This is a genomic window from Microcoleus sp. PH2017_12_PCY_D_A, from assembly GCF_020738565.1.
Lineage (GTDB): Bacteria > Cyanobacteriota > Cyanobacteriia > Cyanobacteriales > Microcoleaceae > Microcoleus.
The window spans coordinates 1-115343 of the sequence record NZ_JAEQCI010000040.1 but is presented as its reverse complement, the minus strand read 5'-3'; the positions used below and the strand labels follow the sequence as shown (position 1 = coordinate 115343).

At 45.4% G+C, this 115343-nt stretch carries 114 protein-coding genes and 2 pseudogenes; 57 read left to right on the top strand and 59 right to left on the bottom strand.

The annotated features are described in order from the left end of the window. The first annotated feature begins 32 nt into the window (after positions 1 to 32). Complete coding sequence (gene tsaB / locus JGK39_RS12740) at positions 33 to 770, top strand: tRNA (adenosine(37)-N6)-threonylcarbamoyltransferase complex dimerization subunit type 1 TsaB (protein WP_293251699.1); 738 nt, start codon at positions 33 to 35, stop codon at positions 768 to 770. A 17-nt stretch (positions 771 to 787) separates the two neighbouring features. On the opposite strand, the gene JGK39_RS12735 is transcribed toward tsaB, so the two are convergent. Both JGK39_RS12735 and JGK39_RS12730 read right to left on the bottom strand, forming a co-directional pair. Next, on the bottom strand, positions 788 to 1615 hold the full coding sequence (locus JGK39_RS12735) for a hypothetical protein (RefSeq protein ID WP_293296490.1): 828 nt from the start codon (positions 1613 to 1615) through the stop codon (positions 788 to 790). 66 nt (positions 1616 to 1681) lie between these two features. Beyond that, entirely contained in the window at positions 1682 to 1945 is a 264-nt protein-coding gene (locus JGK39_RS12730; protein ID WP_293251695.1) for a hypothetical protein, read from the bottom strand. A 451-nt stretch (positions 1946 to 2396) separates the two neighbouring features. On the opposite strand from JGK39_RS12730, the gene JGK39_RS12725 reads away from it, so the two are divergent. The 4 genes from JGK39_RS12725 (at position 2397) to JGK39_RS12710 (ending at position 7748) form a co-directional block, all read left to right on the top strand. Beyond that, positions 2397 to 3020, top strand: a complete 624-nt coding sequence (locus tag JGK39_RS12725) for a DUF3859 domain-containing protein (protein ID WP_293296488.1) — start codon at positions 2397 to 2399, stop codon at positions 3018 to 3020. A gap of 234 nt (positions 3021 to 3254) precedes the next feature. Beyond that, positions 3255 to 5087 carry an asparagine synthetase B family protein gene (locus tag JGK39_RS12720; protein ID WP_293296487.1) on the top strand — a complete coding sequence of 611 codons (1833 nt, stop codon included), beginning with the start codon at positions 3255 to 3257 and terminating at the stop codon, positions 5085 to 5087. A 119-nt stretch (positions 5088 to 5206) separates the two neighbouring features. After that, positions 5207 to 6439, top strand: coding sequence for a decarboxylase (locus JGK39_RS12715; protein ID WP_293251689.1), 1233 nt, complete (start codon positions 5207 to 5209; stop codon positions 6437 to 6439). Positions 6440 to 6455: 16 nt separating this feature from the next. Then, a complete protein-coding gene (locus JGK39_RS12710; protein ID WP_293296486.1) occupies positions 6456 to 7748 on the top strand; it encodes a hypothetical protein in 1293 nt (430 codons plus the stop codon). A 232-nt stretch (positions 7749 to 7980) separates the two neighbouring features. Here the strand turns inward: JGK39_RS12710 and JGK39_RS12705 are convergent, their stop codons facing one another. The 3 genes from JGK39_RS12705 to JGK39_RS12695 form a co-directional block, all read right to left on the bottom strand. Then, on the bottom strand, positions 7981 to 9735 hold the full coding sequence (locus JGK39_RS12705; RefSeq protein WP_293251685.1) for an asparagine synthase-related protein: 1755 nt from the start codon (positions 9733 to 9735) through the stop codon (positions 7981 to 7983). A 197-nt stretch (positions 9736 to 9932) separates the two neighbouring features. Further along, positions 9933 to 10757 (bottom strand): SDR family NAD(P)-dependent oxidoreductase, encoded by an 825-nt coding sequence (locus JGK39_RS12700; RefSeq protein ID WP_293251683.1) that lies wholly within the window; start codon positions 10755 to 10757, stop codon positions 9933 to 9935. 527 nt (positions 10758 to 11284) lie between these two features. Next, positions 11285 to 12718 (bottom strand): carotenoid oxygenase family protein, encoded by a 1434-nt coding sequence (locus JGK39_RS12695; protein WP_293251681.1) that lies wholly within the window; start codon positions 12716 to 12718, stop codon positions 11285 to 11287. A 73-nt stretch (positions 12719 to 12791) separates the two neighbouring features. Here JGK39_RS12695 and JGK39_RS12690 point away from each other — a divergent pair, with 73 nt between their 5' ends. From JGK39_RS12690 to JGK39_RS12665, 6 genes are all read left to right on the top strand, one after another. Next, a complete protein-coding gene (locus tag JGK39_RS12690; protein ID WP_293251679.1) occupies positions 12792 to 13805 on the top strand; it encodes an LD-carboxypeptidase in 1014 nt (337 codons plus the stop codon). A gap of 263 nt (positions 13806 to 14068) precedes the next feature. Beyond that, complete coding sequence (locus tag JGK39_RS12685; protein WP_293251677.1) at positions 14069 to 14833, top strand: class I SAM-dependent methyltransferase; 765 nt, start codon at positions 14069 to 14071, stop codon at positions 14831 to 14833. Between the two features lie 220 nt (positions 14834 to 15053). After that, complete coding sequence (locus JGK39_RS12680) at positions 15054 to 16055, top strand: cytochrome c oxidase subunit II (protein WP_293251675.1); 1002 nt, start codon at positions 15054 to 15056, stop codon at positions 16053 to 16055. A gap of 406 nt (positions 16056 to 16461) precedes the next feature. After that, complete coding sequence (ctaD, locus tag JGK39_RS12675) at positions 16462 to 18267, top strand: cytochrome c oxidase subunit I (RefSeq protein ID WP_293251666.1); 1806 nt, start codon at positions 16462 to 16464, stop codon at positions 18265 to 18267. Between the two features lie 171 nt (positions 18268 to 18438). Beyond that, entirely contained in the window at positions 18439 to 19065 is a 627-nt protein-coding gene (locus tag JGK39_RS12670; protein ID WP_293251664.1) for a heme-copper oxidase subunit III, read from the top strand. A 230-nt stretch (positions 19066 to 19295) separates the two neighbouring features. Next, positions 19296 to 19577, top strand: a complete 282-nt coding sequence (locus JGK39_RS12665; protein ID WP_293251662.1) for an HNH endonuclease — start codon at positions 19296 to 19298, stop codon at positions 19575 to 19577. Here JGK39_RS12665 and JGK39_RS12660 read toward each other — a convergent pair. The 5 genes from JGK39_RS12660 to JGK39_RS12640 all read right to left on the bottom strand — a co-directional run bounded on the left by JGK39_RS12660 (position 19574) and on the right by JGK39_RS12640 (position 22792). Next, on the bottom strand, positions 19574 to 19906 hold the full coding sequence (locus JGK39_RS12660) for a (2Fe-2S) ferredoxin domain-containing protein (RefSeq protein WP_293251660.1): 333 nt from the start codon (positions 19904 to 19906) through the stop codon (positions 19574 to 19576). The genes JGK39_RS12665 and JGK39_RS12660 overlap by 4 nt on opposite strands. A gap of 246 nt (positions 19907 to 20152) precedes the next feature. Beyond that, entirely contained in the window at positions 20153 to 20329 is a 177-nt protein-coding gene (locus JGK39_RS12655; RefSeq protein WP_293251658.1) for a hypothetical protein, read from the bottom strand. 9 nt (positions 20330 to 20338) lie between these two features. Next, on the bottom strand, positions 20339 to 21313 hold the full coding sequence (locus tag JGK39_RS12650; RefSeq protein ID WP_293251656.1) for a cysteine synthase A: 975 nt from the start codon (positions 21311 to 21313) through the stop codon (positions 20339 to 20341). 62 nt (positions 21314 to 21375) lie between these two features. Continuing rightward, positions 21376 to 21957: a Uma2 family endonuclease gene (locus JGK39_RS12645; RefSeq protein ID WP_293296485.1), complete on the bottom strand. Its 582-nt coding sequence runs from the start codon at positions 21955 to 21957 to the stop codon at positions 21376 to 21378. Between the two features lie 196 nt (positions 21958 to 22153). Continuing rightward, positions 22154 to 22792 carry a peroxiredoxin gene (locus JGK39_RS12640; protein WP_293251652.1) on the bottom strand — a complete coding sequence of 213 codons (639 nt, stop codon included), beginning with the start codon at positions 22790 to 22792 and terminating at the stop codon, positions 22154 to 22156. A gap of 159 nt (positions 22793 to 22951) precedes the next feature. Here JGK39_RS12640 and JGK39_RS12635 point away from each other — a divergent pair, with 159 nt between their 5' ends. The 4 genes from JGK39_RS12635 to JGK39_RS12620 all read left to right on the top strand — a co-directional run bounded on the left by JGK39_RS12635 (position 22952) and on the right by JGK39_RS12620 (position 25848). Then, complete coding sequence (locus JGK39_RS12635) at positions 22952 to 23227, top strand: hypothetical protein (RefSeq protein ID WP_293251650.1); 276 nt, start codon at positions 22952 to 22954, stop codon at positions 23225 to 23227. Positions 23228 to 23322: 95 nt separating this feature from the next. After that, positions 23323 to 23685, top strand: a complete 363-nt coding sequence (locus tag JGK39_RS12630) for a cupin domain-containing protein (RefSeq protein WP_293251648.1) — start codon at positions 23323 to 23325, stop codon at positions 23683 to 23685. Between the two features lie 662 nt (positions 23686 to 24347). Continuing rightward, on the top strand, positions 24348 to 25229 hold the full coding sequence (locus JGK39_RS12625) for a ChaN family lipoprotein (RefSeq protein WP_293251646.1): 882 nt from the start codon (positions 24348 to 24350) through the stop codon (positions 25227 to 25229). Positions 25230 to 25266: 37 nt separating this feature from the next. Beyond that, the gene (locus JGK39_RS12620; protein ID WP_293251644.1) at positions 25267 to 25848 is read left to right on the top strand and encodes an NAD(P)H-dependent oxidoreductase; all 582 of its coding nucleotides are present in this window, start codon (positions 25267 to 25269) and stop codon (positions 25846 to 25848) included. Positions 25849 to 25992: 144 nt separating this feature from the next. Here JGK39_RS12620 and JGK39_RS12615 read toward each other — a convergent pair whose 3' ends face one another. Next, positions 25993 to 28122, bottom strand: coding sequence for a pentapeptide repeat-containing protein (locus tag JGK39_RS12615; RefSeq protein ID WP_293251642.1), 2130 nt, complete (start codon positions 28120 to 28122; stop codon positions 25993 to 25995). 320 nt (positions 28123 to 28442) lie between these two features. Further along, a complete protein-coding gene (locus tag JGK39_RS12610; protein WP_293251633.1) occupies positions 28443 to 29024 on the bottom strand; it encodes a hypothetical protein in 582 nt (193 codons plus the stop codon). A gap of 90 nt (positions 29025 to 29114) precedes the next feature. Here JGK39_RS12610 and JGK39_RS12605 point away from each other — a divergent pair, with 90 nt between their 5' ends. From JGK39_RS12605 to JGK39_RS12595, 3 genes are read left to right on the top strand one after another with little or no spacing between them, the layout of a single operon-like run. Then, positions 29115 to 29585: an excisionase family DNA-binding protein gene (locus JGK39_RS12605; RefSeq protein WP_293251631.1), complete on the top strand. Its 471-nt coding sequence runs from the start codon at positions 29115 to 29117 to the stop codon at positions 29583 to 29585. Further along, positions 29585 to 30154: a PIN domain-containing protein gene (locus tag JGK39_RS12600; RefSeq protein ID WP_293251629.1), complete on the top strand. Its 570-nt coding sequence runs from the start codon at positions 29585 to 29587 to the stop codon at positions 30152 to 30154. The genes JGK39_RS12605 and JGK39_RS12600 overlap by 1 nt, the downstream gene beginning before the upstream one ends. 24 nt (positions 30155 to 30178) lie before the next feature. After that, positions 30179 to 30445, top strand: coding sequence for a hypothetical protein (locus JGK39_RS12595; RefSeq protein ID WP_293251627.1), 267 nt, complete (start codon positions 30179 to 30181; stop codon positions 30443 to 30445). A 138-nt stretch (positions 30446 to 30583) separates the two neighbouring features. Here the strand turns inward: JGK39_RS12595 and JGK39_RS12590 are convergent, their stop codons facing one another. Next, on the bottom strand, positions 30584 to 31417 hold the full coding sequence (locus JGK39_RS12590) for an inositol monophosphatase family protein (RefSeq protein WP_293251625.1): 834 nt from the start codon (positions 31415 to 31417) through the stop codon (positions 30584 to 30586). A 203-nt stretch (positions 31418 to 31620) separates the two neighbouring features. Further along, complete coding sequence (locus tag JGK39_RS12585; RefSeq protein ID WP_293251623.1) at positions 31621 to 33054, bottom strand: BCD family MFS transporter; 1434 nt, start codon at positions 33052 to 33054, stop codon at positions 31621 to 31623. A 163-nt stretch (positions 33055 to 33217) separates the two neighbouring features. Between JGK39_RS12585 and JGK39_RS12580 the strand changes: the two genes are divergently transcribed. Then, positions 33218 to 34162, top strand: a complete 945-nt coding sequence (locus JGK39_RS12580; RefSeq protein ID WP_293251767.1) for an aldo/keto reductase — start codon at positions 33218 to 33220, stop codon at positions 34160 to 34162. Positions 34163 to 34538: 376 nt separating this feature from the next. Further along, on the top strand, positions 34539 to 35054 hold the full coding sequence (locus JGK39_RS12575) for an isoprenylcysteine carboxylmethyltransferase family protein (protein WP_293251621.1): 516 nt from the start codon (positions 34539 to 34541) through the stop codon (positions 35052 to 35054). Positions 35055 to 35059: 5 nt separating this feature from the next. Here the strand turns inward: JGK39_RS12575 and JGK39_RS12570 are convergent, their stop codons facing one another. After that, positions 35060 to 36352, bottom strand: a complete 1293-nt coding sequence (locus tag JGK39_RS12570) for an NB-ARC domain-containing protein (RefSeq protein ID WP_293251619.1) — start codon at positions 36350 to 36352, stop codon at positions 35060 to 35062. 371 nt (positions 36353 to 36723) lie between these two features. Here JGK39_RS12570 and JGK39_RS12565 point away from each other — a divergent pair, with 371 nt between their 5' ends. The 3 genes from JGK39_RS12565 (at position 36724) to JGK39_RS12555 (ending at position 39597) form a co-directional block, all read left to right on the top strand. Then, positions 36724 to 38091 (top strand): glycoside hydrolase family protein, encoded by a 1368-nt coding sequence (locus tag JGK39_RS12565; RefSeq protein WP_293251617.1) that lies wholly within the window; start codon positions 36724 to 36726, stop codon positions 38089 to 38091. A 223-nt stretch (positions 38092 to 38314) separates the two neighbouring features. Continuing rightward, entirely contained in the window at positions 38315 to 38782 is a 468-nt protein-coding gene (locus JGK39_RS12560) for a hypothetical protein (RefSeq protein ID WP_293251615.1), read from the top strand. Positions 38783 to 39384: 602 nt separating this feature from the next. Next, the gene (locus JGK39_RS12555; protein ID WP_293251613.1) at positions 39385 to 39597 is read left to right on the top strand and encodes a hypothetical protein; all 213 of its coding nucleotides are present in this window, start codon (positions 39385 to 39387) and stop codon (positions 39595 to 39597) included. A gap of 146 nt (positions 39598 to 39743) precedes the next feature. Here JGK39_RS12555 and JGK39_RS12550 read toward each other — a convergent pair whose 3' ends face one another. Continuing rightward, entirely contained in the window at positions 39744 to 40346 is a 603-nt protein-coding gene (locus JGK39_RS12550) for a pentapeptide repeat-containing protein (RefSeq protein ID WP_293251611.1), read from the bottom strand. Between the two features lie 83 nt (positions 40347 to 40429). Here JGK39_RS12550 and JGK39_RS12545 point away from each other — a divergent pair, with 83 nt between their 5' ends. From JGK39_RS12545 to JGK39_RS12520, 6 genes are all read left to right on the top strand, one after another. Further along, positions 40430 to 41866 carry a hypothetical protein gene (locus JGK39_RS12545; protein ID WP_293251609.1) on the top strand — a complete coding sequence of 479 codons (1437 nt, stop codon included), beginning with the start codon at positions 40430 to 40432 and terminating at the stop codon, positions 41864 to 41866. Between the two features lie 453 nt (positions 41867 to 42319). Then, on the top strand, positions 42320 to 43894 hold the full coding sequence (locus tag JGK39_RS12540) for a chloride channel protein (protein WP_293251607.1): 1575 nt from the start codon (positions 42320 to 42322) through the stop codon (positions 43892 to 43894). 71 nt (positions 43895 to 43965) lie between these two features. Beyond that, on the top strand, positions 43966 to 44829 hold the full coding sequence (locus JGK39_RS12535) for an Rpn family recombination-promoting nuclease/putative transposase (protein WP_293251598.1): 864 nt from the start codon (positions 43966 to 43968) through the stop codon (positions 44827 to 44829). 34 nt (positions 44830 to 44863) lie between these two features. Beyond that, on the top strand, positions 44864 to 45178 hold the full coding sequence (locus JGK39_RS12530; RefSeq protein WP_293251596.1) for a hypothetical protein: 315 nt from the start codon (positions 44864 to 44866) through the stop codon (positions 45176 to 45178). Between the two features lie 107 nt (positions 45179 to 45285). Further along, entirely contained in the window at positions 45286 to 45765 is a 480-nt protein-coding gene (locus JGK39_RS12525) for a J domain-containing protein (RefSeq protein WP_366048865.1), read from the top strand. 85 nt (positions 45766 to 45850) lie between these two features. Continuing rightward, a complete protein-coding gene (locus JGK39_RS12520; protein WP_293251594.1) occupies positions 45851 to 46123 on the top strand; it encodes a DUF3143 domain-containing protein in 273 nt (90 codons plus the stop codon). 205 nt (positions 46124 to 46328) lie between these two features. Here the strand turns inward: JGK39_RS12520 and JGK39_RS12515 are convergent, their stop codons facing one another. The 3 genes from JGK39_RS12515 to lysA form a co-directional block, all read right to left on the bottom strand. Then, a complete protein-coding gene (locus tag JGK39_RS12515) occupies positions 46329 to 47075 on the bottom strand; it encodes an isoprenyl transferase (protein ID WP_293251592.1) in 747 nt (248 codons plus the stop codon). A 19-nt stretch (positions 47076 to 47094) separates the two neighbouring features. Continuing rightward, positions 47095 to 47988: a diadenylate cyclase CdaA gene (gene cdaA, locus JGK39_RS12510; protein WP_293251590.1), complete on the bottom strand. Its 894-nt coding sequence runs from the start codon at positions 47986 to 47988 to the stop codon at positions 47095 to 47097. Positions 47989 to 48179: 191 nt separating this feature from the next. Next, positions 48180 to 49580, bottom strand: coding sequence for a diaminopimelate decarboxylase (gene lysA / locus JGK39_RS12505; protein ID WP_293251765.1), 1401 nt, complete (start codon positions 49578 to 49580; stop codon positions 48180 to 48182). A 174-nt stretch (positions 49581 to 49754) separates the two neighbouring features. Here lysA and rimI point away from each other — a divergent pair, with 174 nt between their 5' ends. Beyond that, complete coding sequence (rimI, locus tag JGK39_RS12500) at positions 49755 to 50414, top strand: ribosomal protein S18-alanine N-acetyltransferase (RefSeq protein ID WP_293296484.1); 660 nt, start codon at positions 49755 to 49757, stop codon at positions 50412 to 50414. A 268-nt stretch (positions 50415 to 50682) separates the two neighbouring features. Here the strand turns inward: rimI and JGK39_RS12495 are convergent, their stop codons facing one another. The 11 genes from JGK39_RS12495 to JGK39_RS12445 all read right to left on the bottom strand — a co-directional run bounded on the left by JGK39_RS12495 (position 50683) and on the right by JGK39_RS12445 (position 62985). After that, positions 50683 to 52134 carry a mechanosensitive ion channel family protein gene (locus JGK39_RS12495; RefSeq protein ID WP_293296482.1) on the bottom strand — a complete coding sequence of 484 codons (1452 nt, stop codon included), beginning with the start codon at positions 52132 to 52134 and terminating at the stop codon, positions 50683 to 50685. A gap of 4 nt (positions 52135 to 52138) precedes the next feature. Next, the gene (locus JGK39_RS12490; RefSeq protein ID WP_293251584.1) at positions 52139 to 54277 is read right to left on the bottom strand and encodes an adenylate/guanylate cyclase domain-containing protein; all 2139 of its coding nucleotides are present in this window, start codon (positions 54275 to 54277) and stop codon (positions 52139 to 52141) included. A gap of 200 nt (positions 54278 to 54477) precedes the next feature. Next, complete coding sequence (locus JGK39_RS12485; protein WP_293296481.1) at positions 54478 to 56397, bottom strand: globin domain-containing protein; 1920 nt, start codon at positions 56395 to 56397, stop codon at positions 54478 to 54480. Between the two features lie 133 nt (positions 56398 to 56530). Continuing rightward, positions 56531 to 56848 (bottom strand): hypothetical protein, encoded by a 318-nt coding sequence (locus JGK39_RS12480; RefSeq protein WP_293251580.1) that lies wholly within the window; start codon positions 56846 to 56848, stop codon positions 56531 to 56533. A gap of 214 nt (positions 56849 to 57062) precedes the next feature. Continuing rightward, positions 57063 to 57326, bottom strand: coding sequence for a bestrophin family ion channel (locus tag JGK39_RS12475; RefSeq protein WP_366048864.1), 264 nt, complete (start codon positions 57324 to 57326; stop codon positions 57063 to 57065). A 557-nt stretch (positions 57327 to 57883) separates the two neighbouring features. Next, a complete protein-coding gene (locus JGK39_RS12470) occupies positions 57884 to 58270 on the bottom strand; it encodes a mechanosensitive ion channel domain-containing protein (RefSeq protein ID WP_293251578.1) in 387 nt (128 codons plus the stop codon). Between the two features lie 21 nt (positions 58271 to 58291). Further along, a complete protein-coding gene (locus JGK39_RS12465; protein ID WP_293296479.1) occupies positions 58292 to 58735 on the bottom strand; it encodes a hypothetical protein in 444 nt (147 codons plus the stop codon). A 50-nt stretch (positions 58736 to 58785) separates the two neighbouring features. Then, entirely contained in the window at positions 58786 to 59775 is a 990-nt protein-coding gene (locus JGK39_RS12460) for a DMT family transporter (protein ID WP_293251574.1), read from the bottom strand. Between the two features lie 56 nt (positions 59776 to 59831). Beyond that, positions 59832 to 61229, bottom strand: coding sequence for a hypothetical protein (locus JGK39_RS12455; RefSeq protein ID WP_293251572.1), 1398 nt, complete (start codon positions 61227 to 61229; stop codon positions 59832 to 59834). A gap of 145 nt (positions 61230 to 61374) precedes the next feature. After that, on the bottom strand, positions 61375 to 61560 hold the full coding sequence (locus tag JGK39_RS12450; RefSeq protein ID WP_293251565.1) for a hypothetical protein: 186 nt from the start codon (positions 61558 to 61560) through the stop codon (positions 61375 to 61377). Between the two features lie 144 nt (positions 61561 to 61704). Then, complete coding sequence (locus tag JGK39_RS12445) at positions 61705 to 62985, bottom strand: EF-hand domain-containing protein (RefSeq protein WP_293251563.1); 1281 nt, start codon at positions 62983 to 62985, stop codon at positions 61705 to 61707. A 669-nt stretch (positions 62986 to 63654) separates the two neighbouring features. Between JGK39_RS12445 and JGK39_RS12440 the strand changes: the two genes are divergently transcribed. The 3 genes from JGK39_RS12440 (at position 63655) to JGK39_RS12430 (ending at position 67518) form a co-directional block, all read left to right on the top strand. Beyond that, the gene (locus tag JGK39_RS12440; protein WP_293251561.1) at positions 63655 to 66132 is read left to right on the top strand and encodes an ATP-dependent Clp protease ATP-binding subunit; all 2478 of its coding nucleotides are present in this window, start codon (positions 63655 to 63657) and stop codon (positions 66130 to 66132) included. 151 nt (positions 66133 to 66283) lie between these two features. Beyond that, on the top strand, positions 66284 to 66901 hold the full coding sequence (lepB, locus tag JGK39_RS12435; RefSeq protein WP_293176094.1) for a signal peptidase I: 618 nt from the start codon (positions 66284 to 66286) through the stop codon (positions 66899 to 66901). Positions 66902 to 67194: 293 nt separating this feature from the next. Then, entirely contained in the window at positions 67195 to 67518 is a 324-nt protein-coding gene (locus tag JGK39_RS12430) for a DUF1825 family protein (RefSeq protein ID WP_293176096.1), read from the top strand. Between the two features lie 191 nt (positions 67519 to 67709). Here the strand turns inward: JGK39_RS12430 and JGK39_RS12425 are convergent. After that, positions 67710 to 67835 (bottom strand): annotated as a pseudogene (locus tag JGK39_RS12425) (transposase); the annotation flags it as partial. Between the two features lie 51 nt (positions 67836 to 67886). On the opposite strand from JGK39_RS12425, the gene JGK39_RS12420 reads away from it, so the two are divergent. Further along, a complete protein-coding gene (locus JGK39_RS12420) occupies positions 67887 to 69320 on the top strand; it encodes a transposase (RefSeq protein ID WP_293296477.1) in 1434 nt (477 codons plus the stop codon). Between the two features lie 13 nt (positions 69321 to 69333). Here JGK39_RS12420 and JGK39_RS12415 read toward each other — a convergent pair whose 3' ends face one another. Then, positions 69334 to 71253, bottom strand: coding sequence for a transglycosylase domain-containing protein (locus tag JGK39_RS12415; RefSeq protein WP_293251557.1), 1920 nt, complete (start codon positions 71251 to 71253; stop codon positions 69334 to 69336). Between the two features lie 312 nt (positions 71254 to 71565). Between JGK39_RS12415 and tyrS the strand changes: the two genes are divergently transcribed. The 3 genes from tyrS (at position 71566) to JGK39_RS12400 (ending at position 74469) form a co-directional block, all read left to right on the top strand. Next, positions 71566 to 72798, top strand: coding sequence for a tyrosine--tRNA ligase (tyrS, locus tag JGK39_RS12410; protein ID WP_293251763.1), 1233 nt, complete (start codon positions 71566 to 71568; stop codon positions 72796 to 72798). Between the two features lie 351 nt (positions 72799 to 73149). Beyond that, positions 73150 to 73857, top strand: a complete 708-nt coding sequence (gene pyrF, locus JGK39_RS12405; protein WP_293296500.1) for an orotidine-5'-phosphate decarboxylase — start codon at positions 73150 to 73152, stop codon at positions 73855 to 73857. A 6-nt stretch (positions 73858 to 73863) separates the two neighbouring features. Beyond that, on the top strand, positions 73864 to 74469 hold the full coding sequence (locus JGK39_RS12400) for a hypothetical protein (protein ID WP_293296475.1): 606 nt from the start codon (positions 73864 to 73866) through the stop codon (positions 74467 to 74469). 23 nt (positions 74470 to 74492) lie between these two features. Here the strand turns inward: JGK39_RS12400 and JGK39_RS12395 are convergent, their stop codons facing one another. Together JGK39_RS12395 and JGK39_RS12390 are read right to left on the bottom strand one after the other, a co-directional pair. Beyond that, a complete protein-coding gene (locus JGK39_RS12395; RefSeq protein WP_293191182.1) occupies positions 74493 to 76304 on the bottom strand; it encodes a bifunctional serine/threonine-protein kinase/formylglycine-generating enzyme family protein in 1812 nt (603 codons plus the stop codon). 220 nt (positions 76305 to 76524) lie between these two features. Continuing rightward, positions 76525 to 77211: a uracil-DNA glycosylase gene (locus tag JGK39_RS12390; protein ID WP_293296473.1), complete on the bottom strand. Its 687-nt coding sequence runs from the start codon at positions 77209 to 77211 to the stop codon at positions 76525 to 76527. A 49-nt stretch (positions 77212 to 77260) separates the two neighbouring features. On the opposite strand from JGK39_RS12390, the gene JGK39_RS12385 reads away from it, so the two are divergent. From JGK39_RS12385 to JGK39_RS12375, 3 genes are all read left to right on the top strand, one after another. Further along, complete coding sequence (locus JGK39_RS12385) at positions 77261 to 77425, top strand: hypothetical protein (protein WP_293296471.1); 165 nt, start codon at positions 77261 to 77263, stop codon at positions 77423 to 77425. Between the two features lie 45 nt (positions 77426 to 77470). Further along, a complete protein-coding gene (locus tag JGK39_RS12380; RefSeq protein ID WP_293296469.1) occupies positions 77471 to 78142 on the top strand; it encodes a phosphoribosyltransferase family protein in 672 nt (223 codons plus the stop codon). A 72-nt stretch (positions 78143 to 78214) separates the two neighbouring features. After that, the gene (locus JGK39_RS12375) at positions 78215 to 78475 is read left to right on the top strand and encodes a hypothetical protein (RefSeq protein WP_366048869.1); all 261 of its coding nucleotides are present in this window, start codon (positions 78215 to 78217) and stop codon (positions 78473 to 78475) included. Positions 78476 to 78636: 161 nt separating this feature from the next. On the opposite strand, the gene JGK39_RS12370 is transcribed toward JGK39_RS12375, so the two are convergent. Continuing rightward, the gene (locus tag JGK39_RS12370) at positions 78637 to 79011 is read right to left on the bottom strand and encodes a VOC family protein (RefSeq protein WP_293296465.1); all 375 of its coding nucleotides are present in this window, start codon (positions 79009 to 79011) and stop codon (positions 78637 to 78639) included. A gap of 140 nt (positions 79012 to 79151) precedes the next feature. Between JGK39_RS12370 and JGK39_RS12365 the strand changes: the two genes are divergently transcribed. Both JGK39_RS12365 and JGK39_RS12360 read left to right on the top strand, forming a co-directional pair. Then, complete coding sequence (locus JGK39_RS12365) at positions 79152 to 79625, top strand: hypothetical protein (RefSeq protein ID WP_293296464.1); 474 nt, start codon at positions 79152 to 79154, stop codon at positions 79623 to 79625. Positions 79626 to 79628: 3 nt separating this feature from the next. After that, positions 79629 to 80534, top strand: a complete 906-nt coding sequence (locus tag JGK39_RS12360; RefSeq protein ID WP_293296462.1) for a pentapeptide repeat-containing protein — start codon at positions 79629 to 79631, stop codon at positions 80532 to 80534. A gap of 37 nt (positions 80535 to 80571) precedes the next feature. On the opposite strand, the gene JGK39_RS12355 is transcribed toward JGK39_RS12360, so the two are convergent. Then, positions 80572 to 81192 carry a histidine phosphatase family protein gene (locus JGK39_RS12355; protein ID WP_293296460.1) on the bottom strand — a complete coding sequence of 207 codons (621 nt, stop codon included), beginning with the start codon at positions 81190 to 81192 and terminating at the stop codon, positions 80572 to 80574. Positions 81193 to 81247: 55 nt separating this feature from the next. On the opposite strand from JGK39_RS12355, the gene JGK39_RS12350 reads away from it, so the two are divergent. Continuing rightward, positions 81248 to 81712: a hypothetical protein gene (locus tag JGK39_RS12350; RefSeq protein WP_293296458.1), complete on the top strand. Its 465-nt coding sequence runs from the start codon at positions 81248 to 81250 to the stop codon at positions 81710 to 81712. 159 nt (positions 81713 to 81871) lie between these two features. Here JGK39_RS12350 and JGK39_RS12345 read toward each other — a convergent pair whose 3' ends face one another. Next, positions 81872 to 82210, bottom strand: a complete 339-nt coding sequence (locus tag JGK39_RS12345) for a hypothetical protein (protein WP_293251543.1) — start codon at positions 82208 to 82210, stop codon at positions 81872 to 81874. 154 nt (positions 82211 to 82364) lie between these two features. Here JGK39_RS12345 and JGK39_RS12340 point away from each other — a divergent pair, with 154 nt between their 5' ends. From JGK39_RS12340 to JGK39_RS12320, 5 genes are all read left to right on the top strand, one after another. Then, on the top strand, positions 82365 to 82583 hold the full coding sequence (locus JGK39_RS12340) for a hypothetical protein (protein WP_293296456.1): 219 nt from the start codon (positions 82365 to 82367) through the stop codon (positions 82581 to 82583). A gap of 130 nt (positions 82584 to 82713) precedes the next feature. After that, positions 82714 to 83553: a PHP domain-containing protein gene (locus JGK39_RS12335; RefSeq protein ID WP_293296455.1), complete on the top strand. Its 840-nt coding sequence runs from the start codon at positions 82714 to 82716 to the stop codon at positions 83551 to 83553. A 279-nt stretch (positions 83554 to 83832) separates the two neighbouring features. Then, positions 83833 to 84042: a CsbD family protein gene (locus tag JGK39_RS12330; RefSeq protein WP_293251539.1), complete on the top strand. Its 210-nt coding sequence runs from the start codon at positions 83833 to 83835 to the stop codon at positions 84040 to 84042. A gap of 137 nt (positions 84043 to 84179) precedes the next feature. Then, positions 84180 to 85772 (top strand): AAA family ATPase, encoded by a 1593-nt coding sequence (locus tag JGK39_RS12325; RefSeq protein WP_293296454.1) that lies wholly within the window; start codon positions 84180 to 84182, stop codon positions 85770 to 85772. Beyond that, entirely contained in the window at positions 85773 to 86897 is a 1125-nt protein-coding gene (locus JGK39_RS12320) for a hypothetical protein (RefSeq protein ID WP_293251537.1), read from the top strand. It abuts the gene before it with no gap. Between the two features lie 51 nt (positions 86898 to 86948). On the opposite strand, the gene xseB is transcribed toward JGK39_RS12320, so the two are convergent. Both xseB and xseA read right to left on the bottom strand, forming a co-directional pair. After that, a complete protein-coding gene (gene xseB, locus JGK39_RS12315; protein WP_293296452.1) occupies positions 86949 to 87176 on the bottom strand; it encodes an exodeoxyribonuclease VII small subunit in 228 nt (75 codons plus the stop codon). Between the two features lie 5 nt (positions 87177 to 87181). Continuing rightward, on the bottom strand, positions 87182 to 88342 hold the full coding sequence (gene xseA, locus JGK39_RS12310) for an exodeoxyribonuclease VII large subunit (RefSeq protein WP_293251533.1): 1161 nt from the start codon (positions 88340 to 88342) through the stop codon (positions 87182 to 87184). 127 nt (positions 88343 to 88469) lie between these two features. Here xseA and JGK39_RS12305 point away from each other — a divergent pair, with 127 nt between their 5' ends. Then, positions 88470 to 89207 carry a hypothetical protein gene (locus JGK39_RS12305; protein WP_293251529.1) on the top strand — a complete coding sequence of 246 codons (738 nt, stop codon included), beginning with the start codon at positions 88470 to 88472 and terminating at the stop codon, positions 89205 to 89207. 32 nt (positions 89208 to 89239) lie between these two features. Here the strand turns inward: JGK39_RS12305 and gmk are convergent, their stop codons facing one another. The 4 genes from gmk to JGK39_RS12285 all read right to left on the bottom strand — a co-directional run bounded on the left by gmk (position 89240) and on the right by JGK39_RS12285 (position 94354). Further along, positions 89240 to 89803, bottom strand: coding sequence for a guanylate kinase (gene gmk, locus JGK39_RS12300; RefSeq protein WP_293251757.1), 564 nt, complete (start codon positions 89801 to 89803; stop codon positions 89240 to 89242). Positions 89804 to 89881: 78 nt separating this feature from the next. After that, the gene (remA, locus tag JGK39_RS12295; protein WP_293251527.1) at positions 89882 to 90148 is read right to left on the bottom strand and encodes an extracellular matrix/biofilm regulator RemA; all 267 of its coding nucleotides are present in this window, start codon (positions 90146 to 90148) and stop codon (positions 89882 to 89884) included. A 1032-nt stretch (positions 90149 to 91180) separates the two neighbouring features. Continuing rightward, positions 91181 to 93283 carry a M3 family metallopeptidase gene (locus JGK39_RS12290; protein ID WP_293296450.1) on the bottom strand — a complete coding sequence of 701 codons (2103 nt, stop codon included), beginning with the start codon at positions 93281 to 93283 and terminating at the stop codon, positions 91181 to 91183. Between the two features lie 234 nt (positions 93284 to 93517). Next, the gene (locus tag JGK39_RS12285) at positions 93518 to 94354 is read right to left on the bottom strand and encodes a hypothetical protein (RefSeq protein WP_293251523.1); all 837 of its coding nucleotides are present in this window, start codon (positions 94352 to 94354) and stop codon (positions 93518 to 93520) included. 127 nt (positions 94355 to 94481) lie between these two features. Between JGK39_RS12285 and JGK39_RS12280 the strand changes: the two genes are divergently transcribed. Together JGK39_RS12280 and JGK39_RS12275 are read left to right on the top strand one after the other, a co-directional pair. After that, a complete protein-coding gene (locus JGK39_RS12280; protein WP_293296448.1) occupies positions 94482 to 94640 on the top strand; it encodes a hypothetical protein in 159 nt (52 codons plus the stop codon). A 150-nt stretch (positions 94641 to 94790) separates the two neighbouring features. Next, positions 94791 to 94925: a hypothetical protein gene (locus JGK39_RS12275; RefSeq protein WP_293251521.1), complete on the top strand. Its 135-nt coding sequence runs from the start codon at positions 94791 to 94793 to the stop codon at positions 94923 to 94925. A 141-nt stretch (positions 94926 to 95066) separates the two neighbouring features. Here JGK39_RS12275 and JGK39_RS12270 read toward each other — a convergent pair. Continuing rightward, a pseudogene (locus JGK39_RS12270) lies at positions 95067 to 96026 on the bottom strand (NB-ARC domain-containing protein); the annotation flags it as partial. Positions 96027 to 96242: 216 nt separating this feature from the next. Here JGK39_RS12270 and JGK39_RS12265 point away from each other — a divergent pair. Beyond that, positions 96243 to 96995: a TSUP family transporter gene (locus tag JGK39_RS12265; protein ID WP_293296446.1), complete on the top strand. Its 753-nt coding sequence runs from the start codon at positions 96243 to 96245 to the stop codon at positions 96993 to 96995. 220 nt (positions 96996 to 97215) lie between these two features. Here JGK39_RS12265 and JGK39_RS12260 read toward each other — a convergent pair whose 3' ends face one another. Both JGK39_RS12260 and JGK39_RS12255 read right to left on the bottom strand, forming a co-directional pair. Further along, positions 97216 to 97569, bottom strand: a complete 354-nt coding sequence (locus tag JGK39_RS12260) for a hypothetical protein (RefSeq protein WP_293296444.1) — start codon at positions 97567 to 97569, stop codon at positions 97216 to 97218. Then, complete coding sequence (locus JGK39_RS12255) at positions 97566 to 97901, bottom strand: DUF5674 family protein (RefSeq protein WP_293296442.1); 336 nt, start codon at positions 97899 to 97901, stop codon at positions 97566 to 97568. The genes JGK39_RS12260 and JGK39_RS12255 overlap by 4 nt, the downstream gene beginning before the upstream one ends. Positions 97902 to 98044: 143 nt before the next feature. On the opposite strand from JGK39_RS12255, the gene JGK39_RS12250 reads away from it, so the two are divergent. Then, positions 98045 to 98287 carry a hypothetical protein gene (locus JGK39_RS12250; RefSeq protein WP_293296440.1) on the top strand — a complete coding sequence of 81 codons (243 nt, stop codon included), beginning with the start codon at positions 98045 to 98047 and terminating at the stop codon, positions 98285 to 98287. 77 nt (positions 98288 to 98364) lie between these two features. Here the strand turns inward: JGK39_RS12250 and JGK39_RS12245 are convergent, their stop codons facing one another. The 11 genes from JGK39_RS12245 to JGK39_RS12195 all read right to left on the bottom strand — a co-directional run bounded on the left by JGK39_RS12245 (position 98365) and on the right by JGK39_RS12195 (position 106828). Continuing rightward, a complete protein-coding gene (locus tag JGK39_RS12245; RefSeq protein ID WP_293296438.1) occupies positions 98365 to 98883 on the bottom strand; it encodes a helix-turn-helix transcriptional regulator in 519 nt (172 codons plus the stop codon). Beyond that, on the bottom strand, positions 98880 to 99221 hold the full coding sequence (locus JGK39_RS12240; RefSeq protein ID WP_293296436.1) for a hypothetical protein: 342 nt from the start codon (positions 99219 to 99221) through the stop codon (positions 98880 to 98882). Before JGK39_RS12240 ends, JGK39_RS12245 begins: the two co-directional genes overlap by 4 nt. Positions 99222 to 99384: 163 nt before the next feature. Beyond that, complete coding sequence (locus JGK39_RS12235; RefSeq protein WP_293296434.1) at positions 99385 to 99633, bottom strand: hypothetical protein; 249 nt, start codon at positions 99631 to 99633, stop codon at positions 99385 to 99387. Between the two features lie 15 nt (positions 99634 to 99648). Beyond that, positions 99649 to 99984, bottom strand: coding sequence for a XisI protein (locus JGK39_RS12230; RefSeq protein ID WP_293251495.1), 336 nt, complete (start codon positions 99982 to 99984; stop codon positions 99649 to 99651). Further along, the gene (locus JGK39_RS12225; RefSeq protein ID WP_293251494.1) at positions 99972 to 100388 is read right to left on the bottom strand and encodes a XisH family protein; all 417 of its coding nucleotides are present in this window, start codon (positions 100386 to 100388) and stop codon (positions 99972 to 99974) included. Before JGK39_RS12225 ends, JGK39_RS12230 begins: the two co-directional genes overlap by 13 nt. Positions 100389 to 100600: 212 nt before the next feature. Beyond that, positions 100601 to 100894 (bottom strand): TIGR03792 family protein, encoded by a 294-nt coding sequence (locus JGK39_RS12220; RefSeq protein ID WP_293251493.1) that lies wholly within the window; start codon positions 100892 to 100894, stop codon positions 100601 to 100603. Between the two features lie 256 nt (positions 100895 to 101150). Then, positions 101151 to 103343, bottom strand: a complete 2193-nt coding sequence (locus JGK39_RS12215) for a PAS domain S-box protein (protein ID WP_293251492.1) — start codon at positions 103341 to 103343, stop codon at positions 101151 to 101153. 288 nt (positions 103344 to 103631) lie between these two features. Then, positions 103632 to 104840, bottom strand: a complete 1209-nt coding sequence (locus JGK39_RS12210; protein WP_293251484.1) for an AAA family ATPase — start codon at positions 104838 to 104840, stop codon at positions 103632 to 103634. Between the two features lie 50 nt (positions 104841 to 104890). After that, positions 104891 to 105457 (bottom strand): RNA 2'-phosphotransferase, encoded by a 567-nt coding sequence (locus tag JGK39_RS12205; RefSeq protein ID WP_293251482.1) that lies wholly within the window; start codon positions 105455 to 105457, stop codon positions 104891 to 104893. Further along, a complete protein-coding gene (locus JGK39_RS12200) occupies positions 105457 to 106035 on the bottom strand; it encodes an SMI1/KNR4 family protein (RefSeq protein ID WP_293251480.1) in 579 nt (192 codons plus the stop codon). The genes JGK39_RS12205 and JGK39_RS12200 overlap by 1 nt, the downstream gene beginning before the upstream one ends. Before the next feature lie 100 nt (positions 106036 to 106135). Continuing rightward, on the bottom strand, positions 106136 to 106828 hold the full coding sequence (locus tag JGK39_RS12195) for a class I SAM-dependent methyltransferase (protein WP_293251478.1): 693 nt from the start codon (positions 106826 to 106828) through the stop codon (positions 106136 to 106138). A 222-nt stretch (positions 106829 to 107050) separates the two neighbouring features. On the opposite strand from JGK39_RS12195, the gene JGK39_RS12190 reads away from it, so the two are divergent. Beyond that, positions 107051 to 107176 (top strand): hypothetical protein, encoded by a 126-nt coding sequence (locus JGK39_RS12190; RefSeq protein WP_293251476.1) that lies wholly within the window; start codon positions 107051 to 107053, stop codon positions 107174 to 107176. A gap of 242 nt (positions 107177 to 107418) precedes the next feature. Then, positions 107419 to 110187 carry a diguanylate cyclase gene (locus JGK39_RS12185; protein ID WP_293251474.1) on the top strand — a complete coding sequence of 923 codons (2769 nt, stop codon included), beginning with the start codon at positions 107419 to 107421 and terminating at the stop codon, positions 110185 to 110187. Between the two features lie 65 nt (positions 110188 to 110252). Here JGK39_RS12185 and JGK39_RS12180 read toward each other — a convergent pair whose 3' ends face one another. Beyond that, positions 110253 to 113261 (bottom strand): FG-GAP-like repeat-containing protein, encoded by a 3009-nt coding sequence (locus tag JGK39_RS12180; protein WP_293251472.1) that lies wholly within the window; start codon positions 113259 to 113261, stop codon positions 110253 to 110255. Positions 113262 to 113635: 374 nt separating this feature from the next. Here JGK39_RS12180 and JGK39_RS12175 point away from each other — a divergent pair, with 374 nt between their 5' ends. Both JGK39_RS12175 and JGK39_RS12170 read left to right on the top strand, forming a co-directional pair. Beyond that, a complete protein-coding gene (locus JGK39_RS12175) occupies positions 113636 to 113929 on the top strand; it encodes a hypothetical protein (RefSeq protein ID WP_293251470.1) in 294 nt (97 codons plus the stop codon). Then, positions 113916 to 115073 carry a DUF6745 domain-containing protein gene (locus tag JGK39_RS12170; RefSeq protein ID WP_293251468.1) on the top strand — a complete coding sequence of 386 codons (1158 nt, stop codon included), beginning with the start codon at positions 113916 to 113918 and terminating at the stop codon, positions 115071 to 115073. Before JGK39_RS12175 ends, JGK39_RS12170 begins: the two co-directional genes overlap by 14 nt. A gap of 75 nt (positions 115074 to 115148) precedes the next feature. Here the strand turns inward: JGK39_RS12170 and JGK39_RS12165 are convergent. Further along, the coding region (locus JGK39_RS12165) for a hypothetical protein (protein ID WP_293302499.1) at positions 115149 to 115343 on the bottom strand (195 nt) is incomplete at its 5' end.

Here is a 115343-nt window from a genome sequence, read left to right as displayed (position 1 = left end):
CTGTTTTTTGTAAAGGAAAATTATCAGTAATCGTGAATAGCAATTCCCCCGACGGAACATCAGTTAAAAAATACGGTTTAGCCTTGCACACCTCAACACCCGAATTAGGTTTAGCAATCAGCAATTTTTCCGGCGATTCTCGCTGCCAAACTTGGAATTTGGGCCGCAGTTTAGCAACGGATTTGCACCAGCATTTAGTAGAGTTTATAGGGCCGCAAACTTGGGCGGATTTGGCTTTTATTGCAGTGGCGAAGGGGCCCGGAGGTTTTACGGGGACTCGCATGGGTATGGTGACGGCGCGGACTTTGGCTCAACAGTTGGATATTCCGGTTTTTACTATTTCAACTTTGGCGGCTGTGGCTTGGTTGGAACCCCCCCAGGCTTCGGGGCTTTTGGAATTAGAACCCCCCCAGGCTTCGGGGGGGCTTTTGAGTGAGGAAGTCCCCCAGGCTTCGGGGGGGCTTTTGAGAGATGATATTGCGCTGCAAATGCCTGCACAGCGGGGGCAATTGTTTGGCGCTGTTTATTCAGTTAACAGTAATTCTGGTGTAACTGAGTTGTTTTCCGATACGGTAATGACGGCGGAATCTTGGCAGGAAAAGTTGGGAAGTTGGGAAAATTCCTATCAGTTGATTGAAGTTGGCAGCGAGTTGGGTTCGTCGGTTTCTGGTGTGTTGGAATTGGCTTATTTGGAGTGGAAACAAGGAATTCGCCCTGATTGGTGGGATGCTTTGCCTTATTACGGGCAACATCCCGTGCAGGGAAAATGAATATTGGGAATTGGGAATTAGGGATAAGTGATGTTGACTTTTAGCCAATCCAATCCGAGATCCAAGTTGTACGTATCGTTAGTGACTTTTCCGACATTAGCCACCACAGCCTTTTGAAGGAGAGCTTTTTGCAATGGCATTATCAGCGGTTCAGCAAAGCTCTGATCGGCAACAATTTCTACCTCGAATCGATTGGCTTCATCATTAGGATATGTTGTGTCATATATACCAATCTTACCTGAGGCTTTATTAAGTTCCGAGATTAGGGCAATTGCCACTTTCCACCATTTGTAAGCTGCCTTGGTTGCCTTAGAATTGGTTCCATAAGCATTCCAAATCAGGATCGTTGTGATTGCTGACTGCCTAATATGACAACGCATAATCTTAGCTACGTGGCGATGTTCGTCGAGCGTGAAGCCATTACGTCGTCTGGATAGATTGTGCGGTGGATAAAGTCCTCCTGACGGTTGTTGATGAAATTCTTCTCTAAACCCCGCGAGCAACTCATTTTGCCACTTATCAGCTAACTCATTTTCCCCGTAGTAGCACTTTACTGGGTCAAGTTCAGCTTTGTAGCCGTCCTTGAAAAGAATGTAATTGGCTGGTACTTCACCACAAACGATGTTATCTAGGCTAAACTGGAGAGTTGACAATACACTATCAATATTGGTAGCAAGCCTGCCAACTTTTGAGGCTCTCCTGTAGCACCAACTAGATATAACACTCAGGTTTAGTGCTTCAGATCTCCGCTGTTTAATGTATTGCCCCAAATGTTTGTGCTGTTCAAAAGTAAAACTTTTATAAGTATTTTTTATTGATTGTTTTTGTCCTGCTGATTTTGTCATGCTCATCTCTCGGAAAATTTGGATTATTGATTTGATTCCATAAATCATAACATAAATTTTAGTTGTTTATTTAAGGGCGAGACAAAGTTCGAGGCAAAATGTTAATGTCAGCGGGTCTGGGTTTTCGGTTCGCAATTGGTCGATTTCATCGGGATTGCAGCCGCGAGATTCCATAAAATTGAGCATCCAGCTAGTTACTGCATCGATATCAATGTATTTTGCTCCGAGACATTCGGGGCAGGTTTCTCCGTTGACTGCGCCTGTGCCTTCGCACTCAGGGCAATCCCAGTGGGTGTTTATCGAATTGGACTCGATTAGGCTGTTGGTCATTTTAGGCAAAAGTACGTGCGTGCGTAGCTATCCCGCTCTTAATCGCGCTACAAGCTCATTTTAGCAATTTCTTGGTTGGGGGGAACTCCCAGCAAGACTCAACAGCATAAAAAGTAGATATTGCTCCGCTAAGCGGGCGAATGAGTAAAGATGGTGGATACGGTATCAGACACAACTGTTCGCGATTCTGTGATGCCCTCGGAGTCAAGGATATGCGGTTTGTTTATCACCACAAACTCAGGAGAGCCTTGGGTTTTCTTCCTCAATATTGGATGAATGTTTGGTTTCCTTCCTCAACCAAACTTACATTTCTGAGGGTGAAAAATGAATTATGACTTTTATGAACTCAAAATTATGATTTTTATGAATTGACTCTAAGCTCAGCTTGTTATACAATGTTAACCAACTAATGTTAGTATGTCGATTAAAAAAAACTAGGATCTTTTAAGATATGGAAAATCGACTGACTCAAACTCAACTAACGCAAATAGTAGCGGAAGTACAACGCCTTTCTAACCTCCGGGAAGCTGAACTTAGTTCCGCAGAAGTTACACAAATTTTGCAGGAATTGGGCTTGCCGACTGAGTTGCTAGATGAGGCTTTAATCCAGTTGCAGCGCCGGGAAGCACTGGCCCAGCAGGAACGCAGAAATCGGTGGATTGCTGGAGGAGTGGCTGCGGCTGCTGTGGGGGCGATCGCACTTACCGGATTTTTCATCCAACAAAGCCGACAGGCCCTGGATCGCATTTCAGTTCAACAAAACCGCATAACTTCCGTGCAGGATGATGGCGGCAATTTGACTGTTATTTCCCGCCAAAACAATCCAGAAATCTTTTACCGTACCACCTTAAAAGATGCACCTTTAGGCAAGAAACTGTCGGTAACTTGCGATTGGATTGACCCCAGCGGTCAAGTTGTCAAACAAAACCGCTATCAAACTCGCGAAATCGACAAACCAGTCTGGAATACTCAATGCCGCCACCAAATTGGTACTGCTGCTGCTAGCGGAAATTGGCAAGTTAAAATGTTTCTTGAAAGTCGGGCGATCGGCAGTACATCCTTCCAAGTTAAATAATTTTATATAATCGCGATCCTAAAATTTGTAAGGTGCGCAGTGCGCACCCTACATAGCTAAAGGTGCGCAGTGCGCTACATAGCTAAAAAACTCGCCTATAGATAGATATAACATGAAAATCACCAACAAACCGCGTCAGTAAGTATAACATGAAAATCACCAACAAACCGCGTCAGTAAGGTGCGCAGTGCGCACCCTACATAGCTAAAAAACTCGCCTATAGATAGATATAACATGAAAATTACCAACAAACCGCGTCAATTTGTAGGATACTGGGGCTGCGATTCTCACCACAAATTGGAAGCCCTACTAGCGACAACGATCGCCAAGTCTTTCAGCGAAATCCCAATTCAAAAAATCGAAGATTCTGCCAATTTCCCCACCGCAGTTGACGAAAATTATCCTATTTGGAACGTAGCCAGCACCGAATGCGATCGCCCGCCAAACCAGCCAATAAAAAAAAGCCGTACTTTGCAAATCGCCGCCCTCTCAGCCTCTGGAGTATCTACTTATCCATCAACCAACGGTTTGCTGTTACCTGATGCCTGGGCAAACGTCCGCGAAAATTGCCTGATTTTAGGACGAGAACCCTTCGGGCGAGTAACGCTTTACTGGACGCAAATTGAGCAGAGTATTTGGTTTGCATCGAGTTTGCAACTGCTGTTAAATATTTGCGAAAAACCCGATGTCAGCATTCCCGGTTTGTACGGTTATAGCTGTTTTTCCTACGTCCCAACTCCCTTAACTCCTGTAAAAAATGTGTTCGCAGTTCCCGCCGGAACCGAATTAACTTGGGAGTGCGATCGAGATAGCGGTGTCATTCTGAACAATCCATCAAAATGCTTGTTGCAATGGCGGGAAAGTTCAGAAGAAATACAAGACGAAGCAGAAGCAATAACACAATTGCAAAACTTACTTAAAGATGCCGTAGAACGTCAGATTTCCGATATCAATAGCAATGAAACTGTCGGAGTATTTCTATCAGGCGGTTTAGATTCCTCAGTAGTCGCAGCCTTATTAGTCAAAGCCGGAGTCAAAGTCCGCGCTTATACTCTCGACTTCGGCGATGCCGGAATTCCCGAATATCCTTGGGCCCAAAAAGTTGCCGATTCGCTGAAAATTCCTTTAGTAAAAGTAGATTCTAGGCCGCGCCGGATTAAACAAGTTTTGCATTCTGCTGTGAAAGCTTTAGATTTGCCCTTTGGCGACGGAGTTACAGTCCCGCTGTACCTGTTAAATGAGGCTGCGAGTCAAGAATGTGCGATCGTTTTTAACGGCGAAGGTGGCGATCAATTATTTGCAGGCTGGACGAATAAACCCCTGATTGCAGCGGCTGTTTATCAAGCAGCAAATCCCGCCGGAGACCAAACTTTTGCCTTGCAATATTTGCGAACTTTTCACCGCCTTTGGGGATACGAATCTAAAGTTTATCAGCCAGAATTTTACACGGAAATTCAGAATGTGCAGCCTCAAGATTGGCTGTTAGAGGCTCTTAATCCTGCGGTGGGCGCGTCTTTGCTGCATCGCCTCCGCCGCGCGGGTTTGATGCTGAAAGGGGCGCAGAACATCCATCCGCGCGCTGCTAATTTGGCTTTGGCTTTTGGTCTAAAAGTCCGATCGCCCTTTTGCGATTTTGCCCTCACAGACTGGACATTTAAACTATCGGGAGAACTGTGTTTGCGGGGCGCTTGCGAGAAATACATCCTCAAACGGGCGGTGGAAAATTGGCTGCCTGCGGACATAGTGTGGCGGGAAAAGCGCGGTATGGGTGTGCCCTTAACTTCGTGGTGTTTTAATGAATTTTGGCATGACATCGGCGACTGGTTGAATCCTGCCGTTTTGCTGTCAGAGAAACACTGGAAACCGGATTTAGCGGCTCAACTTATGTCCGGCAAATTCGCAGCCGGAATTCAAGGGCGGCGCATTGGCGAGATACTTTGGCTGTTGGTGATGTGGCAAAATTGGCGATCGCAAGTTTTAGGTGAGGAGGTGAAATATAAATCTTGGAATCATCCGTTTTGGTTGTCTCGATCGATTTGGAGTTATCGTCAGAGGTGGCAGGAATAAGAGGATCGAACCGCAGAGGGCGCAGAGGGCGCAGAGGGGAAAGAGGAGGGAGACGAGGAGTTTTCGATCGCAACGGTTTTGGGATAATTGTTAATTAAATAAACATCTACTTGATACTTATGCAAACAATTGATACTAGCAACTCGATTTTGAAAGAAGAGCCTTTTACTTTTGACTTAGCGAAAGAGTTATTAGCGACTTACGGTTCGCCGCTTTACGTTTATCAAAGCGATGTTTTGCAGCGGACGATCGCCCGCATTACTAACGCTATTTCTTATCCGCAAACTCAATTTTGTTTTGCCAGCGTCACCAACGGCAACATCGCCTTGCTGCAAATATTTCAAGCTTGCGGGTGGGGATTGCACGCGAATACACCGGGAGATATTTATTTGGGAATTAAGGCGGGTTTTGCGCCGGAAAACATTGTTTACAGCGGCAGTAATCTGCACCGAGATGAGATGGAACAAGTTCTCAAATGGGGTGTCAAAACTCTTAATTTCGACAGTCTCGCTCAATTGCAGTTGTGCTGCGAAGTGTACCAATCTCTTAGGGAAAACCAGCAGGTTTTAGAACCGCCCAGTCTGGGTTTGAGGCTGAATTTGCCCGAATTAACGGGGGAAAGTCGCATAGGAGTGCGATCGCCCGAATTTCCACAAGCAATTGCGATCGCAAAAACAGCCGGATTAAAGCTTAGGGGCTTGCATTTTTATCGCGGTACCGGCACCAATTCCACCGCAGCGTTTACTCAAGTAATTGATACGATAATTGCCGCAGCCCAGCAATTGCCAGATTGGGAGTATCTCGATTTTGGCGGGGGTTTTGGCTATCCTTACCACAGCGGAGGTACAGCCTTTGACTGGGAACTGTTTGGGGCAGAATTGACCAGCAGAATTTGTCAACTAGACCGCCCAATTGACTTAATAATTGAACCAGGGCGATCGGTTGTAGCGGGATGTGCTACTTTGCTCGCTCAAGTTGTTTCCACAAAATGGCAGGAAGCCAAACAAATTGTCGGTGTAGATACGACTGTTGCCAATCTTTCAGTACCGTCGGTTCACGGCGGTTATCGAGAGATTTATACCTGGAATTGCCGGGATGCTCTACATTTTACTGATGTTTGTGGCAATACGACTTATTCGCGGGATTATTTGGGGAAAAACTGTCAACTTCCGGCTTTGACAGTTGGAGAAATTCTCGGTATTTTAGATGTGGGAGCTTACGGATATGCGATGTCCTCGCACTTTTTGCACCGCCCCAAACCTGCGGAAGTGCTGTTAGAAAATGGCGGACATCGGCTAATTCGTGAGAGAGAAGATTACAGCGTTTTGTTAGCAAATCAAGTTTTTGAATAATCACTAGGAGATTTTTATGAAGTGCATCAAGTGCCAAACTGACAATAAGTTAAAAGAGCGCAGAGCCAATAGCTATCGCTGTAAAAAATGCAGCCATCAGTTTGCTTTTGAACCAACTCTAATGACAAATTTAAAAATAACTGACCCCATGTTTGCTAAGGCGATCGCCGATGTTTCTGTGAACCATACGCTGTTTTTTACTCCCCGACAGTTATTTTACTTTTTAGATCAGCGATCGAGAACCCAAAATGAGAATTTGTTTGGCTTGGTTTATCAGTGTATGTTTTATAATTTCTGGTGCTTTTTTATTGGTGGATTGTTTTTATTATCTGCGGGAATGACAAATGAACTTATTTACGCCATGTTGGCAGTAAATATTTTATTGTTAGCGATATTTTTTGTGAAGAGCCGTTCTCGCAAATATCCGTACAAACAACGGCAGACTTTTGCAAGAGCTTTGCAAATTTGGGGAGGAATATTTATGCTCTGCGGGATCGGCTTGAGTCAGTTGTTATATTCCTCCGAAGTGTTTTTCGCTAGTTTTGCGATCGGAATCCTATCTATCTATTTGGGAAGCCTAAAAATTCCTAAACTAACTCAAGAAGTTATTCTTACATTCAACCTGTTTCAATACTGGATTAATAAGTGGACAGAAATCAACTCCTCGATCGCAAAAATGCTACCGCCTCCCCGCGATACAAATAAAAATGCGGTCGTCAATCCCGATGTCAGCGCTTACAGTTTCGACAGATTGGTGGTGTGCGATCGCCCGGAAATTGCCCAATTTTTAATCGCCAACAATTTTCACTTTGAAAACAACTGTGCAGTCCTTAGTATTACCGGATATCCTCAAAGTATCTTCAACACAACTATGGAAATGCTGCGCCGCAATCCCGACTTAAGAGTGTACGCTTTGCACGATTGCAGTCCCAAAGGAATTGGTTTAGTTCACCACCTACGCACGAGTCCTAATTGGTTCCGAGATAACAGTGCGATCATTATTGATATCGGATTGTTACCAAAGCAAATTCTGGCGGGTGGCGGCAGTATGTTTGTTCTAAGTTCCGAGAAAAATGCACAAGATGCTAAACAATTATCAGCAGAGATTCGCCAAGATTTATCCGCTGAGGAATTGCAGTGGTTGGAATTTGGTAATTATGTGGAATTGGAATCGTTTAGTCCTCAGAAACTGATTCAAATTCTGAATCGAGGAATTGCTGGAAGTCGAGATATAGGTAGCGATGATAGTAGTTTAATTCTGCTAGGCGGTACGGATAGTTCTATCTATGTTGTTGACAGTTTTGGTTGAGGTTTGTGGGGGTATGTGGTATTGTCCATTTGTGTCAACGTCAACTTAATTTGTCAGCCCGCCAAGTCCTTTAGTAGACCCGCGAGTCCGCCAGGGGTTGAAACCCCTGTCTAATAGCGAAAGTCCTCTCAAAGAGGACTGAAGAACTCATTAGTCGTCTTCAGACGACTTTAGCTTTGAGGCAGGGGTTTTAACCCCTGCCGGACTCTGAGAAAGCGCGTGCGGAAAGATATTACTTATTACCTTGCAGCCAAAGTTCTAAACTCGTCAATAACCACAGCTTAACGCCATAACGGCCCCAAGTATCTCCCTCATAATCTAACCATTGTGCAATTAAAGCTTGATTACAATAAGGAGCAATAGCAGCTCTTCTTGACAATAGCAAACCCCTGGCTTCCCGCTGCCAAAACTTCTTAAACCCTAGCTGTACCGGGACTAGCATCCCACTTTTGGGCCTGTCCAAAATTTGAGCCGGCAGTAAATTTGCCACCGCTTGTTTGAGCACAGCTTTCTCCACAACCCCGGACAATTTGTACTCAGGCGGAATCGTCATACTCAAATCCACGATTCGCTGGTCAAACAAGGGCGATCGCCCGTGCAAGCCCGCAGCTTGAGTCAAGTTGTTCACTTTGGTCAAAATCTGGTCTGCCCCCTTAAACTTGATATTTAACGCCATTAATCGATTCAGATAATTGCCGCTAGCATTCAAATCCGCACTAAATACCGAAGGTTCTGCTTGCATCGCTGCCCAAATTTCCGGTTTTAAAAGTTGAGGTAAATCCGCCGCGCACTTTTGAAATGACAGCAAATATGCTGGCAGCGCATCCAAATTAGTGACAGAATTGTACAAGCTGTTCATTAACATTGGTTGATTTTTGGGGCCGCCAAAACAGGGATCGCCACCTTCGCCGTTGAGAATTACTTCGACGGATTCTCGCGCCATTCTTCCTAATAGCAAATTTGGCACTGTTAGCGGATCGCCGATCGGATCGTCTAAGTAACCCATAGTTTCTGGCAACTTTTTCCACATATCCCGAAAGCTAATTTCTAAAATGTGGTGTTCAGTTTGACAGTGTTCGGCGACTAGACTGGAAAATTCTAATTCGTTGGCGCATTCTTCCCCAAAATGAATTGAGTAACTGTGAATTGCCCGATCGCAAAATTGAGCAGCTAAAGCCGCGATGCAGCTAGAGTCTAACCCGCCGGAAAGAAACACGCCTACAGGTTGATTTTCCGGCAAATATTCTCGGACAATTTCATCTAAAAGAGAGCGCAATCTCGCGCCGTGCCATTCCAAAGATTGTTCGGCCTCGACAACTTGTTCTTGCAGTTCCCAGTAGGCCGAAATTGTCTCGTCAGGGAAGCTTAAAATGCTTCCTGGGCGCAGTTCTCGCACTTGCTGCCACAGGGTACGATCGCCCGGAACGAAGGAACAGCAGAGGTAATCTCGCAGGGCTACGAGGTCGATCGCCCTTGAGTGGTATTGTGCGATCGCCCGCAGTTGAGGCGCAATCCAGCGAATCGCGCCAACATTAGTGTAGTAGAGAGTGCGCGCCCCCGTGCGATCGCGCGCCAGCCGCAAAACCTGCGATTCCCTCTCCCAAACCGCAAACGCAAACATACCTGACAGCAGCGGCAAGCATTCAGCGCCCCAGCCTTCCCACAGTTGAGCGACTAATTGGCGATCGCACCCCTGCCAACTACTCGCAGAAATGCCCAATTTTTCCAGCAATTGCGATCGATTGCTCAGCCAAATATCGCCAACAATCACAAATTTTTCTGAGGGACTGAGAATGAGTTGAACGCTTGGATTAGAGCAAATAATCGCAACTTGACCTTCTCGCCACGCTGCATCATCTGCGATCGCATCTATTTTTCCCCAAGCTATTCGCCAACTTGAGGCAAATTCAACCAGAGGATTTGGAGGGAGAGAGGATTTTTTTTTCTGGCTACCTTTGAAAGTTAGAAATGATTTTTTATTGCTCATCTTTTAGGACTGATTATAATTCTAAATATTATCAATTATAACAGACCAAGGACTTAAATTAAATTGGTTTGTAGTGAGGAATGCGAGTCCCGATCAAAATCCTAGGACTCGCATTCCTCACTACAAACGAGTAAGGTGCGCAGTGCGCACCCTACTGTAGGGGCGGTGGATGGTGCGTGCCCGCCCTATTAGAGAGTTTATCGCCCGCTAGCCAAAGCCTCCCGCAATTTGCGATCGCCCCGCGATTTATCCCGAAGTTGTGGAGTCGCCATCCGCAACACCAAATCCAGCAACCAAGGCGCAATTCGGTGACACCAAACCGCTACATGACTTTGCCATCCTACCAAGATTTCCGGCGCATCTTTGTGCAATCCCGCAACAAGCGCTAGGGCAACTTTTTCGGGAGTTGTCGGTACTACCCACCGGAATTGCTCTAAGTCTCGTACCATGTCGGTATCTGTTAGAGATGGTAGCAAAGCTGTGACTCGAACATTGTAGGCTGTTAGCTCGCTGCGTAAAGCTTGAGTGAATCCCAAAATGGCAAATTTGGTAGCAGAATAAGTTGCCATTGTCGGAGCAGCAATTTTGCCCATCAAGCTCGAAACATTGACGATTGTGCCGTCTTTTTGCGCGGCCATTCGTCTCGCGACTAACCTGGTAATTGTGTAGGTTCCGAGCAAATTTAAGGCGATTTCTTCCTCAATTAACGGCAGCGGCGATCGCAAAAATGATGCTTGGTGCGCGACGCCGGCACAGTTGACTAGCAGGTGAATCGGGCCGCAATCTCGCCAAGCTTGGGCGATCGCAATATTCACCGCCACTGACTGAGTTAAATCCAATGCTAACGGCACCACTTCTGTACCAAAAACATCGATTTCCTCTGCCAATTCCATTAACTGATAGCGGTTGCGCGCTACAATCAGCAAGCGTTTGACTCCTTGTTTGGCCAATTCTAGGGCGATCGATCGCCCAATACCGCGCGAAGCCCCTGTAACAAGAGCTGTTTTTCCTTGAAGCTGCATAGATTAAACCCTCTGATTTTGATGCTCACCGTGTACGGAGTTATAAGTTGCGAGTTATGAATTTTGTGGAGTTAACTCAAGACTTTTGAATCGGCAACGTACACGTGAGTTGAACTAAACTTTGATTTGCCAGAAATTCATCAGGAATCTGGTAAGTCAACCTCATTCAAGCAGACAAACCTGAGATGGGAAAACAAGGTAAGAAATCACGCCAATGTTGGCTTAATTTCCTTCTTTCTTCAGTCTGCGGAGGCAGACTTTGCTTGTGTAGCCGCGAATTTATTCGCCGGATTGGTTATCCTTCTTCAGTCTGCGGAGGCAGACTTTGCTTGTGTAGCCGCGAATTTATTCGCCGAGGATATTCGCCAGGGACTCGTCCCAATTGGCCCAGAATATATGAGCAATATAGAGCATAATTCCATACCTCCTAGATATGAGTTTTTCATCTCTATACACACAGTAACAACGGGATCGATAAGCTGCAACAATTTTTAATAAATCTTCCGCAACACTTCTTTACAATCTCCTCAGACAGCCGATTTCCAAGTACCGTGAAAGCCCAAAGGTATGACACCAGGCAATTCTAGCTGACAAACAGGCGGGCGGGAAAGTCCGTCGCACTCATATATCCACACTTCGCTGCTATCAGAATTGCCGTCGTAAACAACTGTCAAAATCCAACCTTTCTCGGACGAAATATCTGGAACGTAGATGGGTTCTGCGGGATAGCGATTTTCGCCCATATCGGCAATTGTGAGATTTCGGGTTTGCGTGTCCAAACGGGCGATCGCCCCGTAAAGTTCCGCTACAATATCAATGTTCTCTTGATTCATTGCCAGATAAATATACCGCGAGTCTTGTCCTACTTCGGCTGGAGGTACGATGGGAAACTCGCAAGGTTTATCCAACAATTCTTCTATTCCTGTCACTTTCCCCGTCAGAGGATCGAGATGCACTCGGTACAGAGTACCCTCCGCATCAGTGCGAGTTTCACCAGTCGCTACTTCCTTCAGTCGTTGATTAGTTTGGAGGTCAACATAGCGCACAAAATCCACCGCTACCGAACCATCTTCGTTAACAAAACCGTTAGCAAAATGCCACTGAAACCAAGCATCAGTTTCGCCGCGACTCACTAAAGAAAGAGTATCAGCCTCAAAAACTAATATCTGAGTTCCTAACTCTGGTTTCCACTCAAACGAGTCGCTATAACTGCCAATTCCAGCTAACACCGACATCAGATTGAGTCGCACTGGTGGCACAAAAAATATTAGGTACTTTCCCGCTAAAACAAAATCGTGCAGCAAAGGTATTCCCTCTAAAGAAATAGTTGCTTTTTTAACAATTTTGCCTGTAAAATCACTTTTATACAGATTCAATTTTGTGGCGACACCAGGTGTGATTCCAAAATTAAAAATATTCCCAGTAATCGGGTCGCGCTTGCAGTGAGCGGAATAAGAAAATTTACTATCTAAATTGCCTAAATTGTCCGTTCCCTGAGTTTCCAGAGTTTGTAAATCGAGGCGGTGAGGCGGGCCACCTTCCCACAATGCTAAAAGGCGATCGGGTAAAGCTAACACAGAAGTATTCGCCGCATTCTTAACAGGCTTAGTCCACCGCAATAAAGCAGGGCCCGGTGCTGTCATGCCGTAATTACTGTAGAGAAATTTATTAGCTTTTTCTTCAGCTAGATAGCCCGCTGTTTGCACGTAGCGATAGACAGCCGTCGCGCCGACATCCGTAAAATCCACCGCCAAAATTGCACCGTCGCCATCAAACCAGTGTCCCGCAGCAACACCGCCGCGTTCCAAACGTGCCGGCCCGTTGCGGTAGAGAGTCCCGCGCAATCCCTCGGGAATATTGCCAGTTTTAACCGATAGCTGAGTCAGCGGAAACTCCGCAGCAGGACGGGCTAAAGATTTTGCCCAGGATTTTTTAGCTGAGATTTTACTGTCTGTTTTCATTGGCAACTGGCAATTTTTAGCTGAGCTAGCAGAACTTTTGCTATACAATTATAGCACAAATCACTTGACATCTATGACTGTCCCCCGCCGCTATCTGCTCAGAACTTTTGGGCTGACTGCTATTGGTACTCAGCTTTTACCGATCGCCCAAAACAACCTATTTCCCCGAACTATTATTCAACCGCGCCGCCTGCAAGTCGGCGATACCGTAGCCTTAATCAATCCTGCTGCCTTCAACTACGCAAAAGAAGTGCAGCAATTTTTTAAAGTTCTGGATAACCTAGGCTTAAAAGTTAAACTAGGAGAGCATTTTTACGACCGCTACGGCTACTTAGCAGGCAAAGATGCCGATCGCGCCGCCGATGTCAACGCAGCCTTTGCCGACGACTCAGTGCAAGCTATTTTTACCGGTATGGGCGGCTGGGGCTGCGCTCGAATCTTGCCGCTTTTGGATTACAACCTGATCCGCAACAAGCCCAAAATTATTATGGGATTCAGCGATATTACTGCCCTATTATTGGCAATTCATGCTAAAACTAATATAGTTACTTTTCACGGCCCTTTAGGTGTATCAAGTTGGAGTCCCTTTACCGTAGATTACGTCAAAAAAGTTTTGTTTGAAGGAGCTTCTGTGACCATGCAAAACTCCAAAAGTATGCCGATAGAAACCATCCGGCGCGGCACAGCTAGGGGAAAACTAATCGGTGGCAATTTATCCGTAATCTCAACACTAATCGGTTCAGCTTATTTGCCGGATTGGGAAAACAGTATTTTGTTTGTCGAGGAAGTTAGCGAAGAGGTTTATCGCATCGATCGAATGTTGACGCAGCTCCAATTAGCAGGCATTCTTGATAAAATATCCGGTTTTGTTTTCGGACAGTGCACCAAGTGCGAGGCCGAAAAACCGCAAGAGTCCCTCACCTTGTCTCAAGTCTTGACCGATCGCATCCGCCCCTTGAATATTCCCGCCTGGTACGGTTCCATGGTAGGGCACATTCGGGATAAGTTCACTTTGCCGATCGGCAAAGAAGTCGAAATCGACGCAAATTATGGTACAATCAAATTATTATCATCCGCAGTCAATTAAATTTTGTCACACTCCCGTTGACTTAGTAGTAAGGTGTGCACTGCGCACCAGTTGACTTCGTGTCCCATTCCCGCAGCGGTTGACTCTTTCGGTACTTTTCGACACACGCTACAAGATTAGCAGGTGCGCATTGCTCACCCTACAAACTACGATATTAGCCGGTGCGCATTGCGCACCATACGGTTAGATTCTATTGACAGATTTTTAGTCCGAGCCTGATAACGAGCAAACATTCAAATACAAAATACCAAATCAGAAATCTTATGAAAAAGACCGCACAATTAATTAAACCATTAACAGTAATAATCCTAACAATTCTTTGCCTGTTGCCACTCAACGCTTGCACAGCAGCACAAGCAACCGATCTAACCAACAGCGACACAATCTATCAGCAGCGAACAATCCACAATCCCGACGGCACCGGCAAATTTTACATGGGTAGAGAAATTGCCCAAGTTATGGGATATCAAGGCGCCAGTTGGCTGGAAAGACCCTCCCGCGGCATGGAAGAAAAATCAGCTAGATTAGTCAACAATCTCGATTTAAAACCAACAGACATTGTAGCAGATATTGGAGCCGGAACCGGATATTTTAGCTTTCGCATCGCTTCCCTAGTTCCCCAAGGAAAAGTGTTAGCCGTTGACGTGCAGCCGGAAATGCTCAATTATATTGAGTTGAACAAACAAGAAAAAAATATCTCTAACGTTGAGCCAGTTTTGGGAACTATCGACAATCCGAACTTGCCGGAAAACAGCGTCGATTTAGTTGTGATGGTGGATGCCTATCACGAGTTTGCCTATCCCAGAGAAATGATGCAAGGAATTGTCAAAGCCCTCAAACCCGGAGGCCGCACCGTATCGATCGAGTATCGGGGCGAAAATCCGCTGCTCCCCATCAAAGGCTTGCACAAAATGACGCAGAAGCAGGTTAAAAAAGAAATGGCCGCCGTCGGTTTAGTATGGAAAGAGACAAAAGATATGTTACCCCAGCAGCATTTAATGGTGTTTGAAAAACAATCTCAAATTTAGTAGCAAAAAAAACAAATTTCTTACCATTTTTTTTGATTTTTGTCAAGGGACATAAGCCGTATTAATGCGAACAAGCGATCGCCCAAAAATACTAAGCCTTAAGTAAGCCTTAAGATAGGGATTGCCCTCAAAATGTCAACCTACAATAAAAAATTGACAACCCAGAGGCGCTTCCCTAAATTGTTCAAGCGAAGAAGTGTCGCTACTAAAAGGTACCAGCGTGAACATTCCAAGTTCCATCCTCACCATGCTCGCCGGCATCGGAGTGACTCTGATCAGTCTCTGGTACGGGCAGAATCATGGATTAATGCCGATCGCCGCCTCGGCTCAAGCATCGCAGATAGACGGACTATTCAACACAATGATGACACTTTCCATAGGATTATTCATCCTAGTCCACGGAGTGATAATCGTTGCTGTAATTAAATACCGCCGTCGTGAAGGAGACAATACAGACGGGCCAGCTTGGCATGATAACTTTCCCTTAGAAATTCTTTGGACAGCCCTACCAGCGGTGATTATTTTAGGTATCGGAGTCTACAGTTTTGAGATTTACAACTCAATGGGCGGCCTCGATCCGATGGGTAATCACGACCACGGTACAATGCAATCGCACTCTAAAATGCGCGGAAGTGCGATCGCAGCCACCCTGTCAGATACACCCCAAAAAGCCCCGCAAATTTCGTCGGATCAACGGATTGCTCTAGGCGTCGGGGCTTCCCCAGAAAACGAAGACAAACCAGCAGACTTAGTTGTAAACGTCATGGGTTTGCAGTACGCCTGGATTTTTAGCTATCCAGAAAGCGGCGTTAGTTCCGGCGAACTGCATATGCCAGCCAACCGCGACGTACAGCTAAATATAGCAGCTCAAGACGTGCTGCACGCATTTTGGATGCCGGAATTTCGCCTCAAACAAGACGCAATTCCCGGGCGGCCGAGCGAACTGAGATTTACAGCAAATAAAGTCGGCGAATATCGAATTGTTTGTGCAGAATTGTGCGGCGGTTATCACGGAGCCATGAAAGCTGTAGCAGTCGTTCACACGCCCGAAGAATTCGACAGTTGGGTGAAAGAACAGCAAATTGCTAGCACTCAAAACCTAGAGCAAGCAGTTGCAGTAAATCCCGATAAGTTGTCAGACGGAGAGTTTTTAGCTCCCTACGTCAGGGAAATAAAAATTAATGCCGAAACCCTAGAACAACTTCACCCAACTCATCACTAAAAATAGTCCCTACCTTCATCTAAAAGGTTCGTAGTAAGGACTTTAGTCCGTCTCCCGAGGCTTTAAAGCAGTGAACTCCTTACTACTAAAAGGTTCGCAGCATCGGAATTTAGTCCGTCTCCCGAGACTTAAAAAGACTAAAATCATTACTACAAAAAGGTTCGTAGTAAGGACTTTAGTCCGTCTCCCGAGGATTGAAAGCAGTGAATTCATTACTACAAAAAGGTTCGCAGCATCGGAATTTAGTCCGTCTCCTGAGGCTTAAAAAGACTAAAATGATTACTACAAAAAGGTTCGCAGAATCGGACTTTAGTCCGTCTCCCAAGGATTGAAAGGACTAAAGTCCTCACTACAAACTAGGATTGAAGTTTTTACGGCGAAATTAGGAAGCCTTTATATTGTTGTTATGACACAAGCACAGTTCCAAGAAACCGCCAACATAGAGGCTCGCGGAACAGCGCCGGCCGACAGACATTGGCGAGACTACTTCACTTTTAATACCGACCACAAAGTCATAGGTATTCAATACCTAGTCACAACTTTTTGCTTCTATCTCATCGGCGGAGTGATGGCCACGATAGTGCGAACCGAACTCGCCACTCCCGACTCTGATTTGGTCGCACCCGAACTCTACAACAGTTTATTTACTGTTCACGCCACGGTAATGATCTTCCTGTGGATCGTACCAGCAGGTGCCGGATTTGCTAACTTTTTGATCCCCTTAATGATTGGGGCAAAAGATATGGCATTTCCCAGGCTGAATGCCGTTGCCTTTTGGTTGATTCCAGTAGGCGGCGTGTTACTGCTGAGCAGTTTTTTGGTGGGAGCACCGCAAGCCGGCTGGACTTCCTATCCGCCTTTGAGCTTAGTTACTGCTCAAGCCGGGGAAGAAATCTGGATTCTCAGCGTCTTGATCCTGGGAACTTCTTCGATTTTGGGAGCGGTAAATTTTGCCGTTACCATTTTCACCATGCGGGTTCCGAGCATGAGTCTCAATGAAATGCCCTTGTTTTGTTGGGCGATGATTGCGACTTCAGCGCTGACTTTAATTGCTACTCCAGTGTTGGCCGCAGCTTTGATTTTGCTGTCCTTTGACTTGTTAGCAGGAACGGCATTTTTTAACCCGACAGGTAACGGCGATCCCATCGTCTACCAGCATTTATTCTGGTTTTATTCGCACCCGGCAGTTTACATTATGATCATGCCCTTTTTTGGCGTGATTTCAGAAGTTTTGCCAGTGCATTCGCGCAAGCCAATTTTTGGTTATTTGGCGATCGCCTATTCCAGTCTCGCCATCAGCTTTTTAGGCTTGATTGTATGGGCACACCATATGTTTACCAGCGGCACACCAGGCTGGCTGCGGATGTTTTTCATGATCACAACTATGATCATCGCCGTGCCCACTGGGATCAAAATATTTAGCTGGTTGGCAACTATTTGGGGTGGCAAACTCCGACTCGTCAGTGCGATGCTATTTGGGATGGGCTTTATCTCAACATTCCTCCTCGGTGGCATCACCGGGATCATGGTAGCTTCCGTACCCTTCGACATTCACGTTCACGATACTTATTTTATCGTCGCTCACTTACACTACGTGCTGTTTGGCGGCTCAGTGTTTGGAATTTACGCTGCCTTTTACCACTGGTTCCCCAAAATGACGGGGCGGATGATTAACGAATTTTGGGGTAGAGTTCACTTTGTTTTAACCTATGTGGGCTTTACTGTAACTTTCTTGCCGATGCACGCTTTGGGGATGCAAGGAATGCCCCGGCGGGTGGCAATGTACGACCCGAAATTTACCACAATTAATGTCATTTGTACTGTGGGCGCTTATATGCTGGCAGTCTCGACAATCCCGTTTATCATTAACGTGATTTGGAGTTGGAGATACGGCCCGAAAGCAGGTGACAATCCTTGGCAAGCTTTAAGTTTGGAATGGATGACAACTTCGCCACCGCCGATCGAAAATTTTGAAGGAATACCAGTATTGGCAACCGGGCCTTACGATTACGGTATGGAAAAAATTCAAAATACTGGCGAACGTCTCAAGTTGAAATTGAGGGAAAATGCGACCCGCAACGCCGAGAAACGCGGTATTCCGATTGCGGAGGCTCAAGCTTCCACTTTCTTTGGCGGTACTGCAACTTTGGTCGAGCCTGAATCAGAGGTAAACGTTGATTCTCCTGGTGATGAAAGTCACGATGGCGATTAGTCATTAGTCATTAGTCATTAGTCATTAGTCATTAGTCATTAGTTATTGCTCGTTGCAATATCAAAATTTTGGACTAATGACTTTTGACAGCACAGCAGCGATGTACTGATAATTTTTTTCTGTCTCTTCCCTCTTCCTTCAACATCAATTACCAACTAGCAATTTTTTATTATGCAACAAATTCCAGCGATCGATCCAGAAAAAACGGCTCTAAATTACCACCACAGTGCCGAAATAGAAGCCCACGGCGAAGAACATCCCGACCATAGAATGCTAGGCGTACTTGTATTCTTGGGATCTGAAGGCATGATATTTATGGGTATGTTTGCCGCGTATTTGATTTATCGGGCGATGGCCCCGATGTGGCCGCCTGAAGGTACACCCGATCGCGAGTTATTGCTGCCGGGAATTAATACGGTAATTCTGATTGCTAGCAGTTTTGTGATTCACAATGCCGATACTGCCATCAAAAAGAATGATGCGAAGGGTATGCGAAATTGGTTGCTCGTGACTATCGCTATGGGCGTCGTTTTCTTGTACGGTCAAGTTTACGAGTACACTCATTTAGAGTTTGGCTTGACGACTAATTTGTATGCCAGTTGCTTTTACGTTTTGACTGCTTTTCACGGTTTGCACGTGACGTTTGGAGTGGTGCTGATGGCAGGGGTCGTTTGGCGATCGCGCTTACAAGATCACTATTCTAGCGAGCACCACTTCGGCATCGAAGCAACTGAGATTTATTGGCACTTTGTCGATGTGATCTGGATTGTTTTGTTTGTGCTGCTGTACATAATTTGAGCGTAGGCTTTTCTACTTAGTGGGCAGGCAAGATGCCTGTCCCACCTGAAATTAAGACCCCCGGTTGGGGGTTTTTTATTGTTTGGGAAGTGCGACAGTTTGATCGTTTGGACTTCAGTCCTCTGATTTATGCGGACTAAAGTCCAAACGATCAAACCAGGCGGCCGATCGCCATAAATGACGCTAAATTAAAAGAAGCAATTCTCCCATCCACCAGCATTGAGGAAATTATGCAGTGCGAATTGTGCGATCGACAAATGGAAGCATTAACCGCCCACCACCTCATCCCCAAACAAAACACCAAGCGCAAAAACGAAAATCCCAGCCAGACGATCGACATTTGTTCAGCTTGTCACCGCCAGATTCACTCTCTATTCGACAACAAACACCTCGCCCAAGAGCTCAACACCCTAGAAAAGCTCAAAAATGACCCCCAACTCCAGAAATTTGTGTCGTGGGTGAAGAAGCAAAAAACCGACAAACGCATTCAAGTACACGGCAAAAAAGCTTAAACACCGGCGGGCGGGTTCGGGGGTACTGCCCCTACAGAATGGCGGTGAAACTTACGATAAAGCATCGCCTCTATCGGCTTTCCACCCCGCAAATGTCTATCGGTAATTGCCGCAACTTCTTCAGCAGAAACACCGCTATACCAAACCTCTTCTGGTAGCACCAACACCATCGGCCCGTTACCGCACTGTCCCAAACAACTGCTAGCCACAACTTCAACTTCTGCACCGGACAATTTCTGAAAAGCAGCCAGTACCTTTGCCGAACCTTGCTTGCGACAAGTGCGGTTTTGACAGACCAGAACTCGCTTAGAAATTTCTGAATTTTCCACTTTTTTTACTTGCAAATTTACTAAATATATGCTATATTTTTATCATCGGAATAGGTGCGAGCATATAACATCTATTTTAAGCATAATTTTTTAATGATGTAAGGTTTGTAGTGCGGACTAAAGTCCGCAAAATTCTGCGGACTTTAGTCCGCACTACAAACTAATCGAACAGCCAGGAACCGGTTTTTTTGCACAATCTTTCGCACTTACCAACAAACTCCGACAAAAACCCGGTTTCTTTGCCACTCAACGATTCGCATCGAGGCAGAAACCGGGTTTTTTCCAAAATACTTCGGTTGCACCAACAAACTCTGCAAAAAACCCGGTTTCTTTGGTATTGATGTCGCGCCAGAAACCGGGTTTTTTTCCAAAATACTCCGGTTGCACCAACAAACCCTGCAAAAAACCCGGTTTCTTTGCCACTCAACGATATCAATCTGGAAATAGATTTTTTGCCGCCAACCACGCGCGATCGAACAACCTCGACTGATACCGCGCCCCCCCATCGCACAAAACAGTCACAATCCTATGTCCCGGCCCCATTTGCTTCGCCAAAGCCACAGCAGCCCCCACATTAATTCCCACCGAACCCCCCATAAATAACCCATCTTTTCTCAACAGTTGGTAAACCACCCGCACGGCTTCAGCATCGTCAATTTGCAAGGCATCATCTACCGGGGCATTTTCCATATTTCCAGTGATGCGACTCGTACCGATTCCCTCAGTAATCGAACTGCCTTGTGTCTTTATTTCCCCAGTTTTGAAATAACTGTAAAGCCCGCTGCCCATCGGATCTGCCAGCACCGTTTTAATCGCAGGATTCTGTTCTTTTAAAAACATGGCCACTCCCGCAAAAGTTCCACCCGTACCAGTTGCAGCCACCCAAGCATCAATTTTTCCATCGGTTTGCTGCCAGATTTCCGGGCCCGTTGTCTCGTAATGCGCGCGGCGGTTGGCTAAATTGTCAAACTGATTTGCCCAAACGGCATTTTTCATTTCGGCAGCCAATCTTCCCGACAGTTTGACATAATTATTCGGGTCTTTGTAGGGGACGGCGGGAACTGTCCGAACTTCCGCGCCCAAGGTTCTCAAAGCATCGATTTTTTCTTGAGATTGAGTGTCGGGAATTACTATCAAACATTTGTAACCTTTAGCGTTGCAAATGTGGGCTAAACCGATGCCCGTATTGCCCGCAGTGCCTTCAACAACGGTGCCCCCTGGCTTCAGCAAGCCTTTTTCTTCTGCGTCTTTGATGATGTAAAGGGCGGCCCTATCTTTGACGGAACCGCCGGGATTGAGAAACTCTGCTTTGCCGAGAATTTCGCAGCCTGTTTCATCGCTGAAGCTGTTTAATCGAATTAGTGGCGTGTTGCCGATTGTGCCTACAAAGCCGTTTTTGATATCCATATTTTTTGAGTATTTGTATGTTATATAATTATGACAATAATTTGATATTGATTGCGAGCAGCTTACCAAATTTTGCTCATGTTTAGCACAAATCCGGGCAAAACTGGGTCGCCGCTGACTGTCGCCGGATTCTCCAAACATTCTTCTGGTAAATCGGGACGGTAGATGTAAACTCTCCGATTTTTGCGGTCTATTAACCAACCCAGCCGCACTCCTGGTTCTTTCATATATTCTTGCATTTTTTCTTGCAAGGGCTTGAGATTGTCAGAAGCAGACCTTAGTTCTACTACAAAATCTGGGCAAATTGGGGCAAATTTATCTTGCTGTTCTTGTGATAAAGCGTTCCATCGTTCCAGTTTAATCCATGAGGCATCTGGAGACTTGTCACCCATTGAAAGCTTAAATCCCGTACTGGAGTCGAAACAAATACCGGTTCCATCTTGTCGAGACCAAATATACAACTCTCCAAAGACGCTACCGCTGCGATTTCCTGTTGTTCCGCCAGTAGGGGGCATAATTAGCAGTTCTCCCGATTTGTTGCGTTCAATGCGTAAATCCCGATTGATTTGACAGAACTCGAAAAACTCGTCGTCTGTCATTTGCAATTTTGGCGGTATTCGCAATACGATGGTTGATGACAGCATTTTGCCTTTCCTCCACTCTAAATTGTTCAGACAAGATTGCACAATTTCTTTGTTTGTAGTGAGGACTTGAGTCCTCAGAAATCAGGATTAACGACTCAAGTCCTGACTCCAAACTTGTTTGACGCGCGAATTATAGAGGTAAGGTGCGCAGTGCGCACCCTACATAATGGCGGTTCTGCGTCCAGGAATGTTAAATCTATTTATTCGGCTGAGGAGTCATCCGCAAATAAGGCTTAACTGGTGTGTAGCCTTTAGGAAATTTCTCGGCCAACTCTGCGGGGTCGGTAATCGAAGGTACGATGACGCAATCGTCGCCGTCTTTCCAATCAACTGGAGTCGCAACGCTGTATTTGTCCGTAAGTTGCAGCGAATCAATTACCCGCAAAATTTCATTAAAATTCCGACCGGTGCTCGCAGGATAAGTAATGCTCAAACGCAGTTTCTTGTCCGGATCAATTACAAAAACCGTGCGGATTGTTAAGTTGTTCAGCGAGTTGGGGTGAATCATGTCGTAAATGTCGGAGACTTTACGATCGCCATCTGCTAAAATCGGATAATTGAGCGTGACATTTTGAGTTTCCTCAATATCTTTAATCCAGCCCATGTGAGAATCCACATCATCGACGCTGAGGGCTATGGTTTTGACGCCCCGCTTGTCAAATTCAGACTTGAGACGGGCCACTGCACCGAGTTCGGTGGTGCACACTGGAGTATAGTCTTTTGGGTGGGAAAACAATACGACCCAGCTATCGCCTGCCCAGTCGTAGAAGTTGATTTCTCCTTCGGACGAGGCTTGGGTAAAGTTGGGAACTGTATCGCCTAATCGCAGTGACATAACTGGTTTCCTCTAATTTTATTTAACGACGGTTCTCTATCATCCCATAATTGCCGGGTTTCTCGATCGCGCTGTAAATGATTCTAAACTTTTTGGTCGATCGCCCGCCAATTCCATTACTGTAATGTATGTGCGAGTTTTACCCTAAATTTTGTTGCTATGCTTTACTTTTTGCTGAAGACAATACAGCCTGTTTTGGTGCCCGTGTGTTTTGTCTGCGCCTGGGGTTTAGTTTTGTTGGTGTGTTCGAGTATCGGGCGTACTGTCGGCGATTCAGTGCACAGAGCTCAGCGGATGCACCAAATTCCTTGTGCTAACTGCGTGTTTTTCACGGGCGACTACCACCTGAAGTGTCCCGTTCGGCCTACAATAGCTTTATCTGAAGATGCGATCGACTGTCCTGATTATCGATCGCACTCGGGAACTTACGGTTAAAAAATCCGGCCGATCCTTGACATATTTCTTAACATTTCTGGCTCTTTGAATTAAACTTAAGTTGTGGTAAAGAGATTTTCAGGAGTGTATAAAGAATGCTAGTTCAAAAGCTAAACGGCTGCGACGAGTTTATCGCGGGTGACGGTAGTCTACTGCGAGAATTGCTGCATCCAGACAAACAAGCTGTCGATTTGCGTTACAGTTTAGCCCATGCCGCTTTGCCACCGGGACAAACTTCGGCGCTGCACTGCCTGACAACTTCTGAAGTTTACTACATTATCAGCGGCGTTGGGGAAATGCACATCGACAGCGAAACTCAATTCGTGGAAGTCGGAGATGCAGTTTACATTCCGCCAAACGCCAAGCAGTTTATTTACAACTGCGGCACAGAACCGCTAATATTTATTTGTATCGTCGATCCGGCGTGGCGAAAGGAAGACGAGACAATTTTTCAGTAATTTTGCTGTTTCTAGTTACCAGGCTGTGCCTGGTAATGCCTGTCTAGAGGCTCTGCCTCCACCTCCCAAAACACCCTCAACCGCCCTAAATTACTGTTAACAACAACAGCACCCAGCCCTAGGTACCGAGTGATTTCCTCTTTTTTAAACTTCGATGCGGAGTTGCAATAAATCCTCAGATTCACTTGCATTGCTCCCCTCTTATTAGTTGGGGAAGTATCAGCTTTGTTGGTGGGTGCTGCTATTGGTTTTTGAGAGGACAGATGTGAGATTAAACAGCGTTTTACTCCTTAGATTCTATTGTGAACTTCGCTGCGGTATCTGGATATGGTATCTGTCAGAAGAAGCTTTTTGTTTGCTTCATATTATTAATCTACCACCTTCTTCTGGAAGCGCAAGTACCTGCAACTAAACTTTACAAAGGTCGCAAGAAGTCATTAGTCATTAGTCATTAGTCATTAGCGCTGTCCCCGAAGAGCGAACGTCATTAGTTATAAGTCATCAGTCATCAGGAAGACGGAAGAGGGAAGACAATCCTCTATGGGTAGAGATATTGACGATGAATTATGAAGTTAAATAAAGCATCGAGCTTTCTGGATGCTCAGCTAAAATAGTAGAGTTTGGCTATGGCTGCTGCTGCGAGAAACAGGCATAATATCTGTATGAAAACAACCAAACTCATCAAACTGTGCGCCTTATCGCTGAGCATTTTTCTGCTGTGTAGCAGTGTCGTGACAGCGGAACCGATGGCGAAGTCTCAACCGCAGCAGACTTACACCAACCAAGAGATTCTGCAACAGTTGGTGAAGGCGAAAGTCGTGTATCTGGGTGAAACCCACGATAGCGTTGCCGACCACCAAGCTCAACTAAAGATTGTTCGAGAAATGCAGCGGCAAAATCGTAAAATTGCGATCGCGATGGAGATGTTTCAGCGTCCGTTTCAAAGTGCGATCGACAACTACTTAGGTGGTAAACTGACAGAAGAGCAATTAGTCGAGCAAACAGAGTACGATCGCAGGTGGCGCTTTCCCTGGGAATATTACGCCCCATTTTTGCGGTTTGCCAAAGAAAACAAATTGCCAGTCCTCGCCTTAAATACACCGTCCGAAGTCACGAGAAAAGTTGCCTCTCAAGGCTTAGAAAGCCTCACAGCAGAGGACAAAAAATATATTCCGCCAATTTCGGAAATTCGTACCGACAACGCCGAATACCGGCAAATGCTGCTCGAAGTTTTCCAACAGCACCAAAAGGCAGCCCAGGGAAATAGTACCGCCTTTGAAAGATTTTTGCAAGCCCAAGTTTTGTGGGATGAAACTATGGCGGAAAGCATAGCCCAATTTGTCAAAGCCAACCCCGACTATCAAGTTGTAGTGTTGGCGGGGAAAGGGCATATTATTTACGGTTACGGCATTCCCAGCCGCGTCGAGAGGCGTTTGGGAGTCGGAAATGTAAAAATGCGATCGGTTTTATTCAATTCGCGCACAGATAGTCCTTTGTCAGCAGACAAACCCATGGCTGACTTTGTTTGGCAGCACTCGGAATAGTACAATTTTACTCGCAAGCAATTATCAGGAAAAGTCCATGACAAACAGACCAAAAATACTGGCATTTGCCGGAAGTACCAGGGAAGCATCCTACAACAAACTGCTGGTAAAAGTTGCGGCGGTTGGGGCTATGGCGGCGGGTGCAGAAGTTACTTATGTAGATTTGCGGGATTTGCCGATGCCGCTATTTGATGAAGATTTGGAAGCCAGAGAGGGAATGCCAGAAAATGCCCGGAAGTTGAAGGAATTGATGGTAGCTCATGACGGGTTTTTGATAGCTTCTCCCGAGTATAACAGTTCGGTTACGCCTGTGTTGAAAAATGCGATCGACTGGGTATCGCGCCCAGCAGCGGGCGAACCGGGATTGGTGGCATTTACTGACAAAGTAGCGGTAATTATGAGCGCTTCCCCCGGCGGATTGGGCGGTTTGCGGGGATTGGTGCATTTGCGATCGATCTTGGGTAATATTAACGTGTTCGTGCTCCCGGATCAGAAAGCAATTCCCAAAGCTTTTGAAGCATTTAATGCTGACGGTACGATGAAAGATCCCAAACAGCAGGAGTCTGTGGAGAATCTCGGCGCTAAGTTGTCTAATGTGCTGTCGAAATTAATCGCGTGAGGCGATAGATTTATTTTGGAGTTGGGACACAGCAATGTTGTGTCCTCATTCTAGCTATACATATACGTAAGTCATGTTGAAAGTGAAATTGTACAGACAAGCATCCTAGGGCGTGTTTTCCAACTACTCAACTCTACGCAATTCCTACTCTGGATGCTGCCATCCTTGATAAGCTGCCACCAAAATATTCACGTAGGGATTATCCATCAATTCCTTGAGCGCTTCGATGCCTCCCGATTTTAACGCGCCGACGACTCGTTCTTTAAGTTGCGGATCTTTATCAATTTCCTTCACCGCTACGTCGATAATTTCTTGTGTCTTTAGTGGGATGTCGGGGGGATAGGAGCGATCGATAATTTGCAGCAATTGTTGGATTTCGACGGCTGATTCGGCGAGGGTTTTGGGTTGGGTTTCGTGCAACTCGCCAGCTACTTTCGCGCCGCTTTGGATTTCTCCCCCGCTCATGTGTCCGACTCCTATTTTGCCACTTTGATTGTAGGTATCTCCTTGGCAGTTATTGTCTGTGTTGTTGTTCATAGTTTGACTGATATTTTTAATGTGAATGGTATTGGGATGGGATAATTTTTGAAGAAGAAGCTCTTTTAAATCTTGCGCGTGGCTCTGTTGGCCTTCCAAAATTCCGGCTAGCTTTTGTTCTTTTAATTTGGCTTCATGCGCCTCCACAAACCAGCGTTCGACTTGGCTTTTGTCGGCATTTTCCGGCACTTCTAGCGTAACTAATAAGTCCTCGCCTTTGCGTTCGGTCGCCTGCAATGTTGCTTCGGGATACTCCGCCATCAGTTGTTGCCATGCTTTCTGAAACGCTTCGGGCTCGAGGCCATGCCGCAATAGAATCTGCACCACATTCATCATCTCTGTGTAGAGCTTTTCAAAATCACCCGGCTGGAAAACCCGATCGGGGTCGTGGGGAAGACGTTCGCGGCTGCCTTTATCATTTTCTGTTTCTAGGAAAAAGACGTACTGACAATCGACACCCGCTAGTTGTGGGTTGCTGTCGATATTCCAGGCTTCCAGGCACGCACCTGTCAGGTAGGCGGCGGTAAAATCCGTACCGATGGCGAGGGTTTCAGTGAGGTTGGCATTTTTTAGGTTGGCTCCGTGTAATGTTGCTTGGCTTAAGTCGGCGCGTTTGAGGTTCGCGCCTTCTAGGTTGGCTCCCGTTAAGTTTGCACCGTTGAGGTTTGCTCCTTCGTAGGATTTCTGGTAGCCATTACTGGTGACGAGGAGTTCGCGCACCGCAGATTGTGCCAGGAGGGTGTTGCCGTGACGAGCGCGATCGAGTTTTTTAGTATGTTTCCAGCAAGTGCGGGTGAGAGTGGCATCGCGGAAGTTACAGTTTTTGAGTGTAGCAGCGGTGAAGTTAGCATCAGTGAGGGTAGCGGAGTAGAAGCAAGTGCCGCCGAGGGAACCAAAGGCGATGGCAAACAGGCCCACAATGGCAAATTTTTCGTCCCCTTTCATGGCTCGCGATGCCACGTAGAGGCTGAGAAGGATCACGGCTGCGGCGATGACGATGACGAGGGCTCCGCCTCCATCGACGAAGACGACGACGGCGATGACAACGACGACGGCTCCGCCTCCGACGACGGCGACGGCGACGGTGACGGCGATGGCGACGGCGACGACGACGGCTGCGGCGATGGCGACGGTGATGGATGCGACGATGGCTCCGACGAAGACTCCGATGACGACTCCGGTGAAGACTTCGGCGACGGCTCCGACGAAGACTCCGGTGACGGCTCCGGCGACGAGGGTTATGACTCCAGCGACGAAGACGGCGACGGCGATGACGAATGCGACAGCAACGGCGACGGAGATAGAAATAACTGCCTGAATGGTAAATCCCTGACGGACAATCGCAACAAATATAGTAATTAGGAATATCGCTAGAACAATTTCTACTACCAGTTTTTGTGGCAGGCTCTGAACAGACTCGATCGTAGCCGCTGCCAACAACCCTGGAAAGAACGCCAGTATTCCTGACAAACCCAACATCAGCAATGCTAGCAGCCACTGTAGCGCCACCCAGCGCCGTTGTAGTCCCGCCGTAGCTCCCGCGAAGTTCGTCCCCGTCAGAGTGGCGTGGCTGAAGTTCGCTCCTCGGATATCGGCCTGGCTGAAGTCCGCTCCCGACAAATCTTGCTGGACAAACGACTGTCCCCGCAGGCTCACGCGCTTAAAATCTCGCCTGCCTTCTTTGTATTTTTGTAAAACTTGACTCGATTTCATCGGTGTGCTGTTGTAATTTCCCATGCCCTCTCGATATTGCGACGCCCCCGATGTATTCCATTTTTCTATATCCGATTTTACCTCCGATCCGAAAAATAGAGTTTTTTAAGGGTTTTTGATGTTTTCTATCTTTGCGTATCTCTAACTGTATTTCCGCTCCTCACAAATCGAACAACTCATCTGGTTCATTTCCGATATATTGTGCTGTCGAAATTAATCGCACGAGGCGATAAATTCATTTTGCAGTAGGGACACCACATTGTTGTGTCCCAATTATGGTATTTATTATGTGGCTGGCTGCATCAAGTGCGATCCATAGAATAAAAGCCTTGAAAGGGCATTGTTTAAATGCCCAATATCCGACTAATTTCATTAACAAAAAAGTCTCGCTTGTCAATGAAAATTGTGCGGTCACTCAATTTAAGAAACTTCCAATCAGTACCCGCAGTCACAGCCCCATAAATGCTTTCAATTTGCTCTCCGCTGCGCTGATTAAATAATTGGGCAGCTACCATTTCTGCAATACACTGGCCCAAACCGGATTTAATACTTTCATTCTTAGCCTCTGTGAGAGTAATTACGGGGGCGCGAATTTCATAGGAATCCTTTGATGCAGTGAGAATATAATCGCAATACCCGTTCAAACCTGCTTCTACATCTACATTGAATTCTGAACCAGAGAAAAAACCAACTTGAAAATTAAATTGCCGCCTGACTTCCAATAATATTGGAGCAATAATTAACTCAGCGCGAGCCTTTTCGGTATTAATTGCCGTAGCTAAAGACAGGTTTTCAGTTAAAGTAGTTTGCAAATAGGAACTTGGCTGTACCTCCGGGATATCACCAAACAAATCTAAAGGTTCTTCTACGGTTAAATTAAAAGATTCTATAACTTTCGCTAAAGTTGTAAAATCGCTGTATGCCACAGGTTAACCTCCTTGCTCGATTTTGGCGATCGCATTCTCAAATTGCTACAATCATAATTGATTGCCTGTTATCCTCACCCCCAAATTAACATGACATTCACCGGAGATCCAAATTCAGCACCTGTTTTACCGACAGCCGCAGAAGCAGCGGTTGCCAAAACCAGCAGCCGCGCTTTAGCATCGCACTTAGAAAATCATCCGTCTGACGAATCCCTCAAATTGATCTTAAACGAAAAAGAGGGAAAGACAATTGAGATACCTGCCGCAGCGTTGCCGCTGCTGTTAGCGATTTTGCAACAGACAAGTAGCGGCAATACTGTCAAGCTGACTCCCATTACTAAAGAACTCGATATCTGGCAGGTTGAGGGTTTGCTGAATGTGTCCCGCGAGTATGTGTGGCAGTTACTAGATGATGGCAAAATTCCTTACAAAATGGTACAAAGCTGCCGTCGGATACGTTACGAAGATGTCATGAAATATAAAAAGCAGAGTTACGAAAAAAGTATGAAAGGGATGGATGAGCTTGTAGCTGAATCAGAAGCACTAGGTTTGTACGATTGATGGCTATTTTCACTGCTGTGTATGATGCTAACATTTTATATTCTGCACCGCTGCGGGACTTCTTCGTCCAGTTAGCAGCTAGCAAAATAGTTGATGCCCGTTGGACAGAAGAAATTCACAGCGAGTGGACGAGAAATGTAATTCTCAACCGTTCGGATATCGCGCCAGAACAGCTTGCAAGAACCAAAAACTTGATGAATGAAAATGTTGAAAATTGCTTGGTGCAAGGGTATGAGCCAATTATACCAGAGTTGGAACTTCCCGATCCGGGCGATCGCCATGTTCTAGCAGCAGCAATTCATTCTCGCGCGGATTTTATCGTTACTTTCAATCTCAGAGATTTTCCTGCTGATAATCTTGCACAATATAACATTCAGCCGCTGCATCCAGATGAATTTATTATGCGCTTGCTCAACTTAAACTGGCAAGGTGTATGTAAAGCAGCAGAAAAACAAAGAATCAGGCTCAAGAATCCGCCAAAAACGCCGGATGAGTATTTGGCAACGCTGATAGAATTGGGACTGCCGCTGTCAGCAGCTCGGATGCGAGAATTGTGCTATGCTGATTAGCCCGATCGCCTACTGAAATTTTATTTGATAGAGATAATAGCGGGTAAAAACTATACCACTAATTGTACCAGTACCGCATCACCCGATCGACCTAAAAGAAAACCACCCGATCGCACATTGGCATACATAGACCAGAGCAAGCATAATTTAACCATCGGTCATCGGTCGGTTATACTTGTTACAAACAGTATGGCAGGCGTGGGAGACTCCTCCGTCACACCTGCCATGCAGTTTTATTTAATAATTGTACAATTTGTGCGATCGCTCCACTACGATAAAATAGGTTCGTAATAGGTTCGTAATAGGTTCGTAATAGGTTCGTAGTCAGGACTTCAGTCCTTCTTTCTTGCGGACTAAAGTCCTCACTACAAACCAATTGCGGACTAAAGTCCTCACTACTAACCTATGGGGTTCGAGGCGGCATTAATATCAGCCCATTTTCTTCTTCTTCCAAGCTTCAACAAACGGCAAAAACACCGACACCAACTCCTGCCGGTTCATCACCAAAGTCGGAAAAGAAACCCTCCCGTAATTCTTCCCCACTTCCAGCGGAAAAATCGCCTGAGATTCCAGCGGCAGCCACACCGCACCCGCAGCCTTCACAATTACCCAACTCCCGGCAATATCCCAAATTTTCGGAGTCGCTTCTACTCCTCCCATCGCCACACCCGAAGCCACCATCAAAAAATTGTAACTAGCCATCCCCAACATCCGAATTTTACTCGGAAGATGAGCCCCAATTCCCACACTCCGGGAACACAAATTAAATATATGATTTCCGCTCAATTTATCAGCACTCGGCCGAATCGGGCGATCGTTCAAAAACGCACCTTGAGGCATATTTGTCAATACGTTATCGCCTGCCAAATTATCTGCATAAAAACCGTGGAAAGTTTGATTCAGAGGTGGCAAATGCACGCAGCCAAAAACCGGAGTTCCGCGATACAATAGACCTAAGGAAATCCCCCAAATCGGAATTCCGCGAGCAAAATTAGTCGTAGCATCCAAAGGATCGACAACCCAACACCATTCGGTATCGGGGAAAACGTGCTCTCCTTCCTCGCTCAAAATTCCGTGACTGGGAAATGCAAGTGCGATCGCATTTCTAATCTCTGCATCCGCCCAATTGTCAGACTTCGTTACTAAACTGCCATCATCTTTCTCATCCGCTTGTGCAGAACCGAAATCTTTCAAAAACTGCTGTCCGATTGTCTTGACAGTAGTCTGAGAAAAACTTAAAATATCATTCCAAAAATCTTGCATTTGTATTTTGTTCGTAGTAAGGACTTTAGTCCTTTCTCCACGATATCATGCGGACTGAAGTCCTCACTACGAACGTGAGTTTTTTTCCGAGATAATGCGGACTGAAGTCCTCACTACGAACCTGCGGACTGAAGTCCTCACTACCAACCTGCGGACTGAAGTCCTCACTACCAACCTGCGGACTGAAGTCCTCACTACCAACCTTAGTCTAGTTCGTTTTCAAGGATAGTTGCGATCGCACTTTTAGCATTATCCTGAAACTCGGCAACATCTACCCGACTCAACAGATACACAGCGAAAATCATACCCGCCGCCGGCACTGCAAAAACTAACCCGTAAGCCAACATCGGTACCCCAAACAAAGTCCTGCCAAAATCCAAAATAGCACCGCCACTAACCGTAGCAAAACCCCGCGCCATCGCTTGGGACAAACCCCAAGCGCCAATAAAAGTCCCCGCAGTTTCCGCAGCAGTCAAATCCAACATCAAACTCAGCGCGCCCGTCGTCGTAATTCCCGAAGCTAACCCGAAACACATTAAAGCCGACTTAAACACAATGGGATTACCAGTAAATCCCGATAAAATAATCAAGCCAAAACAAGCAGCCACTGACAAACAACCCAATCTAATCGTATTTTGCTTGCCAATTCGCGGCACAATTAAAAAACCAGTTGCGCTCAAACCGATGAGCACACCAGTACCGTAAATAGCATTCAACTGCGTACTTTCCGAAATCGGCATCTTAAAAATTTCCCCGCCGTAGGGTTCCAAAACTGCATCCTGCATAAACAAACAAATTGTCATCACCAGCAGGAAAGTAAAAAACAAACCGGTTTGGCGACTAGCAGTCAAAATCCGCAGCGCGCTTCCCAAAGTAATTTTATCTTCTCGATTAACTGCGATCGATCGCGATTTGTACCGCGAATACTTTTTTTCAACCCCAAAAGTTGCAATCCCCACCAACAGCAAAACCACCGCCGGCACCTTCACAAACAAACCGTTAATCGAAGCCTGCAATACTTCCCGCGGTACATCCCCATCAATCTGCTTCAGCAAACCGCTGCTGACAATCGCCCCGATAATAATACCAACCATCAGCATCGACCACACAACACCTACCAACTTCGATCGATCTTCCTCATCCGAAACATCCACCAACAAAGCAGCAAAAGGAGTCGAACTCGAACAAATCGCGATACCGTAAACTGCAAAAACCAAACCCAGCAAACCCACCCAGCCGTAAGTCGGAGTCGTCCACCCCACAGCCTCCAAACTAGCGCCCAAGCGCCACATCACCTGCACCGCCAAAAAAGCCGAAATTACAAACAACAGCCCTCCCAGCCACACGTAACCCGTGCGGTGATGCCCGAACAAAGGCTTAGCATCAGACATTTGCCCGAACCACACCCTCGCCGGCGCCACAAACTGGTGCATCGCCAGGGTACCCGCCACCACAGTAGCCGGAATCGCCAACTCCTTAATCATCACGCGATTGAGCACTCCCAGGGTCAAAATCGACATCATGCCCAGCCCCATCTGAAACAAGCCCAGGCGGAACATAGTCAGCAGGTTGACTCTTTTGATAGCAGCAGTCGCGGAATCTGTTAGTGTAGAATCTGGCAAACGGTCGATCGGCATAACTATTCAAATAAACACAGCACGACTCATTCATCGTAACTGAGATATCGCAACGGGCCACCATTATTCCTCCGGCTAGAAGCTCGTTAGCGAAGCCCTCGAAGAGGATCGCGATTATTTATATAAAAATAATAGACAATAAAGAATTGTGGATTTACCAACCGTGACAACCATTACCTTAGGACAAAATGGCCCAGCCGTCATTCCCCTGTGCGTCGGAACTTGGGCGTGGGGCGACAAACTATTTTGGAACTACGGCAGCAACTACGGCGCCGCCGAAGTAGAAGCAGCATTCAAAACATCCCTAGACGCCGGAGTCAACTTTTTCGACACAGCCGAAGTCTACGGTAACGGCTTGTCAGAAGAATTGCTGGGACAGTTTATCAAAAAAACCAGCCAACCCGTGCAAATAGCCACCAAATTCGGCCCCGTACCTTGGCGGATTACCGGAAAATCAGTTTCCGAAGCCTTAAGTGCCAGCTTAAAACGCTTGCAAGTAGAACAAATAGCCCTCTACCAAGTGCACTGGCCATTCACTTTTTTACTGAGTCAAGAAACCTTGATGAACGCCTTAGCAGATGAAGTCAAACAAGGCAGAATCCAAGCAGTAGGAGTCAGCAACTATTCAGCAGAACAGATGCGCGAAGCCCACAAAATACTAGCAGCAAGAGGAGTTCCCCTAGCAACAAATCAAGTCCGCTACTCCTTGCTGTCGCGGCAAGTAGAAAAACAAGGAATTGTACGTGCAGCCTCGGAATTGGGAGTAACAATTTTAGCATACAGCCCCTTAGCCCAAGGATTGCTCACGGGCAAATATACCGCCCAAGAACAACCTACAGGAGCCCGCAAAATGGACTCCCGCTTCAGCAAAGCCGGCATCGAAAAAATCGAATTAGTCATGTCTACCTTGCGGAAAATGGGCAGAAAGCGCGATCGTACCCCCGCCCAAGTTGCCCTAAACTGGTTGATAGCCCAAAACGGAGTCATCCCAATTCCCGGCGCCAAAACCGCAAAACAAGCCGAAGAAAATGCAGGCGCCCTAGGCTGGACTTTAAGCCAAGATGAAGTCAACCAATTAGAATTAATGACACGTCCCTGGCGAGACTAAATTTCTAATAGGTACGTAGTTGCGCTTGGGCGCTCTTTCCAAGGTACGTAGTTGCGCTTGGGCGCTCTTTCCAAGGTACGTAGTTGCGCTTGGGCGCTCTTTCCAAGGTACGTAGTTGCGCTTGAGCGCTCTTTCCAAGGTACGTAGTTGCGCTTGGGCGCTCTTTAAACGCAATCGCGCAACCACAAATAATGTACCAGATGCGCCCAATTACTACGCGTAAGGTGCGCAGTGCGCACCCTACTACAAACTCATTACCAGTACCAGATGCGCACTGCGCACCCTACTACAAACTCATTACCAGTACCAGATGCGCCCAATTACTACGCGTAAGGTGCGCAGTGCGCACCCTACTACAAACTCATTACCAATTACTATGAAACTATTAACTGACTGGGGTTTCACCCGCGAAGGCTTGCGTAACAACAGCCACGGCGAATATTTAGTATTGCTGCAAGTAGGATTGTTTGCAGCATTTACAATCTTGCCAGTTTATCAACTTCCAGGATTCAAAATCGAATCAACTCAACTACTTTATTTTAGCTGGACTATCGCAAGTATCCTCAGCTTAAGCGGATTAATTTTGATAGTCAAAGGACTAATAAATTTAGGGAAAAACCTCACACCTTTACCCTATCCCAAAGCAGGCGGAGAATTAGTCCAAACAGGAGTTTATGGAATAGTGCGGCATCCTCTGTATAGCGGCGGAATCTTTGCAGCCCTCGCCTGGACAATTTTTCAATTCAGCTTATCGCACTTAATAGCCACCGCAGTTTTATTGATATTTTTTGACATCAAAGCCAATCGCGAAGAAACCTGGTTAACCCAAAAATATCCCGACTATTCAGAATACCGCCAGCGAGTAAAAAAACTAATTCCAGGAATTTATTAATAGTTTTAGATTCCGGTTTGAATCAAGCGTTCTATGATATACTCAACGATCGCAGGCTGTAACGTTAAACTTGTTGATGCACCCTGATTGAGCGATCGCCGATTTTCGATAAGCGATCGCCCGGCCAGCGCCTCTAACGCTTCCATCAGTTCGCGTCCAGAAACTTTGGGCAAAATTTCAGCTTTTAACTTCTCAGGAGTCGCTGCTTCTTGATGAATAGCCAACCAGTACATGATTTGTTGTTGCAGGGGAGACAGGCGATCGAACTGGCGATCGAGCAAATCCCACAAATCGCTAAAAACAGTATTTCCTTGCGCTAAAAATGCCTGAATATCACCGCCAAAAATATTTTTAATCGTGGTGGCTGCAATTTTGATCGCCAGCGGATTACCGCCAAAGTAGTTGACAATATCTCTACTTTGTAGTAGTGTTGCCTTTAATCCTTTAGCCGCCAGGATTTGCTGGCATACAGGCGGTGAAAGGCCGCAGAGTTTGAGCGATCGCACCGGCAAATTTTCGCCCGATCGCACAGCAAACCCGCCCGGTTGTTCTCGTCCTGTTAAAATCAGACAACTTTGGTGTGGTTCGTCAGCCATGCGCCCAAATAACAGTCCGTAATCTTCATAACCTTGTTGATATTGTCCGCCGCGATTTCCCCCTTGCAAAATCGACTCCAGATTGTCAAAAATTAACAAACAGCGTTTTTGCCGCAACTGTTCTATGAGAGCGTGAATAGAGTTATTTTTGGTGGCTGAATTAGTTAAAATTGGTAAAATATTGCTGAGAATTACATCTAAGGTTGGTGCTTGCTGCAAACTGCGCCAGATCGCGAATTCAAATTGAGATTGAATTTGCTGGGCGAGTTTGACAGACAGAGAAGTTTTGCCGATACCGCCAATTCCAAAAATACCGATCGCGCGGGTAGAATTGCTGCTAATCCAAGTTTCTAAAGTTTCCAGTTCCTGTTGGCGGTTGTAAAAGTGGGAAATATCGATCGCTTCTCCCCAATCTTGGATGCAGTTATCTGGTGCGCTGCTGTGCTGGTAGCGGCGCAAGACAGCTTGAAGATTTTGTTTTGAGACTTTTTCACCAATAATTTTAGAGAGAGTTCGCCACAAATGCGAACCGACTTGTTTAATATAATCGTGTTCGTACAGTAAGCGATCGGCTATCTCTTGATAAGAATGTCCTTCCCAAGTTTCCAGAAAGACGAGGGATTGAATGTCATTGAGTTTTTGCTTTTTGTTTGCGGATTGTAACAAAATGTCGATTAGGGCGATCGCCTCTTGTGCTGTCATAGTTTGTTATTTTGAACTATTTACTATATTCACCGAATATTCTGAGTGGGGGTTCTTTTTCAGGATAGAAAACAAATTTACTGAATTAACCGCAAGGTAGTCCATTTTATATTCGGCGGTTGAAACCGCGTCTATACAAACAAAGTCCGCCTGCGCGGACTGAGAAATAAGAGGGGTATTGAACCCGGATTTGGGATGAGGTCAAATCTCAAATCGATCGAGTGAATTTACGTAAGTTTACAAAAGCTTGTCACTTTTTCTCACCGCCAGGGCGATCGGGGTGGCTTATTCTTTGAATTAAGTCCGACCAAGAGTTGCTCGGACTGTTGAAATTTAAACCACAGTCAATATTTTGACACTAAAGGAGAAATATGAAACCTTCTAACGAATGCTTTGAACTAATCAAAAAGTGGGAAGGACTCCATAAAAAGCTTCCTGATGGACGGATTAAAGCATACCTAGATCCTGTTAATATTTGGACAATTGGTTATGGCTCCATTGAGCATTTGGATCTCAACAGACCGATTGTAGAGGGTGATATTATCACCAGACAAAAAGCAGATCGATGGTTACAGATTGAGGTTGGGGAAAAAGCAGAAGATGTTGAGCGCTTATGCAAAGTTCAACTCAAACAGTGTATGTTTGATGCCTTGGTTTGCTTCACTTATAACATCGGCATTGGCGCATTCGGCGAGTCAACTCTGTTGCGAGAATTAAACAAAGGCAATTATCAAGGAGCAGCAAGGGAATTCGATCGTTGGGTACATGGTGAAGATAACGGCACAAGAAGACCACTGCCGGGATTGATCGATCGTCGAAACGATGAAGAAGCTTTATTTCGGCGCGATGGTTTTTCAGATCTAGATCCAGCAATAGGCTTTGTCACAAAGCCTAAAGATTTGGTTCAACCGCCGAAGGGAGATTTTCCCTATAAACCTGCTCCCGTACCATTACCGTTCACTCGTACCCTTCAGAAACGACATATTGGAGAAGACTGTTACATACTTAATTGCGCTTTAGCAGGACTCAAATTTCTTCGTTTAGGTTCTCAGACTAACGAATTTACTGAGATTACTGATAGCGCAGTTAAGCTTTTTCAAACCCGCGAAGCTATTAGCCGAGTTGATGGTAAGGTAGGTCCAGAGACGCGACGGGCTATAGAGAATGCTCTCAAGCGCGCCCGTGGAGACATATCTGTCAATTCATCTGGAATAGATGGAGGTGTATACTGCCGTCTCACACGTACAGGAGGAGATGCCTACCAAGGGCTTGAATGGTGCAAACTCGATTTCGTAAATCCCCAAGGGAATGTAGTAGTTGATTCATTAAATGTTGTTTCTGGTGCACCAAGCGATCAAAGATTTTTAATGTGGGACGATCCTGAAAGTCAACCAAATAATGGGGCACCTATCCCACAAGATAATTACTACATCTCAGATATCGACTGGGCTGGTGGCAAAGATAATTACAATGCCTCACACCCGATAAATGGGGACGGACTCGGACCTGTATACGTAGCTCTTGTTAAACCGCAAGAGCGTCATAGAAGCTGCGATCGAGAGGGCATTGGTTGTCGAGATGCATTCGGCTTTCATGGGGATTGGAACTGGATTCAAAGTCGTACCAGTCCAGGCAGTATAGGATGCGTGTGTCCTACTACAATTGATGATTTGAAAAAACTGGTGAAATTGCTCCGCCAGTACGATCCACGCCTCCTAGTTGTGGACTGGGGACTGTAGGTATTTTTAAACATTTAGGAGGTTAATCAAATGGCACATTCTTCTAGCCTTGAGACTCAAGCAAATTCTTCTGAACACGAAAAAGAATAAGTAAAGTTGAGTTATATGGATGATTAAAGCAGCCGGACGACGTGCTTGTAAAATCTGTTGTACTGACTGTTTTCAGCATAAGGTGTATCTACTTCAAATTGGTGCAAATTTAAATATGAGAGGACAATAAAAAATGCAACCTCAATCTTTAATTCCAGAAAAAACAAACAATTTCAAGGATGAAGTTAAAGAATCAACTCGATATTCACTTGAGGACAAAAGGAAAGATTTAGAGAATGAAGTTAAGGAATTAACTCAAGAAATGACTAGGCTCAGACGAATCAATCGGAACTGGGATGGAGGTTTAACAATTTCCACGATCGTTCTTACTTTAGTAATTACCCTGTTATCTACCTGGGATCGAATAGACGAGCAAGACAAAAAGATAGCTACTGGCATTCTAGGCGGAGCTATCGTTGCTATTCAATCAATTGGAAACGCATTTCCAGTTAAACAAAGAGCTGGAGCCTATCGTATTCTTCAAGCGCAAGCTAATAATTTGTTGACTGATGTTAAGTATGTAGAAGGTACAGAAGAATTGAAGGCTATTGAATCTCAGTTTTATTTATTAAGAAGTGATGCAGCAAAAACTGAAGGCTAGCTGACTTTATTGCCTTGATGACGAGCTGCGAAAGGCGTCGTCGAGTGCGATCTTACAAAGCTTTACAAAAGCTTGTCACTTTTTCTCACCGACAGGGCGATCGGGGTGATTTATTCTTTGAGTTAAGTCAAAGCAAAACTTGTTCAGACTATTCAGAGTTCAACCGCAGATGTGCGGTATAACCTGACTAAGAAAAGTATTGTACCGCATCTGCGACAAAATTATAAGTTCGACTGCTTTAGCTTTCGGTTGAGATGTACTTCAGAGTTTTCTGTTCGAGTTGAATCTAAAATATGAGGCTGTGTTATGTGGTTATTCAAGCAGATTAGGCAAGAGCCAGTTTTATTTCAGGGACTTATTCAAGCACTTTTTCCCGTGCTAGTGGCTTTCGGTGTTCTTCAGTTGCAGGAGAGTCAGTTAGCAACTTTATATGCTTTCACTGCTGCATTGCTATCCTTTCTTACCCGCACTCAAGTAACTCCTCTTTCAAATCCCAGAAATGATTCTGGCAATCGACTGGTTTCTAGACCCAGTAGTGATTAATGACTGAAAGATAGGTTGAGGGGTGCGATAGCCAAGCTATATTAAATTGTAATTGGTGAATGCCATGCAAAGCCAAACTTCAGGAACAACTTTCCCTCGCTGATGCCGAAATCATTTTAGGACGCTTGCCCGATCGAATTCAAGCCGCTCTAATTGCTCGTGCTGCTGAAATTGAATACCCGATCGAAGCAGTTATTGAGATGGCAATCGCCAGTTTTCTCGACACAGAGGCATTAGGTTTCGTAGATTGCAAACCAGGACGCGGGCAGTAAAACTGTAAAATCTTTTAAGATGCCGATCGCACCTCACGCCTTCATCTCCTCACCAAATAACGGGAAATGAAGGTTGCAGGTGCGATCGCCCTCTCCTCTGATTAATGACTGATGACTAATGACCAATGACTGATGACTAATGACTTTCATTCATGCCGCGTACCATCAGGCATCACCGCACCCTTTAAATTCGCCCCGGTCAAATTTGTATCCAACAGCAAAGCATTCCTCAAATTAGCACCCTTCAAATTAGCACCTTCCAGATTAGCCATCCACAGATTCGCCCCCTCCAAATTCGCCCCCTCCAACTCAGCATTAACCAGAAAAACACCTTTCATAAAAGCACCTGTTAAATTAGAATTTTTCAAATTACTCCCTCCCAAATAAGCATCTTCTAAAAACGCATTTTCTAAATTGCTTTTCTCCAAATTCGCCCCTACCAAATTGCTGCTTATCAGGTAAACACCAGCCAAATTTGCCTGTTTCAAGTTAGCATTTACCAAATTTGCACTCCACAAATTGGCATCTTTGAGGTTGGCTTTTTCTAAATTTACCCCTTCGAGAAAAACAGCGCCCAAATTAGCCCCAGAAAGATTGCACCCCCGGCATTCTCTGGTAACAAGCAATTGTCGGATTTGATGCTTGACTGACGAACTGTTGGCTGCGAAAATTATTAAACCTGTAGTTGCTAAGCCGATCGCCCAAAAAGCCGCCATCCCGATCGCACTTACCATCTTTCTTCGTTTCATGCCTCGCAGATCCGGTTTTTGTATAAAAATATACCCAGAATTTATAGTATTTACAATTAATATTTTGCTGCTTTCCCCGTTCCATGATGAAAAAACAGTTAAAAATTAAATTGCTAGCGATCGCCATTATACTCAGCTTAGCAATAATCGCTGTCGGGTGCGATCGCCTTCTCAAAAAACCCTTTCAACTCCCCCCATCAGCCAAACAAGAACCCTGGCCAGTGCAAACAGGCCTGCGAGTCGGCCTGATCCGCGAAAACATCCCAACAGTCAACCGCATTGTTTTAGTCCCCGACGAAGCCACATTCTTAGCAGCAATCCAAAAGTGGAACCTCAAAGGACACTGGCCCATTCTCATCGAAGATCAAAAATATGCACCGATGTTTTTGCAGCGCTTCCAACCCGAAGAAATCGTCCGTTTACCAAGCATCAAACAGGAACTCCCCAAAAATCAAAAACTCCAACAATTAATGCTGAAGGCAACAGCAGCAGCCTGGAATGCCACGAATCGTGAAACCTTAAAAGCAAAATGGAGGGAACTCGGCTGGGAACCGCCAGGAGCAGTCATCACATCAGAAAATGACCCCGCACGCTCAGCAGCAGTTGCCTTAGCAGCGGCCCGCGGGGAACCTTTAGTATTTCTCGAAGGCAACTTCGGAAAACCCAACGATAACCTTAATACCGCACAGTGGAAAAATCTGCAAACAGCAGTTACAAAGGCTGTCGAATCTACCGGATATTTTTACTCTCAACTCGGAGACGCGATCGACACAATCACCATTGTACGCCAACTAGCAGTAAAATATCAATCACCGCAAAAGCAAGACGAACAATTAGCTGTGACTGACGGTTTGGGACGGCACCCCAACGGCGAACGCTGGGCCGCCGCTGGCTGGATTTACGGTTCCCAAGTGCGATCGATCTATCAAGCCATGTGCGCCATATTTCTCGACAGCGAAACAGTTATGCTGTATGACAGTTACCCAAAAGAAGGAAATTGGGGAAAATATGAAATGGAGTCAGCAGCTAGCGGACTAAAAACCATAGGTTTGAATGTCGAATTAGTGCAAAAACCAGAATCGACGCTCCAACAGTGGCGGAGTTTAGCATCAAAACCGTGGACGTTTGACTTAATATTAATGAATTCCAAAGGCTATCCCAAATCATTTCAAGTCGGCGACGGCGATGCCTCAGTTGAGGATATACCAAAACTGCAATTTCCCGCAGCAATCCACATGATTCACAGTTGGTCAGCAGCAGATCCCGATGATGCAAGTACCGTTGCTGGCCGGTGGCTAGAAAATGGTGCTTACGCCTATGTGGGAAGTGTCAACGAACCTTTGTTATCGGCGTTTATTCCACCTAAAATTATGGTCGATCGCCTAAAACGAGGTGCACCCTTTTTAATCGCAGCCCGCCAGCTAGAATCGCCTCCGTGGAAAGTCGCCACCATAGGCGATCCGCTAATGTCGATCGCCAAATCCCGACCCAGAATCCCGGCCGCGCAACAACCGATTTGATATGATGCGCGATCGAATAACCGCAATAAAACAGGTTTGTAGTGAGGACTTCAGTCCTCAGGGGAGAGGACTGAAGTCCTCACTACAAACTTTCGATTTGAGATTTTTTGTTTGATCTAATATCTCAAATCGGAGTGTTTAGTTCCACGGATTTTTACCATAGTGCAAGCTCACTGACGCGATTGTGCGATCGCCCGAACCTCTAACACTGTAGATATAGTTAATTAAGATTATCACTCAGTTTATTGGAGTTTGAATGTCACTGAGCATACAATTATCACCTAAAATTCACTCACCCTCAGAAGCGGTCATTCCACCCCAGCCGCCAGTCCCAAAAATCCGCCATAAAATACGCCTTAATTAACTTGTCAATTCCCCTGAAATCACTCAAAATGAAAATAAGAAATAAAATGTAATATTTATCTAACTTCTCACAGAAGAATTAACCGCTAAATGAAAGCCACCCATCCTGTGGATCTGCTGCCGCCGGGCCCAACCGCAGAAACTCCGCATTCCTCCCGCCTCAGCCCGCTGTTCCACCGCCTGCATCCGAGCCCAGAAACCCTCCTGCTCATCCTCTCCCTAGTCATCGGGGGAGTTACTGGCGCAGGCGTCGTCACCTTTCACTACCTGATCCACTTGATCCACAGCGTGATGCTGGAAGACTTCATGGGGGCGATCGCTCGATCGGGATCTTGGACGCTAGCGTGCATACCCACCCTCGGCGGAGTCATCATCGGGCTGATGCGCTGGCGGTTTCGCGATTTTGGCCCGAATATGTCATCCTTAATTGCCGCGACGCGGGGGCTGCAAGAACTCTCCCCGCTCAAACCCATCACCAAAATGGTGGCCGCCTCAGTATCCCTCGGCACCGGCGCTTCCCTGGGCCCGGAAGCCCCCAGCGTCGAAATCGGCGCCAACTTCGGAATGCTGCTAGCTCAAGTCTTGCAGCTTTCCCCAGAAAGGCAGCGCTTGCTCCTCGGCGCGGGAGCAGCAGCAGGCTTATCTGCCGGGTTTAACTCTCCCATCGCCGGAGTCTTTTTTGCCTTAGAAGTCGTGCTCGGCAGCACCTTTGCCACTTCCTCAGTCAGCGTTGTTTTGCTCTCCGCCGTAGTTTCGGCGCTGATCGCTCAAATTTGTTTGGGAGCTCAGCCGGCCTTTGCTTTGCCAATCTACGATGTCCGCAGTCCTCTAGAACTGCCTCTATACATGGGATTGGGACTTTTGGCAAGCTGTGTGTCCTTAGCTTATACAGAAGCAATTCAATTGGCCGATCGCTGTTTTCAAGGAAAAACCCGAGGATTTGCTTGGCTGGGACGACTGCCCCGGCCGCTTCATCCCGTCATCGGCGGTGCGATCGTCGGTTTAGTCGCCCTGCAATTGCCTCAAGTTTTGGGTGTGGGCTACGAAACAGTCCAAGCAATGCTCCAAGATGTCAAATTTTCCTTGTCTTTGCTGCTGTTGTTGCTATTCGTCAAACTCGCTGTGACAGCAATCAGCCTCGGCAGCGGTTTAGTCGGCGGCATATTCGCTCCGGCGATGTTTTTAGGAGCTTCTCTGGGTTCGGCTTACGGCCTGTTTTTGGAAATGCTGCCGGCTTTGGGGGAACACGTTGCAGGCCCTGCCGCCTACGCCATGGTGGGTATGGCCGCCGTCCTCGCAGGTAGCGCTAGAGCACCGCTGACAGCCATTCTGTTGATGTTTGAATTAACCCGCGATTACCGGATTGTATTGCCTTTGATGGCCGCAGTCGGATTGAGTGTTTGGCTGGTGGAGTTTGTGAATCGCCGATCGGCAGCCCACAGCCTCAACCTCCAACAAATGGGCGTAGATGTGGCTGTCAATACGCCGATCCAAGCCCGAGAACAGTTGCAGGATTGGGAAGATGTTCTCGGAGAGCGCATTGTTACAGAACTGATTTCTTGCGAACTTCCCACCGAAGACGAAGAGATTATCGAGGAGCCAGCCTTAGTAATGGCTAATGCACATTTGCCACAAGATGTCAAGCCTTTGTCGGAAACAAAATAAGCGGTTGAAGTGCGATCGAATTCGGTTGCTTGCTGACCAAACTAATAACCAAAAACTTAAATATTGCAACCATGATATTTATCAACCCAAAAACAGATTACGCCTTCAAAAAAATCTTTGGTTCCTCAGAAAGCACAGACATCCTAATCAGCTTTCTCAACGCCTTAATTTATGAAGGAAATCCCACCATCCAAGACTTAGAAATTATCAACCCAAATCTGCCGCCCAAACTTGAAGGCTTAAAAGATAGTTATCTGGATGTGAAAGCCCAACTCAACGACGGAACTTTAGTAATCATTGAAATGCAAGTGCTCAACGTCCAATCTTTTGGCAAGCGAGTTTTGTACAATGCAGCTAAGACTTATGCTTTTCAGTTGGAAGCAGCACAAGGATATCGATTGCTGAAGCCAGTGATTGCTTTGACAATTACGGATTTTGAAATGTTTGCTAACAGCGAAGAATTCCTTTCTAGATTCGTGTACAAAGAAGTAAAGAAAAACTTTACTTATCCGGAAAACGATCTGGATTTAGTGTTTGTAGAGTTGCCCAAGTTTACCAAAGGACAGGAAGAACTTGAAACCTTAGCAGACAAATGGATTTATTTCATGAAATATGCGAAAAGTTTAACATCAGTTCCCGAAACAATGGATAGCATACCAGAAATACATGAAGCTTTTAATATTGCCAATCAAGCCAGTTTAAGCCGAGAAGAATTGGAAGCTTTGGACAGAAGAGAACAGTTTATTTATGACCAACAGGGCGCGATTATTAAGGCTCTTCAGGAAGGACGAGAAGCAGGAAGAGAGGAAGGACAGCGAGAAAAGGCGATCGCAATCGCCCGACAGCTACTTTCACGCCTAGATGACGAAACCATCAGCCAAACCACAGGGCTGAGCCTTGAGGATATACGGAATCTGCGAGAAAGCGATTCCTAGTTTAAAGTAATGGGGTAGGAAAATTCGATTTTTTATGTCACTGGACTATCCTGAATATGAAAAACTACGCAAGCAAAGTTGGTTCTTGGGATTGCTTTGGCGTATAGGTGACTACGGATATTATCTTGGACTATTTGGCGCATTAGGATCGCCATTAGTCCTGATTTATCAGCAACTCACAAGTCAAAAAGGTCATTTGCCCGCTGCTGCAGCTTTATTTCTTGGGTTTCTGTTAGTAGCATTCTTCGCCTGCATCTTTTGGCTCTCCGCACAACTTAAATGTTTTGCGTTGAAAAGAGGAGAGGCTTTAAACAATAAACGCTTAAAGCGACCTATCGATAGGAGGTAGAGCCGATCGCCCGCACTCAACCCCTCGATCGCACAGACAGTGGCGCTACACTCAACTCTGGGCTAAAATAATCAAATATTATTAACAATCGGCAGAGAGGGGCTTCGGTGGCAGGAAACGAGGCAACTGCAAAAAACAAAAGTCAGAAAACACCAGGAAAAACCCCCTTGGGTTCCAGTTATTACGGCTTGTTAGGGCTGCATCCTTCAGCCCAAGCCATCGAAATTCGGCGATCGTACCGGGAACTGAGCAAACTCTACCATCCCGATACCACCGACTTGCCGCCCGCAGTCGCTACCGCCAAATTTCAGCAGCTCAATAACGCCTACGCCACCCTCAGCAACCCAGAACGTCGCCTCGCCTACGACCTCAAAATAGGCTATTCTCGCCTGAACGTGATTCAGTCGCCCCCGGGCTTCAACACTCCGGTTTCGGGATCGAGTAAAAAAACTTCTAACTCGGCTTACCTAGATCCCACGGATCGCCCCCTGTCCCCCGGCGAAATATTTGCTCTATTTATCATGGGGGCTACTTTAGTCGGATGCTTGGTACTGGCGATCGCGATCGGGCTAATTCGCGGCAATTGACAACTAAAAGTTCTAAATTGCAAGATTAACCACAGTTTTCCCAATTCCCAATTCCCAATTCCCAATTCCCAATTCCCAATTCCTCATGACTCTTCCTTCCTCTGACACTCCTTTATACAGCCATCCACTGCCAGAAATCGAGCAGTGGCTGAGGGGCCGCGGCTGCCAGCAAGACCGGCGAGAACTCCACTGCTGGCAGATCGATCGACCTACCTGGAAAGCAGAACTCTCCCTCGATATCGACCAACTCACTGTCCGCTACATTGACGCCGGAGCCGACGGCCAAGACATTCAGCGAGCTTTCAAATACTCGCTCTCGCGTCACGACATTGAAGATGCCGTTTTCTCCGGCCCCTAATTTGATTTTAGATTGGCGATTTTAGATTTTAGATTCAGGAATACACTTGAGAATCAACTTAATTGGAAACTGAAAAATTAATCCAAAATCCCAATTACCAATCTAAAATCGTTTTTAGATTTTAGATTGAGGAATACACTTGAGAATCACCTTAATTGGAAACTGAAAAATTAATCTAAAATCCCAAATCCCAAATCTAAAATCGTTAGACTTTGCCAAAACGGCGATTGCGCTGCTGATAAGTAGACAAAGCGCGGTGAAACTCCGATCGATCGAAATCCGGCCACAGCGTCTCAGTAATGTAAATTTCCGAATAAGCCATTTGCCACAGCAGAAAATTGCTCAGCCGCATTTCCCCGCTCGTCCGAATCAGCAAATCCGGATCGCAAACATCAGCAGTATACAAATAGCGTTTAAATAAAACCTCATCAATCTCCTCCGGCTGCAACTTGCCCTCTTGCACCTGAGTGGCGATCGCCCGACAAGCCTGTACAATCTCCTGGCGGCCGCCGTAATTCGTCGCCACCCGAAACAAAATCCCCCGATTGTGCTGAGTAGCCGTCACAGAGCGCTCGATTTCCGCCTGCAAAGACTTAGGCAAAGCCTGCAAATTCCCCATAAATTGAATTTGCACGTCCTCGTCCACCATCTCCCGCAATTCTTGTCGCAGCTTCCCCTCAAACAAACTCATCAAAAAATCCACCTCCCCGGCCGGCCGACCCCAGTTCTCCGTCGAAAAAGCATAGGCTGTTAAAGCTGGAATTCCCCAATCTTTGCAGCAGCGCAGCAGTTCCTTGAGAGCGCTAGCCCCCCGCCGGTGTCCCGCAATCCGCGGCAACCCCTGATTCTTAGCCCAGCGCCCGTTTCCGTCCATAATCACTGCTATGTGCTTAGGCAGTAGTTCTTGTTGTAGATCCGCAGGCAACTTTTCCAAGCAAATTCCTTGACTCATGGTTTCTCCCAATTCCCGACTAACGGCGCAGTATCCGCTTTAATAGTGTTACTCCCTTCAATCCTATCTGCCGTCCGAAATTGCCGATCGGAATAGGAGTCACAACTCTTTCTCCCTCCGACGGAAACAACTTGGCTTCCAGCAATTCCTTAAGTTTGCTGCTAGTCAAAGGTCGATTTAATGTGCCCATCTGCGCCAGAGAAATAGAACCCGTTTCCTCGGACACCACGACGCACACGCAAGCTTGCACCCTTTCTGTAATCCCCATCGCCGCCCGGTGGCGGGTTCCCAACTGCCGCGACGCGCTGCGATCGGACAAAGGCAAAATTACCCCAGCCGAAACGATCCGCGAAGCTCGAATCAACACAGCTCCGTCGTGGAGCAAAGTTTGCGGCTGAAAGATAGTCTGCAACAATTCCTTAGATACTTCCGCATTTAGCTTCACTCCCGGAACTGAAAAATCCCGATCGTCGATCGGAGAATCTGTTTCTACAATTAATAAAGCGCCCGTGCGGTTTTGCGAAAGTTCTTTTACTGCGTCCACAATTTCATCTATTACGCTGTCCGGTTCGGGAGTTGGTCGGCGATCGCGTCCAAACAATTGTATAATTTCCCCCCGACCCAATTGTTCCAGAAATCGGCGAAACTCCGACTGCAATATTACCGCCATTGCCACAGCAGAACCCGTCACCAAGCTGTTGAGCGCCACGTGCAACAGTCTCAATCCAGCCCAGTTGCTCACCGCCGCCGCCAGCATCAAAATAATAAATCCCCGTACCATCCAAAGCGTCCGGCGCTCCCCGACAATGACGAGCACCAAATACGCAAGCGCAAATACCAGTCCAATATCGATCGCCTGAATCAATAAAGACTGAACGAGGCCAAAGTCATAGCCAGATTGTTGATTGTTCATGGTTCATCGAACGCTACCGCCTGTGAACCGCGAACCGTGATGCACTCGAACCCATGAACCATGAACAGTTGTTATTCCAATCGCGTTACTGAACAAGCCAAAAGTAAAAAGTTCAAAAACAATCATCAAGAAATCCCAATGAATCATCTTACTTTTTACTTTTTACTTTTTATGTTTTACTTACTTTTCTTTTAAGTTCCGAGTCTTTTAGGAAGGCGGTCAAACCTCAGCAAATCCTCGTCAGTTTCCCGCTCTAAAATCGTGTGAGCTTCCCCATCTTTCACTAAAACCGCTGCCGGTCGGGGCACTCGGTTGTAGTTAGAAGACATACTGTAATTGTATGCTCCTGTAGCCGTAACGGCGAGAATATCTCCGGCCTGACACTCCGGCAATTTGGCCTCTTTAATCAGAATATCGCCTGATTCGCAGTGTTTCCCTGCAATGGTCACTGTTTCCGTTAACTCAGCAGACATTTTGCCGGCTGCGAGGACTTGATAAACTGATTGATAGGTTATGGGACGCGGGTTGTCCGACATTCCGCCATCTACAGATAAATACGTCCTAACTCCCGGAATGACTTTTTTAGAGCCAACCGTATAAGCTGTGACGCAAGCTGTACCCACGAGCGATCGACCCGGTTCGCAAAGCAATTTCGGTAATTTCTTCAATTGCTGCCGATCGCAAGCTGCTACCACTGCGGTGCAAACTGTCCGAGCCCAATCTTCAATGCTTGGAGGATCGTCCGCTTCAGTATAGCGAATGCCCAACCCGCCGCCAATATTAATTTCTGTCGCTGGCAAACCATAACTCTGCGCTTTTGTCAAGGTCTCAACTATGACTTCGGCTAAATCGTCATGGGGTTGCAGTTCAAAAATCTGAGAACCTATGTGAGCGTGGACTCCGACGCAAGATAAGCAGGGCTGTTTGCTGATGAACTTAAATACGTCATCGAGCGAATTGGGATCGAAGCCAAATTTACTGTCGATTTGACCCGTCTTAATGTAGTCGTGGGTGTGACACTCAATTCCCGGAGTAAACCGCACCATAACTCGTATCGATCGATCGGTTTTGCTGCTTCCCAAGGCTGCGAGAGTCTCTAAATCGTGCCAGTTGTCGGCTACGATCGCACAGCCGCTTTCGACAGCTAGCTCGAGTTCCGCGCGGGACTTGTTGTTACCGTGGAAGTAGATTTTATCAGGGCTAACGCCAGCTTGCAGTGCAGTGCGGATTTCGCCGGCAGATACGACATCGATGCCTAACTCTGCCGAAGCTGCGATCGCGCAAACCGCCAAACAACTCCAAGCCTTAGAAGCATAGAGCACTTGAGTTTCGCCCGGATAGTAATGCTTGAAAGCATCCCGGTACTGGGCGCAAGTCGCCCGCAGCGTTTCTTCGTCTAAAATGTACAGTGGCGAGCCAAATTGCTCTACCAAGGCTGTCACCTCGCAGCCTCCGATTTCCAGCACATCGCCGTTCACATTGGCTGTCAGCGGTAAAAGTTCTTGATTGGGCGATCGACTTTTCAGGGATTCTGGATACTCAGACGGGCGATCGAGTCCAGATTCCGCCGTGATAGATTGAGTTGATACTATCGGCGCCATAACTCTCCTTGGTTATTTTCATGCGTCAGCATTGCTCAGTCAGCATTGCTCAGTCAGCAGCGAACAGTCGCTGCTGTAGACTAAAGTCTGGAGACTGATTAATTACTTGACAATAGCAAAAAAAATTTAATCGCTACTTTATTTCCTAGTGTACAATTGACCGCCGTGCCTTTTCTAGAAATTAAACATATCAACGCCGAACACCTCAACAGTGCAGTCGAGCTCGATCGCCTGTGTTTTGGCGGACTTTGGACGATCGAAGGCTACAGGCGCGAGTTAGACAGTCCTAACAGCGATTTACTGGGTTTGTGGGTATCCGACACTGGTGCTGGCGTTGCAGAAACATTCGACAGCGAACTCGAACCTGTTGATATTCTCACCCCTCAAAACGTGGCGGGCACGCACCATCCACCGCCCCTACAACTTCTACCAACCCTCATCGGTTTGGGTTGTCTGTGGGCAATTTTAGAAGAAGCTCACATTACCATTTTGGCGATCGATCCGCGCTTTCAAGGTCAGGGTTTGGGACAAGCTCTGCTTTGGGCATTGCTAAAATCGGCAAACCGCAGACAGTTAGAAAGGGCAACTTTAGAAGTGCGAGCCTCTAATTTAGTCGCACTGTCTCTGTACCACAAATTTGGCTTTCAGGAAGCTGGAAGGCGCAAGCGATACTACGCCGACACAGGTGAAGATGCTGCGATCATGTGGCGCAACGGCCTTGAAAAACCGCAATTTGAGCAATATTTGGCGAAGGAAAAAGTTAAAATTTGCGATCGGCTCCAGGAGAAAAAGTGGCATTGGGCGATCGATACTTTGGAGTTTTGAGCAGCCTACTTTGGGGCTTATAGTTATGCTAAGAATTGAATTTATACCAATTTTTTATGAAGCTGCTCCCGAATCCGATCCCCCCTAACCCCCCTGGTGGGAGGGGGGGACAAGATTCTTTTCTTTCGTCCCCCTTCAACCAGGGGGATGCGAGGGGGATCGAGATAGGTGCAACGACCCATTAAATTGGTATTACTGAAACTGAAATCAAATCTCTGCATTATGAGCGCTTTCATCATCCTCACAGGCAATCAACCTCAGCATTAAACTAAACATCTGCCTGTTGAACCCGACTTAGGGCTTTGCTTCGCGATTCTATAATTTGACCTATCTCGCGCCCCAAGCTTGGTTGACGTTCAATCATCGTATTTACAGCATCGGAGTAGATGACAAGAACTTGCAAATCGTCAACAGCGGCGATTGATACCGGACTCGGTTCCCCACTAAATAGTGCCATCTCGCCAAAAAACTCACCACGCAAGATAGTCATTACCTCTAACTCCATGCCAAATTTGTTTGTAATAGTTACCTTAGCCTGACCTGCAATGATAATGTACAAAGCATTACCAAGCTCCCCCTGGTGGATGACTTTCTCTCCCGCACCAAACTTCTGTAAAATAGTTCCCTTAGCTAAGTCATCCAAATTTTTTGGTTCTCTAGCTAATGGCATAAATCCGGGAATTGAGTGCAGGTTTTGGGCTAACTTACTTGAAACGCTATCTGCCTTATCAGCAGCTTCCACAGCATAGGAGTATCGATAGCGATATAGCGTCAGGTTGTTTCGCTGCGCTGCGTACCAAATTCGCGTCATAAATCGATCGAGTATCTGGTCCCCATCTTCAAAGTTTTTGATAAAGAACTCCACCTCATACATAATTGCAGTCTCATCATAGGATTTGGTTTTAATCATTGGTTCGGGTTCGGCTAATACTCCTTGTGTAGCCAATGCTGTACTTATTAGTACCTGCTTCACGAGGTTAGGAGGGCTATCGTAGGAAAAGCCAATATTGAGGCGTTGGTTATAAATGCGTTCTGGTTGGCTGTAATTATGGATGATTCCTTTTCCAATGAACTGATGAGGAACAATAATCATCTGGCGCTGGGGAGTTAGCAGCCGAACAGAGCGCCAATTTATATCAACTACCTGACCTTCGATATTTCCAATTCGCAACCAATCACCCACACTGAAGGGGCGTTCCAGAAGCAGCGCCATGCCAGACATGACGCTCCCTAGTGTGTCCTGAAGCGCCAAACCGATCACAATTGAACTCACGCCCAATCCCGTAGCAAGACCTGCCAAATCAGCACCCCACACTGCCGCCAGCACGATCGCAGTTCCTAAAAGCACCAAAAAAAACTTAGAAAGATCGATCAGCAATTTGGGCATCCGTGCCCGCCATGTATTTGCCTCAGCTTCTTCAAACAAAATCACATTAAGCAGCGAGAGAAAGGCGTAGATAACAGATATCCAGAACAGCGTTGCAACGAGCTTGGAAAAATTATCATTAACGTCTAGTTTCAGGACATTTCTGATAAAAATCATCAGCATTAAGACGGGCAGAACAAGGTTTTTTACAACCACCAGGGTGGTCGCAAACGGTTTACCGCGCCTCTGTAGATGATAAATAACCTCTCCTAGTAAAACAACCAGGAGTGGGAATCCCAATCCGACAATTACCGCCCAGGTCTGCCAGTCGTTGGAAAATCTTAAATTACTCATAGACTTATGCCTCAGGAACACTTACAGTCAGCTTAGAACTTTTATTAATTTGCCAAGCGATTAGCTTTTCTTTACCAGGTTCTTGGATTTCACCAACCAGCTCAAAATCGTAGAGGTCGTGCAGGCGATCGCAGATGTCTTGAGACACAAAGATGGCGCCAGGGGGACAAGCCGACTTCAAGCTATTGGCAATATTTACGGTATCACCCCAAACGTCGTAGAGCAATTTATTTTTGCCAATGACACCTGCAACCACATCTCCGGAATTAATCCCGATTTCCACGTCTAGATCCAAGCCGTTTTCATAATTAAATCGGTGAACAAACGCCAGCATTTCCAAAGCAAAATCTACCGTGCGTTTGTCATGATCCAAACGCGGCATACTCAGGCCGCATACAGCCATATAACCGTCACCAATAGTTTTAATCTTCTCCAAACCGTATTTTTCGGTCATTTCATCGAAAGCTGTTACCAGTTCATTAAGCAGATCGACAACTTCGGGAGCTGACATGGTTTGAGAAAGCTTAGTAAATCGATGGAGGTCGGAAAACAAAACCGAGACATTAGAAATCTGATCGGCAATTGCTCGATCGCCCTGTTTGAGGCGTTTGGCTATTGCGGGACTAAATATACTTAAGACTAATGCTTCATTTTCGCGATTTTTCTGTTGAATTAGTTGAGTTTCGGCACGAAGGCGGCCTATCGTTTGGTTAAATGATTTAGCTAAGTCTCCAAATTCATCTTCTGAACCCGATTTCACCACCGCGTCAAATTCCCCAGCCCCCACCAGGCGGGCGCTAGCGATTAACTTCTTGATAGGTTTGACAAAAATTGCGGTCAGCCACATGGCAACAACCGTGATTAGCACGATGATTAAAGTAGCCGCAATCACAATGTTTTTTTCAAACGAGTGAATAGAGGCGTAGGCTTCCGAAACATCCATCTCCGCCAAGATTACCCACCTCAATCCATCAATATCTAGTGGAGCATAAGAACTCAAAACAGGAATCTGACGATAATCGTCGATCGCCTGCGTGCCCTGTTTCCCAAACAACGCTTCCTTCACTCCTGTTGTTTGCACTTGCTGCAGGAGGATTGTAGTATTGAACTCTTTGATTTTCTTGATGGTCTTTCGATCGGTACCGATCGAGGCTAGAATTTTTGCATGACCTTCTGGGTCTTCAATCTGGAAACGAGATGCAGAGCGCATTAGATAATCCGGCCCAACCAGATAAGTTTCTCCTGAATCGCCCAGACCACTTTGTTTCCAATTGTTGTTACCCGTCATCACATTGTTAATTTTGTCAACGGGAAACTGGAGGGCCAAAATACCAATAAATTCCGAGCCGTTAAAGATTGGGGTAGCGATAAAAGCCGCAGGCGCACCGTAGGAAGGGCTGTAGGGCTTAAAATCTACTATTTTCACATACCCCTTTCCCTTTGCTTGTCGTGCTGCGGCGATCGCAGATGCTAGGTTACTCTCTTTGTAGGGGCCGTCGCTCAAGTTTGTGGTAAAGTCGGCTTCTTTAAAAACCGTGTAGACAACAGTTCCTTCGCGATCGATCAAAAACATATCGTAGTAACCATATTTTTCAACTATATTGCGAAAAATAGGGTGGTAGCGGGCGTGAACGCGGCTGTAAGCGCTGGCGTCGCCTGGAGTATCAAGGAGAAGTTTCTTGCCAACGGGGTTGGGATTAGCAGCGATGTAGTGGTACTGCAAGTAACGGGCAGCGGCTGTTTTTGGCGTGTAGGCTGCCAGAACAGGTGTACCTTCGTTAGTGCGCGTTAGTTTGGTTAAAAATTCTTTCCGGTAGTAGGTATCAATTTTTGCGTCAAAATTCGCTGGTATTTTGGATTTTTCAAGTTCGCTGTAAGCCGTCTTAAATTCCTGTAGGGCGCCGACTACTGTCAGGTCTTCGCTGAGGGTTTGGCTGTGGTTTTTAAGGGTTGCAAAATAGTCTTGGATTTGATAAGCTTTCACAGCCCGAAGGCTGGTTAATTGGTTGAATACTTTTTGCGCCAAAATAGATTTACCAGTGCTAGAGCAGATAAAGGTGCTCGCCAGCATAGCGCAAAGGCTGACTACCAGCAACATGACTGTGAGTTTGGTTTTTATGCTTAAATGATTCAGTAATTGCATAGGAATTTTCCTGATATTATTTGTTTTATTTTTCTCATTGTCCCTGATTTTTATCATTGCCTAAGAATTATAATTCAAGGGCAATCTCTCAGTATAGTTGGCGAGCGCATTTCAGTAAGCAAAAGCTATTCTACTAAAATGGTGACGAACCCTTTTAGTAGAATAGCAGACAAAAATATCATCAAAAAGCTGGCATCAATTTATTTATTTTTGCCCCCACCTTCGGGAGACTTATACTTCGAGCAATCAGGCATAACAGCGCCTTCGAGGAAAGCACCACTGAGGTCAGAAATGCTAACTTTAGCACCTTTTAGATTTGCACCATTTAGGTAGGCACTATTCAGATTAGCACCACTAAAACTAGCATTCTTCAAATTGACGCCGCTCATATTTGTGTTACTCAAGTCCGCACAAATTAAATTAGCGTCACTGAGGTTGGCATTACTGAGATTAACCTGACTCAAGCGAGCAAAACCTAGCTTGGCATGGCTGAGATTAGCACCCGCAAGTTTAGCTTGACTGAGGTTAGCATTATCGAGGTTGGCATGGCTCAAATTTGCATTACTGAGATCCGTCTTACTCAAATTGGCTGCACTCAGATTTGCCCTAGAGAAATTAATAGCTATTAACTCTGCATCAGGAGAATCCAAACCTCTCAGAGAAACACCATCTGAGTTCAAATCTTGGAGTGCCAGAATTCTTGCATAGCTAACTTTTACGCCCTGGGCTGCATCAACCGTACTCCAAGCTTGGTAGTGAAATTGCTTCCTGCGATCCGGAGCTTCTTTAATGAATAAAACTAAAGCAACGACAAGACTGAGAGCATCAGCACCCTCCAAAATCTCTCCAATCAAATAATTATCATCCGCCCCCACATAAATTATGATGAACAGAACGGCTGAAACAGTAGCAACTAACCAGGCGGGTTGTGTCCAAAAATTATCAATGAATTTTCCTAAAATTCCTTTGAGAACTTCACCCAATCGCTGAAGAAATGATCGACTCTGAAATTGCTGATAACTATCAGTTATTTTCGAGAGCATTTTTGGAATAATTTCACCATCCAACTGAATTGATACTAAAGGCTTTTTCTGTGGCTCGGTTGGCGGCGCGATCGGCTTAGATTCGTCCAGTAATTGTGTCTTTGATTCTTTTTGCTGATTGTGGGTGACATCTTTTTGATCGGGGACAATCTTTGGTGAAGAATTTGCACCTGCGCCTTTTAAAATCAAACCAGTAATAGCTCTGTAGGCATCTGTCCACGCCAGCTTTACTTCGGGAGTCCAATCTTCTTGGAGATGCTGCTCAAAAGCCATCAGCAGTGCGTCTCCAACTGGCCCATAATATTTGGGAATTACCCCGTAACCGATCTGTCTGCCTCCCAAGGCGTTGAGAACTGGTACTAAAGCTTCTGGAGAGCGGAGATTTTCTACTACCAATACCAAAGCATTTATAAGCTTTTTCTGTTGCTTTTCTAAATCGACATTGGCAAACAGCGGTTTAAATTCGGCGTGAGCGATGAACAGGTTTTTGTAGAAGCTAGCGACCAATTCATCAGCACGAGGTTTGATTTTCTCGAAACTGCTTTCCAGTACATCTACGGCTAATCTTTGCTCTTTTGCGGGAACGGTTTCTAGTTTGTGATTAGCTGCTATAGTCACCTTTTTATCGGGAATGCTCTCTGTTTCTAATTGAACTTTTTCAGGTGTAGAAACTACGCCTGCGCCTTTTAACATCCAACCAGTAATTGCTCTGTAGGCATCTGTCCACGCCAGCTTTACTTCGGGAGTCCAATCTTGCTGGAGATACTGCTCGATAGCACTCAGCAGTGCGTCTCCAACTCGACTGTAATATTTGGGAATTACTCCATAACCGATGTGTCTGCCTCCCAAGGCGTTGAGAACAGGCTCCAAAGCTTCTGGAGAACGGATATTTTCTACTACTAAAACCAGAGCATTAATCAGCTTTTTCTGTTGGTTTGCCATATCAGTTGTGGCAAACAGCGGTTTCAACTCTGGGTGAGTTGTAAACAATTTTTCGTAGAAGCTAGCCGCAAATTCATCAGCGTGAGGTTTGATTTTCTCGAAACTTTGCTCTAAAAGTTCAACATTTAAAGACATATTTTTGTGACTCTCTTGAAACTTGACGCTCCCTTGTCTAAAGACAGGGTTTTTTAACTATCCGGCTCTGATGAATGCTTTCGATAGAGTGTTGAAAACCGGAGAGTTTCTTTGCTGACGCCACGGCCAGATATTACAAACTCAAATTTTCCAACTCTTGCGACAGGGTAGCCATAAAGTCCTCTGCATCCTGGATGCCCATTTCTCCTAAAGCTTTCCACTCTTCACTGCTGTAATCTAAATCGAGTCCCATCACGTCTTGAGTCCAATAAGGCAAATTAGATGGATTTTCCATTAGCTCACAGGTAATTTTTAAGATGTCTGTTCCGGCCGTATTTTTTCTAGCCTTTGTCGCCAAGCAAAAGGAGAACAATTTCGCCAAATTAGTTTCTGGTGGAATGGATATTAGAAATGCCATATTTTGTGCTAGTACAAACTTGTCTAACTTCATTGGATCTTTTCCTCTTCCTAGTTTTAATGTACTCACGTAAGTATTTTTTTGCGCTAAATGAAAGTAACCGGACTTACGCTGCATTCCTTCTATTATTACACTATCTATAGTAGTGTGCAACCTAAGCACCCTACAAGTAGAGTCTGTGCGTAAGTTTTAACCAATTTATATTACCTCAAAATTCATTTTTTTCTTCGAGATATCAAATTAATTGTTACAGTTGTTTATCATACCCATCTTCGGGGAAATTTTTATCTGCATTAGAGTTGAGGTGGGGATTACAAGTGAGAAACTCTTCAATGTCGTATTTGATTGTGTTGCAAATAGCATCAAGAGGCAAGTCGTTGGTATCGTAACCAAACGGGTTTTCTATTTCAAGACCAATTTCTTCAATGCCAAGTAACGTAAAACTAATCAAACTAACAAATATGCCTGTCCCCCATCCCAAATCTTTAACTAGCTGAAAAGGCAATAACACGCAGTAAATTAATATTTGTTTTCATTCTTATTTCAATAATTGATATTTGAAGTCTGGCAGTTGGCTCGGCAATGATAGAGCGCTGCCAGCTATGATGTGGCCATAGGGAACAATGGCGTCATGAATAGTGCGGTAAGCCCAGTTCGCAAACAGGATTGCTTCTTTCTTCTTTGTTGACTTCATGCGAATAGAACATTGAAATCCATACTTCAGTTGGCAACGCGGGTAGCTATCGCGATCCATTACCCCTCGGAAAGTGCAACATCAATTTATTGATTTACCAGTTTTTTCCAAAGTCTGCTTATAGCTTTCGAGGTATGTTCTAAATTCCACATGCAGGGTATCTATACCCTCTTTTTCCAGTAGTGCTAAGATGGCTAAATTCAATTCTTGACAGGCTCAAAGTATAAATCCAGATTGTTATTAAAGGCTCGAACATTTATAATGCGAGCATTCTGTTCAAATCTATCTAGCCAAACAAAACATCTTTCATGTAAGGAATCTATAAACCTAGGTAGCTTCTGAATAGCCTCACAAATTATCGCAGTTGTTTCTGCCTAAATACTGTCAATATTGAGAGTTAAATTAATCCAAAATGACTCTTCTGAGCCTGGATTTTGCGACCAATTTTCGACAATTCCCGCAATCATTTTGGAATTGGGTATCTTTTTGATAGAATCCCATTTTGCTAGACGTAGCTTTGTAGTTCTGATGCCAATTTCTAAAACTTGAACGCTACCATCTATTCCTTCCACAATCACCCAGTCACCAGGTCGATATAGATTATCTGTATAAATAATGATCGTACAGAACCAGTCATAGATAATGTCCTTAAGCAATAAACCGAACGTGATTCCTGCTCCACCTAATAGACCAACGATCGCATTTGCAGATGCTCCTAACAACAATTCACTCGCTTTTAACACTACAACAGCGAGTGCCACCGTCTGAAACAGACGAGGCACCTAGGGTACGAGCAAGTCGTCTAGTTCGGTTTTGGTGTTCAGCGTCAGTTTTCTCAGTATCTCTCCTAACAGTGGAGAGGCGCGGTAAACAATATATGCAACGGCAACAATAGCACTCAGACTGAGAATCTTAGCTAGCATCTCGCTCACTTGAGGCTTGAGATTTTCTGCCAAAATTACCTGCACTATCCAAAGTCCAGCGATGAAAATTAGCCACCCTGATGGTTGCTCTAGAATCTCGACTAACTCATCGTCGAGTGTGGTCTCCGTTCCGCTAGTAAGAAGCTTGATTCTCTTGATGGCAATCGAAAAGAACAATCCTCTCAACAGTTGTGTGAGCGTGATGATAGTGACGACGAGAACTATTTTAGTCAAGGGTATGTCTGCAATAGTTATGTTTGAATCAACTAGCTTTTCCTTTATTTGTTTCCAAATGATTTCCATCTAACTAAAAACCTCCATTACTTAAACAAAGAAGAAATATTTTTTGACTTTTAACTTCCAAAAGGGGTAACTTTGTCGGCTCCTTGGCTAGACTTTGCCAGGTATATGCCTGCCAAAACTACAGATAACGCCAACCAGTTTAGAGGACTTAACTTTTCAGCAAAGATTATCCAGGCAAGTATGGCAGTAATCACTGGATCGAGCAGCAAGAACACGGCAACGAACCCAGAAGAAAATCCTTTGAGGTTATAAGCTTGAAGACTTTGACCCAAAACTTGGCAGACCAAGGCTTGGGCAATTATTGTTAACCACCCAGCCCAGGAATAGGGAAAAAGTACATCTTCCGTTAGCAGAACGATGGGGAAAGTTAACAAGACCCCGAAGCAGGAACACCACAGGAGTATGGTTGTTGCTGAAAACTTGGCTCGAAGTTTTTCTACAGTTAGCAGATTGGCGGCAGAAAAGACGGCAGATAGGATGGCAAGTGAGTCACCTGTAAAGTTATCGCTCGCTAGATGCAAATCACCCAGTCCAATTAAGATCGATCCGCTGATGGCGATTACCATGCCAATGAGGAATCTGCCCTCAAAACATTGATTTAGAAACAGCCATCCCATCAGAGTCGTGAACAGCGGGGTTACGTTATGCAGCAGATTAGAGTTAGCCACACTTGTCTGGGTGAGTGACCAAGCCCAGGTTATTAATGTGCCTGAGAAAAAACAGCTCATTACTAGCAACAAGACTAAATCGCTGACTGTGTAATGCTGCTTTTGGAGGAAGGAGTCGTGGGAGTGTCTTTCCCTCAAGGTCTCGAACACCTTCCCCAATCCTAAAATCACAGTGGCTACCCAGAAGCGATTGAATATTGTCGCAACCGGACCGAGTTCCCGTTCGCTCAATCTGATGAAGATGGCGGCAAAGGATAAGGCAAGGATTGCGAGAAATAATGAAGTTAGTCCGATACTCCCTTGGAGTCCCTGCGCGATCGCACCTGGTGTCTGCTCTATCTGTTGCTGTGATGGTTTCAGTTCAATTGTCATCTTCACTTCTCAAAGTAGTAGCTGCGCCACCATTTTCGTGGCGCAAGCTAATAGCATTACTCTTGCATTCCCGCATACAGGAGTCTGACAAATAAGCGGACACCATCATCATTTTTCAAAGTTGAATAAGATGGAGCTTCACTGTTACCGATCGCCCGCAGATCGGAGAGCAGTTCTGGATGGAACTGGCAAGTAAACGAGCGTCGAATTTTCTTGGTTTCAAAGTCTTTGTAGTTAATGCAGGTTGCTGAACATTCGGTAACTATTTCACCATCTTCCTCTGCTGTTGAACAAAGAATTTCAAGGGAGTCTGGCAGTTGTATTAACCAACTCAGAGAGCTACCAGCGATGATGTGCCGATAGGGAACAATAGCGTCATGAATACTGCGGTAAGCCCAGTTTGCAAACAATATTGCTTCTTCGTTGACTTCATCCGAATGAAACATCGAAATTGATACTCTTGCCTCATATTGAATTGTTGTGTCAATCACGCCTTCATGGGTGTCGGCTGTGACATCATGAGCATGGATAATTTCCCAAGGAATACCTAAAGCATCGCCGTCTGGAGACTGATAAGGCAACAACACACGATCGCCTACTTCTTTTAATTCATTGCGCGTCACGGCAAAATGCTCGTCATTCCAGCCCTTGGCAACAACTCGTCCATCACGCTTTTTGACTTCGAGTGTCTTGCCCATTGCTTCGATGCGCTGGCAGACTTCTTGCAACGATCTCAGAGCCATGCCTGAGCGATCGCGATCCAGAGATGTCGTGTCCAAAACTTCTTTGACTGCATGACGGATGAGTCGGATGTGACATTCAGCAGCTAACTGGTGTCCTACACAAATGAATATTGCGGGGGCACTGATGGGCGATCGCGAGAGCAATAATTTTTCCACTAATGCAAACATATCCTCTCGCGGACACGCCGGACTTGTCCAGGTAGAGGGATCGTATGTTGATGGATCGCCACCTTCGACTACCACTGCATAACCAGAGTTAATTGCGGGAACAACTATTTCTGGATCGAGGACTCCTGTTGACCAAACAGGTAGTAATACAGAGTCCATATCGGCGACTTTCTGAGCAATGTAGGCGACATTTTTGGAAGCCCGAACATCTTCCCCCTTAGCGTTAACGCCTACGTGTTCCCAAGGTTCGATGATAGTAATACAGTTGCGTAACAAATTGGGATGCAACAGTAAAAACTCTAAGTCTGACCGTGAATTAATCACTTTTTCTAAAGGCTGGGCGTGTCCCCACTCAAAAATGCCGTCGCTGGCAAATAGTTGTTTTTCTACCAAGGGGTCTTCTGAGGTTCTATCTGCTAAGAAACGACCTAACAAAATATGTGCCGATTCAAAATCCGATCGGCCTTCATGCAAGTAGCCAGGAGTTAGTCGCCAGTCCGATGTGGTGGTTTGATTTTGGGGAATTTTGATAGCTTCTATCATTGGGTTCCTATAATTTATTAATCCGAAAGCAGTAAGGTTATTTGTCAGCCTATGTCTCTCGTCCCTGTTCTTGGGATTTTAACCATTCAGTCAGAGCGATAGCTGTTGATTTAACAGCCGATCCCACCCTTGCCCGAAAAATTAATTACAAGCGCATAAACATGAATCTTGTGATCCCTTCATAATAAACCTTACCATAGCCGTCGAGGTTAAGCAAGTAATCGGTGGTGACTAAGCGCTTATCGTCTTCGCTTAGCTGTATCAAATGCTGTTCCGCATTTTCGCCCCGGTTTCCGATGACTAATATTCCAGCGATAGTATTTCGGGTCAAGGGTGCGATTTTTGCCAGAGAGCGTTTCCTCGGTAGATATAAATAAAAGGGTAGAGTTGGTTTTCGGTTGTGCAAATTTCCTCGGTTTTGTGCCTTGACTACCCCTACCCTAAGCAAAGATGTTATGGCTTATTGAGCCAAAGTTTAGATTTGAGCAACGTTAAGGTTAGCAACCAACCCATAGGTTGATACATACTCTTCTAATTCTGCTAAATCAACCGTGCCATTGCGATCGGAGTCAAGAGTGTTAAAAAGATAATCAGTGATGTAGCTTCTAATTTCTTCAGAGCTGCGTTCGCCTGTTGTCATATCTTCGATTAGCCCTAACAACTCCATAATCTCGGTTCGATCTAGCGACTTACTTGCATCCGTATCCAATTGCAGGAACAGCTTTTTGATATCTTCTGTTGCCACTCTCGAAGAACGCAGTGTTTCTTTCAGTATGTCATTGCCAAATGAATTCATGAACAATATCTGTTCGATGAGCGGTATGCCTAAGAACCCCAGCGCTGCCCAAAAAATTGCATATTTTACGGCTTCTGGATTTGCAGTTGCACTAACTCCGATGAAAAGAGCGGCCCAAAGGAAAAAGTTTGGGTTCACAAGCAGGATATAAGCATCCCGAGCTTCTGCCTTGCTTAGCTTGCCCTTTGTAAATACTGAGGTTAATGTAGCTGCTACGCGGATCGAGACAAATACTAAAGTTGCAATTGCCAGTTGTTGCAGACAGGCTAGCGATCGCGCTGTATCCGTTGAGGAAAATATATCGCTGAGGAATGTTGCAGGAGTAAACTGAAACCCGGTTGCCAAAGCCATTAATGCAACAGCCAGCACGCCGATAAATTTCCAGTTCTTACTGTGGTGGTTTGATTCAACCGGGGATTTGTCGCGCCAAAACTGGGCGATCGCTCCCGGTATTGCCAGACCTAAAATTAGAATGATACCGAAAAAGATCGGGCTGTCAACGTTAATGGGTAAATGGGCCACCTTCAATGTAGCCAGCAGCGCCAGTGGAGCGACAATTGATAGGGTTCTTGACAAAACAGCCGACGGATAAAGATTACCGCCCCAAAGCACGGATAAAACTGGGGAAGTAAGGGCTGGTGGAACCATCCAAAACAGCACCCACAAAACTTTGTACAAATCGGCGGGGCTTTGATACAAAAATCCCGAAAATATTAAAAATAGCCCAACTGCCCATCGCACTGCCATCCACCCGTAAACTAAATACTTCACAGTTGAAGTTACTTTGCGTTTACTCGCTGCAAAGTCAATGTCCAGGTTGGTATAAAATGTTGAGGCGGCAAGACACGCCACAATTATCGATCGAAATAGCGCTGGCGGAATTCCTCCTGCTGAGGCGCTGATTGCCCCTACCAAACTTCCCAGCAAGAAGGCAACGGCATAGATCAAAATCGCCCACATAATTGAAAGATCGTTGATCTCTCCCTCGCCCCTGGTGGGAGAAAGGATTGGGGGTCAGAGGTGTTTAAGCGATTAAACTTGAGTTCGTTATTTTTTTCTTGTCTGAGCCACACTCTCGGAGTTGAGCAACACTGATTGATGCAGGAGCGATCGCGCAACTGACAACATGAAGACCGCGCGCGATCTCCAACCGATGGATCTAAGGCAAAATTTTAGATGAGTTTGCCCGATCGAGCTTTCGCCCTTTTCAACCAACAGATTATTGAGATGGCCTGCAACTTAAGGGCGAGTTTAGAGCATAGATTGTCCATTTAACCAATAAGTTTTGTACAAAACCCTCCCTGTAATTCGATAACGATCGCTTTTTCACCTGCATAAGAGCCAAAAAGATTGTGCTAGAATCCATCAATACGTAGTCGTAGGTTGGGCACAGGCCGAGAAGAGCAATCTTCTTGCAGTCTAGGGGAGGTTGTAGGTCAGCCACCATTTGGGTCTTCCCAGTTGAAAGCCACCCTGCAACATGAGCCTGGAATCTGCAACCGCAGCCGAGTTCGGCTTTCGCGGTGGGAGTGTCGCGCTAGAATTGGCATTACGAGTTAACACTCGAACAAAAACGCTCGTTGTGCGAGCGTGACCTCAAAACGGGCACTTAGCAGGTGGGAATAAACCATGTTTGAACGCTTCACAGAAAAAGCAATAAAAGTAATCATGTTGGCCCAGGAAGAAGCTAGACGCCTGGGTCACAACTTCGTAGGGACAGAACAGATCCTTTTGGGACTTATAGGGGAAGGGACCGGAGTTGCGGCTAAAGTCCTCAAATCAATGGGGGTCAACCTCAAAGATGCTCGGATTGAGGTCGAAAAAATCATCGGGCGCGGTTCGGGCTTCGTAGCAGTCGAAATTCCGTTCACCCCGCGGGCGAAGCGTGTTCTAGAACTGTCCCTCGAAGAAGCTCGCCAACTCGGACACAATTACATAGGCACCGAACACCTGCTGCTGGGCTTGATTCGCGAAGGTGAAGGAGTCGCGGCCAGAGTTCTGGAAAATCTGGGAGTAGACTTGTCGAAAGTCCGCACCCAAGTGATTCGGATGCTGGGAGAAACCGCAGAAGTCGCAGCCACGGGCGGCGGTGCTCGCACCAAAACCCCAACCCTGGACGAATTTGGTGCCAACCTCACTCAAATGGCTGTCGATGGTAAGCTTGACCCCGTAGTCGGACGGCAAAAAGAAATCGAACGGGTAATTCAAATCCTCGGTCGCCGCACCAAAAATAACCCGGTACTCATCGGCGAACCCGGAGTCGGTAAAACTGCGATCGCCGAAGGACTGGCCCAGCGCATCGCTAACAACGATATCCCAGACATTCTCGAAGACAAGCGCGTCGTCACCCTCGACATCGGCCTCCTCGTCGCCGGTACCAAATACCGGGGCGAATTTGAAGAGCGCCTCAAAAAAATCATGGACGAAATCCGCACGGCCGGTAACGTGATTTTGGTCATTGACGAAGTACACACTTTGATCGGTGCTGGTGCGGCGGAAGGGGCGATCGACGCAGCTAACATTCTCAAGCCAGCTCTGGCAAGAGGCGAACTCCAGTGTATCGGCGCTACAACCCTCGACGAGTACCGCAAGCACATCGAGCGCGATGCCGCCCTAGAGCGCCGCTTCCAGCCCGTGATGGTCGGCGAACCCACCGTTGACGAGACGATCGAGATTCTATTCGGCCTGCGGGAACGCTACGAACAGCACCACAAGCTGAAAATCTTGGATACGGCCCTGGAAGCCGCAGCCAAACTATCTCACCGATATATCTCCGATCGGTTCCTCCCAGACAAAGCTATTGACTTGGTAGATGAAGCTGGTTCCAGAGTCCGCCTGATCAACTCCCAACTGCCCCCCGCAGCTAAGGAACTGGATAAAGAACTCCGCCAAGTCCTGAAAGATAAAGACGAAGCGGTGCGTTCTCAAGACTTTGATAAAGCAGGTGAATTGCGCGATCGCGAAATGACGATCAAAGCCGAAATTCGCGCTATTTCCCAAGCCAAAAAAACCGACTCGGCGGCCCGTGGCGACACCGACCCTTCGCCCGTAGTTACGGAAGAAGACATCGCTCAAATCGTGGCAAGTTGGACGGGAGTCCCGGTCAACAAATTGACCGAATCCGAGTCCGAAAAGCTGCTGCACATGGAAGATACCTTGCACCAGCGTTTGATCGGCCAAGAAGAAGCAGTGAAAGCCGTTTCCCGCGCCATCCGCCGGGCTCGCGTTGGGTTGAAAAATCCCAATCGCCCGATCGCCAGTTTCATCTTCTCCGGGCCCACAGGCGTCGGCAAAACCGAACTGACGAAAGCCTTAGCCGGCTACTTCTTCGGTTCCGAAGACGCCATGATTCGGTTGGATATGTCCGAATACATGGAACGTCACACCGTCTCCAAACTTATCGGTTCTCCTCCTGGTTATGTCGGCTACAACGAAGGCGGACAACTGACAGAAGCAGTTCGTCGTCGTCCTTACACCGTCGTGTTGTTTGACGAAATCGAAAAAGCCCACCCCGATGTCTTCAATATGCTATTGCAAATATTGGAAGACGGCCGCTTAACAGATGCCAAAGGTCGCACCGTGGACTTCAAAAACACGCTGCTGATTATGACTTCTAACATCGGTTCTAAAGTCATCGAAAAAGGTGGCGGCGGCCTCGGTTTCGAGTTCGGCGACAACCAAGCTGATGCTAATTACAACCGCATTCGCTCCTTGGTTAACGAAGAACTGAAGAACTACTTCCGCCCAGAATTCCTCAACCGACTTGACGAAATTATCGTCTTCCGTCAGTTGAACAGGGAAGAAGTCAAGGAAATTGCCGTTATCATGCTCAAAGAAGTGTTCGGCCGCTTGACAGAACAGGGAATCACTCTGGAAGTGACCGAAAAATTCAAGGAACGGCTAGTAGAAGAAGGCTATAACCCCAGCTACGGAGCCAGGCCCCTGCGCCGCGCGATCATGCGGTTGTTGGAAGACAGCTTGGCTGAGGAAATCCTTTCTGGCCGCATCAAAGATGGCGATATCGCTGTTGTAGATGTGGGCGAGGACGGAGTTGTTAAGGTGCTGCAAGGCCAAAAGCGGGAATTGCTGCCCCAAGGCGCTGAGTAAGTGCGTTGAGTAAGTGCGATCGCGAGTAAAGTTTTAAGATCGCAAATTGCGCGATCGTAAATAACTCAAAATCAGCATATAAAAAAGGTAGAGAATCTTAATTCTCTGCCTTTTTTATGAATAAGAGTCAATAAAATTATAGGAGGAGTAAATGACATCTGAAGAAAAGAATTTTGGTACAGAAGTAGCAGAAAACCTACCTGATACTTCGACTTCGCTCAGCACAAGCCCGTGGTGGCAAAAAGCGTGGAAATCGCAGCGAGAAAATCTTCAGATAGTGATTATTGCTTTGGCTTTAGCAATAGTGATTCGAGCGTTGGTGGCAGAACCGCGCTTCATACCCTCAGATTCTATGGTACCAACTTTGCGCGTGGGCGATCGCGTCGTAGTCGAAAAAATATCCTACTACCTGGAACCTCCAAAAACTGGTGACATCGTAGTATTTGCGCCGCCGGAACAGTTGCAAGAACAAGGCTTTACCGCAGACCAAGCATTTATCAAGCGGGTAATTGGCTTACCAGGTCAAACAGTAGCTGTGAAAAAAGGTCTAGTTTACCTCAACGACAAACCCCTCGTTGAGAAATATATTGCCGAACCTCCTAAATACCAGTGGGGGCCTTATGTCGTCCCGGAAAATCAATACTTCGTGATGGGAGACAACCGCAACAACAGTAACGACTCTAGCAGGTGGGGATTTTTACCTAAAAAGAATATCATCGGCCGGGCTGTATTGAGGTTTTGGCCACTTGAGCGTATCGGACAAGTTTGAAGAAGTCAGTTGACAGTTGACAGTTGACAGTTGTCAGTTGTCAGTTGTCAGTTGTCAGTTGTCAGTTGTTATTGCAAGCCCAATGCCATAAAGACCCCATGCCCCATCCCTCGACTTCGCAATTCCCAATTCCCAATTCCCGATGCCCATGCCTTATCCTGTACGGAAATTTCTACTGATTTTTGCGCCTTGAGCGGTAGAGAGTTCCTCCGGCAACTGATAAAATAGTACCAAAAGCAGCGGGATTTCCCGCCTAGATCAAAATCACTTCAATATTAAAAATTAGGAAAGCTATGGGATTTTTTGATTCAGAAATTGTTCAGCAAGAAGCCAAGCTGTTGTTTGAAGACTATCAATCTCTCGTCGCACTAGGCGGGAATTACGGCAAATTCGATCGCGAAGGCAAGAAGATGTTCATCGCTCAGATGGAATCAATGATGGATCGCTACCGTATTTTTATGAAGCGCTTCGAGCTGTCTGAAGACTTCATGGCTCAGATGACTGTAGAGCAGTTAAAAACACAGCTAAATCAATTTGGCATCACGCCCCAGCAGATGTTTGAGCAAATGAACTCAACGCTGGAGCGGATGAAATCTGAACTGGAAAAGCAATCATAAGTTGACAATTGACAACTATCAACTGTCAACTGTCAACTGATAATTAACTAGCAGCCGGGAAGTCCCTCGGTGTATTTAGAGGGGATGAATCTCAATTGCTACGCTCCGTACCCCGACTAAATTACCGTAGGGATGAAAGGCTCGTCGGTCGGAGGAACACCAGCCCGACAATTAGACTCAGTTACCGCAAATCAATCTTTGGGAGAGTCTTGATTCTCAATATACTTCCTAAGTATGGAGACGGTAACACCTCGGCAAGAAGCAATAAAATACGAACTGCTCCACAAAACATCTTTACGATAAAACTCATTCACCCTTTCAGGGAATTCACTCTATACTGTGGGAAGGTCGAAAAAAAGGAAGTTTTCATGCAACTGACGTACAAATACCGCCTCAAACCTACGAAAGCCCAACTAGCAACAATTTCGACTCATCTAGAGCTTTGTCGCCGGCAGTACAACTACCGATTGAGTGAAAGATTCAGATGGTGGGAGTCCACAAGAACGCCTGTCAATGCCTGCCCTTTAATTGCTTCCATAGTGCCTGTTGAGGAAATTTACCAAAATATTCCTCTGACTAGAGTGCAAACTAGAGATGGCAGAAAGAAAGATGAATCAGGCAATCCTTTGACCAGGAAAGGTGATGTTTTCTCGAATATTGAAGGCGGATACGTGCAGTGGCAAACCATCCAGTTAGCCGATCTAAAAAATACTAAAAAGCTATTTTCTGATTACAAAACTTTGAATTCTCAAGTTTTGCAGGATGTGATTAACCGAGTGGAAACTTCCTTTTCAAATTTCACCACACCCGACAAAAATGGCAATCGTAGAGGCAAGCCCCGATTTAAAGGATTTCACTACTACAAATCTTTTACTTATCCTCAATTAGATAATTTAGATATCGCCAAGGATGAGCAAAATAGGATTTGCATTAACCTTGCCAAAATAGGTCAAATACCGATGGCATTCCATCGTCCAATACCAACAGGATTAACGGTTAAGACGGGGACAGTTATTAGAGAAGCGGACGGGTGGTATATTTCCCTGACGCTAGAAGATAAGACGGTTCCCGTGCCGGTTGCAGAAATTCAACCGACTGATGAAAACACTCTTGGTATTGACTTGGGAATTACTAATTACGCTTACCTTTCTAATGGCGAAAGAATTGAAAATCCTAGATTCTTGAGGAAATCTGCCGAGAAATTAGCAAAACTTCAGGCGAAGCTAGCTAGTAGAGTCAAGGGTTCTAAACCTTGGCAAGTTATAAAAAGCAAGATTTCTAGACTGCATCAATTTGTAGCTAGAGCGAGACTTGATTTTCAATTCAAGACGGCACATGAATTGTTTCGTAAATGCGATGTTTTGGTGGCTGAAGATTTGAGTATCAAGAATTTGACAAGACGCGCTAAAACTAAAACCGAGATCGACAATGGTAATTTAGTTTATTTGCCAAACGGTCAATCTGCCAAAAGCGGCTTGAATAAATCAATGCTTGATGCTGCTCACGGTCAGTTTGCTAATGTTCTCAAGTATGTTGCCTGGAAATTGGGTAAAAATCTTTTGTTTGTCGAGCCGAAGGGAACTTCTCAGTATTGTTGGAATTGCCTCAATAAAGTACCAAAAGAGTTATCGGAAAGATGGCATTCTTGTCAGTGCGGTGAGTCTTTGGATCGAGATGAAAATTCAGCCAAACTTATCAAGAAAATTGGTCTGAGCGATCAAAGTGGCGGGGGAACTCCGTCACTCAAAAAAGCCTTTGCAAAAAAGGAAAAAGAAGCCTGCGGTCTAACTGTACTCAGTTGACCGTCAGGTTCGTTCACGGTCGTTCAAAAGATGAAGCAGGTTTGAAATCTTCTTCAGGAACGCCCTGCAAAGCTTGGCTCATAAAATCGCGCCAAACAGGGGCAACGATTGTACCGCCAGTAGCACCGTAGCTCATCGGTGTGTAATCGTCGTTGCCTATCCAAACAGCCACCGACAACTGCGGCACGTAACCCACAAACCAGATATCCCTTTCTGAGGAAGTTGTGCCAGTTTTCCCAGCAGCGGGCCTCCCAATTTGGGCAGCCTTGGCAGTACCGTTGTAAATTACTCCTTGCAGGGCGCTGTTGACGGATGCCGCAGCCCAGGCGTTGAGAACTAATTTTGGTTTGGGGGTATTGTCTAGCAAGACGTTGCCGCTGCTGTCGGTGACTTGCACGATAAATGTGGTGTCGGAATGCCAGCCGTTGTTGGCGAAGGTAGCAAAAGCTCCGGCCATTTCTAAAGGAGTGAGGTCAACTGCACCCAAGGGTAAAGAAACTACGGGTTCCATGGGACTTCTGATGCCGAGCACCCGGCAAATTTCAATTACTTTATTCAATCCGACTTCTTGGCCGAGCTTGACAGCGGGAATGTTCAGTGATACTTCCAAAGCTCTGCGGATGCTGACGGCACCGGAGAAGCCGCCGCCGTAGTTTTGAGGGTAGTAGTAGCCGTCGCCGTCGCGGTAGCCGACGGGGGAGTCGTAGACAACTGAATCGGGGCCGTATTTGCCTGTAGCAAAGGCAGCGTAGTAGATGAAGGGCTTAAAGGAAGATCCGGGCTGGCGGCGTGCTTGAATGGCGCGGTTGAATTCACTCTTTTGGTAATCGACGCCACCAACCATTGCTTTGACGAAGTGGGTGCGGGGATCGACGGCTGCTAGGGCAATTTGACCTTGGTCGCGATCGTAAAAAAGTCCTTGGTAGTAAAGTCGATCGTGCCACGCTTTGACGGTTTCTTCGGCGATGCGCTGTAGTTTGAGGTCGATCGTAGTTTGAACGCGCATTCCACCCTTGAGGACGGCATCTCGCCCGAAACGCCGTGTCAACTCCTGAACTACGGCTTGTGTGACGTAAGGAACTTGAGAGCCGCCAAAAGAAGTGATTTTGCCGAGCTTAATTTTTTGCGCTCGGGCGCTTGCTTCTTCAGCTATGGTAATCCATTTGAGTTCCCTCATCCGGGTTAAAACGATTTCCTGCCGATCTTTTGACAACTTGTAGTTGACGAAAGGACTGTATTCTTCGGGGGCGGAAATCAAGCCGGCCAGCATCGCTGCTTCCGCAAGGCTCAAATTCTCTGCTGATTTGTTGAAATAGCTTCGAGAAGCTGTCTCTACGCCGTATAAGTTGTGACCTAAATAGATTTGATTCAGGTACAGTTGCAGAATTTGGTCTTTGTTGAGAATTTGCTCCAAGCGGATAGACATTACCGCTTCAGCTATCTTGCGGCTGAATTTTGACTGGGGAGATAGAAACAAGTTCTTGACTAGCTGCATTGTCATAGTCGAGCCGCCTTCAACGGTTCTACCTTTCTCTAGGTTGACTATGAGAGCTCGGGCTATCCCGCCGGGGTTGATGCCTTTGTGGGTGAAGAAGTTGCTATCTTCGATCGCCAGAACGGCCCGTTTCAGGTTCGGGGAGATTTTGTCAAGGGGTACGACATCCCGGTTTGCTTCATCGTGGATGCTGGCTAGGGGCCTGCCGTTGATGTCGTAAATGTGGGTAGTTTCCGTGGGAGAGTAGGTTTGCAAGATGCGAACATCTGGCAAGTTGCGGAAGCTGATCGCTAAGCCAACCAGTCCGCCAGCTACTACGGAACTGGCAAGCATTGTTATGCTGAGTATAGTTCCGGCGGTCACTTTGCTGACTGACTGAACAAACTCGAATACAGGGGCTGGGTTTTCCGTATTTTTGCGAACTGCGTTGGTTGACACGTGGATTTCACTTCCTCACTCGATTTGGGGTTTCAGACTTTTAATTTTAGATGGCAATGCTGGAGGCTGTCAGTCGATCGATTTTAGATTTTAGATTTTAGATTTTAGATTTACTCCACAGATAAAATTACGAGTTTGAACCTTAGTCTAAAATTGTGGGATGTCCACGAATCCTGTCGGATCTGGTATGCGTTTCTGGATGGGTTTGCTAATGAAAGTCGGTCAGCTTTGCGATTATAGTAGCTTGATAGTTGTGTGTTTATGTGTCAATCAGTGAGTGTAACTAATTCTGCTGCACTTTGGCAAAATATGATGATGGACGATCGCTCTTTTATGATTTCTCCTAACTTTTCTGGAATTTACCGTGGCATCAGCGAGATTTTTCCCGATCGACCTGATTCTAGCAACCCTGACGAAAATCTGGCCCAACTGCTGGCAAAAGTCGATCGGCCGTTGCGAGTCAAACTGGGAATTGACCCAACAGGGGCGGACATTCACTTGGGACACAGCATTTGCGTGCGGAAGCTGAGAGCTTTTCAGGATGCCGGTCACACGGCGGTACTGGTCATCGGAGATTTTACCGCAAGAATTGGCGATCCGACTGGAAAATCGGAGGCGCGGAGCCAGTTGAGTGCCGAACAAGTGGCGGAAAATGCCAAAACTTATTTAGATCAACTACGTCCGATTCTAGATTTTGACACGCCCGGACGTTTGGAAATTCGCTACAACTCCGAGTGGCTGTCAAAATTGGACATGGCGAAGATTTTGGAGCTTTTAGGCACGATGACGGTGCAGCAGATGCTCGCTAAAGAGGGATTTGATAACAGGATGCAGCAGGAAAATGCGATCTTCCTGCACGAGTTTCTGTATCCAGTAATGCAGGGTTACGATTCAGTAGTCTTGGAAGCGGATGTGGAGTTGGGGGGAACCGACCAAAAGTTTAATATTGCGGTGGGGAGAGATTTGCAGAGGCATTTTGGGATGAAACCGCAGTTTGGTTTGCTGATGCCGATTTTGATCGGGACTGACGGCGTGCAAAAGATGTCGAAGTCTTTGAATAATTATGTAGCTTTGTCGGAAGATCCGCTGACGATGTATTCTAAGTTGGAGAAAATTGCCGATCGCTCGATCGCGCAGTATTTCGAGCTATTGACAGATTTGCCGCTTGATGAATTGCCAGAAAATCCGCGAGAAAAACAGAAACTTTTGGCTGTGGATGTGGTAAGCCAGTATTGGGGGAAAGCAGCGGGCGATCGGGCCCAACAAGATGCGATCGCGCTAATCAAAGGTGCTGCGGGACAAGCTGATGCTGTGGCGGAGTTTTCTTTAACAAACGTGGAGTTTCCGGCTAAGTTGTTTTATATTCTGAGTGCTAGCGGGCTTTGCAAAAGCAGCGGCGACGGGCGGAAGTTGATGCAAGGCGGCGGCGTGAAGTTGGAGGGCGATAAAGTTTCGGATGTTAACCTTACCTTTGAATCACCTGCTGATTTATGCGGTAAGGTTTTGCAAGTGGGCAAAAATAAGTTTGTCCGCTTAATAGTATAATTTCATCTTAAGTTCGTAGTGAGGACTTCAGTCCTTCTTCAGGTTCGTAGTGAGGACTTCAGTCCTTCTTCAGGTTCGTACTTCAGGTTCGTAGTGAGGACTTTAGTCCTTCTTCAGGTTCGTAGTGAGGACTTTAGTCCTTCTTCAGGTTCGTAGTGAGGACTTTAGTCCTTCTTCAGTTTCGTAGTGAGGACTTCAGTCCTTAAAATCCCTGTGAAAAAAGTTGAAGTCCCGAGCGGAAAGGTTTGAAATTAAGAAAGGACTGAAGTCCTTACTACGAACGGTACGAACGGTACGAACGGTTATAAAATCAGATAAAAAGGACTTGCATTCCTTACTATGAACGGTACTATGGTCACAGATAAAATTATTGTTCCTTTAGATGTTCCGAGTCAAGAAAGAGCGATCGACCTGATCGACAAACTCCCCGAAGTATCATTCTGGAAAGTCGGTTTAGAATTATTCGTTAGCTGCGGGCCAGCAATTATCGAGATTCTGAAAGAGAGGCAAAAACGGATTTTTCTCGATTTGAAATTTCACGATATTCCGAATACTGTAGCTGGCGCTTGTCGTGCTGCTGCCAAGTACAATGTAGATTTATTGACAATCCATTCTACTTGCGGTAAAGATGCTTTGAAAGCGGCACAGTCAGCTTTGGTAGAAGGGGCGGCGGCGGTTGAGAAACCGACTCCTAAATTGATTGCAATTACGCTGTTAACAAGTTTGAATTCGCGACAGTTGGCTTTTGAATTAAAAATACCTTTAGAGTTGCCAGAATATGCTTTGCACATGGCATTGTTAGCTAAGGAAACAGGTTTAGCTGGTGCGGTTTGTTCTCCCCAAGAAGCGGAACAGTTGCGGATGAGTTGCGGGGATGATTTTTTGTTAGTTTGTCCGGGGGTGCGTCCAAAATGGGCCGATGGGGGCGATCAAAAGCGATCGATGACTCCGAAGGCTGCTTTAAAAGCTGGTGCGGATTATTTGGTGATTGGGCGGCCGATTACGGCTTCCGACGATCCGGTGGCGGCTTTTGCGCGGATTTGTGAAGAGATTGGATAAGCGCAGATGAACACAGATGAAATTTCCTCAGCGTTAATCTGTGTTTATCTGCTAATATCTGCGATCGCAAGTCCGACTTTGGCTGCTAATTTTGTCACAAATGGCGTGAAGCGAAGCTGTCCCGTAGGGAATCGCACTATAAACGCAAGTGGGTACAGTTTGTTAGCCCGATCGCCCTGTCCCGCTGATTTAGAAACTTTGGTCGATCGCCTGTTGCAGGATTTGCCGAGTTATGCTAACCGGGTAATTGTGCGATCGCACTTTCCTCCTAACAATTCTAGGGCGATCGGTTACATACCGCGTCAAATAATCTTAGCAGGTCGCCCGGAGTTTGAACCGCTACCTTTAAATTTTGAAGAAACACTTCCCGAAAATGCCAGTCAAGTTTTTATTACTACTTTGGACACGCAGTATCGCGGGGGAAAGCGAGTCGAGATTCAGCAATATCACTGGCTGTTTTTAGCTAAAACAGAGAAGGGCTGGGAATTAGTAAAAATTGTTTCTAGGTTTGGTACAGTGGCGGATGTTAGTCCGTTGTCGCCGGCAGAAAACGAAAAAAGCGCAATTGCTGAGGCGATTCGTTTGTGGTTGCGAGATTGTTATGCAAAATGAGAAAGTATCAAGGGTTGAGAAGTTCATACACCAACACATACAACTCGAAAACCACAGTCATGATAGTCAAATTCCGGCGTATTGAAAAAGCGAAAAGCAGAACGGCAATTCCTCGGATGGTAAAGCCACGACCCCCCGCGCAGCACCCTTGCTATTTTATTATTTTGAGATTTTACTAATAATTCAATAGAATTTTGATAGCGATTATCATTACATTTTTCATCCCAGGCGCTACCATCAGTTGGTGCTCCGTAATAGCTACCGTGCCAGGGGTCAACGCACCACTCCCAGACGTTCCCGTGCATATCATATAAACCAAAAGCATTGGGAGAAAAACTGCCTGCATCTGTAGTTTGTTCTCGATACTGACTTTTTGGTGAATTATTGTAAGAGTAATTACCGTTATAGTTAACAATATCTGTAGTAATTGTTTCACCAAAATAGAACGGTGCAGTCGTACCAGCACGACAAGCATATTCCCATTCTGCCTCAGTGGGCAAGCGATAATTGCGTCCAGTATGTTTAGATAACCTAGCACAAAATTCCACCGCCTCATACCAAGAGACATTTTCTACTGGTAGGTTATTGCCTTTGAATTTAGAGGGGTCTGGGTTGAGATGATATTGAATTTGTGGCAATTTAGCAACGGCTTTCCACTGTGCTTGTACGATCGCATATTTTCCGAAAAGGAAAGGTTGAATTGTGACAGGATGTTGAGGTTTTTCTTTGTATTGGCTTTCTGCTTCAATGTCTGGCGCACCCATTGTGAAGGTTCCACTGGGAATTCCTATCATTTCTAACTGCACGCCATTTTCCAAGTCTTCAGTAAAGGATTTGAAGTAAGAGGCTTTTGGTTTAAATTTAGCTGATATTTTATTAGCTGCTGCTGAAGAATGAACGGGTTTTGCTGGCGGTAGTGGTGCTAATATTTGATTGGGTAATACTGAGATTGAATCAAGAGCTTGCAATACTTCTCCTGCTGATTGATAGCGCGCACCAACTGGAAATAGTATCATTTTATCTAAAATTTTTGCCAAGTCCTTGTTGAGATGAACTGTCTTGTTTTTCCAGTTCCATTGCATTTGCATCGGATCGAAAAGTTCATCAAACAAAATTCCATTTATCTCTTTCAGGAAACATCCGGTTAATAACCGAATGCAAGTTACACCAAGACTGTACAAGTCACTCGCTGGAAAAACATGACCTTGCATTTGTTCCGGTGCCGCATAACCAGGAGTGCCAGTTACAGTTCCCACTTTAGTCAAAACACTACCGCTCAATTCCTTGGCAACTCCAAAGTCAATCAATACTAAAGAACCGTGAGAATTTCTAATGATGTTTTCCGGCTTAATGTCTCGGTGAATTACCTTTTGGTTGTGAACAAAATCTAATATCGGTAGCAATTCATTCAGTAATTGTTTAATTTGTTTTTCGCTAAACTTTCCCTGCTGCTCTAATTCTTTTAATAAATCCTCACCGTCTATAAATTCTTGTACTAGATAGAAGCGTTTATTTTGTTCAAAAAATGCCAATAGATCGGGGATTTGAGGATGTTTGCCTAAATCTCGCAGTCTGACTGCTTCTTGTTTGAATAACTGCGTCGCTTTCTGGATGGCGGCATTCCCTTGTAGTTGCGGGAGAAATTGTTTGATTACACAAATTGTATCGAGTCGATGTTCGTCTACGGCTTTGAATGTACGGCCGAAAGCTCCTTCGGAAATGTATTTTACTGCACGGTATCTGTCTCCGAGTAGCAGTTTGTTTCCGCATTTTTGGCAGAATTGGGTGATGGGTGGGTTGGGATGGAGGCAGTCGGGATTAAGGCATTGACTCATAATTTTTTTTGGTTTAATATTTTTAGATTAACATAATTTACCTATTTTAATACCAGTTGCCAACAAGCTACTGTTTGACGATTAGACCCTCGATCCCCCCTAGCCCCCCTTAATAAGGGGGGGGACAAGAGTGAACATCAAAGTCAACCCCTACTCCCCTTTTTAAGGGGGATTTAGGGGGATCGAGACTCTGGTAAAAGCGAGATTTATCATGCTCTCTTTAACTTACTGCTTTAAATTCATCCAATTTTGCTTTTACTGCCTGCATATCTTGCCACATAAACCATTTTGGTGTCTCCGGTTCGCGGGAGGGATTTCGCAACAAGTATGATGGGTGGAAAATTGGCATACACAGCCGTCCTTCCCATTCTATCCATTGACCTCGGATTTTACTAATTGGTCGCTTGTCGCTTAACAAACCTTTCAGGGCTGTTGCGCCAGTTAATAAAATGATTTTGGGGTCTAATATGCGAATTTGTTCCAGCAAGTATGGTTTGCAAGCTTCGATTTCTTTTGCTGTGGGAGGGCGGTTGTTGGGAGGGCGACATTTGATGACGTTGGCTATGAATACGTCGGTTTCTGTGCTCAATTCTACGGATTCTAAAATCTTATCTAACAGTTGACCCGATCGCCCTACGAAGGGCAATCCTGTTTCATCTTCATTTTGTCCCGGCGCTTCTCCCACAATCAAAATAGAGGCTTGAGGATTGCCGCGCCCGATGACGGCGTGAGTGCGGCTGTTGCCCAATTCGCAGCGGTGACAGCGGTTGCAGTGTTCGCCGATTTGTTCCATGTTTTGATAGGTGCCGGCAGGAATGGGAATTTTGGCATTTGCTGGGATTGAGTCGTTTTGGAAAGCGGCACTTTGATTGCTGTCAAAAAGGCTGAGTTGCAAGTCGCTGGACATAAATTTTCCAAGTGGAGAGATTTTTTTGAGCTGAGAGTTTATAGTTTAGATGGCGCTGGGCGATTTGAGATGGGCTGGATGCTTCTATGCGCTGCTGTCATCCCACAATCTCAAATTAACACTCGCAAATCTCACAGTACCGCCACAGAAACCCGGTTTCTGGGAGAAATCTTGGTTTAGCAGCGAAGTATCTGCCAAGAAACCGGGTTTCTGACTCGCAAATCTCCAATAGTTTGGTTGAGCTCGTACAGGCAAAAATATGTTGTCTAACCCGTTTTTTGACGATCGCGCCGATGCAGGCGAAAAACTGGCCGAGGCAGTTGCAGGCGAGCTCGGCAAGTTGAATTTAACAACACAGGATACTATTAAACCGATTGTTTACGCCTTGCCGCGCGGGGGTTTGCCGGTTGCTGTACCGATTGCGCGCCGCTTGGGCTGTGCTTTGGATGTGGTTGTCGCCAAGAAAATTACTCGCCCAGATAATTTGGAATTGGCGATCGGGGCTGCAACTGCTGACGGCCATGTTCTCTGGCAAAAGCAAAATCAGCCCAATTTACGCTTGCAAAAATCTGCACTCCAGCAGGCTGAAAATAGCGCTCAATCTCTGTTGGCAGATTTGGCTTCGGGACGGCCCAATGTCAGCGCAGCGGGGTCTTTGGCGATTTTAGTGGACGATGGGATTGCGACGGGGATGACGGTGGCTGTGGCGGCGCAGGCTTTGCAGTCGCAGCAACCGATGGCTTTGTGGATTTGCGCGCCCGTCGCACCGGCTGATTTGATGGGATTTTTGGCGCAAATGAGCGATAAATTAATTATTCTGGAGACTCCTCACCCTTTTTACAGTGTCAGCCGCTTTTACGCCCAGTTTCCGCAGGTGGAGACAGCGGAGGCTTTGGTGTGTTTGCAGCGACAGATTGAATGGCGATCGTAGGTTAAGCTGGAAGGCTACATCCAAAAGCTCGATCGTTAAAACATGAGACCTTGGGAATATTGGTTGAACACTGTGATTCTGTCTAGCCAGCAAAATCCGCCTCGGTTTGTTGAGTTGGTGATGTTGACTTTGGCGATGATTTTTCTCGGGCTGTGGAGTGTAACGTTGCAGTGGCAGTATTTAACGCTGTCTTTGAGTTATATCATTGGTTCGTCTTTTTCGATTTTGGTGCGGGAATATATCGGGCCGCGGCCTCAATTTCAGTTGACTCATTTGATTGCTTTGTTGTTGTTAATTATCAGTTTTTATAGTTTTGCTGAATTGATTAGATAGTTGATGTTTTTTTAACGAACCGCGAAGACGCTAAGGGCGCAAAGGAAGAAAAGAGAAGAGAGTTCAGAAATCATTTAGGATTGTTGTAGAATTTGATTTCTTAGTCCGCGCACCATCCGGACATCGTTTGTGTAGAGACGGTTTCAATCGCCAACTCTTATCTACTGATGCGATTGATGCAAAATTATCCGATTTCCGGCGGGATCGAAGGCATAGATTTCTAAACCGTGCGAGGCTTTGATAATTTCTCCAGCGGGCGGATAACCTAATGCCCAGATTCGGGCGATCGCAGTTTCGATATCGCTGACTTCCAAACACAAACTCATGCCTGTTTTGGCTCGATTTGCAAATTCCGATTTGTGGGAATCTTTGGGTTTGAATATGCCGAGTCTCAGGCCGGGGAGTTGAAATTCAGCATAAGTATTGGGAATGTAAGGGTTTGGTTCTAGGTCGAGAAATTTTGTGTAAAATTTAACGAGAACTTCTTTGTCAAGGTCTGCTAAAGTCACGAAGGCTGCGCTGTATTGGAAACTCATATAAATGGGTTATAACAAATTAGTAATATTATACAACATTCGCTGCGATATCAAAACTTCGGATCTAAAAGGGGAGTGACTGCACAATTCTTGGTATAATCAATTGCTCGCCCTGAAATCCCTTTACTCTTCTAAGTGAGATGAATCCAAAAGGAAATCAAGAGAACCAGAATCTTAGAAGACTAAGAGTCAGTGCAACAACCCCAGATTCTAGGTTGATTGAAAATCGAGAATCTAGATTCCCGCGTGCAGTTGCTATGGCGATAGATGATGCTCAAGAGGTTATGAACGATTTATATCGGGAAGAGGCAGAGTATGGAGATGGAAGTTGTGCTTTTATGGTAATGAAAGAACAATTTGAAGGTGGAGTGGAAAACCCGCCAATGTCCCTAAAAAAAGGAACTCTCCACGATACAAAGTGCCGTCAATATATTTTATCATTACAAAGAAGACTGCCAATTTTGCCTGCCGCTCCTCAGGAGCCTAAAGAAAAGATTGCTAGAGAAATTGAAAAAATGGAAGAGGCGCTACAATGGGCTGAAGACTACCGCAACGGCAACGATCCGGTGATTCCTCGATGGGCCAACTCTTGGAAAGATCAGTTAGGAAAATAAGCAATGGATATTATTAAGCTAGAGAAGACTTACAAAACACCCTATTTCGGAATAAATTGGCGGGGTACAAAGCATCGGCTTCCTATCCAGCCAAAGGACACTCTGAGTTTCTGTGACTTAAGAAATTGCAGTCTAGAAAAACTCGACTTATCAATGGTAGAGTTCTTTGGTTGCCGTCTGAATGGTACCTTATTTAAAGGGGCAAATTTGGAGAAAGCGCGATTTATTGGCTGTTTTTCTTCCGATGATTATCCGCAAACAGATTTTAGTGGTGTTAGTGGCGATGTGTCTGTAGTACATTCTCACCTTAACTACAAAGGCGAATTTATGGGAGATTCTGTTTATATTGACGATCATTTTTGGATGGGAGACAGTCTAGAGTCCAAGTGGCCTGCTGTTGTGGCTGCTGCTGCTACTGAAACACTTTCCGATCGCAATGATACTAGATATAATGCTGCTGCCAAATTAGGAGATTTAGATAATCCCGTTGTTGCGCCCATACTGGCTTGTCTCCTGGCTGACGATGAGTGGGATGTGCGATCCATTGCCCTCGAAGCATTAGGAAATCTACGGCATCAGGAATTCCCGCAGGGTGACAATATTTTATTGCAGTGGATGTTCTTACGTCTTGGCGATCGACATTCGATTGTACGGCAAACAGCGAGAAAACTTGTTGAAATTATCTCTCCTCCGAATGATGTATTGCTTGCTTCTATTAACCGGATGATGTCGCCGGAGTCTGAGGAAAGAATTGCGGGCGTGCTTGCTGCTATTGAGTTGTGCAGGCTAGACGAACAATATTCGAGTTTGCTGGAATCCCAAACTATTGAGAGTCTACTTTCCGATGAATCACCTGATGTTCAGAAGGAATGTTCCTATCTACGAGAAATGTTAGACGGGGATTGTTAGAAACTTGAACCAGAATATGCTGTAAGTTTCTACATTATTAAAATCTGCCAATTCGTCCGACTATTTGGATTTTACCTTGTGGATCGCTTTTGAGAATCACTGCTTCGCCGCTTTGGGGAACAATATTTGTAAGCGCTGTAATATTTACTTGATGAGTTACCATAATAACCGCGCCTTTCGTGTTGCGGTTGTCAACAATTAATTTGCGGATTGTTGCTGTTTGTCGGGCTTCTTTGCTGCTGTCGCTAAAGAACGAGTTGAGTGTTCTTAATGGCTCGACTTTACCTAAATTTATTAGTTTTGCTGTTTCCAAACACCGACACCACTGACTCGATAAAACTCTGGCAATTTTGATGTTGCGGTTGCGAAATTCGGCTCCAATTTGCTGGGCTTGGGTTCTTCCCTGGGCTGATAAGTTGCGCTGGGTGGAACAGTCGCCCAATTTAAAGTTAGCAGGATCTCCGGTTCCAGGGGCGATCGCGTGTCGCATTGCCACCACCAACCCTGTCTCGCCCCGCTGCAACAGTTGCCATCCCGCTTGAGTCTGGGCGTTGGTTGCTGCGTCAGAAGTTGTAGTTGCAGTCATTATGCCGATCGACAATACTAAAGCTAGCGAGCCCAAAAACCATTGACCGTTGAGGTGAATCCGCACAGCCATTGTTCCAGAACCTAGAAATTATCTTATCATATTGTAATACAACAAATATTTCTCTATGGAACTCACCAATTTTATTGCTCTGTCTGTCATTGTTGTGGCTGCCCTGGGGATTGGCATCGGAACAATGACTTGGGCTTACTCCGGTAAGGGCAGCATTTCTGTACTGTTTAAAGAACCTATTTTAAACTCGCCAGAATTTCCGGCTACTGACGCAGGAAGCAAAGCTGCGGTTGATTTCCAAGCTGGAATTGAGGCTTATCAGTCGGGAAATTACCGCAAAGCTCAAGAGGAATTTACTAGCGCCATAGAACGGGTTGCAACGGCAGAAGCTTACCACAATCGCGGCTTGGTTTTTGCGAATTTGCGATCGGATGGCGAGGCTGTTGCAGATTTGATCCGCGCTAGCGAATTGTACCAAGAGCAGGGAAATGGAAGTGCGATCGACAGGATCAAACAAAATCTTGCAGCGTTGAAGCAGCGCAAATTAGAACGAGAAAAAGAAAAAGCAGTAACGACTTAAATTAGTAGGTTGGGCCGGTGGAATGAAACCCAACCTATAATTTTGGTCTGAGCAACCCGGTTTCGCGATCGATGTATCGTGTTCGATCCAAAATATTTTTTGGGATAAACCGAGTTGGTTGACAGAATTATGATTAAAGTTGAACATCAAGATTTAAAATTATTCCAAACAGCTAAATTTTCTGGCATCTTCTACTTTGTCGATTGTAGCAATCAGCAATTCTCGGGTGTATGCTACGATTCGATAATTAGTAATGATGTCGAAAGCTTCCCACTCTTGAGTTACTTCGCTATCTTGCCACAAAAACCATTCTCGGTAAATTTCACCATCATCAATGTCGCCACATAAACCGAGCCAATCATCTCCTTCCATGCTATCAAACTGTGCTCCAACTAAGTCAATCCATGCTGCAACAATACAAGAGTCAATAGCATTTTTATCAAAAGGAACTACGTTGGACTGAACGGAAGTTTCTGGAAAGCAAAGTGTGGATTTCATACGCTGTACCTGAATGTCATGTTATTAATTTATAAAAAATTCCTCAACGGTAGCGATCGCACAATGCCGCTATCTCAACCTCCACAGTTTATACCTCAAAAAATCTTGACACCGAAAGCGCTCAAGTGCTTTTGCTGTATAACTTGAGAGCGCTTTGAGTGCAGTCGCGGCAGAGGCTGATTTTAGCCAATTTGATAAGTGGCACAGCAGAAAGCCCGATCGCCCGAATATTATTTCTGGCAAAGGCGATCGGGCGAGCAGAAGCGCAGACAGCGCGACTGCCAATGATATACTTGGTACGTTGGAGAGTTTCAGTACAGTTTTTGTGGTAAAATTTATAGGAACAGATGTGGCAGATAGACAGTACAGTTAAACAAAAAAGTTTGAGTCGTACCAATCCTGAATATCCCAAGTAGTGAAATATCGCTGATGCTTCCCAAATTGCGAGAAGGTGCGATTGATAGAGTTCGCGAAGTAGTAGATAAGTAGTTAATCAGATCAAAATGCTAGAACTTCACTGTCACACGACTTATTCCGATGGAACTCTCACCCCAGCCGAACTCGTAGCCGCCGCCGCGTCTTCCGGGGTTCGCGCCTTGGCTGTCACGGATCACGACACGGTGTCGGGTTGGGATGAAGCCTTTGCCGCCGCTGCTTTGCACGGTATAGAAATAGTCCCCGGGCTTGAACTCAGTACCGTCCACAACGGCAGATCTTTGCACATTTTAGGTTTTTATCCTGATGCGAATAAATTGCAAATTCCTTTGAATGCTCGCCTGGAAGGACGGTTGAGGCGATCGCAAGAAATGGTAGAAAAATTAGCAGCACTGGGATACGCGATCGAACTACCAAAAACATCATCCCCAGGAATGGCACCGGGAAGGCCTCACATTGCTAGCGCGCTGGTAAAAGCTGGCCACGCCAAATCATCGCGGGAAGCCTTCGATCGCTGGCTGGGAGACGACGGCCCCGCCTACGTGCATTACGAGAAATTCTCGATCGCAGAAGGCATCGATTTACTCAAGAGTTGCGGCGCAGTACCGGTGTGGGCTCACCCTTATTTATTTCGCGGCGGCGCTGTTGAGGAAGTCTTGAAAGAATTAGTAGATGCTGGTTTAATGGGAGTTGAAGTATACCATCCCAGCCACAGTTCCAGCCAAATAGAAAAGCTCAAAAAAATGTGTTTTGATTACGGTTTGCTGATGACAGGTGGCAGCGATTATCACGGGCCAGAAATAGAAAGAAATGAAAGAAAAGGTGTTGAAACTACTCAATTGAATATGCTGCATATACCGTTAGAATTGCTGGAACCGATTAAAGTTGCGGCGGCGAGTTTGAAATAGTTTGTAACTTTTTGGGCGATGCTCAAAGCCCACCCCACAATAATTTTAGTATAACTGTAGGGTGCGTGCCTCAGTTTATATCAGAGTAAATCGAAATAATCAAGTCATTCTGACGCACCCTACTACTGCGGTTTCTATATCAATAAAATATTGGGCAAGAAGTCTACTGAAAACGAATAAAAATCAAAATCAACATAAATTAATGTGAAGTTAGCGAGCAACTTCTGTTGAGCTAATGTTAGGGTGGTAGTAGCGTTCAACTACTCAATGGAGCTGATTATGAGTACAGAAGACAGAGCAAAGGCGATCGGCAAAAACGTAGAAGGCAAAGCTCAGGAAATTTTCGGTAACATCACGGGCAATAAAAAAGACCAGGCAGAAGGCAAAGCGAAACAAGCGGAAGCTGCTGCCCGCCACGCAGCAGAAGATGTGAAAGATGCGGTGAAAAATCTGACTGATAAGGCCAAAAGGGCGATCGACAAATTGTAAGCTGTCGGGCATCTAAATTGTATTTGTGGGGTGGGCTTTCTGGCCCACCCCAAAAGATTTTAATCAAAATTAAATCTAAGATTTAGAGGCGTCTGGGCAGATAAAATATTAAAGCTATTCCTTATTAAGAGGTATGAATGGATTCTATTAGAGTGGAAAGATTACGCTGTCTGGCTGACACTGGCTATATTGAGTTAAAGCCTATAACTGTTCTTCTTGGGCAAAACAGTTCAGGTAAGAGTAGTTTTCTGCGTATTCTTCCTCTATTGAAACAAAGCCTAGAATCTAGAACAACTGGGCCAATACTTTGGTCAGGTCGCCTAGTTGACTTCGGTAATTTTGAGGATGCTCATCAAACAGGAGCAGAAGATAATATTGAATTTTCTTTTAACTTCAAGCTCGAATCAAGACAGTTTCCCTCTGCTAGAGATTTTTCTTACTTTCTTTTTTCGGGAGAAGCAAAGATTTTCAACACTTGTGATATAACGTTAACTCTCCAAGTCTCAGAAAATAAAAAGAAAGAAACAACAAGAACAAGTAGAATCTTTTTGCAGCTTGAAGATTCAAAAATCCAATTATCTTTTGGTGAGGATGATTCTCTAACGGACTTTTTCGTAAATTCATTTAACGTTTTAAATTTGGGTAATAAATATGTTACTAGAAAATTTGACAGGAGTCTGATTCTGCCAACTATTACTGAAAGTGAGCAAAAAAAAGAATATGAATTTGAAAAATCATCCTCACTATCTCCTGGTTTTGTGAGATATCGTTCTCGCTTCAGAGCTTTATTTCAAGCTTTGATAGACAAAACCAAAGAGACGGCTCATCATGCAACTAAGTTAGAGACTATTATTCAAATGGCACTCTCTTTTGGTCTCGGCAACTCAGAAAATATGTTAAAAGATATTCAAGAAAATAATATTGCTGGCAAATCTTGGAAGAATAAAACTAAGAATTGGACAGTTGAGACAAAAGATTTTAAAGATTTAAGGGATCTGATTATCGCAAATGCGATACCTTTTATTCTTGAAAAATGTGATGATACACTAGCGAACTTCTCAAAGAATATTAGCTATATTGGGCCAGTACGAGCTACAGCAGAGCGTTATTACCGAACTCAAGATTTAGCTGTTGATGAAGTGGATTACCAAGGTAATAATCTTGCAATGTTTTTACGCAATCTAACTGATTCAGAAATGAAAAACTTTTCTACCTGGACTTTAGATAATTTTGGATTTAAGCCATCAATTAAATCTAGCCTTGGTCACATTTCAGTAAAAATTCGTTCTAAAAATTCTGATAAATACCTGAATGTTGCTGATACTGGATTTGGTTTTTCTCAAATTCTTCCTGTTATTACTCAATTATGGTTACTAAGTTCATTTCGTCGAGTAAACCGAGGAACAATAACCTACGCTATTGAGCAACCTGAGTTACATCTTCATCCCCGTCTGCAAGGAACTTTAACAGATGCATTGGTTAAGTCAATCAAAGCAGCTAAGGAGAAGAAGATTCAGCTACGTTTAATGATTGAAACCCATAGTGAAGTATTGGTAAATCGCCTCGGACAATTAGTTTCCGAAGGTAAAATTTCTCCTGATGAAATCAACATTGTTTTATTTGAGCCATGCGATAAACCAGGAGAAGTAAGAATAAGAAACTCTCAATTCAATTCAGATGGGTATCTTTTAAACTGGCCGCTAGATTTTTTCGAGATGGAACTTGTATAAATGCTAATTTTGATTGATAGCTCTGTAGTAGATAAGGGAGATGAAAATACTTGGGACGATGAGACTGTTTTGGCTTTAGAAAATCTTGCATCTGCCCGTCGGGAAGGTAAGCATATAGTAATGGCTAAGAGAGAAACTTTTAAAAAAATTGCTCAATGCTCTCGTTTATCTCAATTTGCTAGAAATATTTACCATAAGTTATACAACCAATCTACACAATTTCAATCCTATCTTTCGGCGGTAACAAGATATATTGAAATTGTTAATCCTTGTTATGAACCAGCAGTGATTTCTGATTCAGGTAAGCAAATTATTAAAGTTGGCCCACGTTTTTTTAATGATTCAGAGTCTGTACAGAAAACCATACTCTTGTGTGAAAATAGTGATGATGCTGTTTTATACGAAATTATAGCAAAAGTTTATCTTATATGGAAAAAGATGAATGTAAAAATAGTATGCGAACCTAGAGGAGGAGGCGGTAATACAATTTCTACTGAGTATATTAATATTCAAAAAGTAAAAAAAAGATTTTGCCTTTGTATTGTAGATAGCGATAAAATTGCTCCTCATGGAAATCTTGGCTCCACGGCATCTCGCCTGCAAGCTTTGAGCGATTCCACTTGTATAAATACGGAAAATTTTATTCTTGATTGCCGTGAAGTTGAAAACTTAATACCTAACTCAATTTTATCTGAACTGTGCTTAAAAAATCCGGAAAGACTCAAAGCATTAAGAATTTTTGAAAATTTTAGTAGTAGTAGTGCAGTCGATATTAGGTATTTTCTAGATATAAAAAAAGGAACTCGAATGAAGGAAATTATTCAATCGAGTAACCCTAATGTTAAGCCTTTTTGGGAAGAAAATATTTCTCTGATTCCCAATATATCAAGTTGTATAGATAATTGGTGTCAACTTAACTGGCAATGCAGTAGTAGTGGAGAATGTCGATGTAAAATATCACTGGGATTTGGAGAAAGTACGCTCAGTAATACCGTTGAATATCTTAAACAAAAAAGTCCTCATGAGATTGCGAGAATAGTTGATAAATCCATGATTTGTGATTGGGAAAAGATTGGACAGGTTATTATGAACTGGTGCATTTCTGAAAACCCTATTCGTGTTTGATAACCAGCCATTACCTTTTTATTTATAAAGGCTAAGCGCCTAAACCTGCGCTTAAAAATCCGGTTCCGCGGCCAAAAGCCCGATCGCCAAATCCATCTTATCCTTCCCCCGCGCCAGAAAACCTTCGCACTCCTGCAAACATTCCACAGCCACCGCAAACTGCTCGAAAACCTCCTCTAGAGGCAATTCTCCCGATTCCACCCGATCGATAATCGCTTCAATTCGATCGACCGTTTCCTCATAATTCCAGCCAGACTGGCCCAACTGCGAGTTAACCATAACATTTATTCAGCATCCAAAACTTCCACAATTTTAACCTTCAGCACGCCCCGGCTCAACCTCACAGTCAACTCCTCACCCAATTCCAAACCGTCAGTTGTGCGGACAATCGTACCGTCACCTTGGATTACCGCCGCATAACCCCTTTCCAAAACCGCCGCCGGATTTAGGGCCGCTAACTTTTCTTGCAATACTTCTAGTTTACCAGTTGCTTGCCGCAAAGTTCGCGATGTCGCAGGCAACTTTTTTAAGCGATTTTGTAGCTGTTGCAAATGCTGTTCTTCTTGCTGAAATCTTGCCCGCACCACACTTGCTAAATTCAGCATTCTCTGCCTGTGTTCCCAGTAAATATCTGCTAAAATTGGTACGGCTTGAGTAGCCGCCGCCGTCGGAGTATGGGCTCGTTTATCTGCTACTAAATCGGCGAGAGATTCGTCTCTTTCGTGGCCGATGCCCGTAATAATTGGGATTGTGCAATTGGCGATCGCCCTTACCACTCTTTCATCGTTAAAACAAGCCAAATCCTCCGCAGAACCGCCGCCCCGCCCTAAAATTATGACATCCGCCCTACCGTCCAATTCTACACGGGCGATCGCCCTAACAATCGCAGCAGCAGCCAATTCTCCCTGTACCAAAGTCGGCGACAGCAACACCTGCAAACCCGGATATCTCTGGGCTAACGTGCGCTGAATATCCCCCCACGCAGCGCCGGTATCCGATGTCACCACGGCCACAATTTGCGGGTGTGCGGGAATCGGGCGCTTTCTGGCGCGATCGAAGAAACCCTCAGCTTCCAAGCGCGATCGCAATTGCTGCAACCGCAAAGCCTCCAATCCTTCGCCACCCGGTAGCGATTTGGAAACAATCAACTTGTAATCCCCGCGAGGTTCGTAAACCTGAATGCTTCCGAAAACCAGCAATTGCTCGCCTTTTACGGGCATTCGTCGCAAGTTTTGCTGTTGATAAGTCCACACCACGCAGGTAATCGCAGCGCTTGTGTCGGGATCGCGTAGAGTGAAATAACAGCCGCTGGAATGCCGCGAAACGTTGGACACCTCGCCCGTTAGCCAAATCGATCGCAGGTGGCGATCGCCCTCGAGCAATTCTTTGAGGTATGATGTTAGTCCGCCCACCGATAACGTTGTGTCAGGGAAAATTGAATTCATTAAACAATTGTAGATTTGAGATTTGAGATTTGAGATTTAGGCTACTATATCTAAGGTATTTATTTGTAGGTCTATCCTCTGCGAGGGCTTCTCTACTGGCGAAGGTAAATTAACAGCAAACAAACTAATGATATCAGATGTCATGACTTCGATGAATGTGCTGCGCCAAGAGGCAGCGGCGATCGGCATTACTGATGCCGAAGCCAGAAAATATGGCGATCTCCGGCATAAAAGAACTTGGTCTTTGGCGATCGAACATCACCTCTCGATGCAAGATTTTGCTGATGGCACAGCGTCCGATTCTGACAGCACACTCAACGACTCTCAGACTGAAGAGTCTAAAGACTACGGCATTCAGCTAACTGCAAACCTGGGCGAATCTGGAGTCAAAAGAGAGAACACAACAGGATCTCCGGTTTCGTCGCAACAGCCAGAAATGGCGATACTCTCCGAGGGCAACGCTTACGGGCGATCGCGCCATAATTCCGACCACCGCAGCAACCCAAATCGAGGTTTTAAACAAGTAGTTCAAAACCACATTAAAGCATTGACAATTGCCTCAGCCTCCCGTACAGTTCTGATAAATTCACAACTGAACAATTGGGTTTGTCCTGAGTGCTACCCCGAGGGCGAATTGAGTTGTCACCTGTGCGCCGGAGAAGGCAATGTCAGCGACATTGCAGCTATTGGCTGGACGCTAGCTTATATGGAAATGTTGGGCTGTTCTGCTCGCGAAATAGAACCGCTCAGGAAAATTTCGCCTGCGTCTGAAACTCTAGAATTGAATTTAAAATCCTGTGTTGCTATCAAGAAAAGTACCGAAGTTTTAGCCCGTACAGAAAAATGGGTAATTGGTAATCGGTAGTTGGTAATTGGTAAGCTCAAATCATCATCGCATCATTTCCTGTCGCTGACAAACAATACAGATTCCAGTCCTTTTAATGCAACTTCTAAATCATCGTTGACAACTTGAAAATCGAATTCGCCCGCAGCTTCAATTTCCTCTTTAGCCCGCAGCAATCGACGGGCGATCGCAATTTCGGAATCTTGACCCCGACTCCGCAGCCTGCGTTCCAATTCTTCCCAAGAAGGAGGTAAAATAAACAGTCGCAAAGCTTCAGGAAACTTATTTCTAATTTGTCTCGCCCCTTCGAGCTCAATTTCTAGGATTACCCATTTTCCCTCGCCGATTCCCTGCTGGAGAGCAAAATATGGAGTACCGTAAAAATTGCCAGCAAACTCAGCCCATTCTGCCAACTCGCCAGCCTCAACCATTTCTTCAAAACGGCTGCGGCTGACAAAATAGTAGTGCTTTCCCTCAATTTCTCCCTCGCGGGGCTTGCGAGTTGTCACCGATACCGAAAGATATAATTCCCGATGGCGGTTGAGGAGCGATCGCACTAGGGTGCCTTTCCCCACACCGCTAGGCCCCGTCAGAACAATTAATTTACCGGATTTCATTTTGAGAAGAGAAACGTGTAACAATTTAAGTTTCCGCTTACTCTATACTGTAAGTGCTCAAATTGCAACTGACAAACCTCAATCATCCCGACCTTGACCGTCTTTGCTGAGCGCAAAACGATTAGCCACCGTTTCCGGCTGAATCGCCGAGAGGATGACGTGACTCGAATCAGTAATAATTACCGCCCTCGTGCGGCGGCCGTAAGTAGCATCAACCAGTTGTCCGCGTTCCCGCGCATCAGTAATTATACGCTTAATTGGCGCTGACTCGGGACTGACAATGGCAATCACTCGGTTAGCCGACACAATATTACCAAAACCGATATTAATTAATTGAATATCCATGAATATCTCAATCTATAGGTGAACAAGTAACTATCAATCCTTACTTATTATCATATATAAAAATATTTCTTCTGGCAAGTTTAAAATGATTCACAACAAAAATTTTAAAATTTTTACCTTCATTTTTTTCTCTTTTTTGAACAGAGCCTGCCGATCTTTATCAAAACTTTAAAAAACTACCGCTGTTGCCGCTTTATATTAAAGTTTCGGTAAAATTATCGATTTCTCGTTGCGAATAAAAGCATTAGCTGTATCCAGAAAACAGCCCGTAAATGTTGCGAAATATAAAGTTAATTTCAGGTGGAGCAGTTAAGTATTATTACTGATAAAGATGACAGCAAATACTTGCAAATTGCTGTTTATACTGACAGTATTGACATTGATGCTGCTTTGACGAGCTTTTAAGCTAACCTTAAAGCTGCGGTTGATTACCTACGGGATAGCTATGCCGCGCGTACATCATCCCCAATGTTGCACAGAAACATTGGGGAGAAAGTGTAAAACTACAGATGTTTCTTGCTTAATATTATAGAATAAAATTGGTTCGTAGTGAGGACTTTAGTCCTCATCTTTCAGAGGACTAAAGTCCTCACTACAAACATTTTGTGGGAGCATCTCAGTTTGGCATTTATAGTGTTTTCCCCGCTCAAAAAAGGTTCGTAGTACGGACTTCAGTCCGCTCTTTAAAAATGCTTATTGCCAAACTGAGATGCTCCCCATTTTGTATTTAGCAGGAATTACGAAAAAAGGGGTTCTACGCGCTACTTGTAGCGGTAAGGAATGAGAATTAAATAACTTATAATTTGATGGTTCTTGTGGGATGGGCGTCCCGCCCGTCCTTTCTGTACGGGCGGGACGCCCATCCCACTTTCTAGAGTGGAAATTATTTAATTTGCGATCCTAAGATTCCCAGTCTGTACGCTACATTTACTGAGGACTAAAGTCCTCACTACAAACCTTTGAATTAAGCAACAAGCCGGGATTAATGCAGATAAATTTACCTGCATTAATCCTCAGTTATTCCACAGTTTGTTAAGCCGCAGCTAAACCGCTGTGTCTCAACAAAGCTTTAGTGCTAGGTTCGCGTCCCCGGAAAGTTTTAAACACTTCCATCGGGTGCAAACTGCCGCCCAATCCTAACACTGTATCTCGGAAGAGTTTACCTGTAGAGGCGATCGCACTTTCATCTTCCAAACCCGCCTCCTCAAACGCCGCAAAAGCATCAGCGCTGAGCACTTCCGCCCATTTATAGCTGTAATAGCCCGCCGCGTAGCCGCCCGCAAAAATGTGTCCGAAAGCGCACAAAAATGCGTCTTCTTCCAGAGGAGGCAAAACAGTCGTAGTTTTAGCAATGCGCTTGCGGACATCCGCCACGGTTTCGCTGCCGCCCGATCGATAGCGGTGGTGCAATTCGATATCAACACTGCTAAAATGTACTTGTCTGAGCATGGCACTGCCGCTCATGTAGTGGCGCGCTGCTAGCAGCTTTTGGTAATAGTGTTCCGGCAAAGTTTCCCCAGTTTGGTAATGCTTCGCCATCCCGAACAAAGTCGCGCGATCGTAACACCAATTTTCCATAAATTGACTGGGCAATTCCACCGCATCCCACTCAACATTATTGATGCCGGAAGCTCCCGGATAGTCTACAGTTGTTAGCATATGCTGCAAACCGTGACCGAATTCGTGGAACAAAGTTTCTACTTCCCCAAAAGTCATTAAACTCGGTTTCTCGTCAACCGGAGGGCTTTGGTTGCACACCAAATACGCCACAGGTAAGCGCGTTGTTGTTTTTCCCGCTTCCACAAATTTAGCGCGCACCACGCACTCGTCCATCCAAGCACCGCCGCGCTTTTCTTCCGGGCGGCTGTAGGGGTCTAGATAGAAATTGGCGATCGCATTTCCGGCTTCATCATCTATTCTAAAATAGCGCACATCTTTGTGCCAGACAGGAGCTTGACCGTCCGCCGCCGTTACTGTCACGCCGAACAGCCGCTTTACTAATCCAAATAACCCCTCCAATACCTGGGGTAAAGCAAAATAAGGGCGCAATTCTTCAGCACTAAAAGCAAACTTTTCTTCCCGCTGCCGTTCCGACCAAAAACCGACATCCCAGTGCTTCAAATCCCCAGCTTCCGCAGCGCCTTTAGAGGCAGCAAAAGCTTTCAATTCTTCTAAATCTTTGACAGCAGCACTGTAACTAGCCAAGCGCAATTCTTCTAACAAAGCTTCCACGGCTGTAACGTTGGGAGCCATTTTGCTCGCCAAGCTCAATTCGGCATAACTGCTAAACCCGAGCAAAGCTGCTTTTTCGTGGCGCAGTGCTAAAATGCGATCGGTCAAAGGCCAGTTATTCAAATCTCCACTGCTGGCTTTGCCGATAAAAGCTTTGTACAACTTTTCGCGCAAATCGCGGCGGGTGCTGTGCTGCATGAAAGGGCCGTAACTCGGAAAGTCTAAAGTAATCCGCCAAGGGCCGTTTTCGGCATCGGCATTGTCGGCGCCCGCGCTGCGAGCCGCTTGAGCTGCTAAACTCAACAAACTCGGCGGTAAACCGTCAATTTCGTCTTTATTTGTGAGGGTGATACTGAAAGCTTTGGTAGCGTCGAGGACGTGATTGGAAAACTGGGTAGTAATTTCTGCCATTTCTAATTGGATGGCATTGAAACGCTCTTTTTGCTCGCCTTCTAAACCGACGCCGGAGAGTTGAGCATCTCGGATGGCGGCTTCGACAATTCGCTGTTGAGCTGACTCTAAACTGTCCCAATTTTCGATCGCCCGCAGCGCTTTAAAACCTTCGTAAAGCGGTTTGCTTTGACTCAGCTTGCTCCAAAATTTTACTACTTCCGGCTGCACTGTTTCGTGGGCCGATCGCAATTCCGGACTATTTTTCAGCCCCATCAAATGTCCGACAATGCTCCAAGTCCAATTTAAACGCTCTCCGAGCCGCTGCAATGGTTCTACCAAGCCGCTCCAAGTCGGCTCGACAGAGGCTTCTAAGGCAGCTAGCTCGGCTTCTAGTTCCGTCAGCAGTTGGGTAACGGCGGGGACTACGTGTTCGGGTGCGATCGCATCAAACGGTGGCAATCCTTTGCCAATTAATAACGGGTTATCAGTAACAGTTACGGTTGCGGTCATTTAATTTTCTTGTAACAGGTTGAAAACAGGTGAACTAGACAGATTGCCTTTTCAATTTGTAACACAGTTGTCCAAAAAGTTCGACTCCAGCCGAGAGAGGGAGAGAGGGAGAGAGGGGGAGAGGGGGAGATGGGGAAATCTTCCTTCTGACTGATGACTAATGACTAATGACTAATGACTAATGACTAATGACCAATGACCAATGACTAATGACCAATGACTAATGACCAATGACTAATGACTACTTTCTTGCGTGTGCTGCAACTCCTTGACAACCGAGATTAAGCGCTTGAGATGAGGTTTAACAACTTCTTGCTGCTCGTGTTCCAAACGGTGAATTTGAGCTTGAACTACAGACAAATCCGGAGTCGATTGGTACGCAGGAGCTTGCACTTGGCTTTGCAGATTAGCCATGACTTTCTGGATTTCCAAAAATCGAGTATTTACTACTTCCCAGTCGTCTCGGGTGAGAGCAGTTTCTGTCAAGCTCTTCATCGCGCTTTGCAGTTGTTCTATAGCCTGTTCCACAGCTTCGATATTTGTCGGTTGGCCGATCGCTAAATCTTGCATTTGTTCCCTCACCTGCTGGCGGACATCGAGCACAGCAGACGCCACGATTTCTTGCAAAGAAGCTACCGACTCTCCCAAACTCAGCAACTGCCGCTCAATGTCTATAGAATCCTCAAAAGCTGCATTCCTAGGCAATGCAGCCATTTGCTGGCGCAGCGCTGCAATATCTGCTGACAACTGCCTCCGCAATTTAACAATTACCGTCACCGCCGTTTTTTCGACCTTATTTACAGATTTTTGTACTTGAGCCAGTTCCGAATTTTGATGAACCCGCACTTGCTGCTCGAACCGATATCGGTTAGCCACATTCAGCGACAAAGCCAAGGTTAGGGGAGCCACCCCGTAAAAAGCTTGACCAGACACAGCCACCGCCAGGGAACCCACACCAGAGGCCGCCAGAGAGGCGTACTCTGCCACTTCCAGCCAGTGTCTTTGAGGAAAACTTTGCCGACTGTGGTTTCTAGCAGAGGGGTTTGGCTTCCGCACGGCTCTTTGGGTCATAGTATTTTCTCGTTGTTGGTAAGGTTGCGAGACTGGGTGGAGCATTCATTTATATCCTTTTTTCAGTTATATGTTTTAGATTATTTCGGGGCACTCTTCTATTTTTACCCGATCGAGTAAGTTAAGGATGATTGACACATCATTATTATGTATTTGCTTGTGGTCTTGCTGTCGCCCACAATTGGGGCTGTTACAAGCCGAACCCCAAGGCGCCCTCTATTTTACAGGACGGGGGCGCGATCGCCCGAGAGCGATCGACAATCGCTGCCCAGGCCAGTCGATTTGAGATTTGAGATTTGAGATTTTAGATTAAAACTGCCACCTACTGAGGGCGATCGAAGCTTTTAGGCGATCGGTAGTTGCGTTTTTGTTCGCGCATTGGTATAATTATCTTTTTCTCAATTTCTCGGATATAATTTACAGCAAGACTTGACAAATGAAATCAGAAAAACCCGAAAATGGCGATCGGCTAAAGTCTATTGTCAGTATCACAATCTTTATTATTCTCGTCCTAGCAGTAGGCTTTTTAAGCGTCAATTTTATTTCTGCTCTCTATGCAAAATTTGCTTAAAAATAGGACTTACCCACGGGTGTCCAGAAACCGGGTTTTTTGCGAGAATATTTCATCGCAGCCACAGATTAGGTAAAAACCCGGTTTCTTTAGTTGGTGGCACTTTAGCTACGCGAGATTGATATTGGTACAACATCTCCGTTACAATCCTTTGATATACTGCTTCTGTACAGGTGACAGAGTGTAAAGACTTTCATGTTTTTCGATCGAGCAGCGCCGCGATAGAGATTGCAAGGCGTTGAGCAAATCTGATGATGATATTTGTCCGTGTTGTAGCAATTTGGCGAAGTTGACTGGCTGGTTTTCTGTGGCCAACAATGACAGGACTTGTTTTTCTAGTTCGGAAGTGCGATCGAACTGCTCGCGTAAAACATCTTTCAAATCTTCCGGCAACAATATAGTATCATCTATTAATAACTCTGCGCCGATTCCCAACTCTTGAATCAAAGTCGCCACGCTTTTTAACCATAACGGATTGCCTTGGTAGCGGTGAATGAGTGCTTCGCAGTTATCAATTTCTGTTAATCCTTTATCTCTGAGTATTTCCCCTGCGGCTGCGGTGTCTAAACCAGTCAGTTGTAAGGTACGAATGGGAGTATTTTCGCTGGTGAGTTGAGGAACTTCTTTGGGCGGTTCCCAACCGATTAGCAGGAAGCAACTTTGATGGGATAATTTTTCTATCTGTTTGAATAAAGAGCGATACTCTTCGGATTCTGGCTTATATTTTCCCGCCAATTCGCCGCTACAAAAAAGGTTGTGAACGTCATCTAAGACTACTAAACAGCGATGGTTTTGTAAATACTTAATCAGCGGTAAGGGTTTCTGGTTTGTTGGGGATGAATCTGGGTTTTCTGACTGGGAAAAAAGCTGTGTTAGGTTTGATTGAAATTTATCGATAGTGGGGAATTCGTCTAGGGTGCACCAAACTGCGTACTCAAACTCGTGTTTGATTTGTTGTACGAGTTGTACTGCTAGGGATGTTTTGCCGATTCCGCTGATACCGGTGAGGGTGATGAGGCGGCAGTTTTGTTGTAGAATCCAGGTTGTGAGGGTTTTGAGTTGTGGAGTGCGATCGAAGAAATTACCTAACTCCGGCATTTCGCCATATCATATAGCAATCCTAAATCATTTGTGAATTTCTTACTCCCTCCCCGAACTCGCGGGGAGGGTTGGGGTGGGGTAAAAATATTTACGACTCCTGCAAGGATTGCTATATACAAATTGGTAATTCTTCTCATAGTAGAAGAATGCTTTGTAGACAATATGTTGTAAGCAGATATAGAGATAGTAAAAAAAAAATCTTGGAGAGTTATCTAAATGGAACTTAGTATTGAAATTGCATTGAAATTATTTTTAGCTGCAATAATTGCTGGTTGGGTAGATACGATCGCCGGTGGTGGTGGGCTAATAACCATACCTGCAATGTTAACAGTTGGTATACCGCCAGCAGTAACCTTAGCAACGAACAAAGTTCAAGGAAGCAGCGGAACTTTAGTTGCATCCATATATTTTCTAAGGAAAGGGTCGTTTGATTTGAATAAAATTAAATTATCAATTTTTATGACATTCATTGGATCTCTTGTTGGTGGATGGCTGGTATTGCAGATTAATTCGGAGATTTTAAAAACGATTCTACCAATTTTGTTGATATTGATGGGTTTATACTTTCTTTTCTCTCCCACTATTGAGAATGTCGATCGAGAGCCACGAATTTCTTATATAGTATTTTCTGCTTTTATCCCTCCTGTTTTAGGATTCTATGACGGTTTTTTTGGGCCTGGAACTGGAACATTTATGGCTCTAGCATTTGTTATTTTATGTGGTTATAGCCTATCTAAAGCAACAGCAAATGCTAAAATACACAACTTTACCAGTAACTTTTCAGCATTAACTTATTTTGTGCTATTTGGGAAAATTTATTGGGGGGTTGCTATGGTAATGATTGTTGGTCAAATCATCGGAGCGTACATAGGTGCAAAAATGGTCACGGAAAAAGGGGTTGCTTTGATTCGACCAGTTGTAGTTACTGTTTGCTTCTTGATGTCTGTTAGATTATTACTAAAATTTTAAGAGCAATACTGCGGACAGTTTTCAAAAATGATTGCACGGAGTGCGATCGCCCTTTATCCATCAAGACCGATCGCCCTTTTTTGTTCCTAATCACCGATCGCCTAAAATGAAAGACCGATCGCCCCTATTATTTTTTCAACCAGGTGCGATCGCCCTTTCTTGTTTCTGATGAGCGATCGCCCTTCTGAATTATTTTTAAACAATGCCGATCGCACGCTACCTAATTAACAGCCAACAAACCAGACATATTCAGCACTTTCTCCGACCAAATCTTTCCCTCTTCTCCAACTCTCATACGTTGTTCTGCATCCTCCCAAATCCCAGTCCAAGAATATTGCCAGCAAGCTAACTGAATCTGCAACTCAACTAACTCAGCAGCTATTTCTATATCTGCATCTTGAGCCGTCCATTCAATAAACAGCTTACTTTCTTGGAGTAGACTTTCAATTATTGCGCCATTAGCTACATTTTGACAGCGAGATTTAATTCGTGCCAAATTCGATGCTAAATTACCCAAACGAATGGGTAGTTCGTCTCGCAAATAGCGTTCCTTTAAAGCATTCCAATCTCTCATAATCCTCCTAATAACTGTTGAACTATCTGAGCAACTTGTTGTCGAATCGTCTGATCTTGAATTTCCATCGAACGATTATTCTGACGGGGACGAATATTGATTAGAGATTCATATCCTACTTCTTGTGTCAGCGGATACCAATCTGCTCCCCAAATATCTACCTGCTTGCTCCCATTTTTGAGTAACACAGCTTCGCAATCTGCGTGAAGTTCTCCACCACCAGCCAAAATCCCCCGTTCGATATCCACTGCTAGTTTAATATAACTGCTCAGGATTTCTAACATTTCTTCAAGTTGGTCTTTAGTCGCACGATCTTGAATCAGATTAATCATCTCTGTCTATGTTTTCGATAGTATCTTTAAACTCAGCGGGCATTTGAATAAGCAATATGCCATCACATCCAATATACGATTGCATTTTCATTGTTTCCATGTTAAAATCCAGAAACTTTGAGCAATTCTAGTTTACCTCAAAGATGTTCGCCTTTACCAGTATCTTGACCGATCGCATAGGTGCTATTGAATGGAAGGCGATCGCCCTTCACACCAAATACCAAACACTGCGATCGTTGTACGGAGTGCGATCGCCTAAAATGAAAGAGCGATCGCCCTTCGCAGCAAATACCAAACACTGCGATCGTTGTACGGAGTGCGATCGCCCTTCACGCATCAAGATCGATCGCCCTTTCTTGTTTCTGATGAGCGATCGCCTAAAATGAAAGAGCGATCGCCCTTATCTAATTCACAGCCAACAAGCCCGACATATTCAGCACTTTTCATGGCAAGAAATTACTTTTTAGGATGCTTTACTTGCCATCTTCATTCTTTTTTTCCTGCGTTTCTCCGCAATTTTTTTACCAATTTCTACTTCCCCAAAATCCACCTCTATCACAGCAGTTTTAAACTCCACACCCAAAGCCGCGCTAACTTCAATAATTTCTACAAAACTAGCGCATTGATAATTCTTATCCTCACACTGCTTAATTCGCTCCGGGTCAATTCCTATAATTTCCGCTAGTTCTTCCTGGGTAATTTTGGCAGCCATCCGAGCTTTTATTAAAGCAAATGGCAACTCAGTTATATCTTCCACAGTAATTTCAAGTGACTGACTTGTGTCACAATTCATCAATCTTTCATATTCGGCTATTTCTGCTTCTAACTTATCAACATGACACTGCACAGCACCTCGCCCTGCATCCCATTTCAGAAAATCTTTTCTTTTGGCTTCCTCATCTCGCTCCATCGCTGCAATAGTTTTTTTAAACTTTGCCACCCATTCTTGACTGACTTCATACTGGAATTCATCTTTAATCATGGTTCCCACCTCATTAGATCTATGGCTATGATTCCTTTCTTGTTTTTATTTCTGTCCTTTTGAAAAAACTCAAAAGAATTTTCGCCGTAATTGCCTACAGGTTGGTCTGATGGAAAAATCTCCCCTCGATACCTGGCTTTTTGGGCATTCCGATCGGCATAATTGAACAATCTAGGAGCATTAACTCTCAGATGATTCATGTCTACAGTTTCGCGATCGTAACAAGCATCAAAATCGTTGGGTTCTGGCTCGCTGGTGACGAAACTACCATTAATATAAATAGTCCTACAGCCTGCTGTTTTTAATTGCGTCATTGCCAGTTCCAATCCATCGAGCATCCGCTCTCTTTTATAATTCGTACCAAATTTTTTATTAAACTCCTCTCATTCACAGAAATGAACTCCGGGTGGTAGATTGCCGTTTTCATCGAATTCTGGAATCACTTGCTCACACTCATTTCACACATTAACGATTCGTCTCTCGATCTTACCATAGTTATCATTATAACTCACCAGTATCCAGACAACCGACTCTGATAGGTGTAGAGGAACGAATTGGGCGATCGCCCTTCACACCAAATACCAAACAGTACGATGATTCTACCAAGGGCGATCGCCCTTTCTTGTTTCTGATGAGCGATCGCCTAAAATAAAAGACCGATCGCCCTTCACACCAAATACCAAACACTGCGATCGTTGTACCGAGTGCGATCGCTCCAGTAAAAAAGAGCGATCGCCTATCTGCAACCAAGCATCAATGTTAGTTCTAACTCACTGCAAATTCTGTGAACTGACGCATATAAGGTGAATGAAACCCAACCACAATGTCCGACTTCGGCACACCTATATCAACCAACTCTTGTCCTAAATCGATTTCTGTTCCATTCTGCTGAATCCAGATTTTGCCATCCTTAATGTCGAGATGTATCGGACAACCGTAAACTCGCTGTTTGTTATCCCAACCGACTCGAACAACTTGATAATGATTGTGTTCTGTGTCAAAAATAACTTGCATCTCCACTTCCCCATAAGAAGGCTTGTATGCAGCATATTTCGTCAGAACTTGTTTGATACAATCCCGATATTTTTCTACTTTTTCCATAAAGATATCACCTCTTGTTCTACATCATAGACCAATAATTTAAACTGGTAATCATCCACAACAGCGATTGCAAATTCACGCTTGAAAAAATCGTTATACGCCGTCAAAGGAATTGCCAAAAATAGCTGACGTTGGGGGTCTTTAAACTTCAGGGCTGTACGGTAGTTGATAAATTGTCCAACCGCTAAATGAAAGTCTGTTATGGCTGAAGTATTCAAAAAGCTCTTGATTTCTACAGCTATTTTCTCGCCCTGGCGTTCGGCTGCGAGCAGACGTTCCGCCCCCAGATCGATTAACAGATCAACTCCACCCACACTGATGGAAAGTGGGTCATCTGTAATCTGCCAACCATCCTTTTCCAAGGCAATCTTCACAACATCATGAAATTTATCCTTTGCTGACATAAAGCCCTGATGACAAACAACTATAATTATACTGCCATTAATTAAGATTTGTGAGTGTAATTCAGGTTGTTGACTCACCGAATCAAGCCTCGTGTGCGATCGCACTCTCGTAAGGCTTGTTGAAAGGAGTACGCGCGTGCGTAGCTATCCCGAGCGTGAATCGCCCTTCACACCAAATACCAAACACTGCGATCGTTGTACGAGTTGCAATACTAATGCAAAAACTTGCGAACTTGATATTCCCGACTTTCGGCGATCGGCATTTGCAAATCGCCCATTTTAGCATCCAACTCATCGATTTTGCTTTGCGGCACCGACTTCCACTGTTCCCTAGTTTCCCAGCGAATCAACATCACCACCTCATTTTCCACCGCATCCACCCAAACTTCCTTCCCCAAATAACCGTCCAAACTTTTGAGTCCGACCGTCCAAACTTCTTCATCTCGCAGAATAAACTCTTCCCATTTTTCGGGAGGTACTTTAAATCTCAGCCACTCAATTACCATATTATTTTAGATTGTAGATTGTAGATTCTGTAGGGTGCGTCAGCAAAAAAATGATCGGTCGGCGGTCTCAGATTCATTCCTGACGCACCCTACAAAACTAAAACAACGAGAGTAAAATTGGTTCGTAGTGAGGACTTTAGTCCTCATAGTTTTATGAGGACTAAAGTCCTCACTACTAACCCGATCGCCGTTATTGTACCGGAGATGATATTAGATTTGAGATTTTAATCCACTCTTCAGCTTTGAGTTAGGTAAATTAATCGTTACCGATCGCAATTTTAACGATCAACTCAGTTCCCTCTCCCGGACGAGAAACACAGTGCAACTCACCGCCGTGCTTTTCTACTACCAAATGCTGGGATATTGCCAATCCCAAACCTGTGCTCGTTTCCTGACACTTCGTAGTAAATAAAGGGTCAAAGATACAGCGGAGAACTTCTTCAGTCATTCCAGGGCCGTTGTCGCTAATGGCGATCGCCACTTCGCTCTCCCCTATCACTTCCGTCCGAATCCGAATTTCGGGATTGAATATTTCAGATCCCGAGCCGCCCGCAGAAAACAAAGACTGATTTTGGATTGTACCATACTTTTCCGGATTTCTCCCCCCTTCTTCCAAAGCGTCGATCGCATTTGTCAATAAGTGCATGAACACTTGATTTAACTGTCCCGGATAGCAGCGGACTCGCGGCAAATCCCCGTATTCCTTAACTAGAGAAATCCCCGGGCGTCCCCCTTTAGCTTGGAGGCGATTTTGCAAGATCAGCACAGTGCTGTCCAAACCTTCGTGGATATCCGCAGGCTTCATTTGAGGTTCGTCAGTACGCGAGAACAAGCGGAGCGATCGCACAACATCCCGAATCCTCTCGGAACCGACTTTCATGGAATTTATCAATTTTGGTAAATCTTTTTTGATAAATTCTAAGTCTAATTCTTCCATCAATTCTTCAATTTCCGGAGCTGGATTGGGATAATATTTTTGGTAAAGGTCGATGGAGCGCAGCAGTTCTTGAATGTAGCCAGTGGCGTGGCTGACGTTGCCAGAAATGAAACTAACTGGATTGTTAATTTCGTGCGCTATTCCTGCTACCAACTGCCCCAGAGATGACATCTTTTCTGTTTGAATCAGTTGAGTTTGAGTTTGCTGCAAAACTAACAGCGTCTGCTCTAATTTCGCCGCTTGCTGGCGCAGGCGTTCTTCCGATTCTTGCAAAGCCAACACAGACTGTTTGCTTTCGGTAATGTCCAATCCCACAAATACAGCCGCCGTATTTTTTTGATATTTTTGAGCCACAATTAAAAAAGTTTTATTTTCTCCTCTGATGCTGGCTGTTACTTCTTGAGATGTCTTATTGTTCGAGTTGGCAAAAAAATCGTATACTAAGTCGTTAAATTTGGGACTTGTATCTAAAAAACCTACTTTTTTACCTGTAAATAGTTCCGCAGGCATTTGGTAAGCGGAAGCTAAATGTCGGTTTACTCCCAAGTAGCGCAAATCGGAACTTACCCAAGAAACTAATCCGGGCACCGCATCCAAGACGGCTTGAAGTTGCTCTTTTGCCTCTAAAAGCGCAGATTTTGCTGCGAGGCGAGCCCAAATGTCGCGGGCGATCGTGCAGCAGTATTCGCAGCCGTCGTATTCTAAATAATTGACTTGAACTTCGACGGGAAAACTGGTGCCGTTTTTAGTTTTGTAACTGGTTTCAAAAGTAAGGTTGCTTTGCTGCTTGAGTTCAACCCAGCGATCGGGCCAATCCGATGCTGACAATTGCGAATCGATGTCGCTCAATCTCAGGTTTAGCAGTTCCGATTCCGAGTAGCCTCCCCGATCGCAAGCGGCTTTGTTCGCGTAGCAAATTCGACCGTCTGAGGTAGTAAAAAAAACTGTATCAGCAGCATTGTCGAGGGCAATTTGAGTTAGTTGTAGTTTTGTTTCTAACTGCTTCCTTTTGGCCTCGGGCGTCCATGTATTGTAGCACTTTGTTTCAGCTATCTTTTCGGCAAACAGGATCAAACCGCCGATCGCACCTTCGTTATTTTTCCACGGCCAAAATACCCATTTTTCCGAAGCGCTGACCCCACCTTCGATTTGTCCTGCTACAGATACGGGCGATCGCCCTACCACAAACTCGCTGTATTCCAAAACTCCCGCCAAACAAGCGCGAGCATTTTGTTGCCAATATTCCGGGAGATTCGGGAACAGTTCCCAATGAGACCTACCCAGGGCCTCACCGCCACCAAATCCGCAATCTGTTTCCCAGCGACGAGAAACCGACAGATAGCGCATTTCACAATCTACCATTGCCACGGCGTCGGCGGAGCGCTCCACCAACCGCCGAAATCCCTCTTTACTTTCGGACATGGCTGCATCAGGGGGTTGGTGGGCGATCGGGATTGTCCCCCCGGCATACCTTCCCAGTCGAATTTCTTGCTTAACTGGCTTAGTTTGCACGATTTGGGATTTCCTCCATAGCTGTCAAGTTTGAAAAATCTATTTCAGACCTAAAACACTCTTCCCCTGATTCGCTGTTTTGGGTGATACCCTTAGAGGGTGTCACCCATCATTAATATCATTTTTTAGGGGATGTGTCCATAGGTACTAAATAAATTGTTCCCGAAACTTTGACATTCAGGAAATTTGCTCATAATTATTCAACATTTGAGGTGGCGCAGCAGTACGCGCGGCAAGGCTATCCCTCGGGGTGAATCGCCAAAAGTGTGTGAGACTTTACGTGCCTCGTCAAACAAATTTGTGCGTAAATTCACTGGTAAAATCCACTCTCCCTTTCCGCAGCATTGCAGGATCTAATCTTTCAATAGTGTTGCAAGTGAGTAACACTACGAGTTTCTGCTGAAATTGAATCCCCTGTTCGTCCATGACGCTTTGATACAGAGTTCCATCCAGCAAACTCAAAATATGTTCAGTTTTGTTACTGCGTTGGGCCGCTGCGGTCGATCGATCTTGAGCCAAATTATCAGCCTCATTGATAATAATGCAAATCCGCTCCAAATAACTCGGCGGCACAAAATTTTCCACAGCATCATGATCCAAGATAAAAATCACATAACCCAGCGGCACTAAAATCTCCTTTGCTACCGCTTGAGTCCAAGCAGTTTTGCCCGTCCCCGGTTCGCCGCTAACCAACACAGCCAACTGATTTTGATCCAGAATTGCCTGCTGAACAGTATCAGTAAAACTTTGAACTTCCGCAGAAAAACTCCGAATAGGGAAGTGACTGTGAACCTGTCCGACACGGCTTTTGTACCCGCTGAGAATCACCGCTAAATTGTAAGTAGCCTTGCTAACCAACGGCGCAATATCTTTGCAAATCAGAGTGTAGCACCGCCGACCCCTGTCGTAGCTGTCAATTTGCAGCCAGCAGCCTGCTTGTCCCCAATAAGCATAAACAGTACCCAAAACTTCCAAGCGTTCCCAGCTAACAAATCGCTCCCGCGGATAAGAAAAATGCCGTTCCATAAAAAACTGGGTAATCGCATCCGGTTTTCCCAGCAAATCCAGAACTTTGAAAACAGTAATCTCCTGGAGTTTGTTGAGAACGTAGTCGATGGGAATACTAGCGCGGCTGACCAATTGCACCACAGGAGTTTCGGTAACTAAGACATCTTTGTAACGGTAATCCGGGTAAACGGGCTGCGGAGTAATGTAATCCCAAAACTCGTCAATTTCGTAGCGAGTATTTTCCGAGAATACATTTAAGATATTAGCCCACCAAGTATATTGATGCCGTCCCATGGCATCGGCAATATCGCTGGCTGCATCTAAAGTCTTTTGAACGAGTTCTCTGGGGTCGCTAGACGCTAAGTGCAGCAGGTGTTCCCAATCAAATTGACGGTATAGAGGTCGCCAGCCCGATCCTAACAGCCCTCGATTTTGAGGGTTGTTTTGATTAAAATTGTTGTCGCGCTCGCCCATATCTTCCGCACTCATCTTGTAAAACTCCTAGTTATTCTTATTTTAAAATATTTGCCGCACATTTGCTAGAACCAAACAGGATTTTGTCCATAGACTTTTAGATAATTGGGCGGCACCATATCTACCAACCAAACTTTGTTATCCGAGCAGTAAAATGTATGGCCCTCCTGTTGCATTGCTGCGGTATCTACAATCAAGACTGCCGGGATGCCGTGTCTGGCACCTACTTTACGCGCTGTCTGAATGTCCGCCGACAAATGAACGTGATGCCGCGACATTTTCCGAATTCCTTCACTGAGAATAGACTTGACGGCAGTCCTACCTGTTCCGTGATACAAAATATCTGGGGGAACAGCAGGTTCTAATTGCAAGTCAACATCTACGCTGTGTCCTTGGTTGGCACGAATTAGAGTGCCCGTTTCGTCGAAGGAAAATCGCTGTTTGTCGTTTTGCGCGACTACTTCCTTGAGTTCGGAAAGCTGAACTGGGAAGTTATTTTTTTGGCACGCATAGAGGAGTTCGCTAACAGGAACCCAGCCTCCAGGCGCGAGTTGAATGCCGATGCGCGAGGGCGCGTGGCGCAGGTGTTTGCTGAGATATCTGCTAATTTTTATTGAGCGGGTATCATTCATTATATTTGTATTTTCCTCAAATTAAATTTTGTTTTTTCAAATTTATATTTACCAGTTTCTAAATCTGTGGCAAACTGTTCCAGCCATTGTCGCAAACTGTCAGCAATAACATCTCTGTAACCATCATCGTGGCACATAACAATAATTTGCCCAACTTGACCAGTGAGTGCTGGCTCTAAATCCAAACAAATACTATCCCCGCCTAGGTCTGAAGCGATCGGAATCCATTTCGGATTCCACCACAGTTCTGTCCGTATCAGTCCATCAGAAGCGCAGCCGCAATCATTCCCATCTTCATCATTAAAGTCGCCTGCCTCCAGTAATTCTTTCCAAGTTTCCCACTCTCCTATCACTTTTTCTAAAGAAAGAAACTGCCACCCAGGCATTAGTGAATATCTTTTTTCAAACTGACCGTTATGAATTCGGAAAGATGATTTTACATCATCAGGAAACTGAATTTGTAAAAATTTTTCTGCTGTTTTTATCGCTTCATCGGTTGCTCCCGGTTGCAGATTGTTTAGAATTTCTTGCCCATTAGCAGCAAGCCAAGAGTCAATGCGGTTCCAGATGGTTTTCATGATAGTGAAATGTTAATCAGTGGCATATTTACAAAATTATAACTCTTCATATCTTTGTCGCCGCAGATTTACACTCTAACTGAGCCTCACTCAATTGCATTCACTTCTTGACACCGCCAAAAATAGCAAAATTGAGATAGCGCCAGTGACATCCTACTTCTGCAAAACCAGCTTCTGCAAGCCACTTTGTCTGCTCTTCCACAGAGGAAGGAATATCTTCTTTTAGATAGTTTTGAAACCAGGCTGCATCGTCTTCTCCATTAGCTTTCATGTACTGCCGCCACAAGTCTTCGTATTGCTCGGTCAGCTTTGGGGTAGCACCTGTGACAATATCTCGGATTAGCAAGATTCCTCCGGCATTCATTGACTGAAAAAGTTTGTGAAATAGCTTTTGTTTTCCTTCAATGTCGAGGTGGTGGATTGCCAACCCAGAAACTACCAAATCGTAACCGCTGCCGAAATCATCTTCGGCAAAGTTTCCCTGCTGCAATGTCAGCCTTTCTCCGAAAGCGGACAAATTAGTTTGACAAACTTTCAGCATATTTTCCGCCATGTCAAAGGCTGTGAGATTTGCTTGAGGATATGTTTGCAAAATCATCGCTGACAGTATGCCCGTCCCCGCGCCTAAATCCAAAACTTTTATGTTAACATTGGTTTCAAAAGGGATTAACTGTAATATTAAATCGTGTTGCTCGCGATAGTGCGGAATCAGGCGGGGAATTAAACCGTCATAATCAAATGCTCTTTGTTCAAATTGTTCGCGTACAGCGTCTAAATTCATAGATAAATTCACAGACAATTTTCCTCAAACAGTTAATAATTGAGTGCGTTAATGCAGTTTTGCTACTCAGCTTTTCTTTGGTATTACATTTATAATACATAATATTTACAGTGCTGTCAAGATGTAGAAAAAGAAATTTTAATAGAAGTTGCCGACGATCGCAAAACGCGGACTTGGTTCGCCAAAACGGGTGCATTCTTGGGGAACGGTCAAGTTCTGCACACATATCTTTGAGTGGATATCGGGCAAAATGCCGGAGACTCGAAAGCCGGCCCGAGAGTAGATTTTGTGCCAGATGCGGGAGGTAATTGTGAGAAAAAAGCTGACGGTTTGTATCCAGCGCCCGTCGGGCAGATATGAGAAAATATGTCCTCAGATTGACAAAATTTAGTCTCAACTCCCCATAAAATTTGAGGGTACTCCAGTTGAAAAAAAGAATGCAACCGCAGCTAAGCTCCCAACTCCAAGAGTCATTTATAATCTAAAATCTCCAATCTCAAATGGTATGACTCCCAAGTGGAGGTGCCGACAGCCGAGTTTTAATGCAAAGGAAAATATACAAATTATTGCACCCGCCAGCGCGGGCAAAAAAAACAGTGATAATGAATCAGGATGCGAGTAGATTAGCTGTCAGCCGTCAGGGGAAAATAGAAGCAATGGAAATCCAACAGCGGAGCCAGGATAAGGCCGATCGCCAGCCAGCACACGCGCCCGATCGCCCAGACCAAATTTCTACGACAAAAGAACTGGATTCGTCGCTGCAAGAATCTTTAGATTTTAAAGTAGCGATCGACCGATTTGCAGTGGCGGTGAGAACCGACGCCCGAGGAATTATCAACTACGTCAGCGATCGACTTTGCAGCATCTCTAACTATTCGCGTACTGAACTAATCGGCTGCCATTTCGGCATCCTCCACTCGGAATACAAGTCTTGGGAATTCATCAAAAATTTGCTGTCAACAGTTGCCAAAAATGAAGTTTGGCAAGGAGAAATTAAGAATCAAGCCAAGAATGGCAGCGATTATTGGGTGTACGCAGCAGTAGTTCCGCTTTTGGACTTTAACGGGAAACCCTGTCAGTATTTGGCGATCGGATTCGACATCACCGATCGCAAAGCCGTAGAAGCAGCCCAGATCGCAGCCAACCGGGCAAAAGACGAATTTTTGGCGATCGCGTCCCACGAACTGCGATCGCCCCTGAGCGCGATTTTGGGATGGGTACAGCTAGCTCGATCGCGCAAGTTAAACGAAGCGATTACGAACCGCGCTTTGGAAATCATCGAGCGCAACGCCAAATTGCAAAACCGGCAAATAGACAATCTCCTCGATTTGAGCCGGCTGCTGCGGGGGAAAGTGCGCCTGAATGTCGGCCGGGTTCACCTCCCGTCTGTGATTGAATCGGCGATCGAGACCCTGCGCCCCGCCGCCGAGGCCAAAAACCTCCGCGTAGAAACACACTTCTACCCCAGCGTCAGCTACGTTGTAGCAGATGTAGAACGCTTGCAGCAAATAGTCTGGAACCTCCTGGCCAACGCCATCAAATTCACTCCAGAATCGACACTCCAGCCCGTTCAAGTGCGAATCGAGCCTGCAGAGTCGGGCACCTTGATTCGGGTCAGCGACAGCGGTTGCGGGATCGACCCCAAATTTCTGCCGTACATCTTTGACTACTTCCGCCCCGGAGATAGCTTCCAGTCCAAGGAACAAAATCGGCTCGGGTTGGGGCTCTCAATTGTGCGGCAGTTGGTGGAACTGCACGGGGGAACTGTTTGGGCCCAGAGTGCCGGCATCTGTCAGGGGGCGACTTTTGGCGTGCTGCTACCGATCGCTCACAGCAACAATGCGCGCGATCGCACTCCTGCGATCGGCCATTTCCCGGAAAACCACTCCGGATCGGTTTCCAAACCCCTAGCCGGAAAGCAAGTGCTGGTGGTGGAAAGCAGCGCCGAGATTCGGGAATTTCTCAAAACTGCCCTCGAAGCATTTGGAGCCAAGGTAACAGCGGTGAGTAGCGCCGGTGAAGCGATGGCCGAGTTGGAACAGTCGCGGCCCGACGTGTTGGTGAGCGATATGGCGGTGCCGGAAACAGACGGCTGCGATTTGATCCGCCGCATCAGAGCCATGGAAATGTCCGAGCACAGGGCACTGCTGCCGGCGGTAGCGCTCACGGGAGGCATCCGTGAGGAGGATTCGGCATCGGCGCTCTCTGCGGGGTTTCAGAGGCATTTGTCGAAGCCGGTGGAGGCGAATCAGTTGGTAAGCGCGATCGCCCAATTGGCAGGGATGAGTGGATTTGGCTGTTCTGACGCGGGAAATGTTGGGGCGATCGCACTAGGGCTGTCGGACTCTCACAGTTTTGACGACAACAATAATCATAGCGAAGAATCAACAACTGACAGCCAAGAATTACCGCTGTTGCTGGTAGTAGAAGATAACAATTTTCTGCTGTCTTACCTCCAAACCTTATTGAGTCCGTACTATCGAGTCGCAGTGGCGAGGGACGGGGTTGAAGGTTTAGAAAAAGCCAAGAGTTTGCAGCCAAATTTGATTTTGAGCGACCAAATTATGCCCAGACAAAACGGACTGGATTTGCTCAAGGAGATTCGGAACACGCCTGAGTTGAGTTCGACTCCGGTAATCTTTTTGACAGCGCGATCGGGCATGGAAGCTCGGATCGAAAGTTTGGATGCCGGTGCTGACGATTATATTTCCAAGCCTTTTGACGAGAGGGAACTGTTGGCGAGGGTAAGAAATTTGCTCAGAACCCATGCAGCAGAACAGGAGTTGACTGTGCTCAACCGCCAGTTGCAGCAGCAGAAACGGCAGTTAGAAACAGTAAATCGAGCTTTGCAGTATTTGGCAACTTACGACAGTTTGACTGAGGTAAGAAACCGCCGCTTTTTTAATGATTATCTCGATACGGAATGGCGGCGTTTGGCGAGGGAAGAAGCGCCGCTGTCTTTGATTATGTGCGACATCGATTACTTCAAACTTTATAACGACACTTACGGCCACCAAGCGGGGGATGAGTGTTTGCGGCAAGTGGCGCAGGTTTTGCAGTGTTCGGTAAAGCGATCGGCTGATTTAGTTGCGCGTTACGGTGGAGAAGAATTTGCCATAGTTTTGCCGAATACGGATATTCAAGGTGCGGCTTGCGTTGCTGAAATTATCGCCCAACAGGTGCGGGGTTTGCAGATACCTCACGCGCAGTCTGCAGTCAGCGAATATGTCACGCTGAGTTTGGGTGTGGCTTGCTGCATTCCGGCGCCGATGTCGCAGCCGGGGACGTTAATTGCGATCGCCGACGAGTCGCTTTATCGGGCGAAAGCTGCTGGGCGCGATCGGGTTTCGGTTGCCGCCTTTGAAGCATAACAGTCAACAGTCAACAATCAACAGTCAACAGTCATCACTCATTGGTCATCACTCATTGGTCATTATTACAAAAACACAAAATTATCCGAATTAATCAGGGAAGAATCTACTTGCCAAAATTCAGCAATTGCCACTTGCGAACCTCTTATTTGAATCGCGGTATTTTTACCATTTGGCACAATTTCTACATCTAAAAAACTCAACCCAGGAAAAAATGCGATCGCATCTTTTCCTTCTTGAAAATCTGCAATTATTTGGAAACCGCTGTCCCCTTTGAGAATAAATAAATCATTACCACTACCACCAATCAGCAGATTTTCTCCCAAATCTCCGCTCAAAACATCATTACCACTGCCGCCAATCAAAGTATCATTATCTTCGCCTCCATAAATAGTATCTTCACCCTCACAACCATCGATTAAATCCTTAGATTCATCTCCTCTTAAATAATCATCATTTTCACCACCACATAAAGTATCATTTCCTAAATTTCCGAGAATTGTATCATCTCCTTTGCTGCCAAGTATTAAATCGTTTTCTTTGCCACCAAGCAAAGAATCGTTACCTTTACCACCATCAATAAAATCAGATAGTTGACAACCATTGATGGTATCATTGTTTTCTCGACCGTTAATAAAATCTTCTCCCCAATTTCCCAAGATTGAGTCTTCACCCAGATTGGCCACAATGATATCATTATCTTGAGTGCCGTAGCCAAGCGGGGATCCATCCATCGCCCGATCGTCTTCAGGAGTACCGAGAATCACATTATAAGTGCGATCGTGAATCAATTCGCTCAAATCTGGCAACGGTAGAGTCTGGCAAATACAATCAGTTTCAGCAAAGGGAATTGGTGCGGGAGTTGGTGTTGTCGGCGGAGTTGGAGTTGTCGCCGGAGTTGGAGTTGTCGCCGGAGTTGGATTTGTCGCCGGAGTTGGAGTTGTCGCCGGAGTTGGAGTTGTCGCCGGAGTTGGAATTCGTATCGGAGTTAGAATTTGTACCGGAGTTGGAATTTGTACCGGAGTTGGAATTTGTACCGGAGTTGGAATTTGTACCGGAGTTGGAGTTGTTGCGGGAGTTGGTGTTAGGATACTAATGAGCTGAGGTATTGAATTTGCGATCGCGGGTAAGTTGTCGATTAGCTGCGTAGAAGTTGCCACTTCGGTTAAGGTATTGATGAGCTCCGGGGAAGTTGGAATATTTTGAAAGGCGATCGAATCAATCGGAATCTGTAAGGGGGAAGTCCCCGTGCCCGCCCCTCCCGCCGTCGGAGTAGCTGTTGGAATTGCTGTCGGAATCGGTGTCGGAGTAGCTGTTGGAATTGGCGTTGGAATCGGTGTCGGAGTAGCTGTCGGAATTGGCGTTGGAATCGGTGTCGGCGTTTCTGTCGGAATTGGCGTTGGAATTGGTGTCGGAGTAGCTGCTGGAATCGGTGTCGGAGTAGCTGCTGGAATCGGTGTGGGAATTGGTGTGGGAATTGGTGTGGGAATTGGTGTGGGAATTGGTGTCGGAATTGGTATTGGAGTAGCTGTCGGAATTGGTATTGGAGTAGCTGTCGGAATTGGTGTCGGAATTCCTACACGATCGTCATTAATAATTGTATAAGTAGCAGCAGTTGTAGTTCCAAACTTGGCATAACCACTCACATTTGCCAACTGAAAATTAATAGTTTCATCATTTTCCACAACAGAATCACCAACAATCGGAATTTCCACAACCTTATCCGCAGCATCCCCATTATCAAAAGTCACAGCAATTGGAAAAACATTAATATAATCTGTCCCCGAAGTAGCACTGCCAACACTATCAGATAAATTCACAGCCACTGTCACCTTACCGCTACTTCCGCCATGGCGCTTAACTTTCGCCGCCACAATTTTGACATTACCGGTATCACCTTCAGAATCGCTATAAATTGGAGAAGTAAATTCTAAAATACTCGGCTGATTCAGTAAAATTGAAACATTATTAGAGCCAGCGTTAGCAATAACCAAATCTGAAAAACCATCACCATCAAAATCCCGTGCCGCAACGGAAGTAGGATTTATCCCAACATTAAATTTCTGAGAAAGCGTGCTAAACCCGCCAGTACCATCGCCCAATAAAATTGAAACACTACCCGGATTTGTCCGATCGTTAGTATTATTGTCCGCTACAGCCAAGTCTAGATACGAGTCAGCATTAAAGTCGGCTACAGCAACAGAAAAAGGATTTATCCCCGCATTTAATTTCAGAGGCGAACTAAAACCACCCGAACCATTTCCCAACAAAACAGAGACACTGCCCGGTAAACCCACGGGAGGCAAGCCGGAATCAGCTATAACTAAATCAGGCTTATTATCTTGATTAAAATCTGCTGTAGCCACAAAATAAGCAAACAAACCCACATTATAATTGTCAAGCTTTTGAAAACTGCCATTGCCATTTCCCAAAAAAATAGAAACACGACCATTGGGAGGCAATAATTCACTATTTGTTACAGCCAAATCAAGTTTAGCATCGCCGTTAAAATCTGCCACTGAAACACTGGTAGTTACAGCAGATTCTTGACCTAAAAATGATATACTGGGCAAAGAAATAGTTATGCCTTGGCTGAAATTGCCCGCACCATTTGCCAATAAAATAGAAACATCATTAGACCACAAATTGGGAACAACTAAATCCTGTTTTCCGTCATTATTCAAATCTCCGACTGCGATGAAATGCGGACTATTTGCTAAAGGCGTTGGTACGGTCGCAGCCGAGTTAAAATTACCTGCACCTGTTGCTAATAAAACTGATGCTGATGCGCCAGGATTTATGTAGTTGGCTACAGCCAAATCTGGCAATGTGTCGGAGTTAAAGTTGCCGACAACGATAGCAAGAGGATTTTTCCCTGCGGCCAAGGGAGAGGTAGGGGCTTCGCCAAACAATCCCGCGCCATTTCCTAATAAAATTGATACGTTATTGTCAGCCCGGTTTGCGGTAGCCAAGTCTAGTTTTGAGTCGCCATTAAAGTCGGCGACAACAACGGAACGGGGTTTGCTTTGTGTGTTAAAGTTGGTGGCTGGTGAGAAATTGACGGTATTTGACATGATATATTTTTGGCTATAATTGTGATTTGATAATTTTGAAACTCTGAATGATATACATTCACTGGTGTATTGTAGGAATGTATATACAGCCTATTCCAGGTTTATAAAGTACACCCCAGAAACCGGGTTTCTTTACAGTTCTCGCATCATTACTGATTCAGTTCAAGAAACCCGGTTTCTCGCGATCTACATCTACATGGAATATGCTGTATCTTAAATGCTTGTATTTTACAGAAATAGTCTATTTTTTGCAAGACAATATTTTGACAATTGGTCGATCGCCCTTGACAGCCCTGTATTACCAATGTAGTATATAATTGCGGTAGGTAAAGACCAACCGATCGACATCAGCACACAAAATTTAGAAAAAACCTATGAAACCAATCCGACAAGGCGACGTAATTCTCACCCCCGTACCGCAAATCCAAGGTGACAAAAAACCTCACCTAACTCTCGCCGAAGGTGAAGTCACGGGACATTCTCACCAGATTATTGAGGGACAAGCTGAACTTTACGAAAAAGACGGTACTCTCTATTTGCGAGTGCTTTCGCCGACAGCTTTGTTGAGTCACGAAGAACACAAAGCGATCGCAATTCCTGAAGGTAATTGGATGGTGCGGATTCAGCGCGAATACGAACCTCAAGGCTGGAGGTATGTCGCAGACTAAGGTTAAAAAACTCACGCCAGCACAAGAAGCTCAGATTCCAGTTTATCGCGACAAGTGGAGGGCGATCGCACTTTCCACAGGCCCGATCGATCGCTCTCAAGCCACAGAAACCATTACATTAGCTTACAGGGCGATGGATGGAGCCCCGCTTCGCTACGGCAAACCAGCACCGGAAATCATTTTTTGCGATCGTCCCTACCAAGCCGCTAACACTATACTCAACCGCGCAGACAAACCGAGAACTCACCTTCGCAGCCAATTAGAGAGCAAACTGCGCTGCGAAGTTGAAAAACAACTGCTGGCTTGTCTGCGCGGACAACTAGAAAGCCAGCTAAAACGTCAACTGCAAAATCAACTCGAAAATGAACTTTACACCCAACTGCAAAGCCAACTGTGGAGTCCCCTCCGCGAGCATTTAGCGATGGAAATAGCGAGCAAATTGCCGATCGATTTAAGCGGACAGCGGGCCAGGTATTTGCAGTACGCGCATCTCAACAAACAACTAGATAATTGCATTCAACCCGAATTGTGGGCTGGTGGCGGCAGTTTGTTAGATTTTTGCATTTCCGTCTTGAATTGCGCGCACTCCTACGGCAATATCTGGACAATTTTTCAATCGCTTGTCAAGACTTGCGGCTGGATTTTTCCCTACGACAAAGTTTGTGTTGTGTGCGAAAAGCCGATCGTACTTTCGGCAGACAGCAACCGCCGCTTGCACGCCGAAGCAGCACCCGCCGTACAATTTGCCGGCGGTTTTGCGATTTACGCCTATCACGGCGCGATTTTACCCGAATGGTACGGCCGCCTGCACCCCCGCGAGTGGCAGTCTAAATGGCTGTTGAAGGAGCACAACGCAGAGGTTCGGCGAGCGTTAATTCAGGGCATCGGGTGCGATCGAATTTGTCAAGAACTAGCAGCCACTGAATTAGACACTTGGCAGGAATATACCCTGTTAAAAATGGATTTTGAGGACGATTTCGACGCCGATGGGATGCCATTACCAGTTTTTTTGTTAAAAATGACCTGTCCGAGTACGGGGTTCGTTCATGCGCTGCGAGTGCCGCCAAATGTGCGATCGGCAAGGGAGGCAATTCGTTGGGTAAATTGGGATATTGAGCCGGAGGAATTTAGTATGCAAACTTGAAGATTTCTCTTTACCTGCGATCGAGCTTCTCGCCATTCCGACAGCCCGCCAGGGGTTTAAACCCCTGTCTAATAGCTAAAGTCCGTTAAAACGGACTGGTAGTATTAAAACATCCCACAAATGAACAGCAAATATTTTATGAAATTGGAATCTCACCCTCCTTAATTTATGTTTAAATTCAGTCGGTTTCAACCGACTTTCGCTATGAGGCAGGGGTTTAAACCCCTGCCGGCCCCTGCCTCTTGAATATTTCTCTTTACCAACAAGCCA

Bases quoted from the DNA above. Each gene is read 5' to 3' on its own strand.
- JGK39_RS12735 (WP_293296490.1), bottom strand. From the start codon at position 1,615: ATGACAAAATCAGCAGGACAAAAACAATCAATAAAAAATACTTATAAA.
- JGK39_RS12730 (WP_293251695.1), bottom strand. From the start codon at position 1,945: ATGACCAACAGCCTAATCGAGTCCAATTCGATAAACACCCACTGGGAT.
- JGK39_RS12725 (WP_293296488.1), top strand. From the start codon at position 2,397: ATGGAAAATCGACTGACTCAAACTCAACTAACGCAAATAGTAGCGGAA.
- JGK39_RS12720 (WP_293296487.1), top strand. From the start codon at position 3,255: ATGAAAATTACCAACAAACCGCGTCAATTTGTAGGATACTGGGGCTGC.
- JGK39_RS12715 (WP_293251689.1), top strand. From the start codon at position 5,207: ATGCAAACAATTGATACTAGCAACTCGATTTTGAAAGAAGAGCCTTTT.
- JGK39_RS12710 (WP_293296486.1), top strand. From the start codon at position 6,456: ATGAAGTGCATCAAGTGCCAAACTGACAATAAGTTAAAAGAGCGCAGA.
- JGK39_RS12705 (WP_293251685.1), bottom strand. From the start codon at position 9,735: ATGAGCAATAAAAAATCATTTCTAACTTTCAAAGGTAGCCAGAAAAAA.
- JGK39_RS12700 (WP_293251683.1), bottom strand. From the start codon at position 10,757: ATGCAGCTTCAAGGAAAAACAGCTCTTGTTACAGGGGCTTCGCGCGGT.
- JGK39_RS12695 (WP_293251681.1), bottom strand. From the start codon at position 12,718: ATGAAAACAGACAGTAAAATCTCAGCTAAAAAATCCTGGGCAAAATCT.
- JGK39_RS12690 (WP_293251679.1), top strand. From the start codon at position 12,792: ATGACTGTCCCCCGCCGCTATCTGCTCAGAACTTTTGGGCTGACTGCT.
- JGK39_RS12685 (WP_293251677.1), top strand. From the start codon at position 14,069: ATGAAAAAGACCGCACAATTAATTAAACCATTAACAGTAATAATCCTA.
- ctaD (WP_293251666.1), top strand. From the start codon at position 16,462: ATGACACAAGCACAGTTCCAAGAAACCGCCAACATAGAGGCTCGCGGA.
- JGK39_RS12670 (WP_293251664.1), top strand. From the start codon at position 18,439: ATGCAACAAATTCCAGCGATCGATCCAGAAAAAACGGCTCTAAATTAC.
- JGK39_RS12665 (WP_293251662.1), top strand. From the start codon at position 19,296: ATGCAGTGCGAATTGTGCGATCGACAAATGGAAGCATTAACCGCCCAC.
- JGK39_RS12650 (WP_293251656.1), bottom strand. From the start codon at position 21,313: ATGGATATCAAAAACGGCTTTGTAGGCACAATCGGCAACACGCCACTA.
- JGK39_RS12645 (WP_293296485.1), bottom strand. From the start codon at position 21,957: ATGCTGTCATCAACCATCGTATTGCGAATACCGCCAAAATTGCAAATG.
- JGK39_RS12640 (WP_293251652.1), bottom strand. From the start codon at position 22,792: ATGTCACTGCGATTAGGCGATACAGTTCCCAACTTTACCCAAGCCTCG.
- JGK39_RS12635 (WP_293251650.1), top strand. From the start codon at position 22,952: ATGCTTTACTTTTTGCTGAAGACAATACAGCCTGTTTTGGTGCCCGTG.
- JGK39_RS12630 (WP_293251648.1), top strand. From the start codon at position 23,323: ATGCTAGTTCAAAAGCTAAACGGCTGCGACGAGTTTATCGCGGGTGAC.
- JGK39_RS12625 (WP_293251646.1), top strand. From the start codon at position 24,348: ATGAAAACAACCAAACTCATCAAACTGTGCGCCTTATCGCTGAGCATT.
- JGK39_RS12620 (WP_293251644.1), top strand. From the start codon at position 25,267: ATGACAAACAGACCAAAAATACTGGCATTTGCCGGAAGTACCAGGGAA.
- JGK39_RS12615 (WP_293251642.1), bottom strand. From the start codon at position 28,122: ATGGGAAATTACAACAGCACACCGATGAAATCGAGTCAAGTTTTACAA.
- JGK39_RS12605 (WP_293251631.1), top strand. From the start codon at position 29,115: ATGACATTCACCGGAGATCCAAATTCAGCACCTGTTTTACCGACAGCC.
- JGK39_RS12600 (WP_293251629.1), top strand. From the start codon at position 29,585: ATGGCTATTTTCACTGCTGTGTATGATGCTAACATTTTATATTCTGCA.
- JGK39_RS12590 (WP_293251625.1), bottom strand. From the start codon at position 31,417: ATGCAAGATTTTTGGAATGATATTTTAAGTTTTTCTCAGACTACTGTC.
- JGK39_RS12585 (WP_293251623.1), bottom strand. From the start codon at position 33,054: ATGCCGATCGACCGTTTGCCAGATTCTACACTAACAGATTCCGCGACT.
- JGK39_RS12575 (WP_293251621.1), top strand. From the start codon at position 34,539: ATGAAACTATTAACTGACTGGGGTTTCACCCGCGAAGGCTTGCGTAAC.
- JGK39_RS12570 (WP_293251619.1), bottom strand. From the start codon at position 36,352: ATGACAGCACAAGAGGCGATCGCCCTAATCGACATTTTGTTACAATCC.
- JGK39_RS12565 (WP_293251617.1), top strand. From the start codon at position 36,724: ATGAAACCTTCTAACGAATGCTTTGAACTAATCAAAAAGTGGGAAGGA.
- JGK39_RS12560 (WP_293251615.1), top strand. From the start codon at position 38,315: ATGCAACCTCAATCTTTAATTCCAGAAAAAACAAACAATTTCAAGGAT.
- JGK39_RS12555 (WP_293251613.1), top strand. From the start codon at position 39,385: ATGCCATGCAAAGCCAAACTTCAGGAACAACTTTCCCTCGCTGATGCC.
- JGK39_RS12550 (WP_293251611.1), bottom strand. From the start codon at position 40,346: ATGAAACGAAGAAAGATGGTAAGTGCGATCGGGATGGCGGCTTTTTGG.
- JGK39_RS12545 (WP_293251609.1), top strand. From the start codon at position 40,430: ATGATGAAAAAACAGTTAAAAATTAAATTGCTAGCGATCGCCATTATA.
- JGK39_RS12540 (WP_293251607.1), top strand. From the start codon at position 42,320: ATGAAAGCCACCCATCCTGTGGATCTGCTGCCGCCGGGCCCAACCGCA.
- JGK39_RS12535 (WP_293251598.1), top strand. From the start codon at position 43,966: ATGATATTTATCAACCCAAAAACAGATTACGCCTTCAAAAAAATCTTT.
- JGK39_RS12530 (WP_293251596.1), top strand. From the start codon at position 44,864: ATGTCACTGGACTATCCTGAATATGAAAAACTACGCAAGCAAAGTTGG.
- JGK39_RS12520 (WP_293251594.1), top strand. From the start codon at position 45,851: ATGACTCTTCCTTCCTCTGACACTCCTTTATACAGCCATCCACTGCCA.
- JGK39_RS12515 (WP_293251592.1), bottom strand. From the start codon at position 47,075: ATGAGTCAAGGAATTTGCTTGGAAAAGTTGCCTGCGGATCTACAACAA.
- cdaA (WP_293251590.1), bottom strand. From the start codon at position 47,988: ATGAACAATCAACAATCTGGCTATGACTTTGGCCTCGTTCAGTCTTTA.
- JGK39_RS12495 (WP_293296482.1), bottom strand. From the start codon at position 52,134: ATGAGTAATTTAAGATTTTCCAACGACTGGCAGACCTGGGCGGTAATT.
- JGK39_RS12490 (WP_293251584.1), bottom strand. From the start codon at position 54,277: ATGCAATTACTGAATCATTTAAGCATAAAAACCAAACTCACAGTCATG.
- JGK39_RS12485 (WP_293296481.1), bottom strand. From the start codon at position 56,397: ATGTCTTTAAATGTTGAACTTTTAGAGCAAAGTTTCGAGAAAATCAAA.
- JGK39_RS12480 (WP_293251580.1), bottom strand. From the start codon at position 56,848: ATGAAGTTAGACAAGTTTGTACTAGCACAAAATATGGCATTTCTAATA.
- JGK39_RS12465 (WP_293296479.1), bottom strand. From the start codon at position 58,735: ATGGAAATCATTTGGAAACAAATAAAGGAAAAGCTAGTTGATTCAAAC.
- JGK39_RS12460 (WP_293251574.1), bottom strand. From the start codon at position 59,775: ATGACAATTGAACTGAAACCATCACAGCAACAGATAGAGCAGACACCA.
- JGK39_RS12455 (WP_293251572.1), bottom strand. From the start codon at position 61,229: ATGATAGAAGCTATCAAAATTCCCCAAAATCAAACCACCACATCGGAC.
- JGK39_RS12445 (WP_293251563.1), bottom strand. From the start codon at position 62,985: ATGTGGGCGATTTTGATCTATGCCGTTGCCTTCTTGCTGGGAAGTTTG.
- JGK39_RS12440 (WP_293251561.1), top strand. From the start codon at position 63,655: ATGTTTGAACGCTTCACAGAAAAAGCAATAAAAGTAATCATGTTGGCC.
- lepB (WP_293176094.1), top strand. From the start codon at position 66,284: ATGACATCTGAAGAAAAGAATTTTGGTACAGAAGTAGCAGAAAACCTA.
- JGK39_RS12430 (WP_293176096.1), top strand. From the start codon at position 67,195: ATGGGATTTTTTGATTCAGAAATTGTTCAGCAAGAAGCCAAGCTGTTG.
- JGK39_RS12420 (WP_293296477.1), top strand. From the start codon at position 67,887: ATGCAACTGACGTACAAATACCGCCTCAAACCTACGAAAGCCCAACTA.
- tyrS (WP_293251763.1), top strand. From the start codon at position 71,566: ATGATGGACGATCGCTCTTTTATGATTTCTCCTAACTTTTCTGGAATT.
- pyrF (WP_293296500.1), top strand. From the start codon at position 73,150: ATGGTCACAGATAAAATTATTGTTCCTTTAGATGTTCCGAGTCAAGAA.
- JGK39_RS12400 (WP_293296475.1), top strand. From the start codon at position 73,864: ATGAACACAGATGAAATTTCCTCAGCGTTAATCTGTGTTTATCTGCTA.
- JGK39_RS12395 (WP_293191182.1), bottom strand. From the start codon at position 76,304: ATGAGTCAATGCCTTAATCCCGACTGCCTCCATCCCAACCCACCCATC.
- JGK39_RS12390 (WP_293296473.1), bottom strand. From the start codon at position 77,211: ATGTCCAGCGACTTGCAACTCAGCCTTTTTGACAGCAATCAAAGTGCC.
- JGK39_RS12385 (WP_293296471.1), top strand. From the start codon at position 77,261: ATGGCGCTGGGCGATTTGAGATGGGCTGGATGCTTCTATGCGCTGCTG.
- JGK39_RS12380 (WP_293296469.1), top strand. From the start codon at position 77,471: ATGTTGTCTAACCCGTTTTTTGACGATCGCGCCGATGCAGGCGAAAAA.
- JGK39_RS12370 (WP_293296465.1), bottom strand. From the start codon at position 79,011: ATGAGTTTCCAATACAGCGCAGCCTTCGTGACTTTAGCAGACCTTGAC.
- JGK39_RS12365 (WP_293296464.1), top strand. From the start codon at position 79,152: ATGAATCCAAAAGGAAATCAAGAGAACCAGAATCTTAGAAGACTAAGA.
- JGK39_RS12360 (WP_293296462.1), top strand. From the start codon at position 79,629: ATGGATATTATTAAGCTAGAGAAGACTTACAAAACACCCTATTTCGGA.
- JGK39_RS12355 (WP_293296460.1), bottom strand. From the start codon at position 81,192: ATGGCTGTGCGGATTCACCTCAACGGTCAATGGTTTTTGGGCTCGCTA.
- JGK39_RS12350 (WP_293296458.1), top strand. From the start codon at position 81,248: ATGGAACTCACCAATTTTATTGCTCTGTCTGTCATTGTTGTGGCTGCC.
- JGK39_RS12345 (WP_293251543.1), bottom strand. From the start codon at position 82,210: ATGAAATCCACACTTTGCTTTCCAGAAACTTCCGTTCAGTCCAACGTA.
- JGK39_RS12335 (WP_293296455.1), top strand. From the start codon at position 82,714: ATGCTAGAACTTCACTGTCACACGACTTATTCCGATGGAACTCTCACC.
- JGK39_RS12330 (WP_293251539.1), top strand. From the start codon at position 83,833: ATGAGTACAGAAGACAGAGCAAAGGCGATCGGCAAAAACGTAGAAGGC.
- JGK39_RS12325 (WP_293296454.1), top strand. From the start codon at position 84,180: ATGGATTCTATTAGAGTGGAAAGATTACGCTGTCTGGCTGACACTGGC.
- JGK39_RS12320 (WP_293251537.1), top strand. From the start codon at position 85,773: ATGCTAATTTTGATTGATAGCTCTGTAGTAGATAAGGGAGATGAAAAT.
- xseB (WP_293296452.1), bottom strand. From the start codon at position 87,176: ATGGTTAACTCGCAGTTGGGCCAGTCTGGCTGGAATTATGAGGAAACG.
- xseA (WP_293251533.1), bottom strand. From the start codon at position 88,342: ATGAATTCAATTTTCCCTGACACAACGTTATCGGTGGGCGGACTAACA.
- JGK39_RS12305 (WP_293251529.1), top strand. From the start codon at position 88,470: ATGATATCAGATGTCATGACTTCGATGAATGTGCTGCGCCAAGAGGCA.
- gmk (WP_293251757.1), bottom strand. From the start codon at position 89,803: ATGAAATCCGGTAAATTAATTGTTCTGACGGGGCCTAGCGGTGTGGGG.
- remA (WP_293251527.1), bottom strand. From the start codon at position 90,148: ATGGATATTCAATTAATTAATATCGGTTTTGGTAATATTGTGTCGGCT.
- JGK39_RS12290 (WP_293296450.1), bottom strand. From the start codon at position 93,283: ATGACCGCAACCGTAACTGTTACTGATAACCCGTTATTAATTGGCAAA.
- JGK39_RS12285 (WP_293251523.1), bottom strand. From the start codon at position 94,354: ATGACCCAAAGAGCCGTGCGGAAGCCAAACCCCTCTGCTAGAAACCAC.
- JGK39_RS12280 (WP_293296448.1), top strand. From the start codon at position 94,482: ATGATTGACACATCATTATTATGTATTTGCTTGTGGTCTTGCTGTCGC.
- JGK39_RS12275 (WP_293251521.1), top strand. From the start codon at position 94,791: ATGAAATCAGAAAAACCCGAAAATGGCGATCGGCTAAAGTCTATTGTC.
- JGK39_RS12265 (WP_293296446.1), top strand. From the start codon at position 96,243: ATGGAACTTAGTATTGAAATTGCATTGAAATTATTTTTAGCTGCAATA.
- JGK39_RS12260 (WP_293296444.1), bottom strand. From the start codon at position 97,569: ATGAGAGATTGGAATGCTTTAAAGGAACGCTATTTGCGAGACGAACTA.
- JGK39_RS12255 (WP_293296442.1), bottom strand. From the start codon at position 97,901: ATGATTAATCTGATTCAAGATCGTGCGACTAAAGACCAACTTGAAGAA.
- JGK39_RS12250 (WP_293296440.1), top strand. From the start codon at position 98,045: ATGTTCGCCTTTACCAGTATCTTGACCGATCGCATAGGTGCTATTGAA.
- JGK39_RS12245 (WP_293296438.1), bottom strand. From the start codon at position 98,883: ATGATTAAAGATGAATTCCAGTATGAAGTCAGTCAAGAATGGGTGGCA.
- JGK39_RS12240 (WP_293296436.1), bottom strand. From the start codon at position 99,221: ATGCTCGATGGATTGGAACTGGCAATGACGCAATTAAAAACAGCAGGC.
- JGK39_RS12230 (WP_293251495.1), bottom strand. From the start codon at position 99,984: ATGGAAAAAGTAGAAAAATATCGGGATTGTATCAAACAAGTTCTGACG.
- JGK39_RS12225 (WP_293251494.1), bottom strand. From the start codon at position 100,388: ATGTCAGCAAAGGATAAATTTCATGATGTTGTGAAGATTGCCTTGGAA.
- JGK39_RS12220 (WP_293251493.1), bottom strand. From the start codon at position 100,894: ATGGTAATTGAGTGGCTGAGATTTAAAGTACCTCCCGAAAAATGGGAA.
- JGK39_RS12210 (WP_293251484.1), bottom strand. From the start codon at position 104,840: ATGAGTGCGGAAGATATGGGCGAGCGCGACAACAATTTTAATCAAAAC.
- JGK39_RS12205 (WP_293251482.1), bottom strand. From the start codon at position 105,457: ATGAATGATACCCGCTCAATAAAAATTAGCAGATATCTCAGCAAACAC.
- JGK39_RS12200 (WP_293251480.1), bottom strand. From the start codon at position 106,035: ATGAAAACCATCTGGAACCGCATTGACTCTTGGCTTGCTGCTAATGGG.
- JGK39_RS12185 (WP_293251474.1), top strand. From the start codon at position 107,419: ATGAATCAGGATGCGAGTAGATTAGCTGTCAGCCGTCAGGGGAAAATA.
- JGK39_RS12180 (WP_293251472.1), bottom strand. From the start codon at position 113,261: ATGTCAAATACCGTCAATTTCTCACCAGCCACCAACTTTAACACACAA.
- JGK39_RS12175 (WP_293251470.1), top strand. From the start codon at position 113,636: ATGAAACCAATCCGACAAGGCGACGTAATTCTCACCCCCGTACCGCAA.
- JGK39_RS12170 (WP_293251468.1), top strand. From the start codon at position 113,916: ATGTCGCAGACTAAGGTTAAAAAACTCACGCCAGCACAAGAAGCTCAG.